Origin of the sequence: Streptomyces sp. NPDC102278, assembly GCF_044766345.1 — a bacterium.
Taxonomy (GTDB): Bacteria; Actinomycetota; Actinomycetes; order Streptomycetales; family Streptomycetaceae; genus Streptomyces.
In genome coordinates, this window is sequence record NZ_JBIWLV010000010.1 from 197,266 (window position 1) to 310,613 (window position 113,348).

The following is a 113,348-nucleotide window of genomic DNA, read 5'->3' on the forward strand; positions in this document are numbered from 1 at the left end:
TACTCCACCCTCTTTGAGCAACCAATGTTGGGGGGGGGTCCACCCCCCCGGGGGGGGGGGGGCCCCCCCGGGGGGGGGGGGGGCCCCACCGCCGCACATCTGTGGGATACGGGCCGCCTACCAGCGGTACCAGCGGCCACTGCCCCCCTTCGGGCGGGCAACGAATCCGATCAGCCACAGCACCAGAACGGCGATCGCGACCCACCAAAGGATCTTCACCGCGAAACCGGCACCGAAAAGGATCAGAGCGAGCAGAAGAACAAGAAGCAGGGGAACCATGATTATCAACCTCCGAAGCGCCTACTGCCCGTGATCCCCGTTCTCACACGCTCGCCTTTCCTTTGCCATTCCCGCCGGTGGCACCTGCGCACGCACTGAGCTTCTTCGAGTAGCCACCGATCGGGTGATTGTGACTGAGCGCTTCACGCGGCGAGTGAGCGCTGTGGTGAGCGGCTGCAGCGTCCGGTGCTTGCAGCTTGGTGAGCCGAGACAAGGGTTCACTCGAATTTGCCGGCCTGAACGCCAACACGGCGGGCAAGGCCGGTGAGCGACGACCAAGCTGTCAGTGTCTGACTCTAGGGTCAGCCCTATGACAGCAGACCTGGTCCAGGACTCATGGACTCGCATCGACGCGTGGCTGCGCGAGCACGCGCCCCGCACTTTCGCCACGCTTCGGCCGCCCGCAGGAGACGAGGAGATCGCGGCAGCGCAAGAGGAACTAGGTGTCACCTTTCCTCCGGACCTGGTCGCTTCACTCCTCCGACACAACGGGGCGCTGGAGGGACCTGACGCTTTCCAGTTCAGTACGGGCGACCGGCTGCTCGGAGTGAGCGGGATCCTCGGGGCTACCGGATTCATGCGCGGCATCGACCAAGGCCTCGACGGGGAGGCCGAGGGCTACTGGCTTCGCGACTACGTAAAATTCGGTTCTTATGACGTGACGTCGGACGGTGTCCTGGTGGATTGCCGTACTGGGCGGGACTCCTTCGGTGCGATCGGACGGTTCTTCGACGAGACCGGCACCAGTTTCGGACAGGCCGCCTCGCTGGGTGAGTATCTGGCCGAACTGGCCGGCAAGCTTGAGCGCGGCCAGGACGCTGGGGTCGTCACGTTCAACGGTCGGCTGTTCTGGGAGGGGCCTCTGCCTGTCAGGCCGGAGTGCAGTGCCGACGAGCCCCTTCCCGCACCGGATGAGCAGCTGCCAGAGCTGGACCTGTCCCACAGTCCCACCGACCTCCTCCACGTGAGCCACCTGGACGGACATGAGGAACTCGGTGCACTGATCGCGATCCTGCCGTATGAGCAGGTGGTTGAGGCCGCGCGGAAGCAGCTGCGCAGACTGGCGGTCGAAACGGGCCTGAACAACTACCCGGAGGTCAAGGCAGCCCTGGACGCGTGGGAGCACGGTGGGGCCCCACCACGGCCGGACCAAACCGCCCCGCTCGCCTTGCGACTCCGCGCCGTGCTCGCGCAGGCCGACACCGGCCGAGACAACACTCGCCGGTGGGCCGCGGAGAAGATAGCCCTCGGGATCTGGGGGTCCCCCTACAGGTCCGTGTGCGAGAGCGCAGACATCAGAAGTCACTTCACTCTCGACTGGCGTGCGGATCTGCATGCGGACCTGGGAACCCCGCCACTGCCACCGATACCTGACGACCGATTCTGGGGAACCCTGAGCAACCCCGCCGTCGATTCCAGCTGGTACGCAGCTCAGTACGCCCAAGAGCAGGCCTGACCTCAGGGGTTTCGGTTCCGCGTGAGCGCTTCATGCGGTGGGTATCGCCAGATGAAGCGCTCAGCCAGGGTGATGGATCGTGAAGCGCAACGAGCGAGGCCCTCGAGCTGTTGATCGAGATGTTTGACGTCTCAATCACGATGTTCGGAGGCCTCGTTGGTCGTCCATCCTGCCGCACTTGACCTGCCGCATGCCCTCGTGGAGTGGGTCACCATGCTGATCGTCACCCGTGAGGGCAACCGCCGCTGCAAGCTCCGTCCGTCTCAGCGCGCGATGGTGGCACTGGTGTACCTGCGCGAGCACACCACTCTGGCGAAGATCGCAGCTGGTTTCGGGATCAGCGAGTCCACCGCCCACGCCTACACCAACGCGGTCGTCGATCTGCTCGCCGACCAGGCGCCGGGCCTGCTGAAGACGCTGCGCGAACACGAACCGGACTTCGTCCTGCTGGATGGCACCCTCGTCGAGTGCGACCGGGTCGGCGATGGCCGGGCCGACTACTCCGCCAAGCACCGGCGGCACGGCGTGAACGTGCAGGTCGTCACCGACCCGGGCGGCCGGCTGCTGTGGCTCTCGCCCGCCCTGCCGGGCCGCGCCCACGACCTGACCGCCGCTCGCACCCACCGAATCATCCGGATTTGCGAGCGCCAGGGCGTTGCCATCGTGGCCGATCTCGCTTACCAAGGTGCTGGCCCATGGCTGACGACCGGCATCAAACGCAGACCCCTGCAGGAACTGACCCCCACCAAAAAAAACCTCAATCAGGCACTGGCCGCAGCGCGAGCACCCGTCGAACGCGGCGCCGCGAGGCTGAAGTCCTGGCGAATCTTCCGCAGGTCGCGATGCAGCCCCAACCGCATGACGTCAATCGCCAAGGCCATCCTCACACTTGAGCGGCATCGCTGAAGAAGCTCACTGATCGCCGCACATTCATGCCGGCCCCCCTCACACCTCACCGCGGCACGACTCCGTCGTCGTCGAACAGCCGGCCGGTGGGGCGGGATGGTGACGGCGTTGGGGTGCGTCTTGGTGGGCGCGTACAGCCCCGCCGGCCGGGGGCGGTGTCGAAGGCGCCGGGGCCGGGGGGGGCGGGAGGCGCCGGCTCGGCGTCTGTCCGTTCGTCAGACCGGGACGGGGCCCGCATCTTGTGGTTTCCGCCAGTACGGACGCTCCGTCGGCGTACGCGAGACTGCCCGCCAGAGGCCGCGGGGATGCCCGGTACGGGGGTGGGCCCGCGAACGAACGCATGACGAAGTGTGGGGGATGACAGCACTGTGAGCACGCAACAGTACGACGAGATCGGTGAGGCGTACGAGGGCTTCAAGGCCCTGCCGCTGGAGCAGTACGCGGTGGTGCCCGGCTTCCTGGCCATGGTGGGGGACGTGCGCGGCAAGTCGGTCCTCGACCTGGCTTCCGGCACCGGTTTCTACAGCAGGGAGTTCAGGCGGCGCGGCGCCGCGGAGGTGCTCGGCATCGACATCTCCGGTGAAATGGTCGCCGTGTCGCAGCAGTTGGAGAAGAACGATCCGCTCGGTGTGCGCTACGAGGTCGGTGACGTGGCCGAGCTGCGGACCTTCGACGCGGACTTCGACATCGCCCTGGGGGTTCAACTCCTCAACTACGCACCGGACATCGCCACCACGGAACGGATGTGCCGCAACGTGCACCGGAGTCTGAAGCCCGGCGGCGAGTTCTTCCTGCTCAACCAGTCGCCCGACTTCCGCTTCGACGGACCGCCGCCGGACAGGTACGGCTTCCACACCGAACTCACCGGCGAGGAGGTCGAGACGGGACGGCGGGTGCGGACCACGGCGCTGCTCGACCCGCCGGTCTCCTTCGTCGCCAACCTCCCGCGCCGCGAGGTGTACGAGAAGTGCCTGCGGGCAGCAGGGTTCAGCGAGCCGACCTGGGTCCCGGTGACGGTGTCGGACGCCGGCGTGCGTGAGTTCGGTACGGACTTCTGGGCGGACTTCCACGCCAATCCCCCGCTGGAGATGCTGCGCTGCCGCGCCTGATCATGACCACCGGGCGGATGCCCGCCCCGGCCCGGCCCTGGTGGTTCGCCCGAGCGAGCGCCCGGGCCGGGCGTCGGTGATCGCGCCGGGGACGCGGGGCGTCGCTCAGGTCGGGGCGTTCCAGGCGGTCGTCAGCCCGTCCAGCCACGCGGGCGGCAGCTCCGCGGCGTCCCACTCCTCCCGCAGCCCCTGGGGTGAGGCGACGAGCCGCTCCAGCACGGCGATGCTGGTGACGGAGTGGACGAGCGAGTAGCGGCCGTGCACGGTGATGGCGCTGCCCGGTCCGAACGTCGCGAACAGGCGCTGCAGCCGGGTCCGGTGGGCCGTGACGAATGCCGTCAGCCGTCCGGCGTACGCGGCCCTCTGGCGGGGGGTCATCGTGCCGAGCACGGCGACGAGCACGTCGTCGGTCACCTCCGGATCCAGCTCGGAGACCGCGGTGAACGACAGGTAGAGAGGGGTGAGCGCCACCCGCGCCCGCTCCACCTCCATGCGCCCGGGGCGTGGACGTTCCTCGGCCGGGGCCGGCAGTCCGTCCGGCCCCACGACCTGGAGCAGGGTCCGCTCGGCCACGTCGCCGAGTTCCTCCAGGAGGTCCCGGGCGCCGTCGAGCCAGCCCGACTCGTACGCCTCGCCCTTGTCCCCCGGCGCACTGCGTCCGGAGCCGCTCAGCTCCTCGTGCGCGAGTGACAGCGCGCCCGCCTCCAGGAGTCCGATCAGTTCCCGTGCGTCGCCGGAAGGGACCCCCGCCCGTGCGAGGAGCTGCAGCAGCGTCGTCCTCGCGTTGTCGACACTGGCCTCGTCCGGCCACTGCCGTCCCTCGTCGGCCGTGCTCATCGAGTCCTCCTCATCGTTCGGGTGGTGCGCTGTGTCCAACGAGATCGTTCCCTTCGACGGTCCAACGTCCGACGCCCGTGCTGTGCTCCCCCGCGGTGCGACCCGTACGACCACGCGACCCGTACGACCGTGCGACCCGTACGACCGTGCGACCCGGCCGGTCGGCGCCGGGGGTGTTCACGGCGGTCATCATGCCGCAGAGCGGGGCCGATCGGGGCGTCGCGGTCAAGGCCCCGTACCCCGGGCACCGCAGGGGCGCGTGAGTGACCGGCGCCGGGTCCGCGGCCCGGGGCGGGACTCCTCGGGGGTTGCGTCCGGCGGGCCGGACCACATGGAGTCCTTGCGGGGGCCGAATGGGCGAGTGTCCGGGTGCGGAAGGTGTTCGGGCGTGTGTATGTGGTGATGGGTTCCGTGTGGATCCGTACCGGCGCCATCTCGCTTGAGGAGTTCCCATGAAGCGTCTTCCCGTGATCGGTGTGCTCTGCGCCACCGCGGTCTTCGGTCTCACCGCCTGCTCCGACGACAGCAGCTCCCCGGCGGAGGAGGCCACCAAGGCCGCGAGTGAGTTGTGCAGCGATCTCACCGGACTCAAGGCCGACAACGCCAAGCTCAAAGCGCTCAACCCGTCCTCCGCGACGAAGGACCAGATCAAGGATGCCGTCCAGGCCGTCCAGGACGACTGGAACAACGTCAAGGAGAACACGAAGCAGCTCAAGGAGGCCGAGCGCTCGGCCGTCCAGAGTGCCGCCGAGAACCTGAAGAAGTCCTACGATTCCCTGCCGGGCGACACCACGGGTCAGAACGCGATGACCCAGTTGCAGCCCCAGATCCAGCAGCTGGACGAGGCCACGACCGCCGCGTCCACCCGTCTGAAGTGCTGACGCAGGCACCACGGCGGTGACCTCGGCGTACGGCGGGCCGGCCCGGGACGGGCCGGCCCCGGGTCGTTCGGCTCGAAACCGTCCGGCCCAGGACGGGCCGGCCGGCGCGACGGCGGCCGGCGGGGCGGCGGGGTCAGGCGGCTTCGGCGGGGGTCCAGACGAGCGGGTACGTCTCGTTGCCGGTGCGCTCGACCCACTGGAGCCGGTCGTACAGGACGGCGCGCCGGCGCTCGGGGGCCCGTTCCGCGAGGGCGCTCAGCAGGTCGCGCATTCTGCGCAGGGCCATCGGGGATCCGGCGGCGGCGAAGAGCACGTCGTCGATGGCGGTGCGGACGTACCGGTCCCAGTCGGGCACGGGGACGCTCACCCGCAGCCGTCCGGCGGGGTCGTCGAACCCGCCGATGTCCAGGTCCCGGCCGGCGAGGCGGGTCAGCAGGTCTTCGAGCCGGTCCAGGGCCTCCACCGCCGTGGCGGGGTCGTTCACGGCCGGGGACAGGGCGCGCAGCGCGATGTCGGCGAGGAGCCGGAACGGCAGTTCGGGGTCCTGGTCGAAGCTCCGCTCGACCCCTGTCGTCAGGGCCGCGTGCAGCGCCGCTCCGGTCGGGCCGTCCGCCGTCACCTCGGCGAGCGTCGTGCCGGCCGACAGGGTCACGCCCGGGGCGACACGGAAGGCGATGACGGCGTCGTGTTCCCGTGCCAGGCCCACGAGGGTCGGCACGTCGATGCGTTGGAGGACGGCCGGCGGCCCCTCCCAGCGGACCACCGTACGGCCCGCACCGATGTGCGACGGCTGCCCGGCGGAGGTTCCGTCCCCGTGGGTGGGGGGCGCGCCCGGGGCGTAGGGGCGTGCGTACAGGTTGTCGTACACGTGGTGCGCGCGGGTGGCGATCGCGGTCAGCGAGTGGCCGAGCTGGATGGAGTTGAACGCCCTCATCTGGAGCGACCTCATCAGGCCGAGTGCGATCAGCGTGAGGATCATGGCGATGCAGGGAACGAAGGCGGAGACGTTCTCGTGGGCGCCGATGGCCAGGCCCGAGGTGACGCAGAAGACGAACACGCCGACGGTGAAGGCGAACGCCCGCCAGACGATCGGCTCGTCGCGGAACAGGCCGAGGCGCGGCGTGAACGTGGTCGAGGAGAACTGCACGACCAGGAACAGCATCGAGTAGATGATGCTCACCAGGCTGATGACACCGAAGCCGATGGTGAACAGCACGCTGACCACCCGCCCCGCGGCCACCTGGGGTCCCAGGGTGACGAGGGGCGCGACCAGGCCCAGCAGCAGGCCGACGACCGCGCAGAACAGCTGGGCCAGGTCACGGCGCAGGGCGTTCGTCGGTCGTCGGTACGTCGCGCCGCGCCGACGGCGTTCGCGTGCGCCGGGGTGGGCGGGGCCGTCGGCAGAGCCAGGCATCCGGCCTCCTTCAAGGTCGTGTCTCACGGTGGTCGGTCGCGGCCCGCGGTCGGCGCCGTCCCGGGCACCGGACCGGCCGGGCCCGGGTGGGCCCCCCGGGTGGGCCCGGGTGGGACGCGGTTCCGCGGCCGAGCACGGTCCCGCGTCGGCACGGTCCCGCGGCGGACGCGGCAGCGGCCGGCGCCCCGACCGGAACGAGGACACCGACCCCTTTCCGCCCCGAAAGGGACGAAGTGGCTTCAGCCCGGCACGATCCCACAACGGTCCGGCGTCACCAAGGACCCTCCGCTCGAACCGCGGGCGATCCGAGTGGTCCGAGTGGTCCGGCGGCGCGCCGGACGGGACCCGGGCCCCGCGCCGGAGGCCTCGATGGGCGTTGCTTGACGGCCGATCAAGTGCCGTGGGGGGGGCCGCGAACGCCGTCGCGCCGCACCCGGGGTCTCCACCGGCGAACTCGCCTCGGAGTCCGGGAGTGGGGCCCTGGCCGTGGCGGGCGGCGCCCCTCCCCGTCACGTGGTGAGGGCGCGGTCCGCACGGCGGGCGCCGGGGATTCCCAGGTCGCCGGGCGGGGGTGTCAGGCGCCGGTGTCGAGCGTGGGCGGCGTGTCGGCGAGGACGGCGTCGAGCAGTCCGGGGAAGCGGGTGTCGAGGTCCGCGCGGTGCGGCTCGACGGCCTTGTAGCGGCCGACCTTGTGCTCGCGCGTCACCCCGGATTCGCGCAGCACGCGCCAGTGGAAGGTGGCGGTGGCCTTGGTGACGTCCAGGGGGAGGCTGGCGCAGGTGCGTTCGCCGTCCGAGGAGGCGAGTTCGGACCTCGCCCGCGAACTCGGCGGGATCGCCACCGTCGGCTCCCTGACCGAACCCGACGACCTGGCCCGCCTGGTGGACGTCACCCTGGAGCGGTAGGGCCGGATCGACGCCGTGGTCAACGGAGCCGGCCACGCCAGGAACGACGCACTCCCGCGGGTCACCGACCGGGGCATGCTGCCGCTCGGCGTCGTGCGCATGGCGCGCCTGGTCACCCCGCACATGGAGGCCGCGGGCAAGGGAGCCCGCCCGCTCCCTGTAGTCGGAGCGGCGGCGCGGGCCCTGCCGACGCCTCGGGGCAGACCGGTCGCGGCGGACGGTCGCGGCAGGCCGGTCGCGGCGGACCGGTCGGCGGTGCGTGCCGCGGCGGTGATGCCGTTCAGGTCCGGCGCGCGGCCCATACGGTGCGCCGGGTGCGGACGGCCAGGTCGGGCCGGTGCAGGATGCCGTGCGCACCCGTGGTGTCCAGGAGCCGGTCGAGCGCGGCCAGGTCCTCGGGCGACAGGGTGTCGGTGACGGCGGCGCGCACGCGTCGCAGGCTGCTCAGGGCGTAGCGACCGACCGCGTTGGAGGGGGAAGCCTCGATGTTCACCGTGAGGGTCCGCTCGGCCTCGACGTCGAAGCCGGCGGCGGTGAGCATGGGTCCCCAGTCGGCGCCGCGGTGCGGAAGGTGGTTGTCGTGGCGGCGCTCACTCGCGGCGTGGCAGCGCTCCTCCAGTCCGGGGCGGTCCTCCGGGGCGTCCGCGGGCAGGAACCGGGGGAAGCCCGCCAGTTCGACGACGGCGAGGAGGCCGCCGGGCGCGAGAGCGTCGTGGACCTGGCGCAGGGTGCGTCGGGGGTCGGCCAGGTGGTGCAGGGACGCGGATGCCCACACCAGGTCGGGGCGGCCCAGGTCGGGGCGGCCCAGGTCGGGGCGGCCCAGGTCGGGGCGGCCCAGGTCGGGGCGGTCCAGGTCGGGCCGGCTCGTGTCGAGGTCGGCCTCGACGGTGTGCACCCGACCGTCCACCCCGCCGGCGCGGGCCTTTTCCACCAGGCGCCGCAGATGGGCGGCCGAGGAGTCGACGGCGGTCACCTGTGCGTCGGGGAAGCGTTCCAGCAGGGCGAGCGTGCCCGCACCGGTCCCGCATCCCAGGTCCACGATGTGCCGGGGAGCGGTCGTGACCGGCAGCCACGCGGCGATGGACGCGAGGTGTTCGGCGAGGACGTCCGCGTCCAGGTCGAGGATCTCCGCCTGGTCGTGGTCACGGTCGTGGTCGTGGGTGGAAGCGTGGTCGTGGTCGCGGGTGGGGGCGTGGTCGTGGTCGTGGGTGGAAGCGTGGTCGTGGTCGCGGGTGGGGGCGTGGTCATGGGGGGCTTGGCCGTGCGGGTGCGAGTGATGCGTCATGGAGCCAACGTAGGTCGGTCATGCCGTTTCGGCATGATCTCTTGCCGGATACGCAAGACGTCCCCCCGATGGCCGGCCGAAACCGCAACGACGTCGTTCATTGCGACGGGCGGTCCAGGCCTTCGGGGTCCCGGCCCTCGGGCTCCGGGCTCCGTGGGGTGCGCTCGCCGGCGCGCTGGTGGCCGCGGCGGGCGTCGCGGTCGAAGATGCCCAGGATCTCGCACGGTCCGCCGGCGGTGCCGATGGCGTGCGGAACCATGGTGGGGAACTCCGCGGCCTGGTTGGTCTCGATCCGGTGGCGGCGGTTGCCCAGCAGCAGGATGGCGGTACCGGACAGGACGACGAGCCATTCGCGACCCGGGTGGGCGCGCAGGCGTGCGGGGCTGTCCGGGGGTGGTTCGGTGAGGCGTTGACGTACCACGCTCATGCCGGGGTCGGCCTTGACGGGCCAGCGCATCAGCCCGTGGGCTCCGTCGATCATGGGGCTGGAGATCACGTCGTCCGTGGCGTTCTCGACGAGTTGGTCCAACGTGGTGTCCAGGGCGCGGGCGAGGGTGACCAGCTGGTCCAGGGCGAGGCGTCGTTGCCCGTTCTCGATGCGGCTGAGGGTCGACTGGCTGAGGTTGGCGCGCGCCGCGAGTTCCTCCAGTGACCACCCTTGCGCCACGCGCAGCCCGCGGATGCGCCCGCGGACCAGGCTGTCCAGTTCTCCGTGGTCTTGCGTCATGGGCAAGAGCGTATGCCCCATCCGCAAGGCGGGCGGGTTATGGACGGGGCAGGGGGACGCGTCGTGTGACCGGCGCCTACGCCCCCAGGTAGCGGAGCACCCGCCGCTCGCGCCCGAAGAGCATCCCGACGGCGGCGAAGCCGGTCAGGGAGATGATCACCTCGCTGGGCAGCGGCGGGAAGAGGTTCTCCAGGGCGATGGCCAGGCCGGCTCCCGGGCCGCCGAGCGTGTCGACGAGGTCGGCGGCCCGGCCCGCGAGGCCGTCGGCGGGTTCCCGGGGCAGCGCCGGGGTCGTGAGGTGCATGAGGGATCTCCGGGGAGGCGGGCGACGGCCCGGGGCGGTCGCCCCGGACTCCTCTCCCCATGCTGGGAAGCAACTCCCGGCGCCGGTAAGGAGGTTGGCGCCCGAACCGGTGCGGCTTCCCGCGGCGGCGACCCTGCGGGAAGCCGCAGGGGGCCGGCGATCGTGCCGGCCGTGGCGTACGCATCGTGCGTCACGGCCCGCGCCCGGTGGGCCGGCCGTCGAACCAGTGGCCCGGCCCGCCGTCAGTCGGCCGCGATCGACGTCGCCCGGTTGCGGTGGAGCGCGTCGCGCAGTCGGGCGGACTGGGTGACCAGGCGGGATCGGCCGCCGCGGGCCGCCGCGTCGGCGAGGCCGGCGGGGTCCGGCGAGGTCGCCCCGGATTGCTCCACGCAGTCGGCGGCCGTCGCGAGGAGTTCTCCGGCGCCGCGCGGGTCCCCGCCGCCGGTGAGCAGCGCGGGCAGAGCGGCGGCCAGTACGGCCCAGGTGGTGGTGTGGGCGCCGGTCGCGGCGGCGGTGCGCAGCGAGTCGGCGAGCCGGTTGGGCTTGACGGTGCCCAGGCTCAGGAGTTCGGCCAGGTCCTCGCCGAGGCGCACGGCGTCCAGCTCGGCCCGGCCGGCGAGGGTGAGGAGCGCGTCGACGGCCCGCAGCCGGTCCTCGGGGTGGCGGGCGCCGAGCGCGGTGGCCACGGCGAGGTGCAGGGCCCGGCCGGCGGGTCCACCGGTGGCGGTGATCGAGGGCAGTTCGGCGGTACCGTCGCGGGATTCGTGGAGGGCGCAGGCGGTGATGGTCGGGAGCCACCAGGCGGCCAGGGTCTCCCGGTCCTCGGGCAGGACCGCGATCAGCCGGGCGTCGTCGCCACCGTCCCAGCAGCGCTCGTGCGCCGTGCGTGCGCCGGCCAGTTCGTGGAACGCGTCCGGGAACCCGGCGAGCACGGTGGGGCGAGCGCCGGTGTCCAGTACGAGGTGGGCGGGGGTCGCCCCGTACCCGTACCGCACGGCGGACGCGGTGCGGCGGGTGACGGGCGCGGGCTGTCCGGCGGCGCCGAGCCAGTCCGCCAGCCGGTGTCCTTCGGGGGTGTCGAGGGCGGTGGCGTCGGGGATGGCCGCGGGGTCGCGGCGGACCCTCAGCAGGGCCTGGGCGAAGTCCGTCGGGGCGGGCTCTTCGCCGAGCCGGCGGTACTCGGTGAGCCGCTCCACCAGCACGTGGGGGTCAAGGGAGCCCGTGTCGACGGTGGGTGTCGCGAGGAGGAAGGGCAGCGGGCGGGTCGTGACGCGCCGCGCGGCCTCGGCCAGGCGGGCCCAGACGACGGCGTGGAGGCCGGTGTGGTGGCAGTCGGAGCGCCACGACACGAGTGGCTCCGGTGGCGTGCCGGTCGGGTGCATGTCCATGACGGCGGCGGCGACGTGTTCCAGGCCGGGCAGCTCACTGGTGTAGTGGCGGGCCTGTTCGGGATCGAGCCACCAGCGGCCCGCCAACGCGGGGCGCAGTGCCTCGGCGAGGGCCGCCCGGTCCCGGTGGGCGTGCCGTACCAGCCCGTCCAGGGCGCGCTCGAACTCCTCGACGGTCGCGGTGCGGGAGTTGACGACCGCCGCGACGAGCTCCACGGTCTCCTGGACGGTCCCCGGGGTCGGGGCGAGCGGGGACGGGACGGGGGGCGGCGGCAGGATCTCCCGGTACGGGCCGGTGTCCTCGGCGGGCGCGGCGGCCGGCCCGAAGTGGTCCACCGCCCGGGCGCGGTGGGTGGGGCTCAGCAGGCGTGCCCGGTCGGCGAGTTCGGTGCGCAGGTCGGGATCGTCGGTGAGGTGCGCCGCGGCGAGCTTCAGGGCCCGCTCCTGGATGTCGGTGTCCGGGTGGCCGAAGGCCTCGCCGAGCGCGGGCAGCAGTTCCGGGGCGGCGGCCGGGTCGCGGCCGAGTTCCTTGCCGATCAGTACGAGTTGGGCGCGCACCAGCTTCTTCTCGGGGCGGAAGAGGGCGGCGGTCGACATCTCGGCGAGGGTGCGGGGCGCGAGACGGCCCGCGGTCGCGAGCCGGGCCAGGGTCTGCTGGGCGTGCCCGGCGACGGCGGACGGGGCGTCGGCGGTCAGCGCGATCCAGTCGGCGGTGCGCTCCGCCTCTTCGTCCTCGGTGGGGTGGAGGGCCCGCAGGATGGCCTGGTAGGGCTTCAGTTGGGCGGGTTTGCCGCCGCGCAGCAACCGGGCGACGCAGCCGTCCAGCAGTACGGCGCGCTCCAGGCGTCCTTCGTCGGCGAGGCCGGCCAGTGCGGCCGGCCAGTGCTCGGGTTGGTCCGGTTCGCAGCGCCAGGCGAGGGCGGCGACCGGTTCGACGGTCTCGAAGAGGCGCGGCACGAGCGCGGTGAGGTGGGGGTCGTCGCGCAGGGCTCGCGTGAGCCGGGTTCCGGACGCGCCCGCGGCCGTCGCCCAGCCCTCGACGCAGCCGTCGGTGGTGGGCATCGGGCAGTCGGCGAGTCGGACGAGTTCGCTGATCAGCGGGTAGTCCTCTTCGGCGGTGCCGGCCCGGGCGGCGAGCCGGTGGGCGAGGTCGCCGAGCCACCCGGGTTCCCGGCCGGCCAGTACGTCGAGCAGGGCGGCGATGGGGCGCTGCTGCCAACGGCGCATGTCGCGGGCGCCGATCCAGCCGGCGGCGGCCGCCGCGCCGCTGTGGCAGCCGGCTCCGGCGACGACCAGGGCCTGGCTCATCAGGTCCCGTTCCTGCCAACGGTCCCAGCCCGAGGCGCGCAGTTCGGTGCGCAGTTCCTTCAAGGCGGCGAGCAGGGCCCGGCGCTGTCCGGGGTCCAGCGGCTTGAGGAGTCCGGGTACGTCGGCGGTACGGCCCGCCCGAACGGCTTCGAGGACGTCGTCGGTGGCGTTCATCGTGCGGCTCCGGAAGGGGCGGGGGCGGTGGAGTTCGTGGAGGTGGGGTTCGAGGTGGTGGTGGAGGCTGCGGCACGCAGGGCCATGCGGGTGGCGAGGGCATGCTTGCAGGGGCCGCGGCGGCCCCGGTGGTCGGCCCACCACTGGCAGGTGCAGCTGAGGGCGCCGCCCGACTCGCGTACCTGGTAGCGGCGTTCGCCGGAGGCCACGACGGCGGTACCGGCACGTTCCAGGGTGACGGCTCCCGCCTCCAGCAGGGCGCGGGCCGCGATCAGGCGGGGGTTGTGGCGCTCGGCGCGCCGGGCGTCGTAGGGGAGTTCACGGTGGAAGTAGGCCGCTTCGGCGATGTCGTAGCCGACCCGGCCGGCCGTACCGAGGCGGGTGAGGGCGGCCCGGACCCGGGCCACCGGGAGGCCCGACTGCTCGGCGAGGTCGGCCGGATCGATGCGCGGCTCCCACGCGAGCAGGACGGAGATCAGCTCGGCGTCCTCGGCCGCGGCGTCGGTGGCGAGGGCCTCCAGGACGCCGCCCTCGCCCGAGAACCCGCGGTCGGCCCGCGGGGAGAGGGTGAGCGTGAGCCGCATGCCGGGCAGACCCACTTCCCACGCGGACGCGGTGGGGTGCGCGCCGTCCGCCGCGGGACCGTACACGCGCAGGGCGGTGGCGTGTCGCAGCACCCGCTGGAAGGCGGTGAGGCGTTCGGGGCCGGGCAGACACACCGCGCCGGGCACCGGGCGGGTGGTGGGGCGCAGGGTACGCCCGGCGGGGACCACCCACAGGGCGGCGCTCGCGGCTCCCCCGCCCGCCGTGGTGCGCGGCAGGGAGCGCAGGAAGCGCGTCGTCTCGGCGGCGGTCAGTTCGGCACGGAGGTCGAAGCCGGTGGTGACGGCCTGGGCCTCGGCGAAGCCGCGCAGCCAGCGGTCCGGCAGGGGGACCTTCTTCTCGACGACCGGGCCGTCGAGGGTGGTCACCGCCATCTCGTCGGGTCCGACCCGCAGGTGCAGCGGATCGTCGCCGGCGAGTCGGGACAGCGCCTCGCGCAGCGGGTTGTTGACGTCCACGTTGGTGGTGCCGTGGCCGGTGTCGGCGCCGCGCAGCCCGTCGGGCAGCACGTCCAGCCGGGCGTACACGCCGCAGCAACCGGAGAAGGACTCGAACCGCAGCCGGTCGCCGTTGCCCGTGACCACCGGGTCGAGGGAGGCGCGCAGGGTGCGCTGGTGGTAGCGGGCCGACGCCACGTCCGCGACGGCCAGCAGGGCCCGCGCGGCTGCCTGGGGTGCGCTCAGGAACCCGGAGAAGAACTGCGGACGGGCATCGGCCCCGGCCGGCGTCAGGCCGCCCGCCGTCTCCAGGTCGAGGACCCGGCCCGCCGCGACCGAGGTCAACGAGGAGGGGCGGGCGTAGGCGAAGGTGTGTGCGGTTCGCGTCATGTCCGAGACGCTAGGTGAGACCACTGACAGCGCCGGGGGTCCGGAGCACGGGGGCGGAGGGGCGGGCGTGGGGGGTGTGGGGTGCGGGCGGGATGGGCGTGGGGGACGGTGTGGGGTGCGGGGTGGTCGCCGCCCCGGTGCGGGCATGTCCGTCGGGGCGGCCGGTCGTTGTGCGGGGAAACGAAGGAGAACCGCCATGCCCGCACAGGGACCCGCCGACCGTCCCACGACCGAGCTCGACGGCCGCTACAGCTCCGCGCTCCATCCCCGCCCCGGCGCCGCGGACGTCACCGCCACCGAATGGGCCGACGCACAGCGGCAGTTGGAGACCGCCGAGATCTTCTGGGTGTCCACGGTACGCCCCGACGGCCGGCTTCACGTCACTCCCGTGATCGCCGCCTGGCACGAGGGGGTGCTGTACTTCTCGACCGGCCCGGGCGAGCAGAAGGCGAGGAACCTCGCCGCGAACGGCCACTGCGCGCTGACCACCGGGGGGAACTCCCTCACCGAGGGGCTCGACCTCGTGGTCGAGGGCACGGCGAAGCCGGTGGCCGATCCGGCGGTGCTGGAGGAGGTGATCGCGGCGTACGAGGCGAAGTACGGCGCACACATCACCTCGCCCGAGGGCACCTTCCACGGGATCGGCGACGCCTTCCGGGCGGGTGGCGCGGTGGTGTTCGCGGTGGCCCCGGACACCGCGTACGGCTTCGGGCGGGACGACGGGCTCTACAGCCACACCCGGTGGACGTTCTGAGCGGCGGGCCGCTCGGGGGCCCGTCGGTGGGCACCCGGCGGCCGGGCGTCACGGCTGCCGCGCGGTGAGTCCCCCGTCGGGTGTGAGGGTGAAGTCAGTGGGGGACATCCTGCCGGTGTCGCGGACCGTCTCGCCGTACGCGTCGAGGTGGATGTCCTCGGCCTTGCCGTAGTGGATGCGGGCCTGTGCGGCGTGCGCCCAGGAGTTGGTCCGCACGTGCGTCGACCAGACGCCCATGGTTTCGCTCCTCCAAGGGCCCCAGCTGCGTTCGGGGTAGAGTGCCGGCGTCCTGCCCTGGTGGAAGAGCAGGCCCGTGAGGGCGAGCACCGCCATGGCCAGGAGCCCCAGGCTCCACGCGGTGGCACGGTGACGGTTCAGCGGCACGGGCCTCACTCCTGACGATCGGTCGGGACGGACGGGCTCTCGGGCGGACGGGCTGCCGGAATCGGGTACGCGAGTGTCAGGATGCTCGGCATGTCCGATCGCGCACTGAGTTTCGGGGCCATGGCGCAAGCGTACGAACGGTTCCGGCCGGGGTATCCCGACCGGCTCTTCGACATGGTCGCGGCGTACGCCAGCCATCCGGTCCGGACCGCGCTCGAAATCGGTGCGGGGACGGGCAAGGCGACCCGCCTCTTCGCCCGACGGGGGGTCGCGGTCACCGCCACCGAGCCTGACGGGGCGATGCTCGCCGAGCTGCGCGAGCACGTGCCGGCGCACGTCAGGACGGTGCGGGCGGCGTTCGAGGACGTGCCGTCGGGCGAGAGGTACGGGCTGGTCTACGCGGCGGCGGCGCTGCATGGGACGCGCGCGGAGGGTCGGTGGTCGCGCGTGGCCGGGCTGCTGGAGCCGGGCGGTGTGTTCGCCTCGTTCGGTGGCCCGTTCCGACTGGCCGACCCGGCCGTGGAGGAAGCCGTGCGTGCGGCACGGGCGCCGTTCCTGGAGAGCGACGAGGTCCCCTCACCGGACGGGACGCCGCCGGGGAACGACATGCAGTGGCCGGGTACGGAACTCCAACGGTCGGAGTGGTTCACCGATGTCCGACAGGCCCTGATCACACGGCGCTTGCGATTGTCTTCGCGGGACTACGTCGGCCATCTGTCGACGGTCTCGGCCTGTCTCGTGCTGCCCGCCCCGGTGCGCGAGCGGCTGTTCGGTCGGATCGCGCGGGTTCTCCCGGAGGCGGTGGAGGTCGATGCCGACCTCACCGTCCACCTCGCCCGCAGGCGTCCCGAGCGGCAGCCCGTCGCCCCGTGTCCGCAGGCCGGTGACCGCAGGCCGGTGACCGGGCCGGTGACCGGTGACATCACGTCGGGGTGACCGATGCCGGCGTGGGGCGGCCGGCCTAGCGTCAGTGACGTCACCACGCCTTCCGAAAGGGTTCATGGCGGCCGACTCCCGCGTCTTCCATACCGGCGCGACCATCACCACCTGCTCGACGCCCCGGAAGTGAGTACGCCCTTGTTGTTCCGTTCCAGTCGGGTAGGAGGCGGGGCCCGGCCGAGGGACACCCGGGCGGCGCGGGGCGCAGGCTCAGGGCGTGGTGGCCGTGAGGACGCCGATCTTGTCGATGCGGTGTTCGGGGTTGTTCTGCGCGTCCCGCCAGTGGTTGCCCGCCGCCTCGTCCTCGGGGGTGAGACAGGTGGTCACGGTGATCATCGCGCGGCTGGGTACGGCGCCCGGGGAGCCCGGGACAGCGGCCCGTTGAGCGTCCATGGACGCCGGCGACCGGAACGACGTCGTACGCGTCGCGGTGACGGTGTACTCGTACTTCACACCGCCGGCGGTGACGTACACCGCCGACCCGTTCGGCAGGGACGGCAACGCCCGCAGGGGGCCGCCCGCGACGACGCGGTGGCCCGTGACGATGTAGTTGCCCACGTCACCGGGCCCGACCCCGCCGCCGGGCCCGTGCGGGCTCGCCGCCGCGCCCTGGTCCTGGATCCGGGTGCCGGGGGCGTCGTCGGGTGTTCCCTGGTACGGGACCACCGTGAGCCCGGACACGCCGATCGCGGGGATGGACAGGGCGGCTGTCCGGACGGCGGTGACGGCGCGGCCGGGTGGTGCCGCCGCGTTCGACGTGGAGGCCGGCGCGGCCGGGGCCGCCATCAGTACGGCGAGGGCGGCGCCGGCGAACACCGCCGGCACGGCGCGGAAGGCTGGGCGCATGGGCATGGCGACATCCGTGGTCGAGTGGGCCGCACAGGGCGAAAACGGCCCGGGGCTCTCGTTCCAGCGTTGCACAGGGGAGTCCGCGCGGCAGCCCGTGGCCGGATGTCGCATGGCGAGTGCCCATCCGCGACCCCGCGGCAGGCGGCGTCGTCGACGTCGAGCGCCGTACGCAACACGGTTCGACACCCCGGCGGCAACAGGGTGAAGGCGATCGTGGTCAGGGGCAGCCCGGCCCACTGCGGGAACTGGCTGTCGATCAGGCGCCTGACCTCGCCGTGACCGCTGGGGAACACCGCGGGCGGGGTCCCCATCGGGGATCCCCACCAGCGGCAGCGCGTTCGGCTCCCCAGCCCGTCGGTCATTCACGGTCTCCCGCGAACTTCTCCAGGAAGGCGGGGATGTCCTCGCGGGTGGGGTGGTCGGGCAGGGGTGCCGGTTCGTCCTGGAGGAAGGCGTCGATGACTGCGGCGGCCCGTTGGTCGTTGTCGTCGAGGCCGTTCCACATGTGGTGTCCGACCCCGGGCATGTACTGGGTGCGCCGGATGCCGGGGGTGTCGGCGAGGATCGCCGTCGCCCACTCCCGGAGCTGGGAGGAGCATTCGGCGATCATCAACATCGCAGGGGTCCGGGAGCGCCTCAACTGCGGGGCGATGGAGGCCGATTGTTTGATCGTCTGCTGGACGCGGAGACTGGCGGCGGCGCTGAAGGAGAAGGTGCGCGCAGTGTCCTCCTCGGGGATGCGGTGCGCGTCGCGGGCGCAGTAGGCGGAGGCCGTGTCGCTGCCGAGGTCCGCGGCGGTGAACGCGTTGACGCCCTCGGCCTGGCCCACCAGTGCGCTGTCGGGGCCGAGGAGTCCGAGCCGCATCAGTCCGAACGCGGTCGCATAGCGCGGGACGTGCGTCGATCGTGGTCCGGTCATGGGCGGGGCGATGGCGCGCGCGGACGGCAGGCCCCGGTGTCCGGTGACCCGCGCGGTGGGCCCGTCCATCGGTCCCGGCTCGGCGATGACGGCCCGGTGGACGCGCGGGGCGAGCGTCGGGTCGGCGAGGGCGCGGGTGAGCACGACCGCGCCCGAGGAGAATCCCAGGACGTCGACGCCGCCCTTGCCCAACCGGCCGATGAAGGCGTCGAGGTCGCGGACCGACCGGGAGATCGAGTACTGGTCCATGGGCAGCAGATCGCTCCGTCCGCCGCCGGCCTGCTCGTAGGCGTGGACGTCGTAGCCCTGCCGGGCGAGCAGTCGCAGGAAACGGTGGTCGAGAGTCGAGATGCCGCGCACGGGTCCGCCGTGGAGGTACACGAGCGGAACGGGGTGCCGGGCGCCGGAGCCGGCGGGCGGGTAGTGGTAGACCGCGACCCGGCTGCCCGTGGTCAGGGTCCAGTGCTGCGTGGCCACGAACGGCAGGGCCGGTGGTGCGCGCCGCGCCGTGGGCACGGTCGGGATGCAGACGGACGCCGTCAGCACCGCCGCGACGACCACGGGCAGGAACGGTACGAGCCGTGCCCACCCGGCGCGGAGGCGACCGCGCCACAGCGCGGCGGCGACCGCGATGCCGAGGGCAGCCGACCACGCGACGAGCCCCGAGCCCGCCCCGTCCGTGAGGACGATCAGCGCCAGGAAGAGGACGACCGGTGCGAGGACGGCGACCGCGGCCACGAGCAGGCGGCGGACGGCGACGAGGGCGCGGCGTAAGGCGGATCGTCGGCCTGTGCGTCGGGCGACGGGTCGTGGGGCCGGGCGTGGGGCGGGGCCTATGCCGGAACGAGGGGCGGGGCGTGGGGCGGGCGGTGGCACGGGTGTCCCCCGAAAGGTTCGGAACGGGCGCGGAGTGGATACGGAGCGGAACGGACACGAAACGGATGCGTGGATGGTTTCAGAACGATGTTTCAAAACGATGTTATCAGCACGGGTAGGCTGGTCCCGTGGGTAGGCCCAGAACGAACGACGCCGCGGTCAGAGAGCGGCTTGTGGCATGCGCGACCGAGATGTTCGCCACCCGTCCGCGGGAGTCGGTCACGGTCCGCGCCCTGGCGGCCGCCGCCGGGACGTCGACGGCCGCGGTGTATACGCTGTTCGACGGCAAGGACGCGCTGGTCGGCGAGGTGCGCGACCGGGCGGTAGCGGGGCTGTTCCGGGACCTGTCGGCGGTACCGACCTCCGGCGACGTGTTCGCCGACCTGTACGCGCTGGCTGCCGCGTACCGGCGGTGGGGTGCCCAACACCCCCATCTCTACACGGTGTTGTTCGGCGGTGCGCAGTCCTTCGATCCGTCGGGGGCGGTCGGCACCCGCGACCCCGTCCGGCCGCTGGTCGCGGCGATCGACCGCGCGGTGGCGGAGTCCGTCCTCGACGGCGAGGCGACCCTGATCGCCGTCTCGCTGTGGGTGACCCTGCACGGACTCGTCACGCTCGAACTCGCCGGAGCCCTCGACGCCGTCACGGCCGAGAGCGCCTTCGCGGCGGCGGTGCGGGCGGCGCTGCGCGGCTGGGCGACCCCCGAGGCGTTCGGCCGGCTCCGGCGCGCCGACCGGCCCGGCGACTGACTGCGGTACGGACCCGGTGACGACCGAACGGACCCGGCTGACGTCGGTACGGATCCACTGACGACCGTACGGACCCACTGATGACCCGTACGGGCCGTACGGGCCCACTGACGGCTATGCGAGAGGAGAGCGGGAGTCGATGACGTTCAAGGAGGGCCGGCGGGTGAAGCTGGCCGCGGACACCAGGCTGACCGATTCGATCGAGGTGTCGGGGCTCGTCGTCGGGTTCCTGTCCCTGGCGGCGGGCACCGAGGGGAGCGTCGAGCGGGTGGTCGAGCACCGGGAGCAGAGCGACGGTGTCCGCGAGTACGAGCGCCTCAAGTCGCTGCTCGACTCGTTCGGCGGCGAGATGCCCGAGGCGAGCAGGAAGCAGCTCGAAGAGAAGGTCGGCTCGCTGGAGCCCGAGTGGGTCGCCTTCCAGGAACAGGGGCCGCGCGTGACGGTGCGCGTCCGTTTCGACAACGGGTTCGTCCTCGACGAGGCGGACGCGGGCGTCTTCACCCCTGCCTGAACCGGCGGCACACGCCGCTGACCGGCCCACTCCACCTGGCGGCCGGGCGGGGCCGCCCGCAGCATCGGATCATGGCCGACAGTGGCGGGTGGGCGGGGCCGGCGGGACGGGAGGTCGCGGCCCGGCACCTGCGCCGGGGCGTGGACGCCGTCCAGGACGTGAGCCGGCGCGGTGCCGAACTCCCCTGGCGGACCCTGGTGGCCGCGCTGGCCGTCCTCGCGCTGGTCTGTGGGGTCGGGATCGGTCTGTACCTCGACGAGCGCAACACCCGGCAGCAGACCTTCGTCATCGGCCCCGAGCAGGCTCCGGACCGCATCGACGTCGACGCCGACATCCAGCTCACCGATCCCACGCTGCACCAGATCACCCTGCGGCTCACCGTCACCCCCGTCGGCCGCTACGAGGGCCCCGACGGCTACCCGACGCAACCCCTCACCCTGCACACGAACACCACCGGGCAGCAGGCGCTCACCTTCGCCGGGGGCAGTGGGCTGTGGATGCGCGACATCGACCTCCCGCTCGAAGGCGGCACCTCCTCGGACTACCCCTTCGACCGCTACTCCGCCGAGTTCGCGTTCGCCGCGACGATGGGCGACTCGACGGAGCGGGTGCCGATCGTGCTGTGGTTCCACGACAGTGACCCGTACTTCACCTACAAGCCGGGCGCGGGCGCGTACCAGGGCCGGTCCGTCCACCTGGTCAGCGAGGTCAAGCGCTCACGCAGCACCTTCATCCTCGCCTGGTTCATGATCGCCGCCATGTGGGCCGTCGCCCTCGCGATCGTCACCGCCTGCTGGCTCGTCGTCGGTCAGGGCCGCGGCCTGGTCTGGCCCGCGCTCGGCTGGATGGCCGCCAGTCTCTTCGCCCTCGTCGGCCTGCGCAACGCGGCCCCCGGTTCACCCCCGAACGGCTGCCTGCTCGACTACCTCGCCTTCTACTGGGCCGAGGCCCTCATCGTCCTGAGCCTCACCGTGCTCGTCTTCCACGGCATCCGCATCGAGCACCACCACGGCGGGCCCCTCACCGAGGGGCTCCCGAGCGGGTCGACGGGACGCGCCCGATCGCCGCGCAGGCGCGCCGTCCCGGCCGGCCACCGGCGCCGCCGCCATCGCTTCCACCGCTCCTGACCCCGGCCCGGGCGGCCCCCGGCCGGGGACGGGCGGACGGGCGGACGGGCGGACGGTCATCGGGGGGCTCAGCAGAAGGACGTGCCGGACGGGGGTACGAAGGTCGCGGCGCGGGACCCTTCGGCCTCGACCTTCACGTCCATGGCTCCGCGGCCGGCCGCGGTGAAGGAGGTCGGCATCTGCAGGTCGTCCGGGAATTCGTCGATGGTGATGTCGTGACCGACGTGGACGACGGACAGTGAGCCGCGGCATCCCGTCGAGTCGGGCGGGACGCTGCCCTCGGCGATGCCGTCCTGCGGGCCGACCGAGAGGGACGGGCGGTCCATGAGCGTGTAGCGGAACTCGTACGTGGGCGCCGTGGGAGACGTGGGAGACGTCCGGGGCGGGCCGGCCGCGTCGCTCTTGCGGGTCATGTCCACCCAGAACCGGCTGAGTCGCACCTCGACCGCACCGCACGGGCGCTCCGTCTGTTCCGGGCGGAAGTTCAACCCGTCCCCGTCGATGGTCAGGGCCTTGCTCCCGTAGGAGCCGCTGGTGCTCTTCAAACCGGCGAGGTACCGGGCCAGCTTTCCCGTGTCCATGGCCTTGGTGTCCGCGCACTCCCCGCCCGCGCCCGCCGAGGCCGGGGCCGGGGGCGAGGTGGGGGCGGGTGTGGGGTTCCCGGGCGGCGGGGTCGGGGTCAGGGTCGGGGTCGGGGTCGGGGTCGGGCAGGCGGATGTGGATCGGCTCTCGGCGGTTCCGGAGGCGGCCGGTGCGCCCTCCGAACAGCCCGCGACGGCGAGTAACACCAGGGAAACCGCCGGAAGAACGGGTCGTGTCGAGCCGCGACGCATGTGTGCTCCAGCCATGGGACGGAGGGGTGCCGTGCCATGGTCGCAGGAGTGGGAGCGGTCGTACGTCCGTACGCCGAAGCCGCCCCTCGGCTCGTGCGCGGCACCCCTGCGGTCGAACACACGGACGAGCCGGGTTCAGGAGGGGGCGTGGCCGGAACCGTCCGGGCGGTCGCGGTCGTCAGGGTGGTCGGAGTCGTCGGAGTGCTCGGTGTCGTCGGAGTGGTCGGAGTCGTCGGAGTGGTCGGAGTGGTCGGTGTCGCGGTTCCGGTTGCGGACCTCGGCCAGGATCTTCCGGGCCGGGTACCCGAGCCCGGCGACGAGGAGGGCGGCCAGGACGTTGCCGAGTACGTCGTGGCGCAGGAAGGCGTACAGCGTGGACAGGGTCATGGCGCTCTCCCCGAGTGGCGCGGCAGTTGCGGTGACGAGGGAGAGGTTCTCCGTGAACGGGCGGCTGCCGACCGGGCGGGGGACGTTGTGCCTGGTGGGAGGGGGCGCCGGGCTGGACTGCGGGTGGTCATGGCTGGACAGGGTGGTCAAGGAGGGTGCGATGTCACCGAAGAGGGAGATCCCGCAGGGCACACCGGCGGGTGATCTGGCCGTGTTCCTGGTCGGGTTGACGCGGGGTGCGACGGTGCGGGCGTTGGCGGAGCGGTTCGGCCGCAGCAGTTCGACGTGGGGGAACTACCTCAACGGGTCCCAACTGATTCCGCGAACGTTGCTGGGGAGGCTCGTCGAGGCCTACACGCCGCCGGGGGCGGCGCGGAACGTGAAGGCGGTCCGGGCACATGAGCTGTGGGGCGCGGCGGATCGGGATCGGCGCGGGCCGGCGGCCGGGGCTCTGGTGCGTCAACATCAGCGCCTCGAGGACGCGTTGCAGCAGGTCGTGAAGTACCAGGCGCTGACGGCGAACGCGGAGAAGCACCTGGCGGAACTGCGGCCGATGCTCGCGTACACGCAGAGTCGGCTGGAGAACGCACGGATGCGGTTGAGGGTGGTGGGCGATCGGGAGCGGGTACGGGTCGAACGGCAGCTCGGTCAGGCGAAGGAGCGTCTGGGCCGGGTTCAGGTCCAGCAGGAACGTGCGCGCAACCGCAGGCTGACCGCGGAGGAACAGCAGCAGTTCTGGACGACGGAGGCGCTGACCGCGCAGGAGGAGATCAACCGGCTGGAGCGTGAGGCGCGGAGCCTCGTCATCCCGTCGGGCCCGCTCGACGCCGGTCGGCAGGAGCGGAGCGGTGTCCAGGGCGCCGGGGCCCCTGAAAACACCGAAGGCATCGAAGGCACCGACAACTCCGACGGCGCCGACGACTCCGATTTCGACATGCGGCTGGAGCACATCGTCGCCGAGGGGCTGGAGGACGAGGCGCTGATCGAGGCCGACGCCCGATGCGAGGACGGGGAGGGGGACGAGGGCGAGGACGGGGACGAGTCGGGTCCCGAGGTCGAGGTCGTTGTCCCGCCCGTGTCCGGTTTCTCGTTGGACGGGCCGCCCGCCGGTGACCGCGGTGACGACGCCCGCCCTGAGGGTGCGGCCGCGTCGTACGGGGCGCTCCGGACGATCGGGAGGACTCTGGGCCAACCCGTGGTGCGGGCCCGTCTGCACGTCATCGCCGCTCTCCTGCTCCTGGGGGTCGTCGTCCTCGTGTACCCGGCGGCCGAGCTGGTGGCGAGGGAACCGGGCCGCCAGATCTGGCCCGGAGCCGTTCTCGCCACCCTGTTCGGCCTCCCGTTGGTGTACGGGGTCCTCAGGTTCGGCGCGGTGCCCGCGCGGGCGGCCCCGGTGACCGCCGTCGTCCTGCATCTCGCCTGGGTGGTGCTGCTGTTCCTCGACGCGCTGCCCTGGCCGACGCTCACCCGTCAGTGAGCCGGGAGCGGAGACCGGGGCTGTCCGAACCCGCTGGTAGCGTGCCACGTCGGGCCGAAATGATCATGAGAGGACGGTAGTCGTGCAGGTAGTGACGCCCCACGAGGTCAGCCGAGAGGCCATGACCGGGGCACTCGACGACATCCGACGAAGGACCCGGCGGCGCTGGCACTCGATGCGCTACGACGACCCGTCGCCGGCGGCGTTGCGCGGGATGCGGGACGAGCTCCTCGACCACGTGGCCGCCCGTGGCGTGGAGGACCCCGTCCTCGACGAGTCCTCGCGGTCGGCGTTGCGGACCGCGGCGGAGTGCGCCCTGGGGGAGCTGAGCGTCGGCTGCTTCCCCAACGGCGACCAGGAGATCACGTTCCCGCTCATCGGCGAACGACTGACCAGCGAGGACATCTCCTTCGAAGAGTGCGTCGAGGAGGCTCCCACGGCCAGGACGTGGCTGGACACGTTCGCGGTGTGCGTGGCCGGCGGGCTCGTGTGGGACTGGCAGCGGGTGATCGGTCTGCTGCTGCGGGACTTCGCCCGCGCGATCCACGACGGCGTGCCGTACTCGCGGCACGACGCGGTGTCGGATCCCGGGGACCTCGCCGCGATGGACGCGTTGCGCGGCTACCTGACCCGGTCGCCCGGGCACCTGCCGCGCGACTGGCCCACCGTGGCGCTGTGCAAGCCGGATGCCGAGGAACGCGGCGCGGCGGCGCGGGCGTTGGACGCGATCGGTTCCCTGACTCCGGATCAGCACCTGCTGCGGGTCCTGCTCGACGACGACCGGGAGGCTTTCGAGCAGGCGCTGGTGGTCCGGCTGGTCGAGTACCGCGCGAGCGCGGGGGTCGATGCCGAGCCCAGGACGCTGCTGCCGCTCGACGCCCTCGCCCTGGCCGTCCTCGCGGTGCAGGTGCACGCGTGGGAGCCGGCCGTACGGTCGGGCTATCTGCCGCCGGACGTCCTCGGCCGCGCGGACGCGCTGCGCCGGGCGGCGGACGGCGACCGGAACGACCTGGGCCACTGGACGGCCTAGCCGGCTCGGGTCCGGGAGCGGCTCAGGGCCGGGCGGCCGGCGGGAGCTCGAAGCCGGCGGCGGCCGCGAGGAAGGCGTCGTTCTCCTCGGGGGAGCCGATCGAGACGCGGGCTCCGTCGCCCGCGAAGGGGCGGATCGCCACGCCCGCCTCGGCGCAGTGTCGCCCGAAGTCCAGGGTCCGCTCGCCGAGCGGCAGCCACACGAAGTTGGCCTCGCTCGGGGGGACGGGCAGGCCCTGGGCGCGCAGCGCCTCGCGTACCCGTTCGCGTTCCCGGGTGGTGGTCTCCACCCGGGCCATCAGCTCGGGCTCGGAGCGCAGCGCTGCGATCGCGGCGGCCTGCGCGACGCCGTTGACGCTGAAGGGGAGGAAGGCCTTGCGGATCGCCTCGATCGTCTCGCGCTGTCCGACCACGTAGCCGATGCGCAGGCCGGCCAGGCCGTAGGCCTTGGAGAAGGTGCGCAGGACCACCACGTGGGGCCGGCCGGCGCGGAGGGCGAGGCCGTCGGGGACCTCCCGGTCGCGGACGTACTCGTGGTAGGCCTCGTCGATGACGACCAGGCAGTGGGCGGGCACCCGGTCGAGGAAGGCTTCCAGTTCGGCCGCGTGGACCACGGAGCCGGTGGGGTTGTTCGGGTTGCAGACGAAGATCAGGCGGGTCCGCTCGGTGATCGCGGCGGCCATCGCGTCGAGGTCGTGCGCCCCGTCGCGCAGGGGGACCTCGACGGCGGTGGCGCCGGAGAGCCGGGTCAGGATCGGGTAGGCCTCGAAGGAGCGCCAGGCGTACATGACTTCGGTGCCGGGTTCGGCGACGGCTTCCAGGAGCATCTGGGAGACGCCGACCGAGCCGCAGCCGACGGCGATCTCGTCCTCGGCGACCCCGAAGCGCGCGGATATCTCGGCGGTCAGCTCGACGCAGTTGTTGTCCGGGTAGCGGTGGACGCCGAGGGCCGCCTCCTCGATGGCCTTGACCACGGCGGGGAGCGGGCCGTACGGCGACTCGTTCGCGGCGAGCGGGTACGTACGGCCCTCGGGGGAGCGCACCGGCGCGCCCGGCTTGAAGTTCACGAGTCGGTCGAGCACCGAGCGGAAGGTGGGTTCGGGCATGTGTGTCTTCTCCTGTGGTGATCGCCGGCCGGTGGGTGGGCCGGTCGGTCCGGGCCGGTCGGTGGGGGCGGGCCGTCAGCCGCGGACGGCTTTGCGCAGCGGCACGTCCGGGTCGGTGACCAGGTCGAGGTCGAGGTGGCCGGCGTCGGTGATGAGGCGGCGGCCCTGCACCAGGTCGCGGGGGCGGTCGACGGTCAAGATCGCCTCCAGCCGGTTCCCCGTGAGCCACAGGACCGTCCAGGCGGCGCTGTCGGGCGAGCCGCGCAAGAGCATCCGTTCCGCCGCCGGGTGGTGGCCCGCGTACTGGACCATCCGTCCGAACTGCTCCGACCAGAAGTAGGGCACGGTGTCGTGGGCGGCGTCTTGGCCCAGCAGTGTCGCGGCGGCGGTCTCGGGGGCGTTGAGGGCCGCGTCCCAGTGCTCGACGAGCAGCCGGCGGTCGTAGCGCCCCGACCACCAGGCGGCGCAGTCGCCGACCGCGACGACCTCGGGGCGGGAGGTCCGCAGCGCTGCGTCGACGAGGACGCCGCGCTCGACCTCGATCCCGGAGCCGTGCAGCCAGTCGACGTCGGGGCGTACGCCGATGCCGGTGACGACCACGTCGGCGGCCAGGAACTCCCCGTGGTCGAGAGTCAGTCCGCCGTGGTCGACGGAGGTGACGCGCACGTCGCACCGGAGGTCGATGCCGGCCTCGGCGTACCAGCCGGCGGTCAGCGCGCCGAGTTCCGGCCCGAGGGCCTCGGACAGCGGGGCGGCGGCGGCCTCGACGACCGTGACCCGGCAGCCCTTCGCGGCGGCGGCGGTCGCCACCTCGGCACCGATCCAGCCGGCGCCGACGACGGCCACGTGCGCGCCCTCGACGAGTTCGGTGCGCAGGGCCAGGGCGTCGTCCCGGGTCCGTACGACGTGCTGGGGTCCCTCGCCCGGCAGCCGCAGGGGGCTCGCGCCCGTGGCGAGGACGAGTGCGTCGAACTCCAACGGGCCGCCGGTCGTCTCCAGGATCCCGCCGGGCCGGTGGGTGTGCGGCCGCAGGGCCTCCGCGCGGCGGCCGAGGAGGAGGGTGCAGCGGAGTTTGTCCCAGTCGGTGGGAAAGGCCGTGTCGTCGGTCTCCCCCGTCAGGACGCCCTTGGACAGCGGGGGCCGGTCGTAGGGGGCGTGGGGCTCGGCGCCCACGAGGGTGAGATCACCCTCGTAGCCTTGTGCGCGCAGCGCCTCGGCGGTGCGCAGACCGGCGAGGCCGCCGCCGACGACGATCACATTGCGCATGGGTCGGACCTTCGGTTCTCGGGCGGTGGTGGCGGCGACGGTGGTCGCCGGGGGTCCCGGCCGCGGGCGCGGCCGGGACGGCGGTCGGGGCATCGGGTTCACTCGATGGCGAGGGCGTGCACCATGGGGCGCAGCTTGGCGCAGGTCTCCGCGTACTCGGCCTCGGGATCGGAGTCGGCGACCAGTCCGCAGCCCGCGTACAGGGAGGCGGTGGGGCCGTCGAGCAGCGCGGAGCGGATGGCGACCGCGAACTGGCCCTGGCCGGTGCGGTCGGCCCAGCCGACGGCTCCCGCGTACCAGCTGCGGTCGAGCCCCTCGTTGTCGGCGAGCCAGCTCAGCGCCGCCTCGCGGGGATGACCGCCGAGGGCGGGGGTGGGGTGCAGGCGCTCGACGAAGTCGAGGATGCCGGCCGGGGAGTCCTCGGCGAGCCGGCCGTGGACCTTGGTGGACAGGTGTTGGACGTTGGCGAGTTTGACGACGCGGGGCGGTGTCTCGGCGTCGACGTCGGCGCAGGAGTCGCCGAGCGCGTCGCGGAGCATCTGGACCACCACGTCGTGCTCGTGCTGGATCTTGGGGCTGTCGACCAGTTCGCGTTCGTGGGTCTCGTCCTGTTCGGGCGTGGCGCCGCGCGGGGTGGTGCCGGCCAGGCCGAGCGCGTGCACGGTGCGGTCCTCGACCCGTACGAGGTACTCGGGGGTGGCGCCCAGGAAGGTGCATCCGTCGTGGTCGACGGCGAACACGGTGGTGCCGGGGTTGGCCGCGCGCAGCCTGCGCACGGCGCCCGGTACGTCGAAGGGCGTGGCCGCGGTGACGCGCAACTCGCGCGCCAGGACCACCTTCTCGAACCCGCCGGCACGGATCCGGTCGGTGGCGCGGCGGACCAGTTCCTTCCAGTCCTCGGCGGCCGGCAGCTCGACGGCGGTGTGGGCGCGGCCGGCCGGGGCGGTGGGCAGGTCCCAGGCGGGATCGGGTTCCCACAGCAGGCAGGTGTCGGCGAAGGCGGCGAGTTCCTTGGCCGTCTGCTCGGGGTCGGCGTCGGGCGACACGGTGGCGTTGAGGCGGAGTTCGGCGGGGGTGGGAACCTCGGTGACGGGGGTCCCGGCGGCGCCGGGGGCGGGTGCCAGGCTGCGGATCTGCAGCGCGGGCACCCACATCAGGGCGTCCGGGAGGCGGCTGCCCGCCGGGCCGGCGGCGGCGAAGGCGAAGCCGCCGATGGCCAGCGGGCCGACGCCCGATGCCGTGGAGGGGTCGGCGGCGCCGCCACAGACCGGGTCGCGGACGAGTTCCGCCCAGCCGTCGCGGACGCTCTCCACCCGGTCGGAGCCGTGTCCGTCGAGGTCGTGGGCGCTGCCGAAGGCGACGACGGAGCCGCCGTCCCAGGCGGACTGCCAGAGCAGCGAGCGCGTGGTGAGGAGCCGGGCCCGCTGCCAGATGTCGACGGCGCAGTGGAGGGGCAGCGGTTTGGCCCAACTGGCGAGCGTGGGGCGGCCGGTGTGGCGGGCCCGGTCAGAGGCGAGCCGTAAGGTGGCGAGCAGGCTCTCCAGGTCGCGGTGGTCGAGGGCGCGGTCGTACGGGGCGGGTTCGCCCGGCGCGCCCAGGGGCGGTGTGAGCGGCAGGGTGGCCGCCGGGACGGCGACCGCCGGCGCGATCGCCGGGTCGGCCGCCGGGGCAGTGAGGGAGTCCGGCGCGGTGAGCGAGTCCGGCGCGGTGAGGGAGTCCGGCGCCGTGAGGGAAGGGGTCGCCATGCTCAGTACACCCCTTCGATCGCGGTCGGGCCGCCTTCGACGGTGAGCGGCTGGACGTCGGCGAGGCCGTCCTGGGGATACTTCGACGTGGGCGTGACACGGAGCACGGAGTCGCGCTCCAGGGTCCATGGCAGCAGCAGGTCACGGGAGACGAGGCTGATCCGGGCCTGGCCGCGCTCGCCGTAGCCGACCTGGGCGTCGGTGTTCTCGGGGTCGACGACCGTCACGCGGCTGAAGGGGTGGAACGGCACGAAGACGCAGCGCTCCTCGTCCTGTTCGCCGGTGCGGGGGCGCTGCGGGGCGATGCCCATCATGGTGTTGCCGTACAGGCCGACGACGGTGGCCTGCGGGAAGAGCTCCTCCTCGAAGACGCTCAGGGTCTCGGGGCTGACGCTGGTGCCGGCCCAGATGATGCCGCGCACCTTCTCCTGGACGAGGCCGAGCAGTTTCTCGTCGGCGGCGATCGCCTCCAGCACCGGCGGGGTGGCGAAGAGCACGGAGACGGGCTGGGTGGCCAGGATGTCGTGGGCCTGCGCCAGGATGTGCTTGACGTAGCGGCCCGCCTCCTCGGCGCGGCCCTGCTTCACGCTGCTCTTGACCCAGCGCGGGTCGAAGTCGATGTAGTGGCAGAAGGTGCCGCGCTGTTGGGCCAGGAGGCCGACGGAGCGCCCGACGATGTGCGGTCCGGTGGGGCCGATGTGCAGCCAGTGGCCGTCGCCCTCGCCGGGGATCCCGTGGTCGGCGAGGACCTCGCTGACCCACAGGACGCCGTTGCGGCGGGAGCGCGATTCGACGATGCGCTTGGGTCGGCCGGTGGTGCCGCCGCTGTCGAACACCTGGAAGTCCCAGCCCTGTCGGCCGATCCCGGCCGGGACGAGCGCGTCGACGGGTATGTCCCGCCATTCCTCGCTGACGTCGGGGAAGAGGGCGAGGTCTTCCCAGGTCCTGACGTCCGTCAGCGGGTCGAAGTCCAGCGCCGCGGCGCGCTTCACCCAGTACGGGGAGCCGGTCGCGGGAGAGAAGTGCCATTGCATGGCGGCGCGGATGAACTCGTCCGGCGCGAGATCGGCGGTGAAGGGCTCGACGGTGTCGTCCAACATGTTCTTGTCTCCAGGAGGGGGCGGGTCAGACCGAGGCGAGGGAGTGCGCCCGCGTGGGCGCCATCGTCCGGCCGACGGCTTCCACGACGGGCGTGAGCCGGGTCATGACGTCGGCGAACTGTTCACCACTGAGCGCCTGGGCTCCGTCGCACATCGCGTTGCGCGCGTCCGTGTGCACGTCGATGATCAGGCCGTCGGCGCCGCAGGCCGCCGCGGCCAGGGACATCGGGGCGACCAGGTGGGGCTGCCCGGTGCTGTGACTGGGGTCGACGATCACCGGCAGGTGGGTGAGCCGCTTCGCCTCGGCCACGGCGCTGAGGTCCAGGGTGAACCGGGTGCTGCGGTCGTAGCTGCGGATGCCGCGCTCGCACAGGACGACGTCGCCGTTGCCCACGTGCAGCAGGTACTCGGCGGCGAGCAGCCACTCCTCGATGGTGGCCGACATGCCGCGCTTGAGGAGGACGGGCCGGCCGGAGGCGCCGGCCTCGCGGAGCAGCTCGAAGTTCTGCATGTTGCGGGTGCCGATCTGGAGCATGTCGCTCTCCTCGGCGACGAACTCGACGTCCTTCGGCGTGACCACCTCGGTGACGACGGGGAGGCCGGTGCGCTTGCGCTGCTCCGCGAGGAGGGTCAGGCCCGCGAGTCCCAGCCCTTGGAAGCTGTAGGGGGAAGTACGCGGTTTGAACGCGCCGCCGCGCAGCATGACCGCGCCGCTTCCGACGACGGTGTCGACGGCCGCATTCATCTGGGTCACGTTTTCGACCGCGCACGGGCCGGCGATGACGACGAATTCCGGCCCGCCGAAGACGGCACTCGCGAGGGCGCCCACCCGTACATGGGTATTTTCCGGCCGGAAGACCCTGCTGGTCAGTCGCTGCACGCCCGGGACCACGACGACGCGCTCCACGGCCGGCAGCTTTTCGACAATTGAATTCAATTCGGAACTTCCGGTTCCCTCACTGATGAGCATTGAGGAATCCATTACCGAACTCTCCATGGCGGACAATCCATGGGCGTGAAGTCTTTCCTTCACGGATTCGATCTCTTCACGCGTGGCGTGCGGACGCAATACCACAATCACGATGATGCCTTCCATGGGATCAATCGCCGGGATTTCGCACTTCAGATTGCGGCGAGGCTAGCGCACAGATATTTGGGCGAGCAACCCGCTAAAAATGGAGGCTACTGCTCCGTAACTCGTTTCAGGACAGCTGGCGTTCATGGCCGGAAACGTTCGTAGACAACGGGGTTGGGGCGCACACAAATGGAGGGGTTAAATCCATAAAGAAATGCCTGGCAGGCTGTAGTCCGGCCCCCCGCGCTGTGGTAGAAAGTCATGCCGCGGTGAAGGCGACAGCACACCCGGGACTTCCCCCTTTGGTCACTTAAGCGACATGGCTCACCGCCATTGCCTCGCCGACCGCTGTGCTAGCTTCCGCAATGTTCCCGCGAGAGCGGGGGCCGAGATGTACGCCGCTTGATCAATGGAGTAGATCGTGAAGATGATTGACATTAGCCAGGGCTGGCACGAGGGCATGCCCTCCTACGACGCCCCCTGGTACCCGAAATTCGGGATCCGCCGGGCCATGACCCCGGAGACGGACCCGGCCAAGGGTGGGCGGACATTCTCGGATCTGCAGATATTCCCGCACAACGGGACACACGTGGAGTCCGGCTACCACTTCTTCGAGGACCGCGAGAAGATCGACGAGGTCCCCCTGGAGACCTTCGTCGGCCGCGCGTGCGTGGCCGACCTGTCGCACAAGCGGGATCTGGATCCGGTCACCGGCGAGGACCTGGAGAAGGCGCTGCGCGACGTGTGGCAGCCCGGCGACCGGCTGCTGATCCGCACCGACCACCCCAACCGCTACCTGGGCCGCGACGACTACTGGGACAAGCCCCCGTACCTCACCCTGTCGTCGGCCGACTGGATGGTCGACAACGGCGCGACCCTCGTGGGCATGGACTGCATCACCGAGCGTCCCGACGACCGCAGCGGTCAGGTGCACCGCCGTCTGCTGGCCGCGGGCATCCCGATCCTGGAGAACATCCAGAGCCTCGACCAGATCACCAACCCGATCGTCCAGCTGATGGCGCTTCCGATCAAGGTCGCCGGTGTGGAGGCCGCCCCGTCGCGTGCCGTGGTCTTCGACGGATGGCAGTTCTGAGGCTCTCCCTAGCCTCGAAGCACCCCGCACGCACAGGGAGTTCGCATGACCGGCGGGTCCACGGCCGTCGCCTCCACCGGGGCCGAGGCCGTGGGCTGCCCGCCCCGGGCGATCCGGACGGCCGGTCTCGCCCGGCCCGTACCCGAGGAGTTGGTCTGACATGACGCTCGACATACCCGTGCTCCGGGACGGACGGGAGCGGATCTCCCGCGACACGCGCGTCCTGAACGGTGTCGACGGCGTCCCGCTCGGCACGGTCCACGAGGCCCCCGCCCTGGTGACGAGGTTGACCGTGAAGGCCATGCGCCAGGCGCCGCGCATGGCACCCGACGAGCGCCTGGCGGTGCTCGCCAAGGCCGGTGCCCTCTTCGGCTCGGCCACCCTGGGCGGCGTGACGCCCGAGGAGTACTGCCGGGTCCAGGCGTTGGCCTCCGGCGTCCCCGTCGACGTGGCCCGGCGGACGCTGGGCCGCATCGGCGACGACTGCGCGCGGCTCGGCGAGGTCGTCGACCGGCAGGCGCCGGTCGGGGCCGGTCGTACCGCCCGGTGGGTGCGCCGCGGCTCCGTCTTCGGCGTCGTGGCCCCCAGCAACCACCCGGCCACGCACGGCGCCTGGCTCCAGGCGATCGCGATGGGGTACAAGGTCCTGGTGCGCCCCGGGGCGCGCGACCCGTTCACCCCGTTGCGGCTGGTGCGCGCGCTGCTGGAGGCCGGTCTGGAGCCGGGTTGGATCAGCCTGCTGCCCGGTCCCCACGCCGCCGCCGACACCCTGGTGGAGACCGCCGACCTGTCGTTGGTCTACGGCAGCGAGTCCACCGTGGCCCGGTTGCGGGGCAACGACCGGGTACTGGTCCGCGGCCCCGGCCGCAGCAAGATCCTCGTGGACGGTCCGCTCGACGAGGCGACCCTGGACCACCTGGTGGCCGAGATCGCCGCCGATGGCGGCGTGCGCTGCACGAACACCACCGCCGTCCTCACGTCGGGCGATCACCGGGCACTGGCCGAGGCCCTCGCGGAGCGGTTGGCCGCACTCCCGGCCCACCCGGTGACCGACGACCGCGCGGTCCTGCCCGTACGCCCGCGGCGGGAGGGGGAAGGCCTGCGGGCGGCCCTCGACCTGGCCGCGGGGGGCGCCGCGGACCTGGTCGCGCGCCACCACGAGGACGGTCCGCTGCCGCTCGTCGGCGCGGACGCGGTGGCGCTGCGGCCCGCCGTGATGTGCGTGGACCGCTCCGACCATCCGGGGTTGGCGACCGAACTGCCCTTCCCCTGCGTGTGGGTGGCGCCCTGGCGGCGCTCGGAGGGGGTGGGTCCGCTGGACGACTCGCTGGCCCTGACCCTGCTCACCGACGACGCCTCGCTCGTCGCCGAGGCCCTGGAGTCCCCCGGTGTCCGCACCGTCCTGCACGGCCGGGTGCCCGGCTGGTGGAAGGACCCCTTCCTGCCGCACGACGGGTACCTGGGGCAGTTCCTCAAAGAGGCACGTGGTTTCGCCGCGTCGTCGTGACACCCGCGGGCCCGCGCCCGGCCTTCCCCACGGCAATTCCGAACGTTCTGAGGTGACCGACATGTTTGCTGCCTGCCCTGACATCCCCATCGTGGTGCTTCCCGCGAACAACCTGGTGCGGGCCGCCACCCGACCCGCCGAGCGGGTCGAGACGGCCCTGACCGCCGCGATCGAGCAGCTGACGCACCTGCACTCCGCGCTGCTCGACCCCCGGGGGGCGGGCCCGGCCGCGAAGGCGGCCATGGACGCGGCGGTGGAGGGGGTCGGCCGGCTCGCGGCCGTGGCCCGCGTCGCCCCCCTGGACACCGCGTCGCTGACGCCGATCGTCCCCAACCACGAGTACTTCGGCGTCAGGACGGCGCCGATCGACGACGCCCACCTCGTCGGCGAGGTGACGACGATCGTGGCGCGGGCGCTCACCGATCTGCGCGTGGCGCGGCTCGATCTCAACGACCAGGCCGCCGTGGTGCTGTCGATGGTCCGGATCCTGGGCGGTCTGCTCCCGGTCGACGGCGCCCCCGCCGCGCCGGGATCGACCGGCGAGGAGGCGGAGGTCGGCGCCCCGTACGCGGTGGGCTCCGACGAGCTGACCCGGTGGGTCATCACCCACCACTTCTACTTCGTCCTGAACCTCGCGGCGGCCGACGCCGTCACGCGGGCGATCGCCGCCCTGAAGGCGATGGACCGCGACACGGCGCTCGCCGCCGTGGAGGAGGCCATCGTCCTGGTGCGCGGTTTCACCGCCGCGATGCTGCACTCCGGGGACATGTCGGCGGCCTGCTACGGCGCCGTGGTCCGGCCGACGATGGCCGCGCCCGCCTGCCCGGTCGCGCTGACCGGCCGTACCCAGCCGGAGCACAAGGCCTTCCGCAAGGCGATGCGGAACCTGGTCAAGGTCTCCGCCGAGCCGTTCGCCAAGCTGGCCGCGACGGATCCGGAACTGGCCGCCGCGCGCGACGCGCTGCTGGAGGCGGACCTCCAGGACATCGAGAAGCACGTCATCATCACCGCCAAGCTCGTCGGTGACGACCGCTCGATCGTGCAGGGCGAGGACTCCGAGAGCGCGATCGCCGTACTGCGCACGATGCGGCACGCCCGCGCGGAGTCGTACCGCGACCTGATGCGGTTCGGCGACACGGTCACCCTCATCGGGGGCTGACGCATGGTTCCCACGACACCGCTCCCCCTGGAAGGTTCCGAGATGGCTCCGCGCATCGCCCTGCTGGGCGGCCGACCGAGTGTGTTGAAGTCCGCGTCCGACCTCGGTTGCGACGTGGTGCTGATCCAGACCCCGGGCGTGTACGACCCGGAGGCCGCCGCCGAGTTCTGCGTACAGGTCGTCGACACTCCGCTCGTCGACCAGGAGGCGGCGGTCGCCGCCGGTCGCAGGGTGTTCGCCGAGCAGCCGGTGGTGCGGTTCTTCTCGCCCGCCGAGTTGGGGCTGGTCGCCGCCGCCCGACTGAACGAGGAATTCGGTCTCGGCGGCAACTCGGTGGAGACCGTCCGCATGCTCAAGGACAAGGCCGCGATGCGGCGGCGGCTCGCCGAGGTGGGGCTCTCGCCCGTCCGCTTCCGCGTCGTGGAGAGCGAGGCGGAGCTGCTGGAGTTCGTCACCGAACTCGCGGGCCCGGTGATGATCAAGCCGTTGGACTACGGCGGCAGCCGTGACGTCCACCGGGTCGAGGGGCCCGACCGGGTCCCGGAGATCTGGCGGAAGGTCGAGGCGGTCGGGCGCGGCCGCATGCTGGCCGAGGAGTTCCTGACGGGGCACGAGGTCAGCGTCGAGGGGTTCTCGCAGGACGGCGTCCACACGGTCGTCGCGGTGACCGACAAGCTGCTGGGCGAGGGCGGGTCCGGGTTCATCGAGGCGGGCCACTCCGTCCCGGCCCGGGTGGACGGGGCGACCCGGCAGGGGATCGTGGATCTGACGGGGCGGCTGCTCGACGCGGTCGGCCTGGTCGAGGGGCCCTCGCACACCGAGATCATGATCACCGACGCGGGTCTGCGGATCATCGAGTCGCACAACCGGGCGGGCGGCGACAACATCCCCGAACTGGTGCGCCTGGCCTACGGCGTGGACCTGGTCCGGGCCGCGGTGGCGGTGCCGCTCGGCCTGGAGCCCTGGAACCCCGACGTCCCCGAGGCGACCGCGGGCGCGGCGATCCGGTTCGTGCTCGCCGAGCCGGGCGTCGTGACCGACGTCGAGGAGCCCGCCGAGGTGGAGGAGGGGGTCACCCTCGCCGTCCAGGCCGTGCCCGGGACGGTGGTGCCCCCGCTCACCTGGTCCGTGGACCGGGTCTGCGGCCATGTGATCGCCGTCGGCGCCGATGCCGCCGAGGCCGTCGCCCGCTGCGAGAAGACGATCGCCGCCATCGAGATCAGGACCAGGCCGGTCGGCTGACGCGGCTCCGTCCCACGTCCACATCCACAGCTGAGGTAAGTAATGAGTGGTGACACCGTTCCCCGTACGGTCGTGATCGTCGACGCGTACGCGAGCGCACGCTGCCTGGCGCCGCTGTTCCGGGCCCGGGGCTACACCTGCGTCCACGTGCAGAGCACGCCCACGATTCCGCCCGCGTACGAACGGAGCTTCCGCCCGGAGGACTTCGTCGTCAACATCGTCCACGACGGGGACGTCTCCCGGACGGCCGCGGCGATCGCCGCGCACGCACCGAAGGCGCTGGTGCCCGGCGTGGAGCGCGCGGTGGTCCTCGCCGACCGGTTGAACGAGGAACTCGGCCTGCCGGGCAACGGAACCGCGCTGAGCGCGGCCCGCCGTGACAAGTACCGCATGATCGAGACGGTCAGGGAGGCCGGGGTCCCCGGCACCGACCAGGTGCTGGCCGCCGACCTGGACACCCTGCTGCGCTGGTACGAGAAGGCCGACGGCCGCGTGGTGCTCAAACCGGTGAGCAGCGCCGGCAGTGACGGCGTCCACTTCTGCGACACCGTCGAGGAGGTGCGGGCGGCGTTCGACGCCCTGCTCGGCAGCACGAGCGCGCTCGATCAGGACAATCACGCGGTGCTGGCGCAGGAGTACCTGGTCGGCAGCGAGTACATCGTGAACACGGTGAGCCTGGACGGCCGGCACTACGTCAGCGACATCTGGAAGATGCACCACCTCAGCGCGAACGGCGTACGGGACCTGCCGGCCGGCGCCGAGCTGATGACACGTCACGGCGTCGAGCAGGAGCAGCTGGTCGAGCACACGCTGCTGGTGCTCGACGCCCTGGGCATCCGCAACGGCCCGGCGCACACGGAGCTCAAGCTGACGCCCCGGGGCCCGCGGCTGGTCGAGACGGGCACCCGCGTCTGCGGGGCGGACGTGCACGTACCGGTCGAGGCGGCCATCGGCGAGAGCCAGTTGGACTGGACGGTCGACGCCTGCGTCGATCCCGAGCGGTTCGCTCAGCGGTGGGAGGCCGGTTACGAGCTGAACCGGCACGCCCGGGTCGTCAACATGGTCTCGCCGGCCGAGGGCGAGCTCGTCGGGTACCCGAGGATGGCCGAGCTGCGGGCGCTGGAGAGCTTCCACGACGTGCTGTTCCGCGTCACCCCCGGCAACCCGGTCTTCCGGTCCGTGGACGACTGGACGTTCCCGCTGCGGGTGTACCTGCTGCACGAAACCGCGAGCACCGTCGCCCGTGACGCGCTGACCACGCGGTACATGGACGGAGAGGGCTTCTACGACATCACCTGAGACGTCTTGGCCGGCGGAACCCTCCCGCCACCGCACCCCACTTTTGGAGATCCATGTCCTTCCTGCGCCCTCGGTTTCCCGGTGAGCGCGCCCTGGCCGCCGGGATCGCGATCGACGCGACCGGCAACGGGATGTACGTCCCGTTCAGCCTGGTGTTCTTCCTCCACGTCACCGGATTGCCGCTGGCGCTGATCGGCCTGGTGCTCACCGTCACCGGGCTGATCGGCATCGCCGCGCTGCCGGTGGCCGGCATCGCCGTCGACCGCTTCGGCGCCCGCAGGGTGCAGCTCTTCCTGTACGTGCTGCGCGGGCTCAGCTTCGCCTGCTTCCCGCTCGCCCACTCGCTGCCCGCCTTCGCCGTCGTGGCGATGCTCGCCGCGATCGGCACCCGGGCCTTCCCCGCCGCCCTCCAGGCCAGGATCGGGGAGCTCGTCGACGGCGAGAACCGGGACCGGATGCAGGCGCTCAGCCGCAGCCTCGGCAACGCCGGGTTGGGCGTGGGCACCCTGATCGCCTCGCTGCTCATCGCCACGTCGGGGGATTCCGGCTACATCGCCGCCGCCTTCCTGAACGCGGCGAGCTTCCTCGTCGCGGCGGTGCTGGCCGCGCGCACCCCGATCACCGTGCCGGCCGCCCGTTCCCGGGCCGACAAGAGCGGCGGGTACCGGCTGGTCGCCAAGGACCGTCCGTTCCTGACGTTGACCCTCGCCAATCTGTTGGTGGCGTTCGGCTACACCTCGCTCAGCGTGCTGTTGCCCGTCTACGCCGTCGACTGGCTGCACCTGCCCCAGGGGCTCACCGGTGTCGCGTTCGTCGTCAACACCGCGCTCTGCGCCACCGTCTCCGTACCGGTCGCCGCCTTCGCCCGGCGCCGCTTCACGACCCGTACCCGGGCGGCGGCGGCCGGGGCGGCGCTCTTCGGGACCGGTTTCATCGGGCAGATCGTGCTCGGCACGCTGCGCCCGGAGAACGTTCAGGTGCTGTTGGCGGGGCTGTTGGCGGCCGTGATCGTCATGACGGTGGGCGAGATGGTGCACAGCACCTTCTCGGGTTCGCTGGCCCAGGCCGCGGCCCCGGAGGAGCTGCGCGGCCGGTACCTCGCCGGGTACCAACTGTCCTGGTCCCTGGCCTACGCCCTCGCACCGACCCTGTTCACCGCCCTGATCACCCTCGACGGCCGGCTGCCCTGGGTCCTGGTCGCGTCCACCACCCTGCTGGGGGCGGGTCTCCTCCTGCGTGTCGAACGCTCCCTGCGGCCGGACGTCGTCGCCTTCCCGGCGCCGCCCGTGGAGAGCAAGGCGGCCACCGCGAGCCGCTGACCCGCGGTCCGGACCGGGAGTCCGCGCCGCCGATCGGCGTACGCCGGTCACCACCTGACAGCCAATCGACCCACATCGCACAGAAGTCAGAAAGAGGTTCGCATGGATCGCGTCGCCTTGACCGAGGAGTACCTGGCCGAGCTGGCCGGCGGCAACCTGAAGACGAGCGAGCTGTTGGGAGGGCTGCCGCAGAACAAGATCCTCAACAGCGACAAGCCCAACGGCATGGGCCAGTGGCTCTCGCGGCCGCTGTTCCTCGGCCGCGACGAGCACACCCGGCTCGCGGGTGACCTGGACAACCTGCTGAACGCCCTGTCCAGCCTTCCCGACCGGCTCTTCGGCGGGGACTTCGCCGCGTTCGCGAGCGCGGGCGGCCTGAACGAGGTCCAGGTCGCCGCCGTCATGCGCAACCGGGGCGCGCGGATGACCCGTCAGACCCGGGCGGACCTGATCTGCGACGAGGCCGGCTTCAAGTTGCTGGAGTTGAACATAGGCAGCGCCGTCGGCGGCATGGACAACGTGGACGTGTGCCGCGAGCTGCTCGCGCACCCGGTGCTCGCGGAGTTCGCCGAGCGGCACGGGCTCACCTTCATGGACTCGCTGCGCGAGCAGGTCAACAACATCCTGGTGGAGAGCGGTTTCGCCCCGGGGGACCGCCCGGTGGTCGCCCTGACGGAGTGGCCGAGCGTCTTCGAGGACGAGATCCCGTACATGACGCAGCTGTGCGAGCGCTGGGGCGAGCTGGGTCTGGACGCCTCCCCCTGCCACCTCGGGCAGTTGGAGGTGCGCGACGGTCGGGTGTGGCTCGGTGAGAAGCCGGTGGACATCATCGTGCGCACGTTCCTGATCCGGGACCTGTTGACTCCCGGGGCGGAGGAGCTCACCGCGCCGGTCTTCGACGCGGCGAACCGGGGCGAGGTCAAGATCTTCACCCCGCTGGACACCACGGCGTACGCCAGCAAGGGCGCCCTCGCGATGCTCTCGGACGAGAACAACCGGGGGTTGTTCAGTGCCGAGGAGCTGGCAAGTCTGGACCGCATCCTGCCGTGGACGCGGATGGTGCGGCCGGGTCTGGTGACCCTGGAGGACGGTGAGCGCGTCGACCTCGTCGCGTACGCCGTGGAGCACCAGGCGGATCTGGTGCTGAAGCCGACCTCGCTGTCCGGCGGCAAGGGGGTCGTGCTCGGCTGGTCCGACGACCTGACGCCCGCGCAGTGGCGAGAGCAGATCGACCTGGCGCTGGAGAGCCCGTACGTCATCCAGCGCAGGATCCGCTCCGTCCTGGAGTCGGTGCCCGTGGACGAGGACGGCACGCTCGGCCGGTTCCGTCCGGTGTGGGGCGTGGTCACGGGTGTCAACGGCTTCACCGGCGCCAGTGTCCGGGCCATCCCGGAAGCCGCCGGGGACGTCGTGGTGAACGTGGTGAACGGGGCGCACGTGGGCGGAGTGCTGCACCAGACGGCCGGTTCCGGCGCCTGAGCCCTTCTGCCCGCAGGCCCGTCGGCCCCCGGCTCCGTGGTGACACGGGGTCGGGGGCCTTCGCGCGCGCCGGCGCCGGTCGGGCCCCGCGGTCGGGGCGTCAGTCGCGGTCGGGGAAGAGGGTGTGCGGGCTGAGCAGGTGGTCGGGGTCCAGGGCCGCCTTCACGGAACGCATGACGGCGATGTCCGCGGCGGACCGGGTGAGGTGCAGGTGGCGGGACTTGGCCCGGCCGATCCCGTGTTCGGCGCTGATGCTGCCGCCCGCGGCGGCGACGCGGGCGAGCACGGCCTCGGTGATCGCCTCCTCGTCGGCCGGGGCGACGTCGAGGAGGTTGACGTGCACGTTGCCCTCGGCGAGGTGGCCGAAGAGGTACGGCCGGGCGCGGCCGGCGAGCAGTGCGGGCAGGTCGGCGGCGAACGCCGGGAGATCGGCGAGGGGGACGGTGACGTCCAGCTTCAGCGGGATCCCGGCGGCGTTCAGGGACTCGGTGTGGCGTTCGCGGTAGGCGGCGAGCCGGCGGCGGTCGGTGCCGTCCAGGGCCACGGCCACCTCCCGTACGGGCGCCTTCTCCAGTACGTCGGCGAGTTCCTCGGCGGGGTCGCGGCGGCCCGCGCACTCGACCAGCAGGTAGACGGGGTGGGTGGTGCGGAAGGGGGCGGGGAGTCCGCTCTTGTCCAGGACCAGGGCCAGGCCGTCGGCCGTGAAGAACTCGACCAGTTCGAGGGATTCGAGCCGGCGCAGCTCGGTCAGGAGGGTGACGGCGGAGTCGAGCGAGTCGAGGGCGAGCAGGGCGGTGACCCGTCGTGGCAGGTGGGGGACGAGTGCGAGGCGGGCCCGGGTGATCACGGCGAGGGTGCCCTCGCTGCCGACCAGCAGGCCGGTGAGGTCGTAGCCGGTGTTGTCCTTGGGCAGACCGGCCAGCCGGTCCAGGACGCTGCCGTCGGCCAGGACCGCCTCCAGTCCGACGACGTTGGCCCGCGTGGTGCCGTACCGCACGACGCGCTCGCCGCCCGCGTTGGTGGCGATCATGCCGCCCAGGGTGGCCGAGTCCCGGGAGGCCAGGTCGACTCCGAACTCCAGCTCCCGGGAGGCGGCGTGCCGCCGCAGCGCGGCGAGCGGCAGGCCCGCGCCGACCGTGACCCGGCGTGCGGCCACGTCGATCGGGCCCATCCCGGTGAGGCGGCGCGAGGAGAGGACGACCTCGGTTCCGGAGGGGTCGGGGACCGAGCCGCCGACCAGGCCGGTGTTGCCGCCCTGCGGGACGATCGCCACCGCGGCGGCGTGGCACAGCCGCACCACCTCGGCGACCTGGGCGGTGTCGGCGGGGCGCACCACCAGCCGGGCCCGGCCGGTCCAACGGCCGGTGAAGTCGCTCTCGTAGGAGGCGCGCAGCGCCGGGTCGGTCAGTACGTGGGCGTCCCCGACCACGGCCGCGAGGTGGGGGGCGAGTCGGTCGGGTTCCATGGGGGGCGGGCCGGTCCTCTCGGTCCTGGGGGGTGGGTCGCCGGTCAGGTCGGGGCGCCGGCGAGGATGGATTCGGCGACGGAGGTGCGGGCGTAGAGCACCGAGCGTCCGGCCCGGTGGGCGCTGACCAGGCCCGCGTCGCGCAGCGCCGTGAGGTACTGGGACACCCCGGCCGTGGATATGCCCGTGCGGTGGGCCAGCTCGGTGGTGGAGGCCGGGGCGTCCAGCTCGGTGAGCAGCAGGGTCCGCGAGCGGCCTAGCACGGCGGCGATGGCGTCGGTGCGGGCGACGGGCCGGGACTCCCACAGGGGCCCGATTCCCCGTGCGGGGTAGGCGAGTTGGGGCGGGTCCGGCAGTCTCACCCGGGTCAGGACCCGGGGTCCGGCGAAGGCCGAGGGGACCAGCAGCAGGCCCGCGCCCGCCGTCTTGCGGGACAGGGTCCGCTGTCGGCGGACCATCCGCAGCCCGTTGTCGACCCAACTCAGTGACACGTGCAGCTCGTTGAAGAGGCGGCCGGCGCCGTGCTCGGCGACCTGCCGGGCCCGGTGGAAGACGTCGGCTTCGAGCACGGTCCGGATCCGGGCCCAGTAGGGGGCGAGCGCCAGTTCCCAGTACGCCTCGATCTCCTCGCCGACGCGCGCCAACTGGGGTCGCGGCTCTGCGTACAGGGCCCGCAGCCGGGGCCCGCGCGAGCTCATGTGCTTCTCCAGGTGGTCGAGGTCCTGGCGGACCCGCTCGTCCGGCTCCCGCCGGATCGCGGCCAGCTCCTCCGCGAGGGTGGGGGCCGCGCCGGGGGGCGCGGGGGTGAGGAAGTCGGGAAGGTAGCGGGCGGGCGGGATCAGTTCGGCGAGCCAGCCCCGGTCCAGGCCCGCCGCCTCGACGCGCGGCCGCACCTGTTCGATCCAGGGCCCGTGCACGGGGTGCGCGAGGCCGGATCGCAGCAGGCGGAAGCTGGTCACGACCTCCCACATCGGCGAGACGGCGAAGCGCATCTGCGCCAGGTCACTGGCCGAGAACGTCAGCTCCGCCACGACAACCACCCCATGGATTCAGGCATTTCTTAATCAATGGCCATCAGCGTACAGCGGCGGGAGGATCCGGCACATGCTCTCCACCTTCAGTGGGCTGCCCCGCACAGCCTGGATCGTCTTCGCGGGCACGATCGTCAACCGGCTCGGCTTCATGGTGACCCCCTTCCTGGTCTACTACCTGGGATCGCGCGGGATCAGCACCTCCGACGTCCCCTACGTGCTGGGCGCCCTGGGGGCCGGCAACCTGGTCGGCCCGCTCCTCGGCGGCTTCCTGGCCGACCGCAGCGGCCGGCGCACGACGATGGTCATCGGTCTGGTGGGCGTCGCCGCCTCGCACGGCCTGCTGTTCGTCGCCCCGAACCTGCCGACCCTCATGCTCACGGCCGCGCTCCTCAGCGTCACCGGCAGCCTGGTCGGTCCGGCCGCTTCCGCCCTGGTCGCGGACGCGGTCGACAAGGACCGGCGCCGGGCCGCGTTCTCGCTGGTCCACTGGGCGGTCAACATCGGTACCGCCGGCGCCGGCATGCTCGGCGGGTTCCTGGCCACCAAGGGCTACTGGCTGCTGTTCACGGTGGACGCCGCGACCTCGCTCGTCTACGCGGTGATCGCGGCCATGATGCTGCCCCGGGGAACCGGCCCGAAGGCCGCCGGCGCCAAGGCCGGCGCCGGCGGGGCCGGTTACGGCGTGGTCTACCGGGACCGCCTGATGCGGGGCCTGCTGCCGCTGTTCGCCGTCTCCGTCGCGATCTACTGCCTGATCGAGGCGAGCCTGCCGCTCGCCATCCGCGACGACGGCCTCTCCCCCACCGTCCTCGGCATGATGTTCGCGCTCAACGCCGCACTGGTCGTCATATTGCAGCCGATCGCGACATCCGTGCTCGCCGACCTGAAGCCGCTGCCGGTCTACGTGTCGGCCAGCGTCCTGGTCGCGCTCGGCGTCGCGCTGACCGGTGTCGCCGACAGCCCCTGGGCGTACGCCGGTACGGTGGCCCTGTGGTCCCTCGGCGAGGCGTCCCTCGGCGGCCTGCACTCGTCGATCATCCAGAGCATCGCCCCGGAGGACGCGCGGGCCCGCTACCAGGGGGCCTTCCAGTGGGCCTGCGGCATCGCCCGGTTCACCGCGCTGACCGCCGGCACCGCGGTGTACGCGCACGCCGGGCCCGCCGTCCTCTGGTGGATCGCCGCCGTGGCGGGCGTGGCCGCCTCGCTCACGGTCGGCGCCCTCGGCCCCATGATCAACCGCCGACACGCCGCCATCGAACGGGCCGCCGCGTCGGACGCCGCCCCCGTCGCCGGCTGAACCACCGAGTCGCCGGCAGCACCACCGAAAAGGGAACAGGAATGCCTGAAGCACAACCGAGGAAGAGGGTCGTCCATCGCGGGCGGGTCCTGCGGACCGAGCGGATCTCACCCGCGATGGTCCGGGTCGTCCTGCACGGCGAGGGGCTCCGGGAGTTCAGCGCCGGGCGGTTCACCGACCACTACGTCAAAATGCACTTCCCGCCGCCGGGCGTGGAGTACGCGGACCCCACCGACATCCCCGCGATCCGCCGCGACCACCCGAGGGAGGAGTGGCCGCGGACCCGGACGTACAGCGTGCGCGGTTGGGACGCCGGGACCGGGCAGCTGACCATCGACTTCGTGGTCCACGGCACCGCCGGTGTGGCGGGCCCCTGGGCGGCGGCGGCCCAACCCGGTGACGAGGTGGTCTTCTCGGGTCCGGGCGGCGGCTACGCCCCGGACGCCGAGGCCGACTGGCACCTGTTGGCCGGGGACGAGAGCGCCCTGCCCGCCATCGCGGCGGCCTTGGAGGCCATGCCCGCGGGCGCGTCGGTACGGGCGTTCGTCGAGGTGGACGGCCCCGCGGACGAGCAGCCGCTCGCCTCGCCGGCCCGGGTGGAGACGACCTGGCTGCACCGCGGCGAGCGGCCCGTCGGGGACGCGCTGGTCGAGGCCGTGACCGGGCTGGAGTTCCCGGCCGGTTCGCCGCAGGTCTTCGTGCACGGCGAGGCGCACTTCGTCCGCGAGCTGCGTCGTCACCTGCGGGTCGACCGCGGCCTGGCGCCCGCTTCGCTCTCCGTTTCCGGTTACTGGCGCAGGGGCGCGGACGAGGAGGCGTGGCAGGCCACCAAGGGCGAGTGGAACGGCGATCCCGTTCCCGCGCCGGCCCCCACCGGCTGACGCCGCCCGGGTCGCCACCGGTCGGCCCCCGCCGGGTGCGGCGGCCCGTGCGCGCACACGACGGCGGGGCCCACCCCCGGGTGAGGGTGGGCCCCGCGTGCCGTGTGTCACCGATGCGGCGGTACCGGCGGTACCGCTGCCCCGGGTGGCGCTACCAGCGGTACCAACGACCGCTGCCGCCCTTCGGGCGGGCGACGAACCCGATCAGCCACAGGACCAGTACCGCGATCGCGACCCACCAGAGGATCTTGACCGCGAAACCGGCACCGAAAAGGATCAGGGCGAGCAGAAGAACGAGAAGCAGGGGAACCATGATTATCAACCTCCGAGCAGCCTTCTGCCCTGGCGGTTCCCGCTCATGCGTTCAATATTTATGTGTTTCTTATTCCGCTGGGCGGGAATCCGAACGGGCCGTCCCGACGGGTCGACCGCGCCCCGCACGTCGGATCAGGAGGAGCCGACCTGCCAGATGAGGCAGTCGGCGACCCTGCGCGGTTCCCGGTCGAGCAGGGCGGTGAGCGTGCCGCGCAGTTCGGGGGCGCGCTCCTGGGTCACGGGAAGGACGATCAGGCCCGCCTTCCAGTGGGCGAGGTCCGCGCGGGCCTCCTCACGCATCCGCGGGTCGACCTCCGAGGGACCCTGCGCACCCCAGCGGACGTCCCTCAGCAGGTTGGACAGCATGCGCGGCTTCGCACCGTAGATCCCGACGCGGTCGGGGCCGTCCGGGCCGTTGAAGTAGCCGCCGGCCAGCTTGAAGCCGAAGCCGGTACCGCTCTGCCAGCGCAGCGCGGCCGCGGAGCCCGGGTCGGGAAGCGGCACCGGGACGAGGGAGCGGCCGTCCTCAAGGTAGTCCTTGTAATGGCCCTCGGCGATGAAGGCAGGCACGGGCTCGCGGTCCGCGGTGACCAGCGGGAGCGGCAGGATCGGCGCGAGCGCGGCGGCGACGGCCAGGTATCCGACGGCGCGGTGCTCGCGGGCCCGCAGGCCCCGGATCCGGTCGAGGGCCAGGGCGATCAGCATGCCGAAGAGCGGCGCGCACACCATCGCCACCCGGCCCTCGATGACCGATTCGAGCAGGGGCAGGTGCCGCAGCAGCGCCCAGGGGGCGGGCAGGGTGACGTCGAACTTCTCGATCCGCACCTGCGGGCCGAGGGAGAGGACGGCCGCGGCGAGGGCGGTGAGGCCGAGGGCGCGGACGACGGGCCGGCGCCACAGCCAGAGGGTGATCCCGGCGGCCAGGGCGAGCAGCGGCCAGCCGTAGAAGGCGTTCTGCTCGGTGGTGTTCAGCGAGAGCCGGCCCGCCGTGTCGGCGTCGCCGAACAGCGAGCGGGCCGAGTACTCGGCCAGGGCGCCCAGCGGGTTGCCGGCTCCGCCCTCGCCGTGCAGCACGGAGTGGTAGCTCTGCGGTCCGAAGAACTGCCAGGCCAGGGGGAAGGCCACGAGCGGTACGGAGACGATCGCGGCGATCGCCAGTCCCTCCCCCAGCGGTCGGACGGCCGCCCGGGCGCCGTCGCGGTCGTACAGCGCGAAGACGAGGGCGAAGATCAGCATGCCCATCGCCGCCAGCAGGAACGGCTCCTCGCCCAGGAAGACCTGATACGCGGAGAACAGCCCCAGCAGGATGCCGTCGCGGACGACGTTCCTGCCCTCGCAGAGCCGCAGGGCCCGGTCGATGATGACCGGGATCATGAAGAGGACGACGAAGTTCGGATGCGCGTTCGCGTGCGAGATCATCGGCGGCGCGAAGGCCGCCAGGGCGCCGCCCACGGCCGCCGCCCAGCGTTTCTCGGTCAGCCGGCGGTGGATCAGCCAGTACCAGGCCCAGGCCGTCGCGGCGATGCCGAGGGTGAACACCAGGGCGAGGGTGATCGTGGGGCCGAAGAGCAGCGTGACGGGGGTGAGCGGCACGGACAGGCCGAGCATCACCGTGTTGCCCATCAGATTCACGCCGTCGGGCATGTTCTGGAAGTCGGTGAAGAGCGGATTGCGCAGGTGCGCGACATTGTCCGCGGTGACTCCGAAGAACCATTCCCACTGGTTCTGGTCCTGAAGGGAATGGGCCAGGATCGCCCCGTCCGTATCCGCCCACAATCCCTTGTACAGATAAAAGGAGGCGAACAGGTACAGGGCGGCCACGAGGATGCCGTGGGCGTTGAGGCGGGTCAATTCGCCGAGCGTGCGCACGTAATCCGGGAACCGGACCTTGGAACCGTCCTGGTGTGCCCAGCGGACGGGTACCTCGGCCACGGGCCATCCCTTGCGTCGGAAGTACTGGAGGATCTCCACGTCGATGGCCCAGCCGTCGAGTCGGGAGGCGCCGAAGGCGGCGCGGGCCTGTTCACCGTCGAACAGCTTGAATCCGCACTGGGTGTCGCGGATGCCGCGGACGGCCACCAGCCGGATGACGCGGTTGCCGGTCCAACCGAGCACCTCGCGCAGCGCGCTCTGCTGCCGCTCCACGGTGGAGTCGCGGTGGGCGCGCGAGCCGATGGCGGCGGCCAGCCGCGGATCGTCGGCCAGCGTCTTCTCCAGCCCGGCCAGTTCCTCCATCGGCGTCGACAGGTCCGCGTCCATGACCAGGACGCGCCGGCCCAGCGAGGTGCCCACGCCGAGGCGCAGCGCGCTGCCCTTGCCCTTGTTCTCCTCGGACCGCACGAGCCGGATCCGGTGCTCGTGCACGCCGGCCTTCAGCGCGATGGCGGTGGTGCGGTCCGGGGAACCGTCGTCGACGACGATGACCTCCCAGTCCTCCGGGCCGCCGCCGACGTGCGCGTCGAGGTAGGCCCGGACCACCTCCAGGGTCGGAGCGAGGCGCTCCTCCTCCAGGTAGGCGGGGATGACCACGGACAGGCCGACGGACCCCGGTCCCTGGTCGACGGGTTGACCCGTGATGGTCGCACCACGAGGCGTGAGTCTGTCGTTCTGCACGTGCGAGCCATTCGTCGAGTTGTCCCGTTCCACCGGGAGGTGCACGGCGACCGCGCGGGCGACGGATCCGAAGCCACCGCGTGCGTCCGCCGCGGAGACGGCCCGGGGTGGCCTGCGGAACGGGCGGACAGCCCGACCAATATAGATCAGCCGCCGAAGCGGCCACCCACGCGTGGCGACCTTCGGGCGCCCCGGCGCCGTCCCCGGGGGCGGGGCGGGGGCGGGCCGGGGGCGGGGACGACGGCCTGGGCGGCGGGGGCGGCGGTCAGGCGAGCCCGTCCGGCGGCTGCTGTCCGCGCCTGCGGTCCACGACCGCCGGCAGCTTGCCGCTCGTCGGCGTGCGGAACAGCGCGGCTCCCTCGACCGTCTCGACCGTGAAGTCGAGCAGCTTCTCCGCGACCGCCGAACGCACCTCCGGGTAGTCGGCGAGGAAGGCGTCACGCGCAGTGTCCGGGTCGGGCGCGTGGGAGCGCTCCATCCGCAGGGTGACGGCCTCGCGGGTGGGCCCGCTGGTCAGGACGGTCTGCATCTCGCCGCTGTAGCGCAGGCGCTCCGCCGCGATGGCGACGAAGCGGCGGTGGTTCAGGAAGTACGTCGCCACGCGCATCACCTCGCCCAGTCGCCCGAGCAGTTCGAAGCGCGGGGCGTGACTGCCGCAGGGGCAGCGCCCGGGCAGGGCCCGTCCGAGGTCGCCGATGACGTACCGGTCGAGGTGCTGGCCGCGGCGGGCACGGGTGGTGAAGACGAGCCGGCCGGTCTCCCCCGGTGCCACCGGGCGGTCCGCGTCGACCTCGACGATCTCCAGGGTGTGGAGGTCGGCGTGCAGGTGGTGGACGCCGCCGGTGCTGCGCGTGCACTGGTAGCCGAGGGGGCCGAGGTCGGTGCTGCCGTAGGTGATGGAGTGGACGACCTCGATGCCGAACGTCTCGGTGAGGGTGCGGCGCTGTTCGTCGGTGAAGTGCTCGCCGCCGTAGTAGATCTTGCGGAGGCCGCCGTAGGAGCGCAGGAGGTCCGCCTCCTCGTGCAGGAGCTGCCACAGGTAGGAGGGCATCCCGAAGAGGGTGTCCACCTCGTACGCGACGATCATCTCCGCGGTGGCCCGGTGGTCGGGGCCCGCGGCCATCGGCATCTGGACGCCGCCCAGGCGCTCCAGGATGGAGAAGAAGCTGATGAACCCGCCGTACATGCCGCCGCAGTAGAAGAGGTTGGCGGTGCGGTCGCGCGCCGGGTCGTGGCCGGCGGCGAGCAGGCCGCGGGCGGCGGCCCGCATCTGCGTGTCGTAGTCCTCGTACGTGAACAGCGACAGGGCGGGCGCGCCGGTGCTGCCCCCGCTGCGGAAGTACAGCTCGGCGTCGGCGCGGTCGACGCCGCGGTTGAGGTCCCGGACGGCGGTCTTGTCCAGCAGGGGCCCGGAGGGGCGGGGGAAGTCGACCGGGCGGGCCAGGTCGTCGAGGCAGGCGGTCGCGGCGAAGCGTTCGTCGGCCTGGACCGAGACGCGGCGGCTGTAGCGCTGGAGGGCGTAGACGCCGTCGTGCGGTTCCCCGGAGTAGCCGGCGGTCATGGCGCCGACGGGCGTGACCCGGGTGGCTCCCGCGGCCAGGACCAGGGCGGAGAGTTCCGCGATGTCGGTGCGGCTGCCGGCGAGGCCGGCGGTCTGGAGGTAGCAGCGCATGGGGCGCAGCGTCGCCATGAGGTGCTTGCGGGGCAGCGGCTTGACCCAGACGCTGCGGTGCAGCGGGGAGGCCGTGAGGGCCGGGCGGATGTCGGCCATGACGCGCCACGTGCGGTCGGGGGCGGCGAGGACGCGGGTGAAGCCGAGGTGCTCCTCCAGGCGGGCGAGGTGCTCGGTCGTGGTCAGCTCCGCGTACTCGGCCGGGTCGAGTTCCCGGTCGGCGGGTGCCGGTCGGGCGGCGAGGGCCGCGGCGAGCCGGTCGCAGAACGCGTGGAGTTCGCCGGTGTCCTCGGTGTCGAGGTAGACGACCTGGGGGCTGGAGCAGGCCTGCTGCTCGAACAGGCAGACGTCCTCGGCCAGGGCGTCCAGGGTCGCCCCGTCGGCCCAGGCGTCCCGTGTGAGGTAGGCGAAGGAGATCTTGTGTCCCCATTCGACGAGCCGGCAGCCGGCCGGCACGTGCGCGGCGACGCCGGCCACGGCGGACTCGCCTCCCCAGACCGCGACGGCGTCGGCGGGGGCGCACATCAGGCGCAGCCAGTCCTGGCGGGAGGAGGGGAAGCGCAGCACGATGACGCGTTCGGCGAGGGCGCCGGTCGGGTCGTGTGCGACGAGTTCGGCGAGGAGGTGCGGGGCGAGGAGGGTGTCGGTGCCGCTGGTCTTCAGGACGTTCACGTTGCCGGCGAGGAGTCCCTCGATCAGGCTGAGCGGGGCGACGGTGGCGGCGTTGCCGGGGGCTATGTGGGCGACCAGGCCCACGGGCGCCCAGGCCTCGTAGACCGTCTCCTTGGCGTCGGGGCGGTTCAGCCGCTGCGGGGCGGCGCCGCCCAGTTCGCGGCGGAGCTTGCGGGTGAGGGCGCCCCGGTCGAGGAAGGCGGCGAGTTCGGCGTACAGCTCCTCGGCGTCGGCGGCGTCGCCCGCGGGGAGGTGGGGGACCAGCCGGTCCCGGACGGGGTGGTCGGGATCGCGCAGGGCCTGCGCGAGGGCGTCGCAGGCCGCGAGGACGGTCTCGGTGTCGAGGGGCTCGGCGAGTGCGGCCTCGACGGTGGCGGGCAGCGCGGCCAGTCGCTCGGCGGCCTCGTCGTCGCCGATGAAGGCGCCCTGCCAGTAGTGGTGGTTGATGGTGTCGGTCATGACAGTCCCTTCATGAGTTCGGCGGCGGCCACGGCGCAGCTGCGGTTGCGGCTGACTCCGGCGCGACCGTGGAGGGTGAACCACGGGGTGGTCAGCTCGCAGCCGCACTCCTCGCCCGGGTGGAGCGAGGCGAGGTCGCCCATGACGACGCTCTGCGCCGGCACGGAGGTGATGTACGGGGACACCAGGTGGAGGTAGCCGCGTTCGCCGTACGGGAGGGGTTCGAGGGTGCGGGTGGAACGGATGAAGACGCGGGACCAGACGGGTGCGTGGAGGTTGTGCCGCGCGCACTCGATGTACGGGACGCAGTGCTCGACGGAGCCGAAGGTGTCGCGGATCCGCTCGGACGGCACGCCCAGTTGTTCGGTGACACGGGCGTACAGCTCGTCCTTGCCGATCCGGCGGTCGGCGTGCCCCTTCCAGCCGCCGCCGAGGATGATCAGGGAGCCCTCGGGCAGGCGCAGCGGCGGCAGGCCCATGGCCCGCATCCGTTCCAGGGTGAACCAGAGGAACGCGGGAAAGCCGAGGATGCGGACCGGGATCTCGTCCTCGGCGAAGCGGCGCAGGGCGGCGACGCAGCCGAAGGGGTCGAACTCGTGGCCGTTGCCGGTGTCGCGCAGGGCGTACTCGACCTGCCGGGCCGGGGCGAAGTCGCACAGGTAGTTGTCGGTGAACGAGGTGCCCAGGTTGAGGTCGCGGGCGGGCTCGTAGCTGTAGAGCAGGTAGTTGACCGGCTGGTCGGGGGTGATCCAGCCGTTGTGGTCGAAGATGCGGGCGACCATGCGCTGGGCGGAGCGGATCGTCCACTCGTCGAAGAACATCTGCGACTTCTGCCCGGTGGTGCCGGAGGAGGTCAGGTGCAGGTGGACCTCGTCGCGGGGGATGGACAGGACCTCGTGGCGCTTGAAGAAGTTCGCGTGCACCAGGGGCGCCGCGTACGGGGTGCCCGGTGCGTCGGTGTCCTGCGCGTCGGTGTCCTGTGCGTGGGTGTCCTGTGCGGCGGCGTCCCGGAGGTCGGCGTCCTGGAGGTCGCGGAAGAACGGGGACCGGTCCCGGTGCCAGGCGTTGATCTCCGCCATGGCCGCGGTGAACAGCTCCTCCTCCGCGGGACCGCAGGTGTAGGGATCGCTCAGGTCGCAGAGCTGTTGGAGTCGGGCGAGGGCGGCCCCGTCGGGGACGTCGACGGGGGCGAGATGGGGGTTCGAGCCGGTCATGGGGCGACCTCACGTGAGGGCAGATGCGCCGACGCCCAGGCCGACACATAGGAATCGAGGAAGGGTTGGAGGGGCGGGTCGACGACCACGCCGCGGAAGTCGATGTGCTCGGTGGTGCGGGACATCACCACGTAGTCGTGGAAGCCGTCCCCGTCCCGGCGCATGGCCGGGTACACGGCCCCGGCGATGAAGCCCTGGGCGGCGAAGGCGGACAGCGCGGCGTGGTGTTCGAGGGGGACGAGCGCCTCGACGTAGCCGGCGCCCGCGCGGGTGAGGGTACGGGTGACCGGCTCCAGCCACCCCGCGGCGGCGGCCGGGTCGGGGTGGGCGGCGACCAGGGCGCAGTAGCCCCCGGTGCGGTTGAGGTAGGCGTACACCTCGAAGTCGCCGTCGGCGGGGGTGAGCAGGATGTTCGGCGTGTGCAGCGGGTAGAACCAGCGGCCGCCGTCGGGGAAGTGCGCGTGGAAGCGGCGGCGGACGAACGCCGGCGCCTCGATCACCTCCAGGGGCGCGGCCGCCGGCCCGGCGGGCAACGGGGCCGGCGCCGTGGGCCGGGCGTCCGCGTAGCTGATGCCGAGGCTCGCCCCGGCGGTGCGCAGGAGCGGCGCCAGGAGGGCGGGCACCTCGGCGACGGGGACCCGGCGGTCCAACACCCCCGGCGAGTGACGCGCGTAGAGCGCGAGGCTCTCCCGGCTGCCGAGGTCGACCGCGTTGGGCAGGATGCCGAGCGGGCGGAACCCGTGCCGGGCGACGACCCGTTGGGGTCCGGCGCTGACGGTGCGGACGGTGGCGTACACCGAGTCGAGGGTCCCCGCGTCGAGGGTGGCGGAGCACAGCGCCTCGGTCAGCCGCCCGGCGAGCCCCGTGCCGCGCTGGTCCGGGTGGACGGCGAGCCCTTCGAGGCGGCCGATGCGGGTGCCCGCCTCGCCGTGGATCGCGGCCGATCCGGCGAGGGCGCCGGTACGCGGGCAGCGGGCGACGAGCCAGAAGGTGTGCGGGTCGCGGATGAGCCGGGACATCTCGGCGGGGTCGGTGCCCAACGCCGTGGGGTAGTGCGGCCCGTAGACGGCGTAGTAGAGCTGGCGGAGGTCGGCGATGTCCGTCGGCGCGGCCTGCTCGACGACGGCGCTCATCGGGTGCCCCCGGCGGAGGATGCGGAAGCCGGCGCCGGGTGCGCGCCGGGTCCGGCGTCGACGTCGGGTCCGGCGTCGGGTCCGGCGGCACCGGCACCGGCGTCGGGTCCGGCGGCATCGGCATCGGCATCGGCACCGGCATCGGCATCGGCACCGGCACCGGCACCGGCACCGGCACCGGCACCGGCCTCGGCTTCGGCTCCGGCTCCGGCTCCGGCTTCGGCGTCGGCGTCGGCTCCGGCACCGGCATCGGCACCGGCATCGGGTCCGGCAGCACCGGCCTCGGCCTCGGCTTCGGCTCCGGCATCGGCTTCGGCTTCGGCGCGGGGGCCGTCCGCCGTGCGGTGGCGCCCGGGCAGCAGGAGCAGGGCGAGGGCGGCGGGCACCAGGCCGGCCGCCTGGATCAGGCACAGCGTCCGCGCGGAGAGGTGGTCGCCCAGCAGTCCGAAGAGCAACGAGGCGACCGGGAAGGTCGCTCCGAGCACGGCCTGCATGACGGCGAAGAAGGCGGGCTTGTCGGCGGCCGGAACCAGGCGCTGGAACAGGGCCACGAAGCGGACGCCGATCACCCCGACGCACCAGCCCGTCACCAGGAGGGCGCCGGCGATGACGGGCCGGGTGGCGATCAGGCCGGGGACGGCGAGGGCGAGGGCCATCGCGCCCAGGCAGGCGGCGCCGATCACCGTGGGGCGGCCGGGCACCTGGGCGCCGGTGAAGGAGCCGATGAGCGTGCCCAGGCCGAGGGACGCCTCCAGGAGGGAGACGGTGGCGCCGTCGCCGTGGAGCACCGTGGCGGTGTACAGCGGCATGACGACGAAGACGGCGGTGGTGAAGAGGTTGGCCGCGGTGAAGCAGAGCAGGATGGCGCGGACGTACGGCAGTTTGCCCAGGACCCGACGCAGCGTCCGTCGGGGGGCGGGATCGACGTCGGCGGCGGCGTCGGGCCCTTCGACGGAGGTCGGGGCGCCGTGCACCCGGGCGCCGTCGGCCGGGGTGCGGAAGCGGACGGTCGTGATGAGCACGGCTGCCGTGCCGTAGGCGAGGGCGCAGCCCGCCGCGAGCCCGGCCACCCCGGCCCCGTCCACGACGAGGGCGCCGAGCAGGGCGCCGCCCAGGCTCGCGAGGGACTGGGTGGACAGTTCGAACCCGGTCGCCGCCTCGATGTCCTCGTCGTCGACGAGTTCGGGCACGGAGGTGGTCAGGCACGGGTCGAAGAAGGCCTGGCAGGTCGCCAGGACCAGGGCCGCCGCGTAGATCGCGACGACGGGCAGGTCGGTCGCGGCGGCCCAGCCGGCGAGTGCCGCGGCGGCCGTCCCCGCGCCGGCGGCCGCGCCGCGCAGCACGGAGCGGTGGGAGCGGCGGGCGATGGCACGGGCGACGAGCGGGGCCAGGGCCACCGCGGGCAGGGTGCTGAGTGCCATGAGCATGCCGGCGGCGAAACCACCGTCGCCGGAGGCCACGTGGGCGATGAGCCACCAGGAGGTGCCGACCTGGAACATGCGCGTTCCGGCCTGGGTGAGCACCTGGGCCGTCCATACCGTCCCGAAGGCGCGGTTGCGCAGGACGAGCGGGAGCCGGCGGCCGGGGGCCGCCGTGGGGGTGCTCATGCGGTCGGCCTCTCGTCGAGGACGCGGACGAGTTTGCCGGAGCGGGAGTTGACGACGAGGTCGCGGTGACGGGTCCACTCGACGCCGAGGGGGTGGACGAATCCCGCGGCGACGCTGTCGGGGTAGAGCGGCCGGGCGGTGTTCAGTCCCTCGATGACCGCCTCGGCCAGGAGGTCCAGCGTGCCCGGGTCGTGGTCGGGGGCGGTGGCCAGCCGCAGGGTCAGGCCGTCGCGGCCCTCCCGGCGGCGTACGACGAGCTGTGTGCCCGTGACGAGGCCTTCGGTGTCGGCTTCGGCGACGGCGTTCGTGGCGTCGTCCCAGTACAGCGAGACGGGCCCGACGCGTACGCCTTCCTCGGCGCGGCCCAGGATGCGGAACGTCCCGCCCTCGGTGTCGGTCCACTCGGCGCGGTCGCCGGCGGGGTAGCGGATGACGGGCATGAGGCGGCGGAAGAGTTGGGTGACGACGACGCGGCCGGGCCGGCCGGCCTCGCGGATGGGTTCGTCGGTCGTCTCGTCGAGGATCTCCACGACGGTGTGCGGGGTGAAGGGCCGGTGCGTGCGCGTGTCCGGGCCGGCGACGGGCCGGCCCAGAAGGCCGCCGTCGACGCTGGCGTAGCCGAGCGAGCGGGGCACGGCGTTGGGGAAGGCGCCCGCGAGGAGCCGGCGCTGGTCGGAGAAGAGCGCCTCGCCCCCGAAGAACAGGAGTTCCACCTGCGGGAGTCGGCGGCCCGTCGACGTCAGGTGCTCGGCGAGCCGGCACAGGGTGGTCGGCGTGCCGGCAACGACATGGGCGCCGAAGTCCTGGAGGGCGGAGACCGTCGACTCCAGGGGCGCCCCGCCTCCGATGGGCAGGCGGACGTTGGCGACGGGGGCGTGGGCGAGGGAGTCGAGGACGAAAAGGAAGCTCGCGTACAGCTCACCGGCGTAGAACAGGTCGGCCACCCGGTGACCGGGGCGCAGGCCCGCGTCGACGAGGCCTGCGCCGAACGCCGTGACGAACTCGCTCCACTCCTCCCGGGTGTAGCAGGAGAAGCGCGGGGTGCCGGTGGTGCCGCCCGTCTTGTACACGACGGCTTCGGCCAGCGGGGCGGTCAGCACCCGGTTGTCGGTCAGGGTGTTGGCGGCCCAGAACGCGTTCTGATCCACCACGGGCAGATCGGTGAGGCTGTTCACCTCGGGCGGCAGGTCTGCGTAGAGGTCGGCGTAGAAGGGAGAGCAGTCTCGGGCGAAACGCACGAGGTCGGAAAACCGCTGGACGGGCATGCTGCCTTTACCTGGAAGACGAAGTTGAAAGAGAAAGGAAACAGGCGGCTTCCACGGCGTGACGGTCCCCCGACCCCATCTGTTGATTCATCAACAATGCACGCGTGGCCTGTAGTTCGAAGGTGCGAGCCGCACCTGATCCCGTCTCACATCATGGAACACGCGGAACGCACCGCCAAATCGATGGCGCGTACGACCGGGGTGCACAGTGGACTTCCGGCCCGCCTGGCCGAATTGGCAGCGCGGGAGAAACGGCGTCGAGGCTGCCGCGAGAGCCGATCCGGGGCCTTTGTGGCCCGTGAATGCAGGCTTCGACCATGAGGTGGGGTGTGGCGAGGTTCTCACCGGGAGAGCGACTTCCGCGTCGCGGCCCGCGACACCATCGGGGCGTACGACTGATCCGGAACCCCGGCGTCTCAGAAGGCCGCGCGCCCCGGGTTCTCGGCCGCGGCGGCGACGGAGAGGAGGTCCGCCTCCCGGCCGCGGCGGGCCACCAGGTGGAGTCCGACGGGCTCGCCGGCGGGGGTGAGGCCGGCGGGGATGCTGATGGCGGGATGACCGCTGATGTTGAACGCCCAGGTCAGCGCCACGCTCAGGGTTTCTCCCGGGCCGTCGTGGCCGTGCGGGGCATTGGGGGTGGTGGGGGTGGCCAGGAGGTCGACCTGCGCGAAGACGCGGTCCAGCGCCCGGTCGAGCGCGGCCCGGGTCCGGACGACGCGTTCCGTGTCCGCCGGGGTGTGTCCGCGCAGGCTCCGCCAGCACGCGGCGGGATCGACGAGGAGCACCGGTACGTCGACCGGCTCGGTCGCCCCGGCGCGGGACAGGTCGTGGAGGAAGACCCGGGCGCGCTCCGCGATGTCGGGCCGGGTCGCGGCGAATCCCAGGTCCGGGGACCACGCCGTGCGCAGCGGCCGCGTGGGGGCCGCGAGGTCGCGGGACGTGGTGGTCGTCGCGGTGAGCGCGTCCAGGTACACGGCGGCGTCCGCCGCGTGCCGGGCCAACGGACCGGCGATGTTGAGGCCGGCGCGGTCGCGGGCGGGCACGAGGCCGTTGGTGGGCTTGAGTCCGATGACCCCGCACCAGGCCGCCGGGATGCGCACGGATCCCGCCCCGTCGCTTCCGGTGGCCAGGGGCACCATCCCGGCGGCGACCGCGACGGCCGATCCCGCGCTGGAGCCGCCCGGACTCCAGCGCGGGTCGAGGGGGTTGAGGGTCACGCCGCGGTCGGTGGCGCCCCAGGTCTGCCAGCGGGTGCCGGGGCCGGGGGTGGAGGTGGCGCCCACGGGTACGCAGCCCGCCGCGATCAGCCGGGCGCTCTGGAGCGAGCCGGGCCCCTCGGTGTCCTTGACCGCCAGGGGCACGCCGGCCAGCGGGAGCCGGCCTCCCTCCCGTACCCGGCGGTCGACCTGCGCCGCGTGCTCGGCGGCCTCGCGCGGCCACAGTGCGGTGAAGGCCCGCAGCCCGGTGTCGTCGCGGGCGATCCGGGCCAGGGCGTCCGCCGTCGCCTCGCGCGCGGACAGCCGACCGGCGTTGACCTCGCGGGCGATCGCGCACGCGGACAGCTCGCCGTGCTCCCTCATCCGCCCCCCTTCCGGCGGTTCGATGGTGACACGCCCGAACGGCCGGCCGGCGCCGGGGCCGGATCAGTAGACGTCGCGTGCGTAGCGCCTGTCCGCGGCGAGCTGCTTCAGGTACGCGGCCGCCTCGTCGGCGCTGAGCCCGCCGTGGGTCACGGCCACGTCGCGCAGGGCCCGGTCCACGTCCTTGGCCATGCGGCTCGCGTCGCCGCACACGTAGAAGTGGGCGCCGTCCTGGAGCCAGGACCACAGTTGGGCGCCGTGCTCGCGCATGCGGTCCTGGACGTAGACCTTGGTCCGCTGGTCGCGGGAGAAGGCGAGGTCGAGGCGGCTGAGGGTGCCGTGCCGGTGGAGTTCCTCCAGTTCGGCGCGGTACGAGAAGTCGGTGGCGCGGCGCTGTTCGCCGAAGAACAGCCAGTTGGCGCCCGGGTGGCCGAGGGCGCGGCGGTGTTCGAGGAAGCCCATGAACGGGGCGATGCCGGTGCCGGGGCCGACCATGACGGCCGGGGTGTCCGGGCTCGCGGGCGGCCGGAAGTTCGCCGAGCGTCGGACGAACAGCGGTACGGGGGTGCCCGGTCCGGCGTCCGCGAGGAAGCCGGAGGCGACGCCTTTGCGGCGGTGCCCGCGCGGTCCCTCGTAGCGCAGGACGGACACGGTCAGGCTGACCTCGCGCGGGTCGACGAGGGGGCTGGAGGAGATCGAGTAGAGCCGGGGCCGGAGCGGTTTGAGGCGGTCGACCCACTCCTGGGCGCCGAGTCGGACCGGGAACTCGGTCAGTACGTCGACGGGCTGTCGCCCCCAGGCCCAGCGGGCGAGGCCGTCCTTGTTGTCGGGGCGCGTCAGGTGCTTGAGGGTGCGGTCGCCGGTGTGCTCGGTGATGAGGCGCAGCAGGTCGGTGGTGACGCGCGTGATGTCCAGGTGCCGGTGGAGGGCCTCGGCGAGCGGCATCGGGTCGCGGCCCTGGACGGCGACCTCGGCGTCCGGGGACAGGCCGGTGGCGGCCAGCCATTGCGTCACCAGGTCGGGGCAGTTGACGGGCTGGACCCCGAGGGCGTCGCCGGCCTCGTACGCGGGGCCGTCCTCGCCCAGGTCGAAGGTGAACCGGCGGATCTCCTTCGCGGCGCCGGGCAGGCTCAGCAGCCGGTTGCCGGACAGCCGGGCGAGGTGCGTGACGTCCTTGCTCGCGGGACGCGCGCCGGCCGGGGACGCGGGAGCGGGCGCCGGCTCGGGGCCGGCGGGCGTGGGGTGCGGGGCGCCGGTCAGGGCGGCGCGAACCCGCTCCAGCCATTGCCGGGCCGGTTCCTCGTAGTCGGGCTCGCAGTCCACCCGGGGCAGGAGGCGTACGGCCCCGAGTTCGTCGAGGCGCCGGTCGAGGCGGCGGCCGTGGCCGCAGAAGGCGTCGTACTGGGAGTCGCCGAGGGCCAGGACGGCGTACCGGACGTCCTCGAACGCGGGGGCGTCGAGGTCGCCGAGCGCGTCCCAGAACCCGGCGCCGTTGTCGGGGGCGTCGCCGTCGCCGAACGTGCTGGTGACGACCAGCAGGTCGGTGCCGGGGGTCAGGGAGAGCGGCGTGCGGTCCGCCATGTCGTGGACGGCCGCCGGGTGCCCGTCCGCGGCGAGTCGGTCGCCGATGGTGGTGGCGAGGTCTTCGGCGTTGCCCGTCTGGGAGGCCCACAGGACCACGATCCGCCGGGCGGGGGTGTCGGGGGCGGAGGGGTCCGTCGCCCCGGCCGGTGCGGTCTGCGGCGGTACGGGCGACCGCTCGGGCGGCGCCGGCCGCGCGCGGGAGTACGTCCCGGCGAGCACGCCGTCGATCCAGAGCGCGTGAGCGGCCTCGAACGGGGCGTCCGCGGGGAGCGTCGGCACGCCCGTGTCGGGGGGTGCGGCGGCGAGTCCGGTGAGGAAACCGGCGAGGTAGCGGCGTTCGTGGTCGGTGAGGACCGGTGGGGCGAGGTCGCCCGGGCCGAACAGCGCCGCCAGGGCGGGCACGGGGACCGCGTCGGGGGCGGCCGTCGCGGCGGCCCCGGGAAGGGCCGGGGGCGTGGCGGGCAGCGGGGCCCGGGTCCTGGTCAGGGTCACCGCGCAGGCCTTGAACTCGGGTTGGAAGGAGATCGGGTCGACGGCGTCGTTGGTGACGGCGTTGACGCCGAGGTATTCGCCGAACAGGTCGTTCCAGTGGAAGGGGGCGAAGCAGTTCCCCGGCCGGACCCGGTCGGTGACGACGGCCGGCAGCACCGCCCGGCCGCGCCGGGAGGCCACCTCCACGCCGTCGCCGTCGGTGATGCCGAGGGAGGCGGCGTCCTGCGGGTGGATCTCGACGAACGGTCCGGGGTTGAGCTTGTTCAGCTTGGCGACCCGGCCCGTCTTGGTCAGGGTGTGCCACTGGTGCTGGAGGCGCCCGGTGTTGAGGACGAACGGATAGTCGTCGTCGGGCAGTTCGGCGGCGGGCAGGTGCGGGCGGGCGTGGAAGACGGCCCGGCCGGTGGCGGTCGGGAACACCAGGCGGGGGCGGGTGCCGTCCGGGCGCTCGACCAGGGTCTGGCTGACGCCGTCGTTGAGGTAGCGGATCGGATTTCGGTCGGGGCCGCCGGGGGCCGCCGGCCACTGCACGGGGGTGGAGCGCAGCCGTTCGTAGGTGACGCCGCGCAGGTCCCAGCCGGTCTGTGGGTTCCAGGCCTGCCGCAGCTCCTCGAACACCTCCTCGGCGCAGGTGTACGTGAACGCGTCGGCGAAGCCCATCTCGCAGGCGATCCGGGCGATCAATTGCCAGTCGGGGACGGCCTGGCCGGGCGGATCGGCGGCCCCCTGGACCAGGGTGAGGTTGCGCTCCGAGTTGATCATCACCCCGTCGGCCTCCGCCCACAGGGTGGCGGGGAGCGCGATGTCGGCGTAGGCGTTCGTCTCGGTCTCCGCGAACACGTCCTGGGTGATGACCAGTTCCGCCGTTTCCAGGGCCTTGATCACCGTGCTGCGGTTGGCGACCGAGGCGACCGGGTTGGTGCAGATGATCCAGCACGCCTTGATCGCGCCGGCGGCCATCTCCTCGAACATCTCCACGGTGCCGCGCCCGACGTCGGTGCGCAGGGTGCCCCGCGGCACGCCCCACAGGTCCTCGGTGAAAGCCCGGTCCTCGTCGACCAGGACGGAGCGTTGCCCGGGCAGGCCGGGCCCCATGTAGCCCATCTCGCGACCGCCCATGGCGTTGGGCTGGCCGGTGAGGGAGAAGGGGCCGCTGCCGGGGCGGCAGATCGCGCCGGTGGCCAGGTGCAGGTTGACCAGGGCGTTGGTGTTCCACGTGCCGTGGGTGGACTGGTTCAGCCCCATGGTCCAGCAGCTCGTCCACTCCCCCGCCTCGCCGATCCAGCGGGCGGCGAGGCGGATGTCGGCCTCGGGTATGCCGGTGATCTCGGAGACCTTGTCGGGCGGGTAGTCGGCCAGGAAGGCGGGCATGGCCTCCCAGCCCTCGGTGTGGGCGGCGATGAACTCGGGATCGGTCCGGCCGTTCTCGACGAGCAGGTGCAGCAGGCCGTTGAGGAGGGCCAGATCGGTGCCCGGCCTGATCTGGAGGAACAGGTCGGCCTTGTCGGCGGTGGCGTTGCGCCGGGGGTCGACGACGATGAGTCGGGCGCCGGCGGACTTGACGCGGTCCATCATGCGCAGAAAGAGGATGGGGTGGCAGTCGGCCATGTTGGCGCCGATGACGAGGAACGCGTCGGCCTGCTCGAAGTCCTCGTACGAGCCCGGCGGCCCGTCGGCGCCCAGCGAGGACTTGTAGCCGCTGCCGGCGCTCGCCATGCACAGCCGGGAGTTGGACTCGATGCGGCTGGTGCGCAGGAAGCCCTTGGCGAGCTTGTTCGCGAGGTACTGGGCCTCCAGGGACATCTGGCCGGAGACGTAGAGCGCGAGTGCGTCGGGGCCGTGCGCGTCGAGGATCTCCCGCAGGCGGCGGGCCGTCTCGGTGACGGCCGCGTCCACGTCGGCGGGGGCGGGCTCGCAGCCGCGGTCCCGGCGGATCAGCGCGGTCTCCAGTCGGCCGGGCGCCGCCGTCATGTCGACATGGGTGGCGCCCTTGGTGCACAGGCGTCCGGAGTTCGCCGGGTGCTGCCGGTCTCCGGTGACCTTCACCGGCGTCCGGCGTCCGTCGGGACCGCGGGCGAGGTCCAACACGATCCCGCAGCCGACACCGCAGTAGGAGCAGACCGTCCGTACCCGGCTGGTCGCCGCATCCGCATCGGCCACAAGAGCCCCCCGTCGGGAACACCGGGTGGCGCCGGGAGCTCCGGACGCCACCGGGGTGCGCGGGTCCCTCCCGCGGCCCTCACCGTAGGAAGCGCGTGTTGCGCCCGCGTGACGGGCGCCGCCGCGCGGGCGTTACGACGAACCACACAGGCGGCGAGTGGCGGCGGTGAGGTGCCGGGAGGCGGGGAGAGGTGCCCGGGGGTGGGGTGAGGTGCCGGGAGGCGACGGATGTCCGCCGGCGCGGCCCGGCGCCCGCACGCGCGTGGGGCCGTCAGACCGCCGGCGGGTTGAGGCGGGCGAAGCCCTCCTGCCGCCGGTACGGGAAGTGGGGGTAGGGGGCGGGGCGCTCGCTCGCCGCGTCGAGCCTGGCCATCTGGTCGGGGGTGAGGGTCCACCCCACGGCGCCGAGGTTCTGGCGCAGTTGCTCCTCGTTGCGGGCGCCGATGATGACGGAGGACACGGTCGGCCGCTGGAGCAGCCACCGCAGGGCGATCTGCGGGACGGCCCTGCCGGTCTCCCCCTCGATCTCGTCCAGGGCGTCGACCACCCGGTACAGGTGCTCGTCGTCGACCGGCGGACCGTAGTCGGCGGTGTCGTGCAGCCTGCTGCCGGCGGGTAGCGGTCGGCCCCGGCGGATCCTGCCGGTGAGCCGGCCCCAGCCGAGCGGGCTCCAGACGATCGCGCCCAGCCCCTGGTCGAGGCCGAGCGGCATCAGCTCCCACTCGTAGTCGCGGCCGACGAGGGAGTAGTAGACCTGGTGGGCGACGTACCGCGGGCGGCCGTGCCGTTCGGCGGTGGCGAGGGACTTCATCGTCTGCCAGCCGGAGAAGTTGGAGACTCCGGTGTAGCGGATCTTCCCGGCCCGGACCAGGTCGTCCAGGGTGGACAGCACCTCCTCGACGGGGGCGCCGGCGTCGAAGGCGTGCAGTTGGAAGAGGTCGATGTGGTCGGTGTCGAGGCGGCGCAGGGCGTCGTCGACCGAGGTGATCAGGCGGGAACGGGAGGTGCCGGCGTCCGCGGGCCCGTCGCCCATGGGCAGGCCAGCCTTGGTGGAGATGAGCACCTTGTCCCGGCGGCCCTTGAGGGCCGCTCCGAGCACCTCCTCCGAGGCGCCGGCCGAGTACACGTCGGCCGTGTCGAACATCGTGATCCCGGCGTCGACGCAGATGTCGACGAGGCGACGCGCCTCCTCCACGCCCGTGTCGCCCCAGGCACCGAAGAGCGGTCCCCGTCCGCCGAAGGTGCCCGCGCCGAAGCTCAGGGCCGGCACCTGGAGCCCGGACGCACCCAATCGCCTGTACTCCATGATGCTTCCCCTCTCGTCCACGGAGCCCGATTAATGGGCCCGTAGTTCCGTTAAGATGGGGCCAGCGTAACAAGCCGTGCTCATTAATGGAACAGGAGTCCCGTTATGGCGTTCGCGGAGGGCGAGCCCGAGGGTGAGACCGAGGGCGGGGCCGGGGCCGAGCCCGGGAGCGAAACCGGCACCGCGGCCGGGCCGGGAACCACCCGGCCGGGCGGTCGCACGGCGCGCGTGCGGGAGGCGGTGCTCCGCGCCGCCGGCGACGTCCTGGTCGAGCGGGGCTTCGCCCACCTGGACCTCGCCGACGTCGCGCGCCGTGCCGAGGTCGGGAAGACGACCGTCTACCGCCGCTGGGGCACCGTCACCGGCCTCGTCACCGACCTCCTGTCGGACATGGCGCGGCAGTCCGTGCCCCGTACGGAAACGGGATCGCTCCTCGGGGACCTGACGGCGAACACCCGACTGGTGGGGCGGACGCTCGCCGACCCGAGGCAAGGGGCCCTGTTCAAGGCGGTGATCGCGGCCGCGACGTGCGACCCGAAGGCCGCGGAGGCCCTGCACGGCTTCTACGCCGTCCGGGTCGCGGAGTGGGCGCCGTGCGTCGCGCAGGCCGCGGCCCGGGGCGAGGTGCCCGAGGGCACCGACGCGCACGAGGTCGTCCGCGCGGCGTCCGCCCCCCTCTACTACCGCCTCCTGACCACGACGCTGCCCCTGGACGAGGCGGCCGCCGACCGCGCCGCGACGGCCGCGGCGGTGGCCGCGCGGGCGGGGGCGTACGTACGGGACGTGTAGCGCGTCGGAGGCCGGCGGCGTGGTGCGCGCCCGCCGTGGGCGTGCTCTTCGACTCCCCCCGGAACAGGCCCGATACCGGACGGAGCACCTGCTTCCGTTGGCTGGGATATTGGCTGCATCTCCCCTCCAGCGGTCCTGAAGCACCGTGGATGATCGTGGATGCCTGGCCGGTCAACGGCCGGACGGAGCCCGGATCCAGGAGATCGAACCGCCGTCCCCCGCCATGGGACGGCGGACCGGTCGCCTGCGGGCCCGCCCGGACCGAACACCGGAGACCCTCGGGGCCGGGTGACACCGCCCCGTGGACCGGGCGTTCGGTCACGGCACATTCGGCTATCACCTCCACCTTCCGGGAGACACGCATGTCCGACATCGCACGCACCCCCGAGTTCGCCCTCCAGGACCTCGACCTCGACCTCGGCGACCTCACCGTCACCTCGATGCGCGACACCGTCGCGCTGCCCGAGGGCGGGGCGTCCTGGGGTTCCTGTTCCTGCCAGGGCTCGTCCTCCTGCGCCCAGCCGACGCTGGACGCGGGCGAACTCGCGGGCTGACCTCCGCGCGCCCTCGCACCACGGCCCTCACCTGACGGCCCTCACCCGACGGCCTTCACATCACGGGTCCGGCACCACACGCCTTCGCACCACACGCTTTAGCACCACGCACCACGCACCACGCACCACGGCACCTCACGACCGGCGCGCACCGACCCCGGTGCGCGCCACCCGCGGCGGGCACCCGACCGCCGCACGCCCCGACCGTCGACCGTCGACCCGTCGCACCCGACGGCCGTCGCGCGTCGACCGTCGCCCTTCCGATCGAAGGAGACCTCCATGGACCGAGCCACCCACGCCCCCGGCTTCGCGCTCGACGACCTCGACCTCGACCTCGGCGACCTCACCGTGACCTCCATGAGGGACACCGTGGCGCTGCCCGAGGGCGGGGCCTCCTGGGGTTCCTGCTCCTGCCAGGGCTCGTCATCCTGCGCCCAGCCGGAGCGACCCGAGGTCCCGACGCTGTAGCCGTTCCACCCGCACACCCGCACACGTCGTGACGCCTCCCGCCGTACGCCGCGCACACCGCGTACGGCGGGAGGCCCGCGTCACCACCGACAGGAGGGGAACCGTCATGTCGCAGCCGCGCCGGTCGGCCGCCGACACGGACGCCGGCGCCGACGGCTACCGGGTGCGCTCCGCGCCCTACGCGCTGGTCCGCGCCACCGTGCTCGCCCACCCGGCCCAGCAGCCGCCCGCCGCACGGTTCCGTGCCCTGCTCGCCCATCTTCACCGGCTCGACACGCGGTTGCTGCGGATCACCGCACCGCTCTGCGACGCCCTGTACGACAGCCGCGACGGACATCCGGCGGACTTCCACCGCGACGTCGTCCTTCCGCTGCGCCGGGCCCTGCACAACGGCCGTGAGCCCCGCCCCGCCCTGCTGGAGCGCCTCGGCGACCTGCCGGACCGGCTGCCCCCGCTCGCGTCCTGGCTCGCGCTGCGCGACCGCCGGGGCGCCGTCCTCGCCGAGTTGGGCGACGCCGCCGACCAGGCGCTGACCGGCGAGCGCGCGGCCCTGGCCGCCCTGTGTCGCGAACCGGCCCTCGGCAAGGCCGTCGCCCTCACCAGCGCCGATCTGCTGCGGGCCGTGGAACGCGCCGGCACCGGTGTGCTCGACCGCAGGGCGCGCAAGGAGGAACCCACCGTGCTGCGCTACGCCTTGCGGGCCAGTACCAAGACGAGCCCGCTGTCCTGGTTCACCGCCGTCGGCTGGGGGGTGTCGTCCGGCTCCGGGCAGGACCGTCCCGCCGCCGCGTGGGGCGCCGCACCGCTCTTCACGGACCCCCTGCACCCGGTCGTGAAGGTCAACCGCACCCTGACGACCGCCCTCACCCTCGCGCTCCTGACCGCTCCGCACCGCCGGACGGCGCTCCCCCACCGGATCACCAGCAGCGCCCGGGTCAAGGGCGGCCGGGCCGCGTACTCCCGCGACCGGACCGCCTTCGCCGGCGGCCGCTACCTGGTCGCCGAGGAGGACGAGGTCGAACTGCCCTACGGCGGCCCCCTGGACCTGGTCACCGAGCACGCCGAGAGCCCGGTGCCGCTGGCCGGGCTGACGGAACTGCTGGCCGGCGCCCTGAAGGGGGCCGGCGACGGCGGCACCGCCGCCGCCTCGGCCTTCCTGGACCGGCTGGCGCAGGCCGGGCTGCTGGTGCCGGGCGACCCGGTCGCACCGCAGGACGGCGACCCGCTGGAGCGCCTTTCGGCGTGGCTCCGCACGCTCGGCGCGACGCACCCCGAGGACGCGGCCCGCGCCGACCTCGTCGACGAACTCGCCCGGGTCACGGCCGCCTTCGCGGCGGCGCCCGCCGCCGAACGGCCCGCCCTGCTCACCGACCTGTCCCGGGACTGGAAGGCGACGCTGGCCGACGCGGGTCGTCCCGTACCGCCGGTGTCCGCGCCCCTGAACGTGCTGTCCGAGGACGTGGTCGCCCCCCACGCGGTGCCCGTCGACGGCTTCCTCGACGACGCCGACCACGAGGCGCTCGGCGAGGTCACCGCGCTCGCGGAGCTGTTCGACCTCGGGCACCTGCTCCGCAGGATCGTCCGCGACCGCTTCGTCGCACGGTACGGATCCGGCGGCACCTGCCGCCACCCGTGGGAGTTCGGGTCCGAGGTGGCCGACGCCTGGGAGACGGCCGGGCGGCTCGCGGCGCTCGCCCCCGGGGACCGGGCCACCTTCCCCACCGGCGCCGACGCGCTCGCCGATCTTCGCGCGGAGGTCGTCCGGGCGGTCGCGGACCCCGCGGCGGGCGCCCCCGCCGGCGATGACGATGTCGTACTGCCCCGGCACCTCGTCGCCGGCCTCGGTGGACGGCTGCCCGCCTGGAGCGTCGAACGTCCGCTCGGTTACGCGTACTTCCTCCAGCGGGAGCCGGGTCCGCGCGCGGCCGACCTCGGCCCGGGCCCGTTGTGCGTGAACCACGTGTACGGCGGGTGGGGCCGCTTCACCAGCCGGTTCCTGGACGCCCTCGATCCGCGCGCGGGCGCCGAGGTGTCCCGGCAGATCCGCCGCGGGCTGGGACCCGGCGCCCGCGCCGCGCAGATCCGGCCCGTCGGCGGCTTCAACGCCAACCTGCACCCGCTGCTCGTCCCGGACGAGATCGGCCCCGACCGGGGCCGGGCCTCGATCGGCGAGGGCGACCTGGACCTCGTCCACGACGAGGCGACCGACCAGGTGCGCCTGCGGCTGCGGAGCACCGGGGAACACCTCGACGTGCTGTACCCGGGGTTCCTCGCGCCCGTACTGCTGCCGCGTCGCATCGGGGCCCACCTGGCCGACCACCCCGAGGGCGCCGTCGACTTCGGTGCGCTCGTCCCCCGCCGCACCGTCACCGTGCCGGGCGGGCCCGTGACGCGGACCCCCCGGCTGCTCCACCGCCACGTGGTGCTCCGCCGCAGGCGCTGGCTGCTGCCGCCCGACGTCGTCCGGGCCCTGCGCGCCGACCTCGGCTCCGACCCGGTGCCGGCCGCGGCCGCGGTCCGCTGGCGGGCCCTGCTGGACCTGCCCGAGCAGCTCTTCCTGCACCCGGTCGGCGGCGCCGTCACCGGGCGGGCCACCACCGACTTCCTGAACCGACTGAACCGCCCCAAACCGCACCTGGTGGACCTCGGCAACGCACTGCACCTGCGGTGCCTGGCCAAGTGGCTGTCCCGGCACACCGAAGGCGGCGCCGTCCTGGAGGAGGCGCTCCCCGCGCCCGGTGGTCTGGACACCGCGACCCACGCGGTCGAACTGGTGCTTGAGGTCAACCGGCCCGGGCGGCGGCGATGAACCCACACCCGACGACGGCGCGAGAACCACGAGCACCACGGGAGCCGGAAGAGAGCGGGCGAGGCGTGCGAGACGTGCGACCCATCGACAGCGACGCCCCGCAGGCCGGGGACGCCCGGGACGCCTTGGACGCCCTGGACGTGGTCGTCTACCACCACCACCCCGTCAAGGCGCCCCTGTTGCGCGAGGTGGTGGTGCCGCTCGCGGAGGCCTTCGCCGCGGACGGGTGCGCCGCCCACGTGGAACGGCACTGGTTGCACGGCCCGCACCTGAGGCTGCGCCTGGTGGGCCCGCGCGAACGGGTCGAGGCCGCCGCCGAGTGCGCCGCGACCGACGTCCGCGCGTGGCTGCGGGCCCACCCCTCGCACGGCGACCTCACCGACGCCGAGTTGTTGGAGCGGGCCGCCGAGGCCGGCCGCGCCGAACTCCTCCCGGGCCCCTACGGCCCGATCGTCGCGGACAACACCGTCCGGGTCGAGTCCGTGGACCGCACCGCGCTGCGCGGCCTCCTCGGCGCCGACGGCGCCGACCTGCGCGACGAGCTGCTGCGCGCCGGCCTGGGCCCCCTGCGCGCGGGCGCCGGCTTCCTCGGCAAGCACGGCGACCGCGCGCAGGCGCGGATCCAGCTCGCGGTGGTCGCACTCGCCGCGCACGCCGGCGCCCACCCCGGGGGGTTGGCGGGCGGTCACTACTCGTACGTGTCCCACCTGGAGGACTTCCTCTTCCACGAGGATCCGGACGGACGGCTGCGGGACCGGTTCGAGCGTCACGCCGAGCGGGTGGACGAGGCGGTGACCGGCCTCGTCGGGCGGATCTCCGGCGGCGGCGCGCAGGGGTGGGAGCGGGCCTGGTCCGGGTACTCGGCGGGCGCCTGGGAGCTGGTGCGGAGCCGGTACGAGGCGGGCGCGGACCTGCACGGTTCCCCGGACGCGTACCGGGCGCGGGCCGCGGCCACCGGGGACGCCGGGACGGCGCGGCGCTGGAACCACGAGGAACGCACCGGCTACAGCGCCTTCCACGAACTGCTGCGCCGGTCCGACCCCGAGGGGACGATGTGGAGCCGCCCCGACTACCTGATCCACCGTGCGTCCACGAACGCCCTGTACCGGCTCCTGGCCATCTGCGACGTCCGCCCGCTGGAGCGGTACCTGGCGGCGCACCTGGTGATCCGTACGGTGCCCGGTCTGACCGGCTGCGACTGGCGTACGGAGATCGGCGCGGCCGTCGACGCGGTGGAGGGAGCCTCGTGAGCGCCGAACAGCCCACCGAACAGCCCACCGAACAGTCCGCCCTGCAACCCGCCGAACAGCCCGCTCCAAGCGACGTCGTACGGGACGCCGGCGCGGGCTCCCGGCTCGGGCGGCGGTTGCGCCCCGGGGTGGCCGTGACCCCGTTGCGCGAGGGCCTGCACCTGCGCGGGCGGCGCGGGAGCGTCACCCTGGAGGGCAGCAAGGCGCTGCCGACCCTGTGGCGCGCTCTGCAGGGGCCCCTGCGCGACGGCGGGTTCGAGGACTTCCTGGACGGTCTGGAGCCCGGATCGGCGCTGCGCGGGGCGGTGGACACCCTCGTGGGGCAACTGGATGCGCACGACCTGCTCGTGGCGGACCGGACGCCGCGCCCGGACACCGCGCGGACCCCCGGGCCCGACCCGGTCGGGGACTGGCTCGGCGTGACGGCCGAGCGGCCCGACGCCGCGCGGGCCGCGCTCGCCGGGACCCGCGCCGAGGTGGTGTCCGGCGCTCCCGACGGACCGCCGGCCAGGGCGGCCGGGCGGGCGTTGGCGGCGGGCGGGCTGCCCGTCGAGTACACCGTCGATCCGGATCTGCCCGGGGACCGCGTCCTCCTGTACGCCCGAGGGGCGGGACCCGTCCGGGGCGTGGCCGTCGGTCGGCGCGGCGGGACCGGGTACGCCACCGCGCTCGGCAGTCCCGCCCAGATCCGGTCCGAGGCCGAGGCCCTGGAGGCCCGGCTCGACCGCCCCGACCTGCCGGAAGTGTCCGCCCTGCCCGCCGCGTTCCTCCCGCTGCTCGCGGGCGCCGCGGCGCACCGGTTGCTGTGCGGGGCCGCCGGGCTGGCGGACCCGGCGGCCGAAGGCGAGGACGACCGGCTGCTACCCGGGCTGCCGGCGGTGTTGCTGGCGGACGCCCGGCCGCTTCGGGCCGACTACCGCAGCTGGCTCGGGCCCCGTCGCGTGGACGCCGACCGGCGGGTGCGCGCGGCTCCGGCCGCCACCCTCGACGAGGCGCTCCGGCGGATGGCCGCCCTCACCGACGACCGGTGCGGGATGCTGCCGGAGCCGCTCCCGGGAGACCTGCGCCAGTTGCCCGTGCCGCTCGCCCGCTGCGTCCTGCGCCGGGCGGGCCGGCCCGACGACGCCCTGGTCGGCGGCGCGCCGCGGCTGGACCTGGCGCGCCTGGACCTGTTCTGCCGGGCCGCCGAACTCCTGCTCGGGGGCGACGGGTTCACCGTCGGGGCGAACCCCGGGCACGCCCGGGGCCGGGCCCTGCGGGCGGTCGCCACCGGCCGGCGGGCGCCGGCGGGCGGGCCGGCGTCCGTGCCCGCCGACCGGTGGACCGGGCACCCTCAGGTGCGCCACTGGTGGACCACGCTGACCGACCGCCTCGCCGTACCCGCGCGCCTTGAGGTGTTCCGGGTCGCTCCGGGCGAGGAGGTGTACCGCGCCGTCGTCCGCCCGACCGGGCCCCACGAGGTCGCGTCGGGGCCGCCCGGTGAACTCCCCCTGCTCGGTGACGCCGTGGAGGCGACGCCGGGCGACGCGGCCGCCTTCGCCGCGCTCGCGGCCGTCGCCCGCGTCTCGGCCCCCGATCCCGGCTCCGCCCGCGACCCCGACCGCGGGTTCGCCTCGGGCTCGGGTGGCGCGGTCGCGCCGCTGGCCGCCGCCGGGGGGCGGACGGCCGCCTGGGAGGACTCGGGGTGGACCGGCCGCTGGTTGACGGAACTCGCCGGGCGCGAGGACGCGTTCCAGGAGGCGCTGCGCCGGGTGACGGGCCCGGACCGTGCCCCGGGGGCGCCCGCCCCCGGGAGCGCCGGCGAACCCGGCGCGCTGCTGCGGGCGTTCGGTTTCACCGTCCTGCACACGCACACCCTCCGGGAGGCCCGATGACCTCGGCGACCACGAACGCGAAGCCAGCCTCGACCGTGCAGCCGGCCTCGACCGTGCAGCCGATCGCGACCGCGACCGCGCAGCCGTCCGGTCCGCTCGGGACGCTGCCGGTGCCCGTGCTCGACGCCGGTTCCGCGACGGCGGCCGTGTCCGGCGCGGCCGTGGTCCTCCTGCCGCGCTGGACCCTCGGCCTCGCCGAGGAGTTGAGCCGGCACGCGCTCGGCCACCCCGTGGAGTTCGTACCGGTGCGCTTCGACGGGGCGCTGGCGGTGGTCGGGCCGGTGCTGCGGCCGGGCGCGGCGGCCTGCCTGTGTTGCGCCGAGTACCAGCGGCTGGCCACGGCGGGCGGCCGCGTACCGTGGCGGAGCCCGACCCTGGAGCTGGCCGGCGTGCCCTCGCCGGCCCTCTCGGAGTCGCTGGGCGCCCTCGCGCTGGAGCTGCTGGAACCGACCGGACCCGAGGAGACCGACCCCGGTGCGGATCCGGGCGCGGAGCCGGGCACGGAGTCGGCCGTCGTGTACGTCGTGCACCTGGGGCGCGGCACCTGGTCCACGCACCGCGTCCGCCCCGTCGGCGGCTGCGCGGTGTGCCGCCCGCTGCCTCCGGACTCCGCGTCCGAGGTCGCCCCGCTGCCCTCGGCGCCCCGCCCGCTCCCCGATCCGTACGTGCTCCGCGCGCCCAACCCGCTGACCACGCCGGCGCGGCTGCGCGAGGCCCTGTACGACGAGCGGTTCGGCCCGGTGCGCGCGCTGTTCCGGTCCGAGGACTCGGCGTTCTGCCTGACCAGCGCGTTCGTGACCGACGGCCGTCTCGTGGACGACGGCGGGTACGGCCGGTCCGGGGACTTCGGCGACAGTGAGCGGATCGCGCTGTTCGAGAGCGTGGAGCGGTACACCGGAATGCGGCCGACCGGGCGGCGCACGGGGCTGCGCGCCTCCTTCGCGGAGTTGGGGCCGGATCGGGCCGTGGACCCGGAGCGGCTCGGCCTGCCCGACCCCGCCCACCACGGCCACCCGTCGTCGCCGACCGTGCCCTACGCCCCGGACCTGGTCATGGACTGGGTACACGGCTGGTCGCTCACCCGGCGGCGGCCGACGGCCGTGCCGGAGCACGTGGCGTACTGGGACGTCCCCGGCGCCGACCGGCCCCGCGTGGTGTACGAGTCATCGAACGGCTGCGGACTCGGCAACAGCCCCGAAGAGGCCGCGCTCTACGGACTGTTCGAGGTGGCGGAGCGCGACGCGTTCCTGATGGCGTGGTACGCGGCGACGCCCCTGCGCCGTGTGCTGCCGCCGCCGGACGACCTGGACACCGCGCTGCTCGCGGACCGGGCGGCGCTGGCCGGCTACGGGCTCGTCCTGCTCGACGCGACGAACGACTTCGGCGTCCCGGCCGTCGTGGCGGTCTGCCGGTACGAGGGCTCCCACCCGGACGCGCCCCGCATGTTCCTGGCGGCCGGCGCCCACCACGATCCGCGCGCGGCGATCCGCTCCGCGGTGGCCGAGGTCGTCACCAACGTGCTGGACGCGGGGCACCGTTCCCTCGCCGAGGGCGGCCCGCGCGATCCGCGACGCCTGCGGCCGATGCTGGACCGGCCGGAGCTGGTGGTGTCCCTGGACGACCACGTCGGCGTGAACACGCTGCCCGAGGCCGGCCCGCGCCTGGAGTTCCTGTTCGCCGACACGCCCCGGCTGTCGGTCGAGGAGGCCTGGCCGGGGGCCCCGGAACCGGTGGGTGACCTCGCCGACCTGCTGGGGGCGAGCGTGGAGCGGCTGTCCCGAGCCGGGCTGGAGGTGATCACCGTCGACCAGTCGGAGCCCGGGCTGCGCCGCCGGCTCGGACTGCACGCGGTGAAGGTCGTCGTCCCGGGCGCCCTGCCGATGACCTTCGGGCACGTCAATCACCGCACCGGGGGGCTTCCGCGGCTGCTGGAGGTGCCGTACCGGTTCGGCCGCACGGACCGGCCGTTGCGCCCGGCGGACCTCGCGATCCACCCGCACCCCTTCCCCTGACGCCACGACTGACCCCACGACTGACCCTGCGACTGACCCTGCGACTGACCCCACGACTGACCCCACGACGGCACGGGCCCCCGGCGGCACGGGCCCGACGGCATGGCCCAGCCCACGACGAGGACCTCAGATGACGACGACCGACACCTGGCAGAGCCACCACCTGTTCCTGCACGCCACCGCCGAGGACGCCGACGCGTTCCTGTTGCGGGACGTGGCCCCGCTGCTGGACGGCCTGGTGGCGGCCGGGGAGGCCACCGGGTGGTTCTTCATCCGCTACGGGGAGGACGGGCCCCACCTGCGGATCCGGGTGCACGGCGCGGAGCCGGCCCCGGCGGCGCGGCTGCCGCGGGAGTTGGCGCGGGCCGCGAAGGAGGTTCCCGCGGTGCCGGGCCCGTGGCCGTCCGCCCACGGGGAGGTGCGCCCCGTGCCGTACGAGCCCGAGACGGACCGGTACGGCGGCCCGCTCGCGCTGCCGGTCGCCGAGGAGGTCTTCGTCGACTCCACGCGGGTGGTCGTCGAGGCCCTGCGGGAGGTACGGGGCGGGGGCGCCGCGACGCGGCTGACGGTCGCGGCGGACCTGGCGCACGCGACGGCGTACGCGCTCGGCATGGGAGAGCTCGCCGCGGCGCGCTGGCTGCGCGGGCACGCGGCCGGCTGGCGGTGGGTCACCGAGGTGCCGCTGCTGCCGGGCGCGTCGGTACACGCCCGGGTCAACTCCGTGTACGCGGCGCAGCGTTCGACGCTGGGGCGGCGCGCGGCGGACCTGCGACGGCGGCTCGCGGACGGTACGGCGGCGCCCTGGCTGGTCCGGTGGACCGACCGGGTCCGCCAGGCCGACGCGGCGCTGCGGGCCGGCGGCGGGCCGGAGGCCTCGTACGCCTGGGTGTGGGCCTCGCAGCTCCACATGCTGTTCAACCGGCTCGGGGTCACCCCCGACGAGGAGCGGGCGGTGTGCCGGCTGGTCGCCCGGACCCTGCTGGAGACGACGGGCTCGGAGACAGCGGGCTTTGAGACGACGGGTGCTGCGACGACGGGCTCTGAGACGACGGGCTCTGAGATGACGGGCTCGGCAACGACGGACGAGCCGGCCGACTACTTCCCGTCCTCGCACACCGCGCCCGACTTCCGGTACCTGGAGCGCAGCAAGTTCCAGATCGGGCGCGGCGAGGACACGGCCCTGCGGCCGTCGGCGCCGCTCTCCCCGGCGTCGGCGTCCGGCGGGGCGGGGTGGGGAGCGGCCGGGCCGGAGATCGCGCTGCCGACCGGGCCGCTGCCCGGGGTGTCGCTGCGCGAGGTCCTCGCGAGCCGGTCCTCGATGCGGGGCGCGCTCACCGGGCCGCTCGACGCGGACACGCTGGGCGCGTTGCTGTGGCACTCCCTGTCCGAGAGCGGACGCTCCGAGCAGCTCCTCCCGGACGGCTCGACACGTACCCTCGTCCACCGCCCCCACCCGAGCGCCGGCGCCCTGTACACCGCCCGGGTGCGGCTACTGGTGCTCGACACCGCCGGGGTCCCGGCGGGCACCTACGAGTGCGTGCCGAAGTCGCGGTCGCTGCGCCGCGTGGGGCCGGTGCCCCCGGTGGAGGAGATCAAGGCGCTGTCGACGTACCTGTCCCGTCCCGCGACGGACCCCGACTGGATCGGCGTCGACGGCGCTCCGGTGGTCCTGGCCGTGTACGCGGACCTCGGCGTGCTGCGGCGCCGCTACGGCCTGCGCGCCCTGCGCCTGGCCCTGCTGGAGACCGGCCACCTGACGCAGACGCTGCTGCTCACCGCGACGGCCCTGGGCCTGGGCGGCACCCCGCTCGGCGGCTTCCACGACGACCTGGCCCACGAACTCCTCGGGCTGGACGACCTCGAACAGCCGTTGCAGTACCTGCTGCCGCTCGGCCGGCGGCCCGGGGACAGTGCCTAGGGTCTGTCCCCGGCGCACACACCATCGGGGGAATCCCGCACCCGTCGTGCCGGAGGCGGGTGGGACACGCGATACTGGCCCCATGGCTCAGCTGTCCTCCCCCGTCCCGCCGGCACCGGTCGGCGAGGTGCTCCGCTCGCGGTACGCCGGCCGCCTGCCCGGCTCCCTCGCCGAGCTGACGGGGCCCGTCCGCGGGCCGGTGGCGCTGCCGCCGCACGTCGCCTGGTCCGGGATGCGGACGTACGACCTGGACCGCCCGCGCCAGCGCATGAGCCTGTACCGGACCGTCCTCGCCGAGGGCCGGCGCGAGGACCTGATCGCCTTCCTGGACCGGGACCTCCTGGTCGCGCAGTGGCCCGTCCTGCGCACCCTGGTCAGCCGGCACGTCCGGCAGGTGTGGGAGGACCGCTTCCCCCAGCTCCCGACCCGGACCACCCCGCCCGCGTGAACCTCAGCGGGCTGCACCGCCGGCTCCTCGCCGACGTCATCGCCATCGGCTCCCCGTACCCGCTCGTCCTCACCGGTGGCTACGCCGTGCAGGCCCACGGGCTCGTGGACCGGCTCAGCCAGGACCTCGACGTCGCCACCGAGAACCCCGCTCCCATGGAGGACATCGCCGCCGACCTGGTCCACGAGCTCACCCGGCGCGGCTGGGGCGTGGAGGTCGTCGCCGTGGACCCGCTGGCCGCCCGCCTCATGGTCACCGACCCCGCCGACGGCGCGCGGTGCGAGGTGGACGTCCTCAAGGAGAACCTCTGGTCCGCCCCGGAGGACACCGAGTACGGGCCGGTCCTCGCCCTCGACGACGTGATCGGCACCAAGGTCCGTGCCCTGGCCGACCGGGGCGCCCCGCGCGATCTCATCGACGTGCAGGCGGCCCACCGCCTCCGGCACCGCAATCTGGGCGAACTGGAGCGTCTGGGCGCGCGGCACGGGCGCGACGAGTTCCGCCTCGACGACCTCCGGGACCGGCTGGCCGGCTCCGAGTGGTACGACGACGAGGAGTTCGCCGAGTACGGTCTCGACGCGCACGCCATCGCCGACCTGCGCGAGTGGGCCCGGCGGTGGGTCATCGACCTCGAAGCCCGGCTCGCGGAGGACTGAGCACCCCGCCGCACGACCGGGCCGAGCCGGCGGCGCGCCGGGCCGGGCCGGGCCGCTCACCCCGTGAAGGCGGCGAGGGTCGCCGCGAAACGGTCGGGGTCGTCGAGCCAGGGGTGGTGGCCCGCTCCCGGCTGCACGACGAGCCTGGCGTCGGGGAACAGCGCCGCGAACTCGGCCACCGACGCCGGGGGGCTGTTCATGTCGAACTCCCCGACGAGCAGCAGCGCGGGGGCCTCGAAGGCGGCGAGTGCCGCGCGCGTGCTCTCCGGGGTGAAGGCGCCCTCGGCCCCGAAGAGGGCGACGGCTTCCTCGTTGTCCGGCCTGCCCGCCTCGTGGTGCCGGCGGGCCTGGTCGTCCCAGCGACCGTGGAAGAAGGGGGCGACGGCCTCCGTGTCGCCGCCGGTGCCCTCCATGATGGCTTCCAGGGCGGCGAACGCGGTCGGGAACCACGGCTCGTCGCGCCGGAGCAGGGCGAGTTCACGGCGCGTCCGCGCATGGATCGTCAGGCCGACCGCGCGGGTACCGGGGCCGACCAGGACGAGCCGGTCGAGCCGGTCCGGGTACCGGGCGGCGTACTGCGTCGCGATGTTCGCGCCGGCGCTGTGGCCGAGCAGCGTCATCCGGGGCAGCCCGAGGTGGACGCGCAGCGCCTCGACGTCGTCGACCAGGCGGTCGCAGCGGTAGGAGGAGGTGTCCTCGGGAACCACGGAACGGCCGGTGCCGCGCAGGTCCGACACGATCAGCGGGCGGTGCGCGGACAGGCCGCCGAGGTCACCGAGGTAGCGCGAGTCGGCGGGGCCTCCCGGGACACAGACGATCGGGGCGGCGGTGGGCGGGGCGACGGTGGAGGCGGCGACGGCGGCGGTGGACGGGGCAGCGGTGGACCGCGGGCCGGGGGCCGGGTCGGCGGCCGGGTCCCGGTCCGCGACGACGCGGTAGGCGAGCCGGGTCCCGTCGGGTGCGCGAAAGGTGGGCATGACCTGCACCCTGCCGGCCATAACCTGGTTTTACAACCTGGTTGTGGCCGAGCGGATTCCGGAGTACAACCGAGTCATGGCAAGCGAAGACACCCCACGTCGCGACGGCGCGACACTGACCGACGAGCAGGCCGCGCGGATGCTCGCCGACCTGAACGACGTCATCCGCGCGGGCGAGGAGGCGCGGCGGCTGCGGGCCGAGATGATCAGGGTGCTCGTCGGCTACGGCTGGACCCAGGAGAAGATCGCCCGCCTCACCGACATGAGCCAGCCCGCCGTGTCCAAGCAGGTGACGAAGCACGGGGCGGGCGCCCCGCCGCCCCCCATCGGGCTCGCCCTCGACCAGCACGACGCGCCCTGGCTCGAAGGGCGACTGTGGGGCCTGGCCGACGCGCTCGCCGAGACCCTCGACGGCGGCGCCCACTGCGCGCGCCTCGTGAACGCCCTCGCCCGGGGACGCAGGCGCTTCACGCCCGCAACGGTCGACGAACTGCGACGTCTCGTCGAAGAGGACCTGAGGCAGCGCCGGGCCGCACTCCCCGGCGGCTACCGGTCCGCCTACGACGAGATCAGCCGGGGCCTCGACGTCCCGCCGAAGGCCGGCGCCGCCGCCGACGCACCCGCCGGGCCACCGTCCGTACGCCGCGCCCTCGCCCACCGCATCCAGCGCGACCACCTCGGGGACGTCGCCTGAGACCACGCCCTGGCCGGGCATCGGCGCGGCCCGGTTCGCCGTCGGCCGGGGGCCCGCCGTTCGGCCGACCGGACGGATCGTCAGGTGTCGCTCAACGCAAGGCACTTGGCCGTCCGTACGAGGCCGCCCAGGGCGTCGTTGATCGTGACCAGGGCGTCGCCCGCGGGCCGGGAACCGCGCGTGAAGGAGACCTCGACGGCGGGTTCACGCCCGTACGTGGTGAACACCCACACTCCGTCCCGCTTGACCCTGGCATCGTCGAGGACCCAGTCGAAGCCGTTGACGTCCACACAGGTGTCGATGGTCGGGGCGAGGGGTTCCACGCCGCAGCGCAGTACGACGGCCCGGCCGCCCCACCCGGCGGTCCCGGCGCCGTCGACCGCGTCGCGTCCACGTCCCATGAGGTGCTCGGGAAGGCGCGCGACCACCTCCGTACACGGAGCGGTCCGGGCGAAGGGACCCGCCGGCACGCCGTAGTCGGCGCGGGCGTACGCCGCGACGGCGGCGCAGAGGGACGCGGCGGCCACGACGCACACGAGCGCCCTCCGTCCGCGGACGCCGACACCGACGCGGACACCGACGCGGAACGGGGCGCGTACCCGTCTCATGGCAGATCGGGCCGACCCGCGCCGGCCGGTGAGGGCATCGCGTGGGGGCGCAGGACCATGAGGGGGCCTTCCGAGGTCGCCACCATGGCGAAGGGGAAGCGGTCGAGTTCGAGGCAGAGCGCGACGTCGTCGGGATGGACTCCCTGGCGCACCCCTTCGATCAGTTCGGCGGCGGCGCGCGACTGGGCGGCGCGGCGGAGGAACTCGGCGGCGTCCGTCCCGGCGTCGGTGGCCCTCCCGGCGATGTACTGGGCGCACGCCAGATCCTCGTCGGCCCGCCCGTCCTCGCCGGTGACCACGAACGTGACGCTGTCGCTCCCGCGCGTCCGCAGGAGCCGGGCCGTCGCCTCCGCCACCACGAAGCCGGCGCACAGCACCAGCGACGCCTCCTTCACGGCGAGGGCGCCGACCGTCCCCGCCGTGGTCTTCTGCACGACGGTCCGTCCACCCAGGTCGACGGAGCGCAGCAGGCCCGGGGAGTTGACCATCTCGAACCCGGGCGCGCGCGGACCGTCCTTCAGCGCCACCCACTCCGGGTGGGAGGCCTTGAGCGCCAGGGCCTCGTCCAGCGACCCGGCAAGAACGATCTTCTCCGCCCCCTGGGCGAAGGCCCAGGCGGCCACGGTGAAAGCGCGCATGACGTCGACGACCACCGCCACGGACGGGACGTCGACCAGATCGGCCATACCAAGGAATCGGGTGTCCATTCGGTCATGATCGCGCATGCCCGTGCGTCACGTGGGGTCGAGGGCCGCCTTCCGCCCGGGTCGTGACGTGCGCTCGTGTCGGGGCAGCAGGAGCGGGGTCGTCAGCATGAGCAGGCCGGCGATCGCGATCGCCGTACGAGGCCCGGTGACGGCGGCCAACAGGCCCCACAGCGCGGTCAGTACGGCGATGGCGGCCTTACTGGTGACCGACCACGCGGCCAGGGTGCGCACGACCCGGTCCGTCGGGGTCCGTTCGAGCCGGTGGGTGGCGAACACCGGGTTGAACACTCCCATACAGGTGATCAGGCCGAACTCGACGGCCATGAGGAACACGAGGCCGGCGGCGCCGGGGCCGACGAAGGCCGTCCCGAGCGACCAACACGCCCGTAGGGTCCCGGCGGTGAGCATGACCCGGTGCCGTCCGAAGCGGGCGACGAGCCTCGGGGCCGACCGTGAGCCGATCAGACCGCCGACGCAGGGCACGGCGAAGGCGAGGGCGTACTGCCAGGGCGCGAACCCGAGCCGGCCGAGCACGAGGACGGCGAGCAGCGGCGAGGTCGCCATGATCAGGCCGCTGACCAGCACCGTGTTGAAGAACAGCGGGCGCAGCGCGGAGTCCGTCAGGATGTACCGCCACCCTTCGAACAGGTCGCCGATTCGCGACCGGGGCGGCGCTTGGGCGGGCACGGGGCGCGGCTCCGGCGGGCCGCCCATCGCGCGGATCCCCGCTGCCGAGAGGAGGTGGCTCACGGCGTTGGCCACCACGGTCACCACCGGGCCGAACGCGGCGATGGCGGCGCCACCGAGCGGGGGTCCGATCATGGTGGCCGTCCACGTCGTGGACTCGAAGCGGCCGTTCGCGACGAGCAGGTCCCGCGGCCGGACGAGTGCCTTCACGCACGCGCCGGCGGAGGCCGTGAAGACGATGTCGGCCGCGCCGACGACGACCGCCACGACCAGCAGTTGGGCGAAGTCCAGCCGACCCAGTGCGAACGCCGCGGGCACGCTCATCAGCGCCGCGAACCGGACCAGGTCCATCGCGACCATCAGGGGCCGCTTGCGTCGGAACTCCAGCCACGGGCCGAGCGGCAGCGCCACCACCGCGCCGACCGCCAGTCCGGCGGCCGCCAGCAGCGAGACCTCGGTCGGTCCGGCGTGCAGTACGAGGATCGCGATCAGGGGGAAGGCGTCGAACGCGAGCCACGTGCCGAGGGTGCTGATCGCGTACGCCGTCCAGAGCCATCCGAACGGCCGGCCGAGCGACCGTCCAGCCACCATGATCGACACACTCCCCGCCGCCGTGGAACACCCTCGTCCTGACGGGAGGAATCAAAGCGAGGGACACACCGGTCGGTCAAACAACCCGCCGACCGGGGTTCACAACCGCGCGTTGTGCGGCCGGCCAGGGCCTAGGGTGGGTCGGCGTGAATCTCGATGCCGTACGCACCTTCGTGGCCATTGCGGACGCGGGCCGCTTCCAGCGGGCCGCCGACGACCTGTCGATCACCCAGCAGGCCGTATCCAAGCGCGTCACCGCCCTGGAGAGGGAACTCGGGGTGCGGCTCTTCACGCGCACCCCGCACGGCACCCGGCTCACCGTCGACGGGCAGGCCCTCCTGCCCCACGCCCGCGCGCTCCTGCGCGCCGAGGAGCGGGCCGCGGATTCCGTACGTCCGGGCCGCCGCGCCCTGCGCGTCGACGTGATCAACCGGCGGATCGCTCCCGCTCGTCTGCTGCGCGCGTTCCACGGCGCGCATCCGGAGAGCGACCTCGACGTGGTGACCAACATCCTCGACGCCGACTCGGCGATCGCCGCCGTCCGGGCGGGCACGATCGACGCCACCTTCCGCGCCCTCACGATGCCGGCCCGGGAACTCCCCGACGGCATCGAGAGCGTCCGCGTCCTGGACGACCGCCTCCAACTCCTCACCGGGCCGGCCCACGAACTGGCCGGCGCCGGCGCGGTCGGGCCGGCCGACCTCGCCCGGCACAAGATCTGGATGCCGGGCATCGTCCCCGGCACCGAATGGGCCGCCTACTACGACGAACTCTCGGCCGAGTTCGGTCTCACCATCGACACGATCGGCCCCAACTTCGGTTCCGACGCCCTCCTGGAGGCGATCGCCGGTTCCTCGACGCTGGCGACCTTCGTCGGTGCGGAGGACCCGCTCGTCGGGCCCGCCCACCACGACCTGCGGCGCATCGAGGTGCGCGACCCGACACCGGTCTACCCGCACTCGCTGGTCTGGCTCGGCGACAACCCGCACCCCGCGCTCGCCCTGCTCCGCGACCACCTCCGGTCCACCCGCCCCGACCGCCCCGAGGTCGAGGTCTGGACGCCGACATGGGCCCGGGCCCGGCGCCCCGGGCCCGGCACCTCCCCGGTTTGAGGCGGGCGGTCCGGAGCGGACCGGGGCCGGAGCGGACCGGTCCGCAACGGACCTGCGCGCGGTCCGCAGTCCTCGGACGCGGGGGCCGCGTCACGTGGCGACGAGTCGGGGTCACGTCGTGACGAGTCGGGTCCCCGCCTCGCGGGTCGCCACGAGGCGTCGGCGGCGGCTCGGCATCAACATGGTCGGGTGCGAGATGCTCCAGGCCGCGGCCGAGCAGATCAGCTCCTTGATGCGGGCACCGCCGCGGCCCGCGATGACGGTGGACGTGACCTCGTCCTCGTGGGTCACGCGCTGGAGGATCCCGTCGCGGCGCCCGAGGCTGATGCACTGGGTGGCGTAGCCGATGGTGGTCTCCTGGACCTTGCGGCCGGTCAGGCGCGCGGCGAGGGCGTCGGCGGCCTGCCACGCCATCGGGGTCGCCGTGGCGCAGGACATCCGCAGCGGCCTGCCACCCGCCCCTTCGGCGAGCGCGGCGTCGCCGACGGCGTACACGTCGGGGTGGGAGACCGAGCGCATCGTGGCGTCGACGACGATCCGCCCGGTGTCGGAGACCGTCAGGGTGGTGGCGGCCGCGATCGGGTGGACGGTGAAGCCCGCGGTCCACACGGTCACCTGGGCCGGGATCCGCCCGGCGCCGGCGGTGACCACGCCGTTCGCCTCGACGCGCGTGATGTCGGCCCGCTCGTGGACCGCGATGCCGAGCCGGTCGAGGACGGCGCTCAGGTGGCGCCGGGCCTTGTCGCTGAGCCAGTCGCCGACGCCGCCGCGGGCGGCGATGGAGACCTTGAGGTCCGGGCGCGCCTCGGCGATCTCGGTGGCCGCCTCGATACCGGTCAGGCCGCCGCCCGCGACCAGCACGGTCCCGCCGGGCTCCAGCTCCGCCAGGCGCGCCCGCAGCCGCAGCGCGTCCTGCTTCCCGGCGACGTTGTGGGCGTGCTCGGCGACCCCGGGGACGCCGTGGTCGGTGGTGGTGCTGCCCAGGGCGTACACGAGGGTGTCGTAGTCGAGGGTCTCGGGGCCCCGCTCGCCGGTGAGGGCGACGGCCTTGCGGTCCGCGTCGACCGAGGCGACCCGTGCCACCCGCAGCCGTACGCCGGTGCCCGCGTAGACCTCGCGCAGCGGGCGGGGCCGCAGGTCCTGGCCGGCGGCGAGCTGGTGCAGGCGCACTCGCTCGACGAACTCGGGGTCGCCGTTGACGAGGGTGATCTCGACGTCGTCGCGGTGCAGCCGCTTGGCGAGGCGACCGGCGGTGATGGCTCCGGCGTACCCGGCTCCCAGGACGACAATGCGGTGCTTCATGACTCGCTCCTATCCGGTGGGACTCACCTCCTGAACCGGACAGCCACTCGATCCCTGACAGGTCGCGCGTGTGACGTGGGTCACCACACCTCCGTGAGGGGGTGATGGGGGCCCGCGGCCGCCCACCGGCGCGTGATGCGGTCCAGCTTGTCGGGGTTGACCTGGATGTGGATCTCCTCGACGCCGTCGGGGGTCGCGCCGAGGCAGATCACGCCGAGGATCTGCTCGCCACGCGCGATCACCACGGCGGGGCCGCCGTTGACGACGGCGGCGTGGAGGGCGACACTGCCGCCGGCGCGGGCGCGCTTGGCGGGCGCCGGCTGGAACAGGGCGCGCAGGTAGCGCGCGATGCGGAGCGCGCCGATGACCGGGGTCCTGCGGGCCTGGATCGTGGCGCCGCCGTCGGCCACGGAGACGGCGTTGTCGGTGAGCAGTCGGATCAGCGGGTCGGTGTCGCCGCTGAGGGCCGCGGCGAGGAACTCCTCGACGACCTTCCGCGCGGCGGTCGCGTCGACCTCGGTGCGGGCCCGGTGCGTGGCGAGGTGCTGTTTGGCGCGCCGGTGGATCTGTTGGCAGTTGGACTCGGTGAGGTCGAGGATCTCCGCGATCTCGCGGTGCGCGTACCCGAACGCCTCGCGCAGTACGTACACCACGCGCTCATTGGGCGTCAGCCGCTCCATCAGGGTGAGCATCGCGACGGAGACCGATTCGCGCTGCTCGACGGTGTCGGCCGGGCCGAGCATCCGGTCTCCGGCCAGGACCGGCTCCGGAAGCCACTGCCCGACGTAGGTCTCCCGCCGGACCCGCGCCGAGGTGAGCTGGTTGAGGCAGAGGTTGGTGAGCACCTTCGTCAGCCATGCCTCGGGCGTCTCGATGCGTTCCCGGTCCGCCGCGTGCCACCGCAGGAACACGTCCTGCACGGCGTCCTCGGCGTCTCCGGCCGATCCCAGCAGGCGGTAGGCGATCGCCTCCAGGCGGCCCCGGGAACTCTCGAACAGATCGACCTCGTGCGTACGGAGCGGCATCCGGTCATGATCGGCCATCTGCGCGGCTCACGTCCACCGTCCGTGACCGACCCGACGCCCGGAAAGGGCGGGCCCGACGCGCGGACCCGGACGCGAAGGAGCCCCGCGGCGGCCCGGGTCGGGGCGCGGCGGGGCTCCTTCGCGTGGGCGTCAGGGCGTGGCGGTCGTGTCCGACGAGGTGAGGTGCGTGTCGGTCGGGTGCCAGCGGGGGCCGCGTTGTTCCGCGAGGCGGAAGGCGGCCAGCGCCTTGAGGTGCTTGGCGATCGTCGGCTGGGTGAACCCGACGGCGGCGGACAGCTCTTCCAGGGTGGCCCCGGTCCGGGCGGTGGCCCGCAGTCCGTTCCAGGTGCGCGCCGCGGGCAGCCCGAGTCCGCCGTTGCTGGCGGAGGTGTGGAACAGGGTGTGGTGCGGCTGCGGACCGTCCGGATCCGCGCCGGCGGACACGGGGTCGCTCCCACGCGGCGCCACGGGGTCGGACACGAGTTCGGTCGCGGAGGCGGGCACGGGGCCGGTCTCGGGCGGTGACACGGGGTCGGGCCCGGTAGCGCGTGCGGACACGGCGGCCGGCGGGCGCACCGGGCGGCCCCGGGGCGGTCCGATCGGCCGGGGCGTCATGTTCACGGTGCGGTGCCTTCGGCCCTTTTGACGTTTGCTCACAGGCTTCGCGTCCCTTCACCAGTACGGATCACGTGAGGGGAACGAGTGAGCGGGAGAGCGGTGACTAGCGAACCGGTTTTCGTTCGCCTGAAAGGGTGCCGGCCCCGTCGCGCGGGGCCGGCGGGTCGGGCGCGGGCCTCCCCGCCGTCCCGTGCGGGGGCGGTCGGGCGGAGAGGAGGCCCGCGGGCTCGGTGGGCCTACTTGAAGGCCGGCAGGCTGCGCTCGACCCAGGCGGCGAAGGGGGAGGCCGGGCGGCCGAGGACCTTCTCGACGTCGGGGCTGACGCGCTGCTCGGAGGGGAGCGGCTGTCCCAGGATGTCGAGGGTGCCCTGGACGACGCCCTCGGGCATGAACTGCGACATGTGGGCGAACGCGGCCTCGCGGCTGAGCTCGATGAAGGTGATCTCCTCGCCGAGGACTCCGCCGAGCGCGGCGGCCTGCTCGCGCGGGGTGACCGCGGCGGGGCCGGTCAGCTCGTAGGTCTGGCCGGCGTGGCCCTCCTCGCGCAGGGCGACGGCGGCGACGGCCGCGATGTCCGCCGGGTCGACGACCGGGAGCGCGACGTCGGCGAACGGCGCGAGGACGGTGCGGTCCGCGCGGACCGACTCGGCCCAGGCGTAGGCGTTGGAGGCGAAGCCGCCCGCGCGCAGGACGGTCCACTCCAGGCCGGAGCCGCGAACGGCGTCCTCGAACTCGCGCAGCCGGTTGTGGGACTGCGCGTCCGGGCGGGTGGCGGTGATCTGCGAGGAGAGCAGGACGACCTTGCGGACGCCGGACTCCCGGGCCACGGTCAGCAGGGTCTCGGCGCTCTCGCCGCCGCCGAGCAGTTCGCCGGCGAGCAGGATGAACAGTGCGTCGGCGCCCTTCAGGGTCTCGCGCAGGCTTTCCGCCTGACCGAGGTCGGCCTGTACGTGGCGTACGCCCTGGGCGAGTTCGGCGGGCAGCGGGCCTCGGGAGACGGCGGTGACATCGGCGCCGGCCGCGGTGAGGGTGGCGAGCAGCGGGCGGCCGACGTTTCCGGTGGCTCCGGTGACAACGATCATGAGAATGCTCCTTCATCAAGGGTCATGGTGGGAGAAAGCCGCTGTCGGGGGCGGCGCCGCGGTGGCCGGACGGTGTCCTTCGCCGTGATACCGGGGACGCTAGCATCCTCGACATAGTAAGTACCTAGGGGAAAGTGACTATCCCTCCGGGAGGCGCTGTCCCCGGTCGGGACGGTCGGCCCCGGTGCGGACTGCCCGTGTACGGAGGCGAGTTCGCGACCGAGGCGCGCCAGCCGGGCGCGCGCCTCGGGTGGGCCGAGTACTTCGACGCGGGCGCCGAAGCCGGCGAGTCGGGCCGCGAGCACGTCGAGTGACGGCCCGTCGGCCTCGATGTCGAGGCGGCCGTCGGCGCGCGGCCGCGGTCCGCGCAGCCGGTCGCCGAACAGGTCGCGCAGGGCGGGCAACGCGTCGGTGTGCACCGCCGCGCGCACCGTGGCGGTGCGCAGGCTCCGTTCGACCCCGTCGGCCAGCGCCTGCCACGCCGTGGCCAGGTCGAAGCCCTCGGGGCGGCGGGCGGGTTCGCCGGTGGCGGTGACGGAGGTGACCCCGGTGTGCCGGAAGGACCGCAGGCCGTCCTCGGTGGCGGCGACCAGGTGCCATCGGCCGGCCTTGCAGACCAGGCCGAGCGGATCGACGGTCCACCGTCCGGGCGGGGTGTCGGGATCCGCGTACCCGAGGGTGATCCGCACCCGGTCCAGGACCGCCTGTTCCAGGGCGTCGTGGTACGGCCCGCCGGCGGTGCGCACGGCGGCCCGGGACCAGTCGAGGCCGTCCACGACGAGTGCCTTGGAGGCGGCCTCGGCGTGCGGGCGCATGGGGGCGGGCAGTGCCTGGACGAGTTTGCGCAGGGCGGCGCGGAGTTCGGGTGAGGCCGAGAGCGGACCGGCGGCGAGGAACAGCGCCCCGATCTCGCGCTGGGTGAAGCCGGTGAGGTCGGTACGGGATCCGCCCACCAGGCTCCAGCCGCCGCCGCGCCCGCGCTGGGAGTAGACGGGCACGCCCGCCAGGGTCAGCGCCTCCAGGTCGCGGCGGGCGGTGCGTTCGGAGACTTCGAGTTCGCCCGCGACCTCCTTGACCGTGACGCGTCCGCGCGCCTGGAGGAAGAGCAGCGTGGCGACCAGACGATCAGCCTTCATTTTGCCCACGTTCTTTCTAATAGGCCATGAGATGACCTGTTTGGTGGGGAAGATGGAGTCATGACAGAGACTGTGAATGTTTCCGGCACCCCTGCCACCCGCCCGTCCACCGACCCCCGCGGCGGCCTCTTCAAGGTCGTCGCACTGGCCCACGAGGTCCTCGCCGGCATCCGCCCGGACCAGTACGACGAGGTCACGCCCTGTCCGGACTACTCGGTCCGGGACATGGCCAACCACCTGGTGTCGGTGCTGCGCCGGGTCGCCGTGCTCGGTGCGGGCGGTTCCTTCATGAGCGTTCCGCACTTCGCCGAGGACGTCGCCGACGGTGCCTGGGCCGAGGCCTGGGCGGTCTCCGTCAAGGAGTTCGACGCGGTCTGGTCCGACCCGGCCGTGCTGGGTCGTCAGATCGGTCTGCCCTGGGGCCCGGTCCCCGGTGTGGTCGCCTCGGTGATCTACACCAACGAGTTCGTCCTGCACGTCTGGGACCTCGCCAAGGCCACCGGCCAGAACCCGGCGTGGGACCCGGAGATGCTCGCCGCACCGTTGGCGAACATGCACCGCGCCGTGCCGGCCGAGCCGCGTGGCGGCCAGGTTCCGTTCGGTCCGGTGGTTCAGGTGCACGAGGATGCTCCCGCGATCGACAGGCTCGTCGGCTGGTACGGCCGCCGTCCCTGACGGCCGCCCGGGATCCGGGGCCGCCGTCCGGGGACGGCGGCCCCTTCCCGTGTTCCGGGTCCGGATCAGCCGGCGGACCCGATGCCCTGCGCGAAGGAGAAGAACCGCGCGGGGTCGTACTTGGTCTTGATCCTGGCCAGGCGGGCGTAGTTCTCGCCGTAGTAGGACCGCTTCCAGTCCGTGAGGGCCGGGTCCATCCAGTTCTGGTACGTCTCGCCGTTGGACAGCGGGTCGATCGTCCGGAAGCCGTTGTCCACCCAGTGGGTGGCGACCGCGCGCGCGTCGGCGGTGTTCTGCTGCGGATCGTTGATCAGGGCGCGGTAGTTGACCGAGAACAGCGAGTCCCGGTGGACGTACGCCGTGTCCGTGCGCCCCGGGTCGTTGGCCGCGCCCCCGAAGAAGTGCAGGTCGAGGTAGCGGGCCTGGCCGGCCCTGCGCTCGGCGTCGAAGGCCGTCATCACGTCCGTCCAACCGGTGTGCCCCAGCGGCCGGCCGGCCAGGCGGGTGCGCTCCAGGCCGAACTCGGGTCGGGTGAGCACGCCGGACGGGGACTTGCCCGCGCGTTGGCACTGGTCCTGGCTGAGCGTGCCGCAGCCGAAGATCATCATCATGAGCTGCTGGTACGTCATGACGGCGTCCTGGCGGGCCAGGGGCGCGCCCGTCAGGGCGATCAGTCGGGCCGCCTCGGCGTCCCGTTCGGCCGGGGTGCCCCGGGAGGCCAGCATGATGTTGACGTTGGGGACGGAGCCGGGTGCCGCGTCCGGTTGGACGACGTACCCGCCGCCGCCGATGGTGCGGGGGGCGTCCACCAGCCACGTCGTGGCGGCGTCCAGGACGTCCGCGGCGCGGTCGTACGGGAAGATCAGGTTCGTGATGGCCATCTGGTCGCCGACGTGCGGGGTGACCGTGAAGCGGGTGACCACGCCGAAGTTTCCGCCGCCACCGCCGCGGATCGCCCAGAACAGGTCGCTGTTGCGGGTCGGCGAGGCGGTGACCACCCGGCCGTCGGCCAGGACCACCTCGGCCGAGGTGACGGCGTCGCAGGCCATGCCCATCGGGCGGGTCAGGAACCCGTAGCCGCCGCCCTGGAGGAAACCGCCGGCCGCGACGGTCGGACAACCGCCCTCGCTGACGACGAGGCCGTGCGGGGCCAGGGCGTTCAGGATGTCGACGTTCTGGGCGCCGGGGCCTATGTTCACCGAGCCGTTGCCGGCGGCGACGGCGACCGCGTTCAGCCCGGACACGTCGATGATCAGGCCGGGGGTGGTCGAGTAGCCGCCGAAGCTGTGGCCGCCGCTGCGGACGGCGGCGGGCAGGCAGTTGTCCTGGGCGAAGCGCAGTGCGACGGAGACGTCGGCGGAGCTGACGCAGTAGGCGACGGCCTTGGGGTTGGCGGCGTCGAACTGGGCGAGTTCGAGCTGCTTGGCCACGCCGTACGCGGCGTCGGTGGGCAGGACGAGCCGGCCCTGGAGGTTGCGCGCGAGCTGGTTCCAGGGGGCGCGGCCGGCCTCGGCCGCGGCGGTGACGTTCGCGGCGGGCAGGACGGTCAGGCCGACCGCGGCCGTGCCGGCGCCGATGAGTGCTCTACGAGTGATCACGGGTTGTCCCATGGGTCGAGGCGACAGGGGTGGGGCGAAGCGGGTGACGAAGCTGTGGGGGCCGGCACGCCACGCTCGTGCCGCGCGGCGGTTCGGCGCGGCGGCGGGCCACCGGCCCGGCCGGCCGGAGGGGCGGCGGGGCCGGTGGAACCGGGGAGGGGCCGGGGCTCAGGAGACCTTGCGGCCGCGCACACCCTGCCGGACGACGCCCTTGAGCATGGAGCGGCCGAGGTCGCGCATCTCCTTGGGGCCGGAGGTGCTCGCCCACCACATGAACTTCATCATCGTGGGGGTGGTCGCCCGGAAGAAGCGGTGGTCCTCGGGGTCCTTCCAGCCGAACGGCGTGTTGACCGACTCGCAGTCGCGGATCGCCTCGAAGACGATGTCGGCCGCCTTGTCCCCGTCGATCTCGCCGGCCTCGAACCGTTCGCAGGTCTCGGCGGTGATGTCGAAGAGGTGCTTGAAGGCGTGGCTGTCCGGCCACCACAGGCCCGTGTAGGGGGCCTTCTCCATCTCCCTGAAGTGGCGGTCGTCGCCGTCGAGGGTGAAGTTCTGGCGCGCCATGATCTGGCGCATGGTCGCCGGGGTGGTGAAGCAGGCCCACACCCGGAAGACGGCGTTCCAGAGGCGGAAGTGGCTGAAGGCGATGTAGGAGGCGTTGACGATCTTGTCGTTGTACTCCAGCAGGCCCTGCTCCAGGCGTTCCACGTACTCGAAGCGCTCGACCGAGAAGTCGTCCTCGCGCAACGCGTCCAGCACCCGGTAGGCGAGGGCGTCGACGACCTCGAAGGTGTTCGACAGACCGCGTGAGTACAGCGGGTCGATGAAGCCCGCGGCGTGCGACATCAGGCACCAGCGGTGGCCGATGGTCTGCTTGGAGGAGTACTGGATCCGGTCGGTGGAGACCCACTCGCGGACCCGCTTGGCCCCGTCGAACTGGCGTTTCACCGCCGGGTACATGTCGAGGTAGTGGTTGAACTCCTCGTCGGGGGTCATGTCCGTCGGCTTGGGGTACAACCGCTCGTCGAAGGTCAGGCCGACGCTGCAGACCGGGTTCTTGGAGTCCTTGTAATTGTCGAACGGGATGATCCAGAACCAGCCGCGCTCGATCAGGTGGTGGAGCGTGCCGCCGTGGAAGGGCGATTCGGCGGGCGGGCGCAGCGCCTCCGGGTAGTTGCACACGTCGTCGTACGGCTTGATGCCGACGTAGTGCGTGAAGAGCGAACGCGAGTGGTGCTTGTGACGGGGCGGGTTGTCGCGCAGGGCGAACTTCTCGGCGAGCGGGGAGCGGAAACCGCTCGCGTCGATGAGGAACTTCGCCCGGAACACCTCACCGGTGTGGCCCGTTACCGTGACGCCGTCCTCGTCGAAGTCGAGGTCGGTGGCACGCCAGTTCTGCCGGATCGTGCAACCGTACTTGGCCGCGACGTTCAGGTAGTACGAGTCGGTGTCCTGCCGGTAGAGGTGGACGGCCTCCGTCAGCATCTTGGGGATCACGAACATCGTGGCCTCGGCCGGGTTCGGCTCGCGGTTCTTGTCGTGCGAGACGAAGCCGAAGCTCTGCTTGCGGCCGTGGTGGGGCCCCATGTGCTCGGTGATCGCCTTGATGTCGAGCATGTGCTTGATCTCGGGGACGTCGTAGCGCGTGGCGAGGATGTGCAGCCACTCGACGAGCTGCGGATTCTGCGACTCGCCGACGGCGAACCGCGGGTGTTGGCCGGCGTCTATGAGGACGACGTTGGCGCCCTGGCGGGCCAGGATCGCCCCGGTGATCGAGCCCGCGAGACCCGATCCCAGGATCAGGACGTCGCACTCGTTCCACTCTTCGGCCTGGGGGGCCTCTTTCGTTGCCTCAGCCTTGGTGGGCAAGACCGTACTCCTCTTTGTCGATTTCACTCGGCGCTTGCGTGGACGCCGGCCGGTCATCGGGTCAGGCGGTGTGGCGCGGCGCGCCGAACCAGTCGGTCAGGGCCTGGGCCAGGCCCTGCGGGGAGCCGTCCGCGGCGACCCAGGCGACGTAGCCGTCGGGGCGTACCAGCAGGCTCGCGGCCGGCGCGTCGGCGTCGTTGCGGGTGGCGGTGACCACGTCGACGCGGTCCGTCCAACCGGCGGCGGCGGCGCGCAGGTCGGCGTTGTCGTGCAGGTCGAGCAGGACCGGGCGGCCCTTGTGCAGCAGTTCGTACGTGCTGGTCTTCGCGTCGTCGACCAGGAGCTCCTGGTCGGGCAGCCGACGGCCGAGGAGCGGGTGGTCGCCGGGGGCGGCGCCGTACGTGGTGTCCAGACCGGTGACCAGCCCGACGAGGTGGGTGCGCACCTCCTCGATGCGGACCAGTTCGGCGAACAGCTCGCGCAGCGGGTCGGCCTCGGGGCCGCCGAGGTAGAGGGTGCGCTGGACCAGGGTGTTGGCGACGATGCGGGCGCCGACCGGGTGGCGCTCGGTGTGGTACGTGTCGAGCAGCCCCTCGGGGGCGGTGCCCTTGACGGCGGCGGCGAGCTTCCAGCCGAGGTTGACCACGTCGCCGACGGCGGCGCTGATGCCCTGCGCGCCGATGGGCAGGTGGATGTGGGCGGCGTCGCCGGCGAGGAAGACGCGGCCCTTGCGGTACTCGGCCGCGTGCCGGCTCGCGTCGGTGAAGTAGCTGGTCCACAGCGGGGTGGCGCCGCTGATGTCCTCGCCGGTCACCCGCTGGAAGGACTCGGCCACCTCCTGGAAGGTGGGGGGCTCCTGGGTGGGCCGGACGCCGGCGCCGCGCTCGAAGACGACGACGCGGGTGGCGTGCGGGCCGAGCGGGAGGACCACGACCATGCCCTGCTCGCCGACCTCGCCGGTGGGGCGGATCCGCAGCGGGACGCCGGTCACGTCGGCCATCTTCATCTCGATGGTGGCGCTGGTGCCGGGGAAGTCGATGCCGGAGAGGCGGCGGACGGTGCTGCGGGCTCCGTCGCAGCCCACCAGGTAGGCGGCGCGCAGCCGCTCGACGCCCTCGGGGCCGGCGATCTCGACCTCGACGGCGTCCTCGCCGTCGGTGAGGCCCACGACCTCGTGGCCGCGGCGTATCTCCGCGCCCAGGCCCACGGCCCAGTCGTGGAGGATCGCCTCGGTGCGGGACTGCGGGACCCCGCGGACGCCGAAGTTCCCGCCTTCGATGATGCGGTAGTCGATGGGAAGGCCGCCGAAGTGGCCTCCCGGAATGGTGTCGAGTTCCCCGAATTCCGCGAGGAGACCGCGCTGTCCGAATTCCTCGATGGTGCGGGCCGAGAATCCGAGTGCGCGGGATTGGCGCATCGGTTCGGTCAGACGGTCGAGGACGATCACGGAGAGGCCGGAAAGGCGCAGTTCTCCGGCGAGCATGAGTCCCGCAGGGCCCGCTCCGGCAACGATGACATCGGCGTTCAAGCTTTCCATCTTCCCTCTCCCGCTGGCGTTTTCTCCAGTATTCCGAGGGGCCGCGGGAAGCTGAACGGTCTCCGATACAGGGCTCTGAAAAGTTCGTCAGATCCCCGGCAGCAGTGTCAGGGGACCGCTCCGGGGAGGTGAGAGGGGCGCGGGCGGACGCGCGAGGGTGCCGGAAGCACTGCTTCCGGCACCCTCGTGGCGCGTACCGCTGTCCGCGGTGTCCTTCTCGGCCGCCTTCTCAGCCGCCGAGCACCCGGTCGACCCGGATCTCCACGACGGCCAGGCCCGGCGGTTGCGGCGGCGCCGACCAGTACCGCTCGGTGTAGCGGCGGACGCCCTCCGCGACCCGGGAGGGGTCCGTGGAGACGGTGGCCGTCCCCTCCAGGGTGAGCCACTGCCAACCCGCCAGCTGGCAGACCGACACCCGGCCGCCCGGGTTGGCCAGCAGGTTCCTGGCCTTGCGGCGGGTCGCCGTCGTCATGACCCTGGCCAGGCCCGCGTCACCGTCCCAGGTGAAGCGCACCGGCGCGGTGTGGGGGCTGCCGTCGGGCCGCAGCGTGGTGAAGGTGCACAGGTGGTTCTCGGCGAGGAAGGCCTCGGCCTCCGCGGAGAGCCTCAGTGCCGGGGTGCGTGTGGGTGCCATGGAGGGGTTCCGTTCTCAGTGGACCGGCGTGCCGGCCGGCTGGTCCTTGGCCTTGGTCAGCGGCAGCAGCACCAGGGTCACCAGGAAGGCGACCGCGGCGAATCCGGCGCTGATGAGGAAGGCGTCGTGGAAGACGGTGGTGCGGGCCTCGCGGACCAGTTCCGGCACCCCGTGCGCCTTGGCGGTCAGCTCGGGGATCCGGCGGAAGGCGAAGGTGGCGGCGACGGCGAGGCCGAGGGCTCCGCCGATCTCCTGGGCGGTGTTGATGAGACCGGCGGCCAGGCCCGCCTCCTGCTCCTCGGAGCCGGCGAAGGCGGAGATCTGGAGCGGGACGAAGGAGGCGCCCAGACCCAGGCCGCAGATGATGAACGCGGGGAGCAGGTCGGTGAGGTAGGCGGCGTCGGACGGGGCGTTCCACAGGAGCAGCATGCCGCCGCTGACCAGCGTCAGACCGACCATCAGGACGGGCTTGGCGGCGACCTTGGTGACGACCTGGGAGGCGATGCCGGCGCCGACCGCGGTGGTCAGCGCGAGGGGCACGTAGGCGAGACCGGTCCGGATGGCCGACCACTCCAGCACCTGCTGCATGAAGAGGCTGGCGAAGAAGAACAGGCTGACGCAGGTGCCCAGCAGCAGGATCGCGATGACGTTGGCGGCGCGCAGCGAGGGGCGGCGGAAGATGCCGAGCGGCATCAGCGGGGCCTTGGCGCGGCGTTCGATGAAGAGGAAGGCGACGAGCAGGACGGCGGCCAGGGCGAAGCCGCCGTAGATGCGGGCGGCCGGGACGTCGGAGTCGTCGATGGTCTGGCCCAGGGTGAAGATGAGCAGGATCAGACCGGCGGTGAGGACGACGGCGCCGGCGAAGTCGAAGCTGCGGGTGCGCTCGGCGGCGCGGCTCTCGCCGACGACCAGCGGGGCGATCAGGGCGCCGACGATGCCGATGGGCACGTTGAGGAAGAAGATCCAGCGCCAGCCGGGGCCGTCGGTGAGCAGACCGCCGAGGGTGACGCCGGCGACGGCGGCGACGCCGCTGAGGGCGCCCCACGCGCCGAGCGCCTTGTTGCGCGCCGGGCCTTCCTCGAAGTTGTTGGTCAGCAGGCTGAGGGCGGCCGTGGCGATGAAGGCCGCGCCCAGGCCCTGGGCGCCGCGGGCGCCGATCAGCATGGAGGAGTTCTGGGCCAGGCCCGCGAGCAGCGAGGAGGCGGCGAACAGGAGCAGGCCGGTCTGGAGCATCCGGCGGCGACCGAGGGTGTCGGCGAGGCGGCCGGTCAGCAGCAGGAAGCCGCCGAGGACCATGCCGTAGGTGGTGACGACGTACTGAAGTGCCGTCTGGGAGATGTGGAGTTCGTCCTCGATGGTCGGCAGCGCGACGTTCACGATCGACACGTCGAGGAAGGTCATGAAGCCGGCCAGGCAGAGGAACGCCAGGATGAGGCCGGGGCGCCGGGCGGGTCCGGCCTCCGGCGTTGTGGTGGTGCGCAGGGACTCTTGGATGGACATGCCACTCCTCGAAGCGGGATGAGAACGGGGGAGGTGGGAACGGGGACAGCGGGAGGGGCGTCGGCCTGCAACACCGGCGCTCTCTGGTGGCTTTCGGGAAGCTAGCATCCCAAGTAAAGTAGGTACCTAGAGGAAAGTGACTTCCTGGAGGGTTCACATGAACAGCAGCACCGCCCTGTCGGGCGAAGCGGCGGCGCATGCCGCCCGGGTGACGTCGGAACAGGCCTGCCCCATCGCCCCGGTGCTCGACATCGTCTTCAGCCGGTGGACGACGCCGATCCTGTGGACGCTGAACGAGTTCGGGGTCCAGCGCTTCGTGCAACTGCACCGCAACATCGGCACGATCACGCCGAAGGTGCTGACCCAGCGACTGCGGCAGTTGGAGCGCGACGGGCTCGTGGTGCGCACCTACCACCCCGAGGTGCCGCCGAGGGTGGAGTACGAGATCAGCGAGCTCGGGCGCAGCCTGGCGCCGCTCTTCTCCCACCTCGCGGACTGGTCGGCGGACAACCTGCCCCGGGTGGAGCGCGCGCGGCAGGAGTTCGACGCGGCGGACGGGAACGCCCGCTGACCGACCCCGGTCGCCCGGCCGGGGGTCAGCGCGCGGGCAGGTCCGCGGGTTCGCGGTCCAGCTCGCGCATGTTCCCCTGGAAGAAGATCAGCGGGTCCTCCTCGGCGCCGGGAGCGTCGAGTTCGACGACCTCGCCGAGCAGAATGGTGTGGTCGCCGCCGTCGTACTCGGCGATGAGTCGGCAGTCCAGGAAGGCCAGGGCCTCGCTGAGCACCGGCAGTCCGGCCTCCGAGCGGTGGTGCGGCACGTCCTCGAAGCGGGCGGACTGCCGCCCGGCGAAGGCCCAGGCTATGGACTGCTGCTGTTGGGTCAGGAAGTTGACGACGAAGCCGCCGCTCTCCTGGACCACCGGCAGCAGCCGGGAGTTCTGGTGCAGGCATATGAGCACCAGCGGCGGATCCAGCGAGACCGAGGTGAAGGAGTTCACCGTGGTCCCCGCGGCGTCCTGGCCGCCGCCCGAGGTGATGACCGTGACACCGGTGGCGAAGTGGCCGCACACGTCGCGCAGCGCGCGTCCGTCGACGGGAGCCCGGTTCTCGGTGGTTGCTGACTGAACGGGAATCACGACAAGCCTCTCTCTCGGCTTCGGCCTTCGGCTCTCAGGTACGGGGTGTGATGAAGTCGGCGGCCGGCGCGGGCACGGTCGGCGACAGGGCCGCGTCGGTGTCCGTCGGCTTCCCGCCCGTGAGCGGTTCGGCGGCGGGCGCGGGGCGGCGGCGGGACAGCAGGGGCCCGGCCATCGCGGTCGTGACCAGCGCCATGATCACCAGCATGGTGAACATGCGCCCGTCGAGGACGCCGAGACTGACGGCCGCGTTCAGGATGATCAGTTCGGTCAGGCCCCGGGTGTTCATCAGCAGTCCCAGGTCCCTGGACTCCCGCCAGGAGAAGCCCGCCAGTCGGGCCGGGAGGATCGCGCCCACGAGCTTGCCGGTGCAGGCCACCAGGATGATCAGGGCGAGCGCGACGTAGTCCGATCCGGTCAGCGCGCCGAGGTCCACGCCGAGGCCGGTGACGATGAAGAACACCGGGAGCAGTACGACGCTGACGTGGTCCATGGGCTTGCGCAGGTGCTCCGCCAGGACCCGGGAGGGTTCGCGCGGCATCACGAAGCCGAACAGGAACGCCCCGAAGATCGCGTGGATGCCGATCCAGCTGGTCAGGAACGCCGAACCGAGCGCGCCCGCGCACAGGACGGACAGCAGCGCCGGCCAGCGTTCGGCGGCGGCCCAGCGCCACACCAGGCGTGCCACGAGCGGCTTGACGACCAGGAACATCAGGGCGACGAAGCCGACGCTGAGCGCGCCGATCCGGGCCAGGCTCGAATAGTCGCCGTCCGAGGCGACCAGGGCCGACACGTACGCCAGCAGGCACCAGGCGAGCAGGTCGTCGATGGCGGCGCTGGCCAGGGACAGCGAGCCGACCTTGGTCTCCATCAGCCGGTTCTCGGTGAGGATGCGGGCCAGCACCGGGAAGGCGGTGACCGACATGGCCGTGCCGAGGAAGGTGGCGAAGGCGATGAAGGAGATCTCCTTGCCCGCCACGACCATGTGCTCGGGGTAGAGGAACGGCGCGAGCGCCACGCCCAGGCCGAAGGCCACGGCGATGGACGACAGCGAGACCCCGGCCGCGAGCTTGGCGTGCGGCTTGATGAGGCGCTTCTCGAACTCCCAGCCGACCACGAACATGAAGAGGATCAGCCCGACCTGGGAGACCGCGGACAGCAGCGGCCGCACCTCGGCGGGGAAGAGGCGCTCGGTCAGGTGTCCGGGCAGCAGGCCCAGGATGCTCGGACCGAGCAGGATGCCCGCGGCGATCTCGCCGACCACGGCGGGCTGGCGCAGCCGCTGCGCGAGACGGCCGAGCGCCGCCCCGGCCAGCAGGACCACGCCGATGTCGAGCAGCATCATCGCCAGGGTCGACTCCTTGAGCCCCGCGGCGAGCATCGTCATCGGGCCTCCTCGGGCACGGGCGGATTGCCCTCGGTCCACAGGACGCGGAAGGTCAGCGCGGACAGCTTCCAGCCCTCGCCGGTCAGTTCGGCCTCGCCCGTCGCCAGGGTGCCGACGGTGAACAGCGGCCGGCCCGGGGTCCCGGGGTGGTGGACGTGCGTGGAGACGAGGTTGGCACGCAGCACGGCGCGGCCCTCGTCGACGAGGTCCACGACCGCGGGCGATCCCAGGTGCTGGGTGGCGGCGAAGGCCGCCAGGGCGTCGCGGTGGTAGGCGGCGAGGCCGGCGAGGCCCTTGTGACCGCTCATGGGGAACTCGACCCGGGCGTCAGGTGTGAACAGGCGCGCCGCCCAGGCGTCGTCCAGTTCGTCGTCGTCGAGACCAATGAGGTAGCGGTCCAGCAGAGTACGTGTGTCGGCGGTTGCCTGTCCTGGATGCATGGGCCGAGCATGACCCCCACCCCTTCGGGGAACCACGCCGTTTTTCAGATCCCTGACAAAGTCGTGAAAAGACCTTCAAAGGCTTTCCGGAGCTTGACAGAACGGATCGGAATTCTGACGCGAACAGGCTTTCCCCACCGCCCTTTCATTGAGCAAGATGCACTGGGAACACCGGCCGGCAGTGATGGCCGTTCGTACATCATTTTCCTCGAATGGAAGAGAAGAGAATGCCGAAGATTGCAGCCGACGGTCAGCACCTGACTGTTCTCAACCTGTTCTCGACCGACGCCCCCGAGAAGCAGGTCAAGCTGCTCGCCGCCATGCGGGAGATCGTGGACTCCGCGGCCTACGACGGCTGGATCTCCAGCACCGTCCACGCCGGCGAGGACAAGCCGGGCACCGCCAACTTCATCCAGTGGCGCAGCACCGAGGACCTCGAAGTGCGTTACTCGGGCGAGGAGTTCAAGCACCGTACGCTGCCGCTCTTCGGCGAGATCACCACGTCGATCCGGCTGCTCCAGAACGAGATCGCCTTCGTCCAGGCCAAGCCGGAACTCGACGGCGTCGAGATCTCCCCGAAGCGCGACGACTACACGGCGATCGAGCTCTTCGGCGTCGCCGAGGAGGAGCAGGAGGACCTCGTCGACGCGCTGGGCGCCTCGCAGGAGTACCTGCTCGACGTGCCCGGCTACCGCAGCCACACCGTGCTGCGCGGCCTGCGCGCCCGCGGCATCGAGGGCAAGTTCGTCGTCTCGTACTCGCAGTGGGACGGCAAGGAGGCGTACGACGCCTTCCGCGCCCAGGCCGAGGCCGACCGCACGCCCGAGCGCCGCAAGGTCGACGCCCGGGTGAGCGCCCTGCAGACCTGGCAGGACGAGAACACCTACCGCGTCGTGCACACCCGCGCCGCGGGCGAGTGATCCGCGTCCCGGTGGGGGTTCCGGCCGGCTGTGCGGCGGCCGGAGCCCCCGCCGGGACCGCGTACGGACCCGGGCACGCGGGCCCCGAACCAGGCCGCCGCCGTCACACCGAGGCGGAGGCCCACTGACAGAAGTGCCGCTGCCGGGACCCCCGCCCGGCGGCGGCACTTCTGCGCTCCCACGGGGTACGCCCCCGCTCCCCCACCCGTCCCGTCCGCGGACAGCACCCACAGATTTCACCTCGCGGGCGAAGCGGGACGTCGTGTTCCCTCGTCAGCGCGTCCATCCGGCGACCTGCGGCGAACCCGGCTCCCGCAACTCCCCGCGCCCTTCAAGGACGAGGAGTCCGAACATGAAGCAAGCGGGCGTGCGCCAGACGGCGCACGAGATCACCGTGGCGGTTCCGGCGGCCACGGTCCACCGGTTGATCGCCGATGTCGACAACTGGCCCGGCACCTTCCCCGCCACCGTCCACGTCTCCCACGAGGAGGCCCCGGAGGGTGAGCAGCGGCTGCGCGTCTGGGACACCGCCGGCGCCGACGGGGCGGTGCGCACCTGGCGGTTGCGCCGCATCGTCCAGGACGCCGACCTGCGGGTCAACTTCGAACTGCTGGCCACCGAGGCGCCCGTCGCCTCGATGGGCGGTGCGTGGCTCGTCGAGCCGCTCGACGAGAACTCCTCGCGGGTGCGGCTGTTCCACGAGTTCCGGGCCGAGGGCGAGGACCCGGCCGCACTGGAGCGCATCGGCGAGCGGGTGGCCCTGGATGCCGAGGCCGAGTTGGCGGCGTTGAAGCGGAACGTGGAGTTCGCCCACGGCGCCGAGGACGTCACGTTCTCCTTCGAGGACACCGTCACCATCGACGGCTCCGCCAAGGACGCCTACGACTTCGTCAACGAAGCGAACCTGTGGTCCGAACGCCTGCCCCACGTCGCCACCGTCCGCCTCACCGAGGACACCCCCGGCGTCCAGACCCTGGAGATGGACACCTGCGCCAAGGACGGCTCCGTCCACACCACCAAGTCCCACCGCGTCACCTTCCCCCACCACAAGATCGCCTACAAACAGGTCACCCTCACCGCCCTGATGACCCTGCACACCGGCCACTGGACCTTCCGCGACACCGACCAGGGCGTCACCGCGAGCTCCCAACACACCGTCACCCTCAACACCGACAACATCACCCGAATCCTGGGACCCGACGCCACCGTCGCCGACGCCCGCGCCTACGTCCACACCGCCCTCTCCACCAACAGCCTCGCCACCCTCAACCACGCCAAGACCCACGCCGAGAACCGGCACTGATGGCGGTGGCGAACGTACTGTCCCTCGACGACGGGCAACTGGACGTGTGGCTGCTGCCACCCCCCGAGTCGCCCCGTGACGTGCCGATGGGCGATCTGGACGACCGGGAGCTGCGGCGCGTGGAGGCGTACCGCCGCTCCGACGACCAGCGCATGTACGCGGCCGCGCACGTGGGTCTGCGCCGCGTCCTGGCCGTGTACACGGGCATCGCGCCCCGCAATCTCGCCATCGCCGGCGAGCGCTACGACGGGTCGGGCGGTCGCAACGGCCGGCCCCGGGTGCTCGGCGTGCCGGGCGCCCCCCAGTTCTCCCTCTCGCACAGCCACGGCCTGGCCCTGGTCGCGGTGGCGGAGACCCGGGTGGGGGCCGACGTCCAGCGCATTCCCTCGGCCGGCACCGCGGAGGCCTGTCTGCCGGCCCTGCACCCGGTGGAACGGGAGGAGCTGGAACAGCTGACCGAGGACCGCCGCACGGCGGCCTTCGGGCGGCTGTGGACCCGCAAGGAGGCCTACCTCAAGGGCATCGGCACCGGGCTGGCCCGCGGTACCCACCTGGACTACCTGGGCGAACAGCGGGCGGCGGACCGGCCCGAGGGCTGGGTCGTCGGCAATCTCCCGCTGTGCGACGGCCATGTGGCCGCGGTGGCGATCCTGGGCGGCGGGGACCACCGCATCGTGATGCGGGCGGTGCCCGACACCCTGCTGTACGCGCAGGAGGCGGCGGAGCGCCTCGCCGGCGTGGAGCCGGGACTGCGCACGGTCCTGCGGGACCACCGGACCCGGCCCTCGCCGGCGGCCCGGGCGGCCTGAGCCGGGACACGGCCCCAGGACGACACGACGAAGGGACGACGACAGCACGCGGGGGCCGGGGAGAAGATTCCCCGGCCCCCGCGTGCTGTCCCGTCGTGAACCGTCCCGCGCGTGCCCCGTACTTCAGGCGGCGCGGGGCGCGGGTCTCGCCGGCGAGCGCCAGGTGCGCGGCCCGTCGAAGCCGGACACCCGGTCCGGGCGCCGCCAGAGCGCGACGACCTGCTGACGGCGGGCCAGGTCGTCGGGCTCGGCGCCCGCGCCCGCGGCCCGGGCGAGCAGGATCGCGGTCAGGGCGGCCAGTTCCTCCGGGGAGGGGTTGCCCCGGACGATGCGCAGCAGGTGTTCGTCGGACGGTCCGGTCATGTCGGCCTCTCGTGTGGTCGGCGCGGTCACTGGGGCGGGTTGCCGTGCTTGCGCCGCGGCAGGTCGGCGTGTTTGGCGGCGAGCATCGACAGGGAGCGGGCCAGTACGGAACGGGTGTCGCGCGGGTCGATGACGTCGTCCACCAGGCCGCGTTCGGCCGCGTAGTAGGGGTGGACGAGTTCCTCCTTGTACTGCGCGATCTTCTCCCGGCGCATCGCCTCCGGGTCGTCGGCCGCCGCGATCTCCCGTCGGAAGACCACGTTCGCGGCGCCCTCGGCGCCCATCACCGCGATCTCGTTGGTGGGCCACGCCAGCGCGATGTCGGCGCCGATGGAGCGGGAGTCCATGACGATGTACGCGCCGCCGTAGGCCTTGCGCAGCACCACGGAGACGCGCGGGACGGTGGCGTTGCAGTACGCGTACAGCAGCTTGGCGCCGCGCCGGATGATGCCCTCGTGTTCCTGGTCCACCCCGGGCAGGAAGCCGGGGACGTCGACGAGGGTGACGAGCGGGATGTTGAAGGCGTCGCAGAACTGTACGAACCGCGCGCCCTTCTCGCTCGCCTTGATGTCCAGGACGCCGGCGGTCGAGGCGGGCTGGTTGGCGACGATGCCCACGGTGTGGCCGTCGATCCGGGCGAGTCCGCACACGATGTTCTGCGCCCAGGCGGCGTGGACCTCCATGAACTCGCTGTCGTCGACGAGTTCCTCGATGACGCCGCGGATGTCGTACGAGCGGTTCCCGTCGGCCGGCACCAGCTCCAGGAGCCGGTCGCCGAGGCGGTCGGCGGGGTCCCCGGTGAGCACCCGGGGCGGGAGCTCGCGGTTGTTGGGGGGCAGCAGGGAGATCAGGTAGCGGACCTCCGCCAGGCAGGTCTCCTCGTCGTCGTGGACGAAGTGGGCGACGCCCGAGGTGCCGGCGTGCACGTCGGCGCCGCCGAGGCCGTTCTGGGTGATCTCCTCACCGGTCACCGCGCGGACCACGTCCGGGCCGGTGATGAACATCTGGGAGATGTCGCGGACCATGAAGATGAAGTCGGTGAGGGCCGGGGAGTAGGCGGCGCCGCCGGCGCAGGGGCCGAGCATGACCGAGATCTGCGGGATGACGCCCGAGGCCTTGGTGTTGCGCTGGAAGATGCCGCCGTAGCCGGCGAGGGCGGAGACGCCCTCCTGGATACGGGCGCCGGCCCCGTCGTTGAGGGAGACCAGCGGGGCTCCGGCCGCGATGGCCATGTCCATGATCTTGTGGATCTTCGTCGCGTGGGCCTCGCCCAGCGCGCCGCCGAAGATCCGGAAGTCGTGCGCGTAGACGAAGACCGTACGGCCCTCGACCGTGCCCCACCCCGTGATGACACCGTCGCCGTACGGCTTCTTCGCCTCCAGGCCGAAACCGGTGGCACGGTGCCGGCGCAGCGACTCCACCTCGCTGAAACTGCCCTTGTCCAACAGCAGGGCGATCCGCTCGTGCGCGGTCAACTTCCCTTTCGCGTACTGGCGTTCGGTGGCCTTGGGGTCCGGGCCGTTGCGTGCCTCCTCCTTGTGGGCCTCCAGTTCGGTGAGCCGTGCGGTGAGCGCCTCGGATATCGCGGGCGGCATGGTGGGTCTCCTGTCCGGTGTCGGCGTGCGGGGTCGGCGTGCGGGGTCGGTACGGATGACGGCGGTACGGCCCGCGGCTCAGACGGTGGCGGTCTCGGGCCGGTCGACGGGCGGCGCACCGGTGATCGCCAGCCGGGGGGCCAGCAGCTCGGCGAGTTCGGTCAGGGTGCCGTCGAGCAGCGTCTGGGCCGCCACCTCCGCCCCCAGGTCCCGGCGGATCCCCCGGGCCAGGTGCAGGGCGTTGAGCAGGTCCAGCCCCTGGGTGCGCAGGGGCTGGTACGGGCTGGTGCGATGGCCCGGCGGAACCTGGAGCAGCTGGTCCACGTGCAGGCGCAGGCAGTGGGCGAGGGTGGCGGTGAGGACGTCCGGGCTCATGACGCGCAGTTCGGACAGGTCCGGGAGGTGCCCGATCGAGCCGTGCGCGATGTCGTCGGTCATGTCGGTGCCTTTCGTCGGGTGCGCGCCGGGGTTCCGCCGTGGATCAGGGGCGGCCGGCGGACCGGGTCGGGGGAAGGGGAGTGGGTCCGCAGGACTGGGGTCCGGTGTCCGGCGCGGTCCGGGAACCGCGCCGGGTCCGGCCCGCGAGCAGCGCCGCCAAGGCGGCGAGCAGCGACACCGATCCGCCGACCCACAGGCCCGAGCGCGCCCCGTAACGGCTGGCCAGCCAGCCCACGAGGAGGGCTCCCAGGGGGGTGAGGCCCTGGAGGATCAGCGTGTACAGGGCCATCACCCGCCCCCGGTACCGCGGGTCGCTGCCGAGTTGGATCCGGTGGTTGGCCGCCTGCGCGAAGTAGATGGTGGCGAAACCGGTCAGGGCGAGCAGGACGGCCGCCGAGACGTGGTCCGGGGCCCACCCGGCGGCGGTCTCGCTCACGCCGAAGGCCAGGGCCGAACCGGTGACGGTCCGGGCCGCCGGGCGCCCGCTGCGGGCGGTGGTGGCGAACGCGGCGAGCAGTGAGCCCGCCGCGAAGGCGGTGGTGAGCAGGCCGAACGCGGTGGCGTCGGCGTGAAAGACGGTCTTGGCGAGCAGCGGAAGGGTGAGCTGGAAGTTGAAACCGAACAGGCCGACGACCGCCAGCAGGGCCAACGGGACCAGCAGGTCGGGCCGGGCGCGGACGTACCGCAGGCCGTCCGTCACCCCCGACCCGCGGCCCGAGGGTTCGGCGCGCAACAGTTCCGCGGGCCGCATCAGCCGCAGGGCCGCCACCGTGGCGAGGTAGCTCACCGCGTTGAGGAGCATCACCGGCCCGGTGCCGACGGCCGAGATGAGCAGGCCGGCGAGGGCCGGTCCGACCACCCGGGCGGTGTTGAAGTAGGCGGCGCTCAGCGCCGAGGCGTTGGGCAGCAGGTCGGGTCCCACCAGCTCGGCGACGAACGCCATCCGGGCGGGCACCTCGAAGGAGTTGACGGTGCCGAGCCCGATCGCGAACAGGTACAGGTGCCACAGCCGCACGTCGCCCGCCAGGACCAGTACGGCCAGGCCCAGGGCCAGGGCGCCGGAGGCCAGGTTGGCGAGGGTGAGCAGCAGCCTCTTGTCGTGGCGGTCGGCGAGCCGGCCGCCGTACAGGGTGAGCAGCAGCATCGGTGTGAACTGCAGCGCGGTCAGGGTGCCCAGGGCGGTGGCCGAGTCCCCGGTCAGGTCCAGGACCAGCCAGTCCTGGGACACGACCATCATCCAGGTCCCCGCCACGGACACCACCTGCCCGGCCGCGAACAGCCGGAAGTTGCGTACCGCGAGGGAACGGAAGGGCTTGGAGCGTGTCTTGTCCATGGGGGGTGGTACGCCTCGCCTCTCGTGGTCTGCCCGTGCCGTGCCGTGTCCCGCGTGCCGTGTCTCAGGCCCGGGCCAGGCACTCCTCCAGGAAGGCCAGGGCGCGCAGGTGGTAGGAGCGGGCGACCCAGCCGAGGCTGAGGTTGTGTCCCGCGTCGGGCTGCCGGTCGATGGTGACGAACGGGGCCGCGGTGAACAGTTCGGCGATCTCGTTGAGGTCCTCCTCGTCGTTACGCCACCACAGTTCGTGCTCGGCGAAGGTGAGGCGGACCGGTACGGGCACCCGGGCGGCGGCAGCGGTGAAGCTCTCGGGCCAACGCGCCGCCTCCGCGCGCTCGCGCAGCGGCATGGGGGCGACGAGCGCGGCGGCGTCGCGGAAGGTGTTCGGCGGGTAGAAGCGCAGGGCGCCCCAGTTCCGCTTCCAGTGGCCGTGCCGGTGCGGGTCGCGGAGGTCTCCGGGGTCGACCGCGTAGTCCCGGCCGCAGCCGGAGACGTCCAGGCCCAGCAGGGCGGGGCCCGCGGCGCCGGGTCCGGCCTGTTCGGCGGCGTAGGTGAGGGCGAGCTTGCCGCCGAAGGAGTGCGCGACGAGGAACACCCCGGCGCCGGACGGGTACCGGTCGGCGAGGTGGGCGAGCGCGGTCCCCAGCGCGGCGGACTGTTCGGACAGGTTCTGGCCGCGCGGCAGGTGCGCGGCGGACAGCCCGTAGCCGGGCCGGTCCACGGCGACGACGGTGTAGCCGAGCCGGGCGCCGAGGGTGAGCAGGGAGACGTCCGGGTGGGCCTGGCCGTCGAAGTAGCCGGCGCTCATGCCGCCGCCGTGCACCGCGACGATGGTCGCGCGGGGCGGGCCGACGGGCTGGGCGATCAGCGCGGACAGGGTGAAGGCACCTGCCTCCAGGGTGATCGGCCGCACACCCGGCGACATGCCGGGCGCGGTCTCCTCCGCCCCGACGGGCAGGAGTACGGGGGCGTTCACAGGGCTCCCCGGGCGTGGGCGGGCCGGTGGGTTCTTCGACTCATGGTCTCTTCCTGGGACGGTGGGCGGGGCGGCCCCCGGGGCCGGGCGCGGTGCCTGACCGCGCCCGTCGCGGGGGCCGGGCAGGGTCAGGCGGGGGTGCCGAACCACTGCCGCAGGGCCGGGGCCAGTTCGGCGGGGTCGGTGCCCGCCCAGGCGACGTAGCCGTCGGGGCGGACCAGGACGGCCGTGGCACCCGCGAAGACGGCCGGGTCCCGGGGGACGCCGGTGGTCGTGGTGACCCGGTCCTTCCAGCCGGCGGCGGCCTCGCGCACCTCGGGGTCGTCGGCGAGGTCGAGGAGGACGCCGCGGGCGGGGTGCAGCAGGTCGGCGGTGCCCACCGGGCCGTCGGCCGTGATCAGGTCGCGCGGCGGGAGCCGGCGACCGAGCAGCGGGTGGCCTTCCCCGGGCGCGGCGGGGTCCTCGCCTGCGGCCGGGGCCGCGGCGACGTCGTAGCGGACGTCCAGGTGGCTGACCATGCCGGCGAGGTGGCGCTTGACCGGGTCCAGGGCGATCAGCTCGGTGAACAGGGCCCGCAGCGGCTCCGATTCGACGCCGCCGAGGAACACGGTGCCCTGGGCGAGGGTGTTGGTCAGCAGTCGCGTCCCGACGGCGTGGCGCTCGTCGTGGTAGGTGTCGAGCAGCGTTTCGGGGGCCCAGCCGGCGAGGGTCGCGGCCAGTTTCCAGCCGAGGTTCACGGCGTCCTGGACGCCGGTGCTCAGGCCCTGTCCACCGGCGGGCAGGTGGATGTGGGCCGCGTCGCCGACCAGCAGTACGCGCCCGCGCCGGTACTCGCTCGCCTGCCGGGTGGCGTCGGTGAAGGAGCTGACCCAGTCGGCGCCGCCGCTGGAGATGTCCTCGCCGGTCAGGCGCTGCCAGGCCGCGGCGACCTCCGCGAAGTCGGGGCTCTGGCTGCGGTCGGCGGGCGGGGCGCCGTGCTCGCACACGATGATGCGGTCCACGCCCTCGGCGAGCGGCGCGGCCATCACCATGCCGGCCGGTACGCGCTCGCCGAGGAAGCGGGGCGGGATCGAGCAGCCGACCACGTCGGCGAGGTACATGCCCCGAGTGGCATCGGTGCCGGGGAAGGCGAACCCGGCGACCTTGCGCACCAGGCTGTGTCCGCCGTCGGCGCCGACCAGCCAGCGGGCGCGCAGCCGCTGTTCGCCGTCGGGGCCGGCGACGGTGGCGGTGACCCCGTCCGCGTCCTGCTCCAGGTCGAGGAACTCCCACCCGCGCCGGATGTCGCTCCCCAGCTCGCGGGCCCAGTCCTCCAGGACCGTCTCGGTCCGCGACTGCGGGATGCCGCGGGCCCCGAAGTGGGCGTCCTCCAGCGCGGTGAAGTCGAACTGCACCCCGCCGAAGTGGCCCAGCGGGCTGGTCTCCAGCCCGCCGAAGCGGGGTACGAGGCCCCGCTGGTCGAAGGATTCCAGGGCGCGGGCGGTGAAGCCCAGGCCGCGGGACTGGCCGGTGGGTCGCTCCAGGCGTTCGGTGACGATGACGTCCGCGCCGCCCAGGCGCAGCTCGCCGGCGAGCATCAGGCCCGCCGGGCCGGCGCCGACGATGATGACGTCCGCGTCGATGGTGTCGACGTCCTTGGCCATGAGTGTGCCTTCCTGGTTGCCGGCGCCGGCCGCCGCCTCAGCGGGCGGCGGCGGTCGCGGCGTGTCGGTGGGTGGGGTGCGCGCCGGCCGGTGCGCCGAACCAGCGGCGCAGCGCGGTGTGCGGGCCCCGCGGGTCGGTGCCGGGGTCGCCGGCCCAGACGACGTGTCCGTCGGGCCGTACGAGGAGGGCCTCGCCGGGGGTCAGCGGGCTGCCGGCCGCGGGGTGGGCGCTGACGTGGTCGACCCGGTCCGCCCAAGGGCCGACGGTGGCCGGGTCCGCGCCCGTGCCGAGGTCGAGCAGCAGGCCCCGGCCGGTGCGCAGCAGTGCGGCGGTGGTGTCGCCGGTCGGGCCGGCCAGCGCGGAGGGGGGCAGGCGGCGGCCGAGGAGCGGGTGGTCCGTGCCCGGTCGTCCGGGGTCGGCGTCGTCCGTGACGGGGTAGCGGATGCCGAGTCCGCTGACGGCCCCGGCGAGTACGGTGCGTACCCCGTCGAGGGCGACGAGTTCAGTGAGCAGGGTGCGGGCCGGTTCGACCTCGGGTCCGCCGAGCAGCAGCAGGGTCTGGGCCCGGATGTTGGCCAGGACCGCGGCGCCGACGGCGTGGCGTTCGGTGTGGTAGCTGTCCAGGAGCCCTTCGGGGGCGTCGCCGCGCACTTCGGCGGCGAGCTTCCAACCGAGGTTGAAGGCGTCCTGGACGCCGAGGTTGAGGGCCTGTCCGCCGCTGGGCATCTGCTGGTGCGCGGCGTCGCCGGCGAACAGGATCCGGCCGTGCCGGTACCGGGCGAGTTGCCGGTTGGCGTCGCCGAAGGCGTTGACCCACAGGGGGCTGCCGTGGGCGATGTCCTCGCCGGTCACCCGCTGCCAGGCGTCGACGACCTCGTCGAACGCGGGGGCGCCGGAGCGCGGGACGGCCGGTTTGCCGAACTCGTGCACCATCACGCGGGTGACGCCGTCGCGGGTGGCGGATACGGCCAGGCCGTCGGGCAGCCGCAGGAAGCGCCGGTCGGGCGTCTCGACTCCGCCGACGTCGGCCCGCAGCAGTTCGCGCTCCGCGTCGCGGCCGGGGAAGTCGGCGCCGATGAGCCGGCGTACGGTGCTGTCCTCGCCGTCGCAGCCGACCAGGTACCGGGCGGTGATCCGGACCGGGCCGTCCGGGCCGATGCCGTCGGCCGTCACCCCGTCCGGTCCGACGGTCAGGGCGACCAGTTGGTGGCGGCGGAGCAGGCCCGCGCCCAGCTCGACGGCCCGGTCCTGGAGGAGTTCCTCCGTACGCCGTTGCGGCACCTTCCACTGGCCGGGGTGGGAACCGGGCAGGGTGAGGTCCAGTGCGATGCCGCCGAAGTGACCGCGCGGTTCGCACGGCGGGGTGCCCAGGTCGGCCAGCAGACCCCGACTGTCGAAGATCTCCATGGTGCGGGCGTGCAGCGTGGTCGCCCGGGACTCGGTGGTCGGGCCGGGGCGCTGGTCGAGGACGAGCACCCCGGCCCCGCCGAGCCGGAGCTCGCAGGCGAGCATCAGTCCGGCGGGGCCGGCTCCGACCACCAGGACGTCGGTGTCCAGGGGTCCCCGCGCGCTGTCCAGGTGGTCCGATGCCATGTCAGTTCTGGTTCCCGGCGAGGGTTTCGGCGTGGGTCTTGGCGTGGTTGAGGGTGGCGAGGCTGTTGGTGGAGAGGGCGGTGTGGACGTAGGCGCGGGCGTCGGCGACGGTGGCGTCGGGTCCCAGGATTCGGGTGATGTTGTCGGTGTTGAGGGTGACGGTGTGTTGGGAGCTCGCGGTGACGCCCTGGTCGGTGTCGCGGAAGGTCCAGTGGCCGGTGTGCAGGGTCATCAGGGCGGGGAGGGTGACCTGTTTGTAGGCGATCTTGTGGTGGGGGAAGGTGACGCGGTGGGACTTGGTGGTGTGGACGGAGCCGTCCTTGGCGCGGGTGTCCATCTCCAGGGTCTGGACGCCGGGGGTGTCCTCGGTGAGGCGGACGGTGGCGACGTGGGGCAGGCGTTCGGACCACAGGTTCGCTTCGTTGACGAAGTCGTAGGCGTCCTTGGCGGAGCCGTCGATGGTGACGGTGTCCTCGAAGGAGAACGTGACGTCCTCGGCGCCGTGGGCGAACTCCACGTTCCGCTTCAACGCCGCCAACTCGGAGCGGCTGTTCTTGTCGACGGCCTCGTCGATCCAGAGGAGGTCGTGCGCGTCGTCGTCGATCGCCCGGTAGTCGTGGAGCAGCCGCACCCGCGAGGAGGTCTCGTCGAGCGGCTCGATGATCCACGCGCCGCCCATGGAGGCGACCGGGTTGGTGGTGACCTCCTGGCGGAAGGTGATCCGCAGGCCCTGCGGGTCGAGTTCGCGGCGCGAGGTCCAGTTCTTCGGTTGGCCGTTGGCGGTGGCCCAGATCCGGATCCGCTCGTGCGTGCCGTTGAAGTCGACCCGGTCCACGTGGATGGTGGGCGGGAAGATGCGCGGCCAGTTGACGACGTCGGCCAGCAGCCGGTACACGTCCGATGCCGGCGCGGCGATGGTGATCTCGTGCTCAACCTCGCGGGTTGTCATGACGGCTTCCTCTTCGAGAACTCGGGCGCGTCGGCACCCTGGTGGCAAGGGGTGCGGATCAGAAGTTGCCGAGTCCGCCGCAGACGTTGATCGCCTGCGCCGTGACGGAGGCGGCGGTGTCGGAGGCGAGGTAGGCGACCATGCCGGCGACCTCTTCGGGGGTGGAGTACCGGCCGAGCGGGATCTTCGACTGGAACTTGTCGAGGATGGCGTCCTCGGAGGTGTCGTAGGCGGCGGCGTACCCGGCGCGGACGCGCTGGGCCATCGGCGTCTCGACGTAGCCGGGGCAGACGGCGTTGACCGTGATCCCGGTGGGGGCGAGTTCGTTGCCGAGGGCCTTGGTGAAACCGACCACGCCGTGCTTGGAGGCCGAGTACGGGGCGCCCAGGACGACGCCCTGCTTGCCGGCGGTGGAGGCGATGTTGATGATGCGGCCGCGGTTCTTGTGGCGCATCCCGCCGGTGTTGAGTACTTCCTTGGTCAGCCGGAAGACGCTGGTGAGGTTGGTGTCGATGACATCGGCCCACAGCTCCTCGTCTATGTCCGCGGTGACGCCGCCGCCGGACCGGCCGGCGTTGTTGACCAGGACGTCGACGCCGCCGAAGCGGTCGACCGCGGCCTGGACGAACGCGGCGGCCGAGGCGGAGTCGCGTACGTCGAGGACCGTCCCGTCGGCTTCGAGGCCTTCCGCCTGGAGCTCCTTGACCGTGGCCGCGACGTTGTCGGCGTTGCGCGCGCCGATGAAGACCGCGTGCCCCTGGGCACCCAGTGCGCGGGCCGCGGCCAGGCCGATGCCGCTGGTGGCGCCCGTGATCAGGGCGATCCGCTTCTCCTGCGTCGACATGATTCGTCTACTCCGTAAGTGTCCGGGGGTGATTCGGCGGGGCCGGGCGGAAACGCGTCCGCCCGGCCCGGGGAACGAACTGGGTGCGGCGGGCGACTCAGGCGGCGCTGGGCACCGCGGTGAGGTGGCCGTTGACGGCCGCGATCAGCGCGCGGGGGGTGTCGGCGTCGGTGAGCAGGTCCTCGTCGAGGACGATCTTGTACTCGCGCTCGATGCGGCTGCCGGTCTCCAGCAGGGCGAGGGACTCGTAACCGAGCGCCTCGAACTGGACGTCGAGGATGTCGCCGTCGAGGTCGACGCCCTCGTCGGCGCCGGCGCCTTCGAGGAGGATCCGCCGCAGGTCGTCAAGGGTGAAGGTCTGAGTGGACACGTGGGGCCCTTCATGGCTCGTGGATCGGTGGTGTGGGGATGGTGTGTGTGGGGGGTCCGTGGGGGGTGTGAGGCGGTGGGGGGAAGGCGCCCTCCGCCGCCGGTCGGGGGGTGGCGGCGGCGGAGGACGCCGGGTTCGTGGCCGCCCGTCGTACGAGGACGGGCGGGGCGGGCGGGGTGCGGGGCCGACGGCGGGCGGGCCGGCGTGGTACGGCGGTACTAGTCCGCGGCGCGGACGACGACGGCCGAGTTGAAGCCGCCGTAGCCGCGGGCCACGACCAGGGCGGTGCGGACCTGCGCGGTGCGCGGCCGGTCCACGACCAGGTCGAGCGCGTACTCCTCGGCCGGGCGCACGTTGACGGTCGGGGGGATGAGCCCCTCCTCGATGGCCAGCAGGGCGGTCGCGACGTCCAGCGGCGCCGCGCCCGAGTACAGCCGGCCCGTCATCGTCTTGGGCGCGGTGACGGGAACGCCCCGCTCGCCGAACACGGCGCCGATGGCCTCGGCCTCGATACGGTCCAGTTCCGGGACGCCGGCGGCGTCCGCGAAGACCACGTCCACGTCCTCGGGTCGAACGCCCGCGTCGTCGAGGGCGAACTCGATGGCCTTGCGCAGCGCGGGCTCCCGGTCGCTGCCGGGCGCCGCGTCGAAGGTGGCGCCGTAGCCGGCGATCTCGCCGTAGATCTTCGCGCCGCGCGCACGGGCCGACTCCGCCGACTCCATGATCAGGATGGCACCGCCCTCGCCGGGCACGTAGCCCGAGGCGTCCGCGTCGAACGGCAGGAACGCGCGGGTCGGCTCGTCGCTGGTGCTCAGCCGCTTGGCGGCGAGCTGGGCGACCCAACCCCACGGGCAGATCGAGGCGTCGACACCGCCCGACACGATCATCGGAGTGCCCTTGCGGATCAGCCGCCGGCCCTGTGCCAACGCGTCGAGGCCGCCGGCCTCGTCGCTGACGATCACTCCGCTGGGGCCCTTGAGCCCGCTGCGGATGGAGATCTGGCCGCTGTTGACGGCGTAGAACCAGGCGAAGGACTGGTACGCGCTGACGTACTGCGCGCCCTGGCTCCACAGCTTCTGCAACTCGTTCTGCCCGAACTCGAAGCCGCCCGACGAACTGGCCGTGACCACGCCCATGTCGTACTCGGGCAGGCTCTGCGGGTCCACACCGGCATCCGCCAGCGCCCACTCGGCGGCGACGAGCGCGAGGCGCGTCATCCGGTCGGTCTGCGGGAGCAGCCGGCTCGGCAGCAGTTCCTCGTCGGAGAAGCCGGGTATCTCGCCCGCGAGGGTGGACGGGTAGCCGGCGGGGTCGAACCGGGTGACCCGGCCGATGCCGTTCTTGCCCGTCCGGGTCGCCGCCCAGTAGTCCTCCGTACCCAGGCCGTTGGGCGCCGTGATGCCCAGACCCGTCACCACAACCGAGGTGGTCATGCCACGCTCCTCTCGGGACGCGCCAGCACCATGGCGCTCTGGAAACCGCCGAAGCCGCTTCCGACGGTCAGGACGGCGTCGGTGAGCTGCTCCCGGGCGACCAGGGGGACGTAGTCGAGGTCGCACTCCGGGTCCGGGGTGTGGAGGTTCGCCGTCGGCGGGACGACGTTGTTCTCCATCGCCAGCGCGGACGCGGCGATCTCGATGGAGCCGATGGCGCCGAGCGAGTGCCCGACCATCGACTTGATCGAGCTGACCGGGGTCCGATAGGCGTGGTCGCCCAGGCTCCGCTTGAACGCGGCGGTCTCGTGGCGGTCGTTCTGCTTGGTGCCCGAGCCGTGCGCGTTGATGTAGTCGATCTCGGTCGGGTTCATCTTGGCCTCGCACAGCGCGACCCGGATGGCCTCCGCCATCTCCTTGCCGTCCGGCCGCAGACCGGTCATGTGGTAGGCGTTGGAGCGGGTGGCGTAGCCGGCTATCTCGGCGTAGATGTGCGCGCCGCGCTTCTTGGCGTGCTCCAGCTCCTCCAGGACGAACACCGCCGCGCCCTCGCCCAGGACGAAGCCGTTGCGGGTTCCGTCGAAGGGGCGGGAGGCGTGACCGGGGTCGTCGTGGCGGGGCGTGGTCGCCTTGATGGCGTCGAAGCAGGCCATGGTGATCGGCGAGATCGGCGCGTCCGAGGAACCGGCGATCATCACGTCGACCGAGCCCTCGCGGAGCAGGTCCACGGCGTGGCCCACCGAGTCGATGCCGGAGGTGCAGCCGGTGGAGACCACGGTGCTGGGGCCCTGCGCGCCGACGGCCCAGGCGACCTCGGCGGTGAAGGAGCTCGGCACCAGGTAGTTGTAGAGGTGCGGGACCGCGTACTCGTGGTCCACCAGGTGGAGTCGGCCGCCGTCGCTGACGACGTTGTACTCCTCGTCCAGGCCCATCGTGGCGCCGACGGCGCTGCCGATGGTGACGCCGACGCGGTACGGGTCGTACGTCTCCAGGTCGATGCCGCTGTCGGCGACGGCGCCGCGGGCGGCGACCACCGCGAACTGCGCGGCCCGGTCCATGCGCCGGATCTCCTGCGGGGTCAGGCCGTGTTCCTGGGGATCGAAGTCGATCTCGGCGGCGACCCGCGAGCGGAAGGGGCTGGGGTCGAAGAAGGTGATGCCGCGGGTCGCGGTACGGCCCTCGCTCAGCAGGTTCCAGAAGTTCTTGGTCCCGACACCACCGGGCGCGAGCACCTCGATGCCGGTGATGACCACACGTCGGCCGGTCACGCGGACGCCTCCCAGTTGTAGAAGCGCTTCGCCATCGCGTC

The 113,348-nt window shown here is 73.1% G+C and carries 98 protein-coding genes and 1 pseudogene (1 of these 99 running past the window's edge); 38 read left to right on the forward strand and 61 right to left on the reverse strand.

Going from position 1 to position 113,348, the window contains the following annotated elements:
• Positions 1–117 precede the first annotated feature (117 nt).
• Positions 118–279 (reverse strand): hypothetical protein, encoded by a 162-nt coding sequence (locus tag ACIRO3_RS24155; protein ID WP_037792689.1) that lies wholly within the window; start codon positions 277–279, stop codon positions 118–120.
• 310 nt (positions 280–589) lie between these two features.
• Here ACIRO3_RS24155 and ACIRO3_RS24160 point away from each other — a divergent pair, with 310 nt between their 5' ends.
• The 3 genes from ACIRO3_RS24160 to ACIRO3_RS24170 all read left to right on the forward strand — a co-directional run bounded on the left by ACIRO3_RS24160 (position 590) and on the right by ACIRO3_RS24170 (position 3,750).
• The gene (locus tag ACIRO3_RS24160; RefSeq protein WP_404140071.1) at positions 590–1,735 is read left to right on the forward strand and encodes an SMI1/KNR4 family protein; all 1,146 of its coding nucleotides are present in this window, start codon (positions 590–592) and stop codon (positions 1,733–1,735) included.
• Positions 1,736–1,891: 156 nt separating this feature from the next.
• Positions 1,892–2,641 (forward strand): transposase family protein, encoded by a 750-nt coding sequence (locus tag ACIRO3_RS24165; RefSeq protein WP_404140074.1) that lies wholly within the window; start codon positions 1,892–1,894, stop codon positions 2,639–2,641.
• 368 nt (positions 2,642–3,009) lie between these two features.
• Positions 3,010–3,750: a class I SAM-dependent methyltransferase gene (locus tag ACIRO3_RS24170; RefSeq protein ID WP_365999017.1), complete on the forward strand. Its 741-nt coding sequence runs from the start codon at positions 3,010–3,012 to the stop codon at positions 3,748–3,750.
• Positions 3,751–3,855: 105 nt separating this feature from the next.
• Here ACIRO3_RS24170 and ACIRO3_RS24175 read toward each other — a convergent pair whose 3' ends face one another.
• Positions 3,856–4,587 carry a hypothetical protein gene (locus ACIRO3_RS24175; RefSeq protein ID WP_361772417.1) on the reverse strand — a complete coding sequence of 244 codons (732 nt, stop codon included), beginning with the start codon at positions 4,585–4,587 and terminating at the stop codon, positions 3,856–3,858.
• Positions 4,588–5,039: 452 nt separating this feature from the next.
• Here ACIRO3_RS24175 and ACIRO3_RS24180 point away from each other — a divergent pair, with 452 nt between their 5' ends.
• A complete protein-coding gene (locus tag ACIRO3_RS24180; RefSeq protein WP_361772419.1) occupies positions 5,040–5,468 on the forward strand; it encodes a hypothetical protein in 429 nt (142 codons plus the stop codon).
• A 133-nt stretch (positions 5,469–5,601) separates the two neighbouring features.
• Here ACIRO3_RS24180 and ACIRO3_RS24185 read toward each other — a convergent pair whose 3' ends face one another.
• Positions 5,602–6,882, reverse strand: coding sequence for a DUF2254 family protein (locus tag ACIRO3_RS24185; protein WP_404140078.1), 1,281 nt, complete (start codon positions 6,880–6,882; stop codon positions 5,602–5,604).
• Between the two features lie 574 nt (positions 6,883–7,456).
• A complete protein-coding gene (locus ACIRO3_RS24190; protein WP_404140081.1) occupies positions 7,457–7,606 on the reverse strand; it encodes a hypothetical protein in 150 nt (49 codons plus the stop codon).
• 55 nt (positions 7,607–7,661) lie between these two features.
• Here ACIRO3_RS24190 and ACIRO3_RS24195 point away from each other — a divergent pair, with 55 nt between their 5' ends.
• Positions 7,662–7,787: a hypothetical protein gene (locus ACIRO3_RS24195; protein ID WP_404140084.1), complete on the forward strand. Its 126-nt coding sequence runs from the start codon at positions 7,662–7,664 to the stop codon at positions 7,785–7,787.
• Between the two features lie 280 nt (positions 7,788–8,067).
• Here ACIRO3_RS24195 and ACIRO3_RS24200 read toward each other — a convergent pair whose 3' ends face one another.
• The 5 genes and pseudogenes from ACIRO3_RS24200 to ACIRO3_RS24220 form a co-directional block, all read right to left on the reverse strand.
• Positions 8,068–9,072, reverse strand: a complete 1,005-nt coding sequence (locus tag ACIRO3_RS24200; protein ID WP_404140086.1) for a methyltransferase — start codon at positions 9,070–9,072, stop codon at positions 8,068–8,070.
• A gap of 97 nt (positions 9,073–9,169) precedes the next feature.
• Positions 9,170–9,799, reverse strand: a complete 630-nt coding sequence (locus ACIRO3_RS24205; protein WP_404140088.1) for a helix-turn-helix domain-containing protein — start codon at positions 9,797–9,799, stop codon at positions 9,170–9,172.
• A 103-nt stretch (positions 9,800–9,902) separates the two neighbouring features.
• Positions 9,903–10,103, reverse strand: a pseudogene (locus ACIRO3_RS24210) (DedA family protein); the annotation flags it as partial.
• Between the two features lie 242 nt (positions 10,104–10,345).
• Positions 10,346–12,973 carry a DUF6493 family protein gene (locus ACIRO3_RS24215; protein ID WP_404140091.1) on the reverse strand — a complete coding sequence of 876 codons (2,628 nt, stop codon included), beginning with the start codon at positions 12,971–12,973 and terminating at the stop codon, positions 10,346–10,348.
• A complete protein-coding gene (locus tag ACIRO3_RS24220) occupies positions 12,970–14,403 on the reverse strand; it encodes an SWIM zinc finger family protein (RefSeq protein WP_404140094.1) in 1,434 nt (477 codons plus the stop codon). Before ACIRO3_RS24220 ends, ACIRO3_RS24215 begins: the two co-directional genes overlap by 4 nt.
• A gap of 196 nt (positions 14,404–14,599) precedes the next feature.
• On the opposite strand from ACIRO3_RS24220, the gene ACIRO3_RS24225 reads away from it, so the two are divergent.
• Complete coding sequence (locus ACIRO3_RS24225) at positions 14,600–15,157, forward strand: pyridoxamine 5'-phosphate oxidase family protein (RefSeq protein ID WP_404140098.1); 558 nt, start codon at positions 14,600–14,602, stop codon at positions 15,155–15,157.
• Positions 15,158–15,205: 48 nt separating this feature from the next.
• Here the strand turns inward: ACIRO3_RS24225 and ACIRO3_RS24230 are convergent, their stop codons facing one another.
• A complete protein-coding gene (locus tag ACIRO3_RS24230) occupies positions 15,206–15,541 on the reverse strand; it encodes a hypothetical protein (RefSeq protein WP_404140101.1) in 336 nt (111 codons plus the stop codon).
• Positions 15,542–15,631: 90 nt separating this feature from the next.
• Between ACIRO3_RS24230 and ACIRO3_RS24235 the strand changes: the two genes are divergently transcribed.
• A complete protein-coding gene (locus ACIRO3_RS24235) occupies positions 15,632–16,477 on the forward strand; it encodes a class I SAM-dependent methyltransferase (RefSeq protein ID WP_404140103.1) in 846 nt (281 codons plus the stop codon).
• A 213-nt stretch (positions 16,478–16,690) separates the two neighbouring features.
• Here ACIRO3_RS24235 and ACIRO3_RS24240 read toward each other — a convergent pair whose 3' ends face one another.
• Both ACIRO3_RS24240 and ACIRO3_RS24245 read right to left on the reverse strand, forming a co-directional pair.
• Entirely contained in the window at positions 16,691–17,332 is a 642-nt protein-coding gene (locus tag ACIRO3_RS24240; protein ID WP_404140106.1) for a sortase domain-bontaining protein, read from the reverse strand.
• Positions 17,333–17,687: 355 nt separating this feature from the next.
• Positions 17,688–18,986: an alpha/beta hydrolase gene (locus ACIRO3_RS24245; protein WP_404140109.1), complete on the reverse strand. Its 1,299-nt coding sequence runs from the start codon at positions 18,984–18,986 to the stop codon at positions 17,688–17,690.
• Positions 18,987–19,252: 266 nt separating this feature from the next.
• Here ACIRO3_RS24245 and ACIRO3_RS24250 point away from each other — a divergent pair, with 266 nt between their 5' ends.
• The 3 genes from ACIRO3_RS24250 (at position 19,253) to ACIRO3_RS24260 (ending at position 21,511) form a co-directional block, all read left to right on the forward strand.
• Positions 19,253–19,873 carry a TetR/AcrR family transcriptional regulator gene (locus ACIRO3_RS24250; protein ID WP_404140112.1) on the forward strand — a complete coding sequence of 207 codons (621 nt, stop codon included), beginning with the start codon at positions 19,253–19,255 and terminating at the stop codon, positions 19,871–19,873.
• A 139-nt stretch (positions 19,874–20,012) separates the two neighbouring features.
• Entirely contained in the window at positions 20,013–20,384 is a 372-nt protein-coding gene (locus tag ACIRO3_RS24255; RefSeq protein WP_404140115.1) for a hypothetical protein, read from the forward strand.
• Positions 20,385–20,455: 71 nt separating this feature from the next.
• On the forward strand, positions 20,456–21,511 hold the full coding sequence (locus ACIRO3_RS24260; protein ID WP_404140118.1) for a DUF4436 family protein: 1,056 nt from the start codon (positions 20,456–20,458) through the stop codon (positions 21,509–21,511).
• Positions 21,512–21,579: 68 nt separating this feature from the next.
• On the opposite strand, the gene ACIRO3_RS24265 is transcribed toward ACIRO3_RS24260, so the two are convergent.
• Together ACIRO3_RS24265 and ACIRO3_RS24270 are read right to left on the reverse strand one after the other, a co-directional pair.
• Positions 21,580–22,092, reverse strand: coding sequence for a hypothetical protein (locus tag ACIRO3_RS24265; protein WP_404140121.1), 513 nt, complete (start codon positions 22,090–22,092; stop codon positions 21,580–21,582).
• Between the two features lie 387 nt (positions 22,093–22,479).
• Positions 22,480–22,881 (reverse strand): hypothetical protein, encoded by a 402-nt coding sequence (locus ACIRO3_RS24270; protein ID WP_404140124.1) that lies wholly within the window; start codon positions 22,879–22,881, stop codon positions 22,480–22,482.
• Positions 22,882–22,891: 10 nt separating this feature from the next.
• On the opposite strand from ACIRO3_RS24270, the gene ACIRO3_RS24275 reads away from it, so the two are divergent.
• Both ACIRO3_RS24275 and ACIRO3_RS24280 read left to right on the forward strand, forming a co-directional pair.
• Entirely contained in the window at positions 22,892–24,208 is a 1,317-nt protein-coding gene (locus ACIRO3_RS24275; RefSeq protein WP_404140126.1) for a helix-turn-helix domain-containing protein, read from the forward strand.
• Positions 24,209–24,290: 82 nt separating this feature from the next.
• Positions 24,291–25,238, forward strand: a complete 948-nt coding sequence (locus ACIRO3_RS24280; RefSeq protein ID WP_404140129.1) for an immunity 49 family protein — start codon at positions 24,291–24,293, stop codon at positions 25,236–25,238.
• 22 nt (positions 25,239–25,260) lie between these two features.
• On the opposite strand, the gene hisC is transcribed toward ACIRO3_RS24280, so the two are convergent.
• The 5 genes from hisC to aroF all read right to left on the reverse strand — a co-directional run bounded on the left by hisC (position 25,261) and on the right by aroF (position 31,550).
• A complete protein-coding gene (gene hisC, locus ACIRO3_RS24285; protein ID WP_404140132.1) occupies positions 25,261–26,343 on the reverse strand; it encodes a histidinol-phosphate transaminase in 1,083 nt (360 codons plus the stop codon).
• A 75-nt stretch (positions 26,344–26,418) separates the two neighbouring features.
• Positions 26,419–27,609 (reverse strand): NAD(P)/FAD-dependent oxidoreductase, encoded by a 1,191-nt coding sequence (locus ACIRO3_RS24290; RefSeq protein ID WP_404140135.1) that lies wholly within the window; start codon positions 27,607–27,609, stop codon positions 26,419–26,421.
• A gap of 98 nt (positions 27,610–27,707) precedes the next feature.
• The gene (locus ACIRO3_RS24295; protein WP_404140138.1) at positions 27,708–29,354 is read right to left on the reverse strand and encodes an isochorismate synthase MenF; all 1,647 of its coding nucleotides are present in this window, start codon (positions 29,352–29,354) and stop codon (positions 27,708–27,710) included.
• 2 nt (positions 29,355–29,356) lie between these two features.
• The gene (locus tag ACIRO3_RS24300; protein ID WP_361781234.1) at positions 29,357–30,454 is read right to left on the reverse strand and encodes a phenazine biosynthesis protein; all 1,098 of its coding nucleotides are present in this window, start codon (positions 30,452–30,454) and stop codon (positions 29,357–29,359) included.
• 25 nt (positions 30,455–30,479) lie between these two features.
• On the reverse strand, positions 30,480–31,550 hold the full coding sequence (gene aroF, locus ACIRO3_RS24305) for a 3-deoxy-7-phosphoheptulonate synthase (RefSeq protein WP_361781231.1): 1,071 nt from the start codon (positions 31,548–31,550) through the stop codon (positions 30,480–30,482).
• Between the two features lie 406 nt (positions 31,551–31,956).
• Between aroF and ACIRO3_RS24310 the strand changes: the two genes are divergently transcribed.
• The 7 genes from ACIRO3_RS24310 (at position 31,957) to ACIRO3_RS24340 (ending at position 40,627) form a co-directional block, all read left to right on the forward strand.
• Positions 31,957–32,622, forward strand: coding sequence for a cyclase family protein (locus ACIRO3_RS24310; protein ID WP_361781228.1), 666 nt, complete (start codon positions 31,957–31,959; stop codon positions 32,620–32,622).
• 160 nt (positions 32,623–32,782) lie between these two features.
• A complete protein-coding gene (locus tag ACIRO3_RS24315) occupies positions 32,783–34,129 on the forward strand; it encodes an aldehyde dehydrogenase family protein (RefSeq protein ID WP_404140142.1) in 1,347 nt (448 codons plus the stop codon).
• A 61-nt stretch (positions 34,130–34,190) separates the two neighbouring features.
• Positions 34,191–35,288: a hypothetical protein gene (locus tag ACIRO3_RS24320; RefSeq protein ID WP_404140302.1), complete on the forward strand. Its 1,098-nt coding sequence runs from the start codon at positions 34,191–34,193 to the stop codon at positions 35,286–35,288.
• Positions 35,289–35,330: 42 nt separating this feature from the next.
• Entirely contained in the window at positions 35,331–36,530 is a 1,200-nt protein-coding gene (locus ACIRO3_RS24325; RefSeq protein ID WP_404140145.1) for an ATP-grasp domain-containing protein, read from the forward strand.
• 42 nt (positions 36,531–36,572) lie between these two features.
• On the forward strand, positions 36,573–37,829 hold the full coding sequence (locus ACIRO3_RS24330; RefSeq protein WP_404140148.1) for an ATP-grasp domain-containing protein: 1,257 nt from the start codon (positions 36,573–36,575) through the stop codon (positions 37,827–37,829).
• 53 nt (positions 37,830–37,882) lie between these two features.
• Positions 37,883–39,148 (forward strand): MFS transporter, encoded by a 1,266-nt coding sequence (locus tag ACIRO3_RS24335; RefSeq protein WP_361781213.1) that lies wholly within the window; start codon positions 37,883–37,885, stop codon positions 39,146–39,148.
• 102 nt (positions 39,149–39,250) lie between these two features.
• On the forward strand, positions 39,251–40,627 hold the full coding sequence (locus tag ACIRO3_RS24340; protein WP_366149523.1) for a hypothetical protein: 1,377 nt from the start codon (positions 39,251–39,253) through the stop codon (positions 40,625–40,627).
• Positions 40,628–40,727: 100 nt separating this feature from the next.
• Here the strand turns inward: ACIRO3_RS24340 and ACIRO3_RS24345 are convergent, their stop codons facing one another.
• Both ACIRO3_RS24345 and ACIRO3_RS24350 read right to left on the reverse strand, forming a co-directional pair.
• Positions 40,728–42,092, reverse strand: a complete 1,365-nt coding sequence (locus tag ACIRO3_RS24345; RefSeq protein WP_404140152.1) for an FAD-binding oxidoreductase — start codon at positions 42,090–42,092, stop codon at positions 40,728–40,730.
• Between the two features lie 44 nt (positions 42,093–42,136).
• Positions 42,137–43,114, reverse strand: coding sequence for an ArsR family transcriptional regulator (locus ACIRO3_RS24350; RefSeq protein WP_361781255.1), 978 nt, complete (start codon positions 43,112–43,114; stop codon positions 42,137–42,139).
• Between the two features lie 82 nt (positions 43,115–43,196).
• Here ACIRO3_RS24350 and ACIRO3_RS24355 point away from each other — a divergent pair, with 82 nt between their 5' ends.
• Together ACIRO3_RS24355 and ACIRO3_RS24360 are read left to right on the forward strand one after the other, a co-directional pair.
• On the forward strand, positions 43,197–44,423 hold the full coding sequence (locus tag ACIRO3_RS24355; protein WP_361781204.1) for an MFS transporter: 1,227 nt from the start codon (positions 43,197–43,199) through the stop codon (positions 44,421–44,423).
• 41 nt (positions 44,424–44,464) lie between these two features.
• Complete coding sequence (locus ACIRO3_RS24360; RefSeq protein WP_404140155.1) at positions 44,465–45,304, forward strand: siderophore-interacting protein; 840 nt, start codon at positions 44,465–44,467, stop codon at positions 45,302–45,304.
• Between the two features lie 151 nt (positions 45,305–45,455).
• On the opposite strand, the gene ACIRO3_RS24365 is transcribed toward ACIRO3_RS24360, so the two are convergent.
• The 10 genes from ACIRO3_RS24365 to ACIRO3_RS24410 all read right to left on the reverse strand — a co-directional run bounded on the left by ACIRO3_RS24365 (position 45,456) and on the right by ACIRO3_RS24410 (position 63,376).
• Positions 45,456–45,617 (reverse strand): hypothetical protein, encoded by a 162-nt coding sequence (locus ACIRO3_RS24365; RefSeq protein ID WP_037792689.1) that lies wholly within the window; start codon positions 45,615–45,617, stop codon positions 45,456–45,458.
• 134 nt (positions 45,618–45,751) lie between these two features.
• Positions 45,752–48,232 (reverse strand): dolichyl-phosphate beta-glucosyltransferase, encoded by a 2,481-nt coding sequence (locus tag ACIRO3_RS24370; protein ID WP_404140158.1) that lies wholly within the window; start codon positions 48,230–48,232, stop codon positions 45,752–45,754.
• 265 nt (positions 48,233–48,497) lie between these two features.
• Complete coding sequence (locus ACIRO3_RS24375; RefSeq protein WP_404140161.1) at positions 48,498–51,035, reverse strand: acyl-CoA reductase; 2,538 nt, start codon at positions 51,033–51,035, stop codon at positions 48,498–48,500.
• Positions 51,032–52,249 (reverse strand): acyl-protein synthase, encoded by a 1,218-nt coding sequence (locus ACIRO3_RS24380; protein WP_404140163.1) that lies wholly within the window; start codon positions 52,247–52,249, stop codon positions 51,032–51,034. The genes ACIRO3_RS24375 and ACIRO3_RS24380 overlap by 4 nt, the downstream gene beginning before the upstream one ends.
• Positions 52,246–53,382: a GNAT family N-acetyltransferase gene (locus tag ACIRO3_RS24385; protein WP_404140166.1), complete on the reverse strand. Its 1,137-nt coding sequence runs from the start codon at positions 53,380–53,382 to the stop codon at positions 52,246–52,248. Before ACIRO3_RS24385 ends, ACIRO3_RS24380 begins: the two co-directional genes overlap by 4 nt.
• Entirely contained in the window at positions 53,379–54,989 is a 1,611-nt protein-coding gene (locus ACIRO3_RS24390) for an MFS transporter (RefSeq protein ID WP_404140169.1), read from the reverse strand. Before ACIRO3_RS24390 ends, ACIRO3_RS24385 begins: the two co-directional genes overlap by 4 nt.
• A complete protein-coding gene (locus ACIRO3_RS24395) occupies positions 54,986–56,254 on the reverse strand; it encodes a phenylacetate--CoA ligase family protein (RefSeq protein WP_361781186.1) in 1,269 nt (422 codons plus the stop codon). Before ACIRO3_RS24395 ends, ACIRO3_RS24390 begins: the two co-directional genes overlap by 4 nt.
• A 416-nt stretch (positions 56,255–56,670) precedes the next feature.
• Positions 56,671–57,834, reverse strand: a complete 1,164-nt coding sequence (locus tag ACIRO3_RS24400; RefSeq protein WP_404140172.1) for an amidase — start codon at positions 57,832–57,834, stop codon at positions 56,671–56,673.
• 63 nt (positions 57,835–57,897) lie between these two features.
• Complete coding sequence (locus ACIRO3_RS24405; RefSeq protein WP_404140175.1) at positions 57,898–62,070, reverse strand: molybdopterin-dependent oxidoreductase; 4,173 nt, start codon at positions 62,068–62,070, stop codon at positions 57,898–57,900.
• A gap of 271 nt (positions 62,071–62,341) precedes the next feature.
• Positions 62,342–63,376 (reverse strand): aldo/keto reductase, encoded by a 1,035-nt coding sequence (locus tag ACIRO3_RS24410; protein WP_404140178.1) that lies wholly within the window; start codon positions 63,374–63,376, stop codon positions 62,342–62,344.
• A 105-nt stretch (positions 63,377–63,481) separates the two neighbouring features.
• On the opposite strand from ACIRO3_RS24410, the gene ACIRO3_RS24415 reads away from it, so the two are divergent.
• The 10 genes from ACIRO3_RS24415 (at position 63,482) to ACIRO3_RS24460 (ending at position 76,154) form a co-directional block, all read left to right on the forward strand.
• Positions 63,482–64,165 carry a TetR/AcrR family transcriptional regulator C-terminal ligand-binding domain-containing protein gene (locus tag ACIRO3_RS24415; protein ID WP_404140184.1) on the forward strand — a complete coding sequence of 228 codons (684 nt, stop codon included), beginning with the start codon at positions 63,482–63,484 and terminating at the stop codon, positions 64,163–64,165.
• Between the two features lie 362 nt (positions 64,166–64,527).
• Positions 64,528–64,719 (forward strand): thiazolylpeptide-type bacteriocin, encoded by a 192-nt coding sequence (locus ACIRO3_RS24420; RefSeq protein WP_053684594.1) that lies wholly within the window; start codon positions 64,528–64,530, stop codon positions 64,717–64,719.
• A 279-nt stretch (positions 64,720–64,998) separates the two neighbouring features.
• Positions 64,999–65,187, forward strand: coding sequence for a thiazolylpeptide-type bacteriocin (locus ACIRO3_RS24425; RefSeq protein ID WP_404140187.1), 189 nt, complete (start codon positions 64,999–65,001; stop codon positions 65,185–65,187).
• A gap of 106 nt (positions 65,188–65,293) precedes the next feature.
• A complete protein-coding gene (locus ACIRO3_RS24430; RefSeq protein ID WP_404140190.1) occupies positions 65,294–67,996 on the forward strand; it encodes a lantibiotic dehydratase in 2,703 nt (900 codons plus the stop codon).
• A 74-nt stretch (positions 67,997–68,070) separates the two neighbouring features.
• Positions 68,071–69,246 (forward strand): lantibiotic dehydratase C-terminal domain-containing protein, encoded by a 1,176-nt coding sequence (locus ACIRO3_RS24435; RefSeq protein WP_404140193.1) that lies wholly within the window; start codon positions 68,071–68,073, stop codon positions 69,244–69,246.
• Entirely contained in the window at positions 69,243–71,120 is a 1,878-nt protein-coding gene (locus ACIRO3_RS24440; RefSeq protein WP_404140196.1) for a hypothetical protein, read from the forward strand. The genes ACIRO3_RS24435 and ACIRO3_RS24440 overlap by 4 nt, the downstream gene beginning before the upstream one ends.
• Positions 71,117–73,132, forward strand: a complete 2,016-nt coding sequence (locus ACIRO3_RS24445; RefSeq protein ID WP_404140199.1) for a TOMM precursor leader peptide-binding protein — start codon at positions 71,117–71,119, stop codon at positions 73,130–73,132. Before ACIRO3_RS24440 ends, ACIRO3_RS24445 begins: the two co-directional genes overlap by 4 nt.
• Positions 73,133–73,262: 130 nt before the next feature.
• Positions 73,263–75,050, forward strand: coding sequence for a thiopeptide-type bacteriocin biosynthesis protein (locus ACIRO3_RS24450; RefSeq protein ID WP_404140202.1), 1,788 nt, complete (start codon positions 73,263–73,265; stop codon positions 75,048–75,050).
• Positions 75,051–75,132: 82 nt separating this feature from the next.
• Positions 75,133–75,498, forward strand: coding sequence for a hypothetical protein (locus ACIRO3_RS24455; protein WP_366000438.1), 366 nt, complete (start codon positions 75,133–75,135; stop codon positions 75,496–75,498).
• Positions 75,495–76,154, forward strand: a complete 660-nt coding sequence (locus ACIRO3_RS24460; RefSeq protein WP_361781151.1) for a nucleotidyl transferase AbiEii/AbiGii toxin family protein — start codon at positions 75,495–75,497, stop codon at positions 76,152–76,154. Before ACIRO3_RS24455 ends, ACIRO3_RS24460 begins: the two co-directional genes overlap by 4 nt.
• 56 nt (positions 76,155–76,210) lie before the next feature.
• Here ACIRO3_RS24460 and ACIRO3_RS24465 read toward each other — a convergent pair whose 3' ends face one another.
• Entirely contained in the window at positions 76,211–77,131 is a 921-nt protein-coding gene (locus ACIRO3_RS24465; protein WP_404140207.1) for an alpha/beta fold hydrolase, read from the reverse strand.
• A gap of 76 nt (positions 77,132–77,207) precedes the next feature.
• Between ACIRO3_RS24465 and ACIRO3_RS24470 the strand changes: the two genes are divergently transcribed.
• The gene (locus ACIRO3_RS24470) at positions 77,208–77,825 is read left to right on the forward strand and encodes a sigma-70 family RNA polymerase sigma factor (protein ID WP_404140210.1); all 618 of its coding nucleotides are present in this window, start codon (positions 77,208–77,210) and stop codon (positions 77,823–77,825) included.
• Positions 77,826–77,905: 80 nt separating this feature from the next.
• Here the strand turns inward: ACIRO3_RS24470 and ACIRO3_RS24475 are convergent, their stop codons facing one another.
• The 3 genes from ACIRO3_RS24475 to ACIRO3_RS24485 all read right to left on the reverse strand — a co-directional run bounded on the left by ACIRO3_RS24475 (position 77,906) and on the right by ACIRO3_RS24485 (position 80,418).
• A complete protein-coding gene (locus ACIRO3_RS24475) occupies positions 77,906–78,361 on the reverse strand; it encodes a DUF3515 family protein (RefSeq protein ID WP_404140213.1) in 456 nt (151 codons plus the stop codon).
• 68 nt (positions 78,362–78,429) lie between these two features.
• On the reverse strand, positions 78,430–79,140 hold the full coding sequence (locus ACIRO3_RS24480; RefSeq protein WP_404140215.1) for a 2-phosphosulfolactate phosphatase: 711 nt from the start codon (positions 79,138–79,140) through the stop codon (positions 78,430–78,432).
• 27 nt (positions 79,141–79,167) lie between these two features.
• Positions 79,168–80,418: an MFS transporter gene (locus ACIRO3_RS24485; RefSeq protein WP_404140218.1), complete on the reverse strand. Its 1,251-nt coding sequence runs from the start codon at positions 80,416–80,418 to the stop codon at positions 79,168–79,170.
• Positions 80,419–80,564: 146 nt separating this feature from the next.
• Here ACIRO3_RS24485 and ACIRO3_RS24490 point away from each other — a divergent pair, with 146 nt between their 5' ends.
• Entirely contained in the window at positions 80,565–81,530 is a 966-nt protein-coding gene (locus ACIRO3_RS24490; RefSeq protein WP_404140221.1) for a LysR family transcriptional regulator, read from the forward strand.
• A 111-nt stretch (positions 81,531–81,641) separates the two neighbouring features.
• On the opposite strand, the gene ACIRO3_RS24495 is transcribed toward ACIRO3_RS24490, so the two are convergent.
• The 5 genes from ACIRO3_RS24495 to ACIRO3_RS24515 all read right to left on the reverse strand — a co-directional run bounded on the left by ACIRO3_RS24495 (position 81,642) and on the right by ACIRO3_RS24515 (position 86,693).
• Positions 81,642–82,832 carry an NAD(P)/FAD-dependent oxidoreductase gene (locus tag ACIRO3_RS24495; protein WP_404140224.1) on the reverse strand — a complete coding sequence of 397 codons (1,191 nt, stop codon included), beginning with the start codon at positions 82,830–82,832 and terminating at the stop codon, positions 81,642–81,644.
• Positions 82,833–82,912: 80 nt separating this feature from the next.
• Positions 82,913–83,857, reverse strand: coding sequence for an RNA polymerase sigma-70 factor (locus ACIRO3_RS24500; RefSeq protein ID WP_404140226.1), 945 nt, complete (start codon positions 83,855–83,857; stop codon positions 82,913–82,915).
• A 150-nt stretch (positions 83,858–84,007) separates the two neighbouring features.
• On the reverse strand, positions 84,008–84,361 hold the full coding sequence (locus tag ACIRO3_RS24505; RefSeq protein WP_404140228.1) for a hypothetical protein: 354 nt from the start codon (positions 84,359–84,361) through the stop codon (positions 84,008–84,010).
• A gap of 350 nt (positions 84,362–84,711) precedes the next feature.
• Positions 84,712–85,557 carry an NAD(P)H-binding protein gene (locus ACIRO3_RS24510; protein WP_361781121.1) on the reverse strand — a complete coding sequence of 282 codons (846 nt, stop codon included), beginning with the start codon at positions 85,555–85,557 and terminating at the stop codon, positions 84,712–84,714.
• The gene (locus ACIRO3_RS24515) at positions 85,554–86,693 is read right to left on the reverse strand and encodes a helix-turn-helix transcriptional regulator (RefSeq protein WP_404140231.1); all 1,140 of its coding nucleotides are present in this window, start codon (positions 86,691–86,693) and stop codon (positions 85,554–85,556) included. Before ACIRO3_RS24515 ends, ACIRO3_RS24510 begins: the two co-directional genes overlap by 4 nt.
• Before the next feature lie 60 nt (positions 86,694–86,753).
• Here ACIRO3_RS24515 and ACIRO3_RS24520 point away from each other — a divergent pair, with 60 nt between their 5' ends.
• Complete coding sequence (locus ACIRO3_RS24520) at positions 86,754–87,368, forward strand: TIGR03086 family metal-binding protein (protein ID WP_361781115.1); 615 nt, start codon at positions 86,754–86,756, stop codon at positions 87,366–87,368.
• 65 nt (positions 87,369–87,433) lie between these two features.
• Here ACIRO3_RS24520 and ACIRO3_RS24525 read toward each other — a convergent pair whose 3' ends face one another.
• The 5 genes from ACIRO3_RS24525 to ACIRO3_RS24545 all read right to left on the reverse strand — a co-directional run bounded on the left by ACIRO3_RS24525 (position 87,434) and on the right by ACIRO3_RS24545 (position 94,506).
• Positions 87,434–88,978, reverse strand: coding sequence for an FAD-binding oxidoreductase (locus tag ACIRO3_RS24525; RefSeq protein ID WP_404140235.1), 1,545 nt, complete (start codon positions 88,976–88,978; stop codon positions 87,434–87,436).
• A 156-nt stretch (positions 88,979–89,134) separates the two neighbouring features.
• On the reverse strand, positions 89,135–90,835 hold the full coding sequence (locus ACIRO3_RS24530; RefSeq protein ID WP_404140237.1) for an NAD(P)/FAD-dependent oxidoreductase: 1,701 nt from the start codon (positions 90,833–90,835) through the stop codon (positions 89,135–89,137).
• Between the two features lie 61 nt (positions 90,836–90,896).
• Entirely contained in the window at positions 90,897–92,372 is a 1,476-nt protein-coding gene (locus tag ACIRO3_RS24535) for an FAD-dependent monooxygenase (protein WP_404140240.1), read from the reverse strand.
• Positions 92,373–92,601: 229 nt separating this feature from the next.
• Positions 92,602–93,006 (reverse strand): PPOX class F420-dependent oxidoreductase, encoded by a 405-nt coding sequence (locus ACIRO3_RS24540; protein WP_361781104.1) that lies wholly within the window; start codon positions 93,004–93,006, stop codon positions 92,602–92,604.
• A gap of 15 nt (positions 93,007–93,021) precedes the next feature.
• Positions 93,022–94,506, reverse strand: a complete 1,485-nt coding sequence (locus ACIRO3_RS24545) for an MFS transporter (protein ID WP_361781101.1) — start codon at positions 94,504–94,506, stop codon at positions 93,022–93,024.
• 157 nt (positions 94,507–94,663) lie between these two features.
• On the opposite strand from ACIRO3_RS24545, the gene ACIRO3_RS24550 reads away from it, so the two are divergent.
• On the forward strand, positions 94,664–95,077 hold the full coding sequence (locus ACIRO3_RS24550) for a helix-turn-helix domain-containing protein (RefSeq protein WP_361781098.1): 414 nt from the start codon (positions 94,664–94,666) through the stop codon (positions 95,075–95,077).
• Positions 95,078–95,102: 25 nt separating this feature from the next.
• On the opposite strand, the gene ACIRO3_RS24555 is transcribed toward ACIRO3_RS24550, so the two are convergent.
• From ACIRO3_RS24555 to ACIRO3_RS24565, 3 genes are read right to left on the reverse strand one after another with little or no spacing between them, the layout of a single operon-like run.
• Complete coding sequence (locus tag ACIRO3_RS24555; RefSeq protein ID WP_329448641.1) at positions 95,103–95,642, reverse strand: flavin reductase family protein; 540 nt, start codon at positions 95,640–95,642, stop codon at positions 95,103–95,105.
• 34 nt (positions 95,643–95,676) lie between these two features.
• The gene (locus ACIRO3_RS24560; RefSeq protein WP_361781095.1) at positions 95,677–97,029 is read right to left on the reverse strand and encodes a cation:proton antiporter; all 1,353 of its coding nucleotides are present in this window, start codon (positions 97,027–97,029) and stop codon (positions 95,677–95,679) included.
• Positions 97,026–97,469, reverse strand: a complete 444-nt coding sequence (locus ACIRO3_RS24565; RefSeq protein ID WP_361781092.1) for a nuclear transport factor 2 family protein — start codon at positions 97,467–97,469, stop codon at positions 97,026–97,028. Before ACIRO3_RS24565 ends, ACIRO3_RS24560 begins: the two co-directional genes overlap by 4 nt.
• A 227-nt stretch (positions 97,470–97,696) precedes the next feature.
• Here ACIRO3_RS24565 and ACIRO3_RS24570 point away from each other — a divergent pair, with 227 nt between their 5' ends.
• The 3 genes from ACIRO3_RS24570 to ACIRO3_RS24580 all read left to right on the forward strand — a co-directional run bounded on the left by ACIRO3_RS24570 (position 97,697) and on the right by ACIRO3_RS24580 (position 100,501).
• Positions 97,697–98,389, forward strand: a complete 693-nt coding sequence (locus ACIRO3_RS24570; protein ID WP_361781089.1) for an antibiotic biosynthesis monooxygenase family protein — start codon at positions 97,697–97,699, stop codon at positions 98,387–98,389.
• 352 nt (positions 98,390–98,741) lie between these two features.
• Positions 98,742–99,692, forward strand: a complete 951-nt coding sequence (locus tag ACIRO3_RS24575; protein ID WP_404140248.1) for an aromatase/cyclase — start codon at positions 98,742–98,744, stop codon at positions 99,690–99,692.
• Between the two features lie 5 nt (positions 99,693–99,697).
• A complete protein-coding gene (locus tag ACIRO3_RS24580) occupies positions 99,698–100,501 on the forward strand; it encodes a 4'-phosphopantetheinyl transferase superfamily protein (RefSeq protein WP_361781083.1) in 804 nt (267 codons plus the stop codon).
• Between the two features lie 123 nt (positions 100,502–100,624).
• Here the strand turns inward: ACIRO3_RS24580 and ACIRO3_RS24585 are convergent, their stop codons facing one another.
• From ACIRO3_RS24585 to ACIRO3_RS24645, 13 genes are all read right to left on the reverse strand, one after another.
• Positions 100,625–100,864, reverse strand: a complete 240-nt coding sequence (locus ACIRO3_RS24585; RefSeq protein ID WP_361781080.1) for an acyl-CoA carboxylase epsilon subunit — start codon at positions 100,862–100,864, stop codon at positions 100,625–100,627.
• Positions 100,865–100,890: 26 nt separating this feature from the next.
• The gene (locus ACIRO3_RS24590; RefSeq protein WP_404140252.1) at positions 100,891–102,459 is read right to left on the reverse strand and encodes an acyl-CoA carboxylase subunit beta; all 1,569 of its coding nucleotides are present in this window, start codon (positions 102,457–102,459) and stop codon (positions 100,891–100,893) included.
• 78 nt (positions 102,460–102,537) lie between these two features.
• Positions 102,538–102,897 (reverse strand): hypothetical protein, encoded by a 360-nt coding sequence (locus tag ACIRO3_RS24595; protein ID WP_404140255.1) that lies wholly within the window; start codon positions 102,895–102,897, stop codon positions 102,538–102,540.
• Positions 102,898–102,940: 43 nt separating this feature from the next.
• The gene (locus tag ACIRO3_RS24600) at positions 102,941–104,230 is read right to left on the reverse strand and encodes an MFS transporter (protein ID WP_404140258.1); all 1,290 of its coding nucleotides are present in this window, start codon (positions 104,228–104,230) and stop codon (positions 102,941–102,943) included.
• Positions 104,231–104,294: 64 nt separating this feature from the next.
• Positions 104,295–105,155, reverse strand: coding sequence for an alpha/beta fold hydrolase (locus tag ACIRO3_RS24605; protein ID WP_361781249.1), 861 nt, complete (start codon positions 105,153–105,155; stop codon positions 104,295–104,297).
• 179 nt (positions 105,156–105,334) lie between these two features.
• The gene (locus ACIRO3_RS24610; protein WP_404140260.1) at positions 105,335–106,849 is read right to left on the reverse strand and encodes an FAD-dependent monooxygenase; all 1,515 of its coding nucleotides are present in this window, start codon (positions 106,847–106,849) and stop codon (positions 105,335–105,337) included.
• Between the two features lie 37 nt (positions 106,850–106,886).
• Positions 106,887–108,443, reverse strand: coding sequence for an FAD-dependent monooxygenase (locus ACIRO3_RS24615; RefSeq protein ID WP_404140263.1), 1,557 nt, complete (start codon positions 108,441–108,443; stop codon positions 106,887–106,889).
• A 1-nt stretch (position 108,444) separates the two neighbouring features.
• On the reverse strand, positions 108,445–109,392 hold the full coding sequence (locus tag ACIRO3_RS24620; protein WP_404140267.1) for an aromatase/cyclase: 948 nt from the start codon (positions 109,390–109,392) through the stop codon (positions 108,445–108,447).
• Positions 109,393–109,450: 58 nt separating this feature from the next.
• A complete protein-coding gene (fabG, locus tag ACIRO3_RS24625; protein WP_361781059.1) occupies positions 109,451–110,236 on the reverse strand; it encodes a 3-oxoacyl-ACP reductase FabG in 786 nt (261 codons plus the stop codon).
• 97 nt (positions 110,237–110,333) lie between these two features.
• Positions 110,334–110,606, reverse strand: coding sequence for an acyl carrier protein (locus ACIRO3_RS24630; protein ID WP_053677111.1), 273 nt, complete (start codon positions 110,604–110,606; stop codon positions 110,334–110,336).
• Between the two features lie 218 nt (positions 110,607–110,824).
• On the reverse strand, positions 110,825–112,039 hold the full coding sequence (locus ACIRO3_RS24635; protein ID WP_361781056.1) for a ketosynthase chain-length factor: 1,215 nt from the start codon (positions 112,037–112,039) through the stop codon (positions 110,825–110,827).
• Positions 112,036–113,307 carry a beta-ketoacyl synthase gene (locus tag ACIRO3_RS24640; RefSeq protein ID WP_267803155.1) on the reverse strand — a complete coding sequence of 424 codons (1,272 nt, stop codon included), beginning with the start codon at positions 113,305–113,307 and terminating at the stop codon, positions 112,036–112,038. Before ACIRO3_RS24640 ends, ACIRO3_RS24635 begins: the two co-directional genes overlap by 4 nt.
• Positions 113,304–113,348, reverse strand: the final stretch of a protein-coding gene (locus ACIRO3_RS24645) for a TcmI family type II polyketide cyclase (protein WP_361781052.1). It continues 285 nt past the right edge of the window; only the last 45 of its 330 coding nucleotides appear in the window; its start codon lies off the right edge, out of view — the gene reads right to left on this strand; the stop codon is at positions 113,304–113,306. The genes ACIRO3_RS24640 and ACIRO3_RS24645 overlap by 4 nt, the downstream gene beginning before the upstream one ends.

Coding starts and splice junctions, on each gene's coding strand:
- ACIRO3_RS24155 (WP_037792689.1), bottom strand. CDS start 279: ATGGTTCCCCTGCTTCTTGTTCTTCTGCTCGCTCTGATCCTTTTCGGT.
- ACIRO3_RS24160 (WP_404140071.1), top strand. CDS start 590: ATGACAGCAGACCTGGTCCAGGACTCATGGACTCGCATCGACGCGTGG.
- ACIRO3_RS24175 (WP_361772417.1), bottom strand. CDS start 4,587: ATGAGCACGGCCGACGAGGGACGGCAGTGGCCGGACGAGGCCAGTGTC.
- ACIRO3_RS24180 (WP_361772419.1), top strand. CDS start 5,040: ATGAAGCGTCTTCCCGTGATCGGTGTGCTCTGCGCCACCGCGGTCTTC.
- ACIRO3_RS24185 (WP_404140078.1), bottom strand. CDS start 6,882: ATGCCTGGCTCTGCCGACGGCCCCGCCCACCCCGGCGCACGCGAACGC.
- ACIRO3_RS24200 (WP_404140086.1), bottom strand. CDS start 9,072: ATGACGCATCACTCGCACCCGCACGGCCAAGCCCCCCATGACCACGCC.
- ACIRO3_RS24205 (WP_404140088.1), bottom strand. CDS start 9,799: ATGACGCAAGACCACGGAGAACTGGACAGCCTGGTCCGCGGGCGCATC.
- ACIRO3_RS24215 (WP_404140091.1), bottom strand. CDS start 12,973: ATGAACGCCACCGACGACGTCCTCGAAGCCGTTCGGGCGGGCCGTACC.
- ACIRO3_RS24220 (WP_404140094.1), bottom strand. CDS start 14,403: ATGACGCGAACCGCACACACCTTCGCCTACGCCCGCCCCTCCTCGTTG.
- ACIRO3_RS24225 (WP_404140098.1), top strand. CDS start 14,600: ATGCCCGCACAGGGACCCGCCGACCGTCCCACGACCGAGCTCGACGGC.
- ACIRO3_RS24235 (WP_404140103.1), top strand. CDS start 15,632: ATGTCCGATCGCGCACTGAGTTTCGGGGCCATGGCGCAAGCGTACGAA.
- ACIRO3_RS24240 (WP_404140106.1), bottom strand. CDS start 17,332: ATGCCCATGCGCCCAGCCTTCCGCGCCGTGCCGGCGGTGTTCGCCGGC.
- ACIRO3_RS24255 (WP_404140115.1), top strand. CDS start 20,013: ATGACGTTCAAGGAGGGCCGGCGGGTGAAGCTGGCCGCGGACACCAGG.
- ACIRO3_RS24260 (WP_404140118.1), top strand. CDS start 20,456: ATGGCCGACAGTGGCGGGTGGGCGGGGCCGGCGGGACGGGAGGTCGCG.
- ACIRO3_RS24265 (WP_404140121.1), bottom strand. CDS start 22,092: ATGGACACGGGAAAGCTGGCCCGGTACCTCGCCGGTTTGAAGAGCACC.
- ACIRO3_RS24275 (WP_404140126.1), top strand. CDS start 22,892: ATGTCACCGAAGAGGGAGATCCCGCAGGGCACACCGGCGGGTGATCTG.
- hisC (WP_404140132.1), bottom strand. CDS start 26,343: ATGCCCGAACCCACCTTCCGCTCGGTGCTCGACCGACTCGTGAACTTC.
- ACIRO3_RS24290 (WP_404140135.1), bottom strand. CDS start 27,609: ATGCGCAATGTGATCGTCGTCGGCGGCGGCCTCGCCGGTCTGCGCACC.
- ACIRO3_RS24295 (WP_404140138.1), bottom strand. CDS start 29,354: ATGGCGACCCCTTCCCTCACGGCGCCGGACTCCCTCACCGCGCCGGAC.
- ACIRO3_RS24300 (WP_361781234.1), bottom strand. CDS start 30,454: ATGTTGGACGACACCGTCGAGCCCTTCACCGCCGATCTCGCGCCGGAC.
- aroF (WP_361781231.1), bottom strand. CDS start 31,550: ATGGAAGGCATCATCGTGATTGTGGTATTGCGTCCGCACGCCACGCGT.
- ACIRO3_RS24310 (WP_361781228.1), top strand. CDS start 31,957: ATGATTGACATTAGCCAGGGCTGGCACGAGGGCATGCCCTCCTACGAC.
- ACIRO3_RS24315 (WP_404140142.1), top strand. CDS start 32,783: ATGACGCTCGACATACCCGTGCTCCGGGACGGACGGGAGCGGATCTCC.
- ACIRO3_RS24320 (WP_404140302.1), top strand. CDS start 34,191: ATGTTTGCTGCCTGCCCTGACATCCCCATCGTGGTGCTTCCCGCGAAC.
- ACIRO3_RS24325 (WP_404140145.1), top strand. CDS start 35,331: ATGGCTCCGCGCATCGCCCTGCTGGGCGGCCGACCGAGTGTGTTGAAG.
- ACIRO3_RS24330 (WP_404140148.1), top strand. CDS start 36,573: ATGAGTGGTGACACCGTTCCCCGTACGGTCGTGATCGTCGACGCGTAC.
- ACIRO3_RS24335 (WP_361781213.1), top strand. CDS start 37,883: ATGTCCTTCCTGCGCCCTCGGTTTCCCGGTGAGCGCGCCCTGGCCGCC.
- ACIRO3_RS24340 (WP_366149523.1), top strand. CDS start 39,251: ATGGATCGCGTCGCCTTGACCGAGGAGTACCTGGCCGAGCTGGCCGGC.
- ACIRO3_RS24345 (WP_404140152.1), bottom strand. CDS start 42,092: ATGGAACCCGACCGACTCGCCCCCCACCTCGCGGCCGTGGTCGGGGAC.
- ACIRO3_RS24355 (WP_361781204.1), top strand. CDS start 43,197: ATGCTCTCCACCTTCAGTGGGCTGCCCCGCACAGCCTGGATCGTCTTC.
- ACIRO3_RS24360 (WP_404140155.1), top strand. CDS start 44,465: ATGCCTGAAGCACAACCGAGGAAGAGGGTCGTCCATCGCGGGCGGGTC.
- ACIRO3_RS24365 (WP_037792689.1), bottom strand. CDS start 45,617: ATGGTTCCCCTGCTTCTCGTTCTTCTGCTCGCCCTGATCCTTTTCGGT.
- ACIRO3_RS24375 (WP_404140161.1), bottom strand. CDS start 51,035: ATGACCGACACCATCAACCACCACTACTGGCAGGGCGCCTTCATCGGC.
- ACIRO3_RS24380 (WP_404140163.1), bottom strand. CDS start 52,249: ATGACCGGCTCGAACCCCCATCTCGCCCCCGTCGACGTCCCCGACGGG.
- ACIRO3_RS24385 (WP_404140166.1), bottom strand. CDS start 53,382: ATGAGCGCCGTCGTCGAGCAGGCCGCGCCGACGGACATCGCCGACCTC.
- ACIRO3_RS24390 (WP_404140169.1), bottom strand. CDS start 54,989: ATGAGCACCCCCACGGCGGCCCCCGGCCGCCGGCTCCCGCTCGTCCTG.
- ACIRO3_RS24395 (WP_361781186.1), bottom strand. CDS start 56,254: ATGCCCGTCCAGCGGTTTTCCGACCTCGTGCGTTTCGCCCGAGACTGC.
- ACIRO3_RS24400 (WP_404140172.1), bottom strand. CDS start 57,834: ATGAGGGAGCACGGCGAGCTGTCCGCGTGCGCGATCGCCCGCGAGGTC.
- ACIRO3_RS24410 (WP_404140178.1), bottom strand. CDS start 63,376: ATGGAGTACAGGCGATTGGGTGCGTCCGGGCTCCAGGTGCCGGCCCTG.
- ACIRO3_RS24415 (WP_404140184.1), top strand. CDS start 63,482: ATGGCGTTCGCGGAGGGCGAGCCCGAGGGTGAGACCGAGGGCGGGGCC.
- ACIRO3_RS24420 (WP_053684594.1), top strand. CDS start 64,528: ATGTCCGACATCGCACGCACCCCCGAGTTCGCCCTCCAGGACCTCGAC.
- ACIRO3_RS24425 (WP_404140187.1), top strand. CDS start 64,999: ATGGACCGAGCCACCCACGCCCCCGGCTTCGCGCTCGACGACCTCGAC.
- ACIRO3_RS24430 (WP_404140190.1), top strand. CDS start 65,294: ATGTCGCAGCCGCGCCGGTCGGCCGCCGACACGGACGCCGGCGCCGAC.
- ACIRO3_RS24445 (WP_404140199.1), top strand. CDS start 71,117: ATGACCTCGGCGACCACGAACGCGAAGCCAGCCTCGACCGTGCAGCCG.
- ACIRO3_RS24450 (WP_404140202.1), top strand. CDS start 73,263: ATGACGACGACCGACACCTGGCAGAGCCACCACCTGTTCCTGCACGCC.
- ACIRO3_RS24455 (WP_366000438.1), top strand. CDS start 75,133: ATGGCTCAGCTGTCCTCCCCCGTCCCGCCGGCACCGGTCGGCGAGGTG.
- ACIRO3_RS24465 (WP_404140207.1), bottom strand. CDS start 77,131: ATGCCCACCTTTCGCGCACCCGACGGGACCCGGCTCGCCTACCGCGTC.
- ACIRO3_RS24470 (WP_404140210.1), top strand. CDS start 77,208: ATGGCAAGCGAAGACACCCCACGTCGCGACGGCGCGACACTGACCGAC.
- ACIRO3_RS24480 (WP_404140215.1), bottom strand. CDS start 79,140: ATGGACACCCGATTCCTTGGTATGGCCGATCTGGTCGACGTCCCGTCC.
- ACIRO3_RS24485 (WP_404140218.1), bottom strand. CDS start 80,418: ATGGTGGCTGGACGGTCGCTCGGCCGGCCGTTCGGATGGCTCTGGACG.
- ACIRO3_RS24495 (WP_404140224.1), bottom strand. CDS start 82,832: ATGAAGCACCGCATTGTCGTCCTGGGAGCCGGGTACGCCGGAGCCATC.
- ACIRO3_RS24500 (WP_404140226.1), bottom strand. CDS start 83,857: ATGCCGCTCCGTACGCACGAGGTCGATCTGTTCGAGAGTTCCCGGGGC.
- ACIRO3_RS24510 (WP_361781121.1), bottom strand. CDS start 85,557: ATGATCGTTGTCACCGGAGCCACCGGAAACGTCGGCCGCCCGCTGCTC.
- ACIRO3_RS24515 (WP_404140231.1), bottom strand. CDS start 86,693: ATGAAGGCTGATCGTCTGGTCGCCACGCTGCTCTTCCTCCAGGCGCGC.
- ACIRO3_RS24520 (WP_361781115.1), top strand. CDS start 86,754: ATGACAGAGACTGTGAATGTTTCCGGCACCCCTGCCACCCGCCCGTCC.
- ACIRO3_RS24525 (WP_404140235.1), bottom strand. CDS start 88,978: ATGGGACAACCCGTGATCACTCGTAGAGCACTCATCGGCGCCGGCACG.
- ACIRO3_RS24535 (WP_404140240.1), bottom strand. CDS start 92,372: ATGGAAAGCTTGAACGCCGATGTCATCGTTGCCGGAGCGGGCCCTGCG.
- ACIRO3_RS24540 (WP_361781104.1), bottom strand. CDS start 93,006: ATGGCACCCACACGCACCCCGGCACTGAGGCTCTCCGCGGAGGCCGAG.
- ACIRO3_RS24545 (WP_361781101.1), bottom strand. CDS start 94,506: ATGTCCATCCAAGAGTCCCTGCGCACCACCACAACGCCGGAGGCCGGA.
- ACIRO3_RS24550 (WP_361781098.1), top strand. CDS start 94,664: ATGAACAGCAGCACCGCCCTGTCGGGCGAAGCGGCGGCGCATGCCGCC.
- ACIRO3_RS24560 (WP_361781095.1), bottom strand. CDS start 97,029: ATGACGATGCTCGCCGCGGGGCTCAAGGAGTCGACCCTGGCGATGATG.
- ACIRO3_RS24565 (WP_361781092.1), bottom strand. CDS start 97,469: ATGCATCCAGGACAGGCAACCGCCGACACACGTACTCTGCTGGACCGC.
- ACIRO3_RS24570 (WP_361781089.1), top strand. CDS start 97,697: ATGCCGAAGATTGCAGCCGACGGTCAGCACCTGACTGTTCTCAACCTG.
- ACIRO3_RS24575 (WP_404140248.1), top strand. CDS start 98,742: ATGAAGCAAGCGGGCGTGCGCCAGACGGCGCACGAGATCACCGTGGCG.
- ACIRO3_RS24585 (WP_361781080.1), bottom strand. CDS start 100,864: ATGACCGGACCGTCCGACGAACACCTGCTGCGCATCGTCCGGGGCAAC.
- ACIRO3_RS24590 (WP_404140252.1), bottom strand. CDS start 102,459: ATGCCGCCCGCGATATCCGAGGCGCTCACCGCACGGCTCACCGAACTG.
- ACIRO3_RS24595 (WP_404140255.1), bottom strand. CDS start 102,897: ATGACCGACGACATCGCGCACGGCTCGATCGGGCACCTCCCGGACCTG.
- ACIRO3_RS24600 (WP_404140258.1), bottom strand. CDS start 104,230: ATGGACAAGACACGCTCCAAGCCCTTCCGTTCCCTCGCGGTACGCAAC.
- ACIRO3_RS24605 (WP_361781249.1), bottom strand. CDS start 105,155: ATGTCGCCGGGTGTGCGGCCGATCACCCTGGAGGCAGGTGCCTTCACC.
- ACIRO3_RS24610 (WP_404140260.1), bottom strand. CDS start 106,849: ATGGCCAAGGACGTCGACACCATCGACGCGGACGTCATCATCGTCGGC.
- ACIRO3_RS24615 (WP_404140263.1), bottom strand. CDS start 108,443: ATGGCATCGGACCACCTGGACAGCGCGCGGGGACCCCTGGACACCGAC.
- ACIRO3_RS24620 (WP_404140267.1), bottom strand. CDS start 109,392: ATGACAACCCGCGAGGTTGAGCACGAGATCACCATCGCCGCGCCGGCA.
- fabG (WP_361781059.1), bottom strand. CDS start 110,236: ATGTCGACGCAGGAGAAGCGGATCGCCCTGATCACGGGCGCCACCAGC.
- ACIRO3_RS24635 (WP_361781056.1), bottom strand. CDS start 112,039: ATGACCACCTCGGTTGTGGTGACGGGTCTGGGCATCACGGCGCCCAAC.